Source organism: Micromonospora sp. NPDC005367 (assembly GCF_040606825.1).
Classification (GTDB): domain Bacteria; phylum Actinomycetota; class Actinomycetes; order Mycobacteriales; family Micromonosporaceae; genus Micromonospora.
The window spans coordinates 1-94,002 of the sequence record NZ_JBEXFP010000024.1 but is presented as its reverse complement, the minus strand read 5'-3'; the positions used below and the strand labels follow the sequence as shown (position 1 = coordinate 94,002).

Here is a 94,002-nt window from a genome sequence, read left to right as displayed (position 1 = left end):
CCCATGATCGCGTAGCCGCTGAGCGACTGCGCGCCGAAGTAGACCGCCATGGCCCAGCCGAGCCGGGTCCGCGCGGGCCGGATCCGGGCCTGGGCGCGGCGGAGCACCCAGGCGAACGCGTGACCGGCCCGCTCAGCGCGGGCGGGTGGAGCTTTCCCGCACCTGGAGGCCCGTGCTGAGGGTGACGGTCGACGGCGATCGGGTCGGGTTGGCGATCCGTTCCGTGAGTAGCACCGCGGCCGCCCGCCCGAGGTCGTACGTCGGCTGGGAGACGGTGCTCAGCGACGGCCTGACCAGGTGTGCCCAGGGAATGTCGTCGAACCCGATCACACCGAACGCCGACGGCACCTTCACCCCGCGGTCGACGAGGCACTCGACGGCGCCGACGGTCATCAGGTTGTTGGTCGCGAAGACGCTGTCGGGTGGGTTGTCGCTGTCGAGCAGCGAGGCCATCGCCCGGTAACCGCCCTCCTCGCGGAAGTCCGCGTACCGCACCAGGCCGTCGCTCGCGTCGTGGCCGGCCGCCCGGAGGGCGCGCTGGTAGCCGCGGAGCCGCTGGGAGGCGGTGGAGATGCGGCGCGGCCCGGTGATGCAGGCGACCCGCTGGTAGCCGTTGTCGAGCAGGTGGGTGGTGGCCATCTCCGCCCCCTGCAGGTTGTCGACGAGCACCGTGTCGATGGTGACGCCGCGCAGCTGGCGGTCGATCGCGACGACCGGGATGCGCGCCTCGACCAGCCGGTTGATGGCGGTCGACCGGCCCGACGTGGAGATGATGACGCCGGCCATCCGCTCGGCCAGGGCGGCGGCGATGTACCGGGACTCCTTCTCCGGGTCCTCGTCGCTGTTGCACAGGACGACCGAGTAGCCGGTGCCCTGCGCGACGTCCTCGACCCCACGCACCATCGAGGTGAAGAACGGGTTCCCGATGTCGGAAATGATGACCGCCCAGAGGCTGGTCTGGCTCAGGCGCAGGTTACGGGCGACGGCGTTGGGACGATAGTCGAGGTCCCGCATCGCCTGGTGCACCCGCGCAGCCATGGCTGGATCGACCGTGGTGCGTCCGTTCAGCACCCGCGACACTGTCGCGGGGGAGACCTGAGCCTGCCGCGCCACGTCATAGATCGTCGCCATTCGCCTCCATCCGGTCGACTCCTACGGTGATGTGAACTCTCACGAGGGCACCCAGCCCGCTCCGGTGACGGAACCCGGCATCCTACGGGTGGGTGGTGCCGGAATCGCTTTCCGGCCTGGCGCCGGCTGCCCGGTGTCGGGGCCCGCCACGGTCAACCATTGACTGTGACCTGGAGGGCGTCGCCCCGGCCCACCACGACCTCGGAGTTCAAGGTAACGAGAATACGCCCGTCCCGGTACGACCAGTCACCGATCGACAGCGCGCGGTTGCCGAGGCGGACGGTCACCTTGGCCGGATGATGCGTCGCCGCCAGCGCGACGCTGCTCACCCGGAGCTGGCCGTATCGGACCTCGATCGTGCCGGCGAGGTGCCGGCCATGCCGCTCCTGGCGGAAGAGTCCCCATCCTTCGGCGGCGGTGAACGCCGCGGCGAATCGCTCCGGGCTCATCCGTGGCGCGAAGCCGATGTGGCCCCGGGGCCCGTGGTACTCGAAGCCGCACGCCGCGAGGTAGACGCCGTGGCTGGCCATCGCACGCGCGTAGTGGTCGCCGCATTCGATCTCGTTGTACGGGTTGCGTTTCCCGGCCGCGTACCGCTCGTGCACCGCCCGGGTGAGCGTCAGCCCCTCCTCGACCAGACCCTCCTGGAGCATGTGCGTCGCGACCTGGTACTCCTGCCCGGTCCATACCTCGTTGAAATACATCGCGGCCCAGCTCGCCGGGTTCCCCGCCGCGGTGTCGTCGCCACCGTGCGGAAAGCTGGTCATCAACATCCCCCACTCGTGGTCCATGGCGAACCAACGACCGCCGGGGATCGCGCTGCCTTCTCGGTAGGCGACCTGGTCGGGAGTGAAGTTGTACCGGTACAGGCTGTTCAGGGCACTGACCGCCTGCTCCCTCGACACCACCCGCGGCAACCCGAGCTGACCGGCGAGGCTCTGCCCGAAGAGTTGGTCGATGTGGCAGCCGCGATTGCTGTTGATCACGTCGGCGTGCGCCGGGTCCGTCTTCTGGATGAAGTACTCGCCGTTGAACAGTTCGGTGGACAGGTGCTGGCTGCCCGACTCGGCCAGGGCCCGGCACCGGGTGGCGAACTCGTTCTGGCCGATCTCGTCGGCCATGGCCGCGCCGGCCAGCAGCGCCGCCACGTACATGCCGGTGATCCAGGCGATCTCGCCGTACCAGATGGTGTCGAGGGTGTTCGGCTGCGCGCCGTCGAGCGTGCCGTCGGGTCCGGCGTCATGCTCCATGACCCATTCCAGGGCGCGCCGCAGGCGTGGCCAGTTCGTCCGCAGGAACGTGTCGTCCGGCGCGGTCAGGTGTTCCCGGTAGCAGCGGAGGATCGTGCCGCACTGCCCGTCGGTCGCCCAGCCCATGTCGGCCTCCGCGCGGTTGCCGATCTGGCCGGTGTCGGGATGGAACCCGATGCCGAGGTCCACCCTGCTGCGGGTGTCCCGCTCCAACTGGGGGAAGAGCCGGGCGATCGACTGGGCGTAGTTCCACACGTGCTCGCAGGTGCCCGGGCAGCAGTACACCCCCTCCCAGCCGTAGAACCGTCCGTCGTCGAAGAGGTAACAGGTACTCGTGGCGAGCGTGGACGCGGGAGCGAGGGTGCGTTCCAGCAACCAGTGCGGCAGGGTGGCATCGGTGTACCAGGTCTTCACCCAGGTCCGAGTGTCGCCCTCCAGCCGGTCGAGGTCGCCGGCGACGTGCTCCACCACGGCCCGGGCGTCGGCGAAGCGAGTCGCGTACTGCCGCCGCAGGGTGTCCGATCCGTGCAGGAAACCGAGCGAGACCCGGTCGGGCACTCCGAAGTGCCAGCCGAGCACGAATCGGACGGTCCGCCGCTGACCCGGCGCCAGCCGGACGGGTACGGCCACCGACCCGGCCTGGCCGGCGAGGGAGCCGTCCACCTGCGTCGGACCGTCCTCCCCGTCGAACACCTGGTCCGGGTCGGCCCACCGGGCCAGCGACGGCCGTACCTGCGCCCGTGCGTCCAGCGCGGCGAGCACCAACGTGCCGTTGTCCGGCACCTGGTCCAGCGGTCGGCTGTCGCTCGACACGTCGGTGAACACGATGCGGTCGACGTTGACGTGGCCCCAGCCGCCGGTGTCCGTGTCCACGATCTCGATGACCGCGGTGCGGCCCTGGTAGGCGGACACGTTCAACGTCGTCGGGCTCATCGGTTCCGCGTCGCGTCCGGCGACGCTCGCCACCACCGTCCCGTCGATCAGCAGGTTCACGCACGTCTGACCACGGTGGCTGCCACCGCCCACGGCCACGTTGACGTACCGGCGCTCGACCGTGAACGGTCGGCTGGTGAGCTTGCCGGTCGCGGCGTCGGCCCGGGCGGTGTCACCGTCGGCGCCACGGAAGTCGTGGGACGTCACGAACCGCTGCCCGGTGGCACCGAGGTCGCCGAACCGCTTCATGTAGTCCGGCACCTCGGAGACCGGCACAGGGCCGGCGCCGAACGCGGTGCCCTCGACGGTCCAGCCCTCGTAGTCGTCCCGCTCCCAGTCCTCGAACACGACGTCCGGACGCGGCGAGGTGTCGGTGAACACGATCCGGTCGCAGTTGATGTGGCCCCATGCCCCGTCGTGTGCGTCGACGATCTCGATGACGCCGGTCTTTCCCTGGTGGGCGGTGACGTCCAGGAACACGGTGTGCATCGACTCGGCGTCGCGGCCGGCCGTCGTGGCCACCACGACACCGTCGACCAGCACGTTCACGCACGTCTGCCCCGTGTGGTCGCCGCCGCCGACGGACAACCGGATCGAGCGTCGATCGATGGTGAAGGGAGCACTGGTTAGCCGGCCGGTCGGGCCGTCGGCCCGACCTATGTCGCCGTCGGCTCCGCGAAAGTCGTGCGAGGTCACGAATCTCTGCCCGGTCACGTTGAGCGGCCCGCCCTGCTTCATGTAGCCGGGCACCTCGGAGACCAGCACGGGGCCGGCGCCGAACGCCGTGCCTTCGACGGTCCAGCCCTCGTAGTCGTCCCGCTCCCAGTCCTCGAAGAGGATGTCGGGCCGGCCGTCCGTCGCCTCCGGTTCACCGGCCGAGAACTGGACGCCGCGCAGGGATTCGCCGCCGATCGCCGCCGATCGCAGGGTGATTGCGCGCTGGGTCCGGGTATCCAGACACGCCGGATTCTCCATGTATCCCAGCAGAGTGGCGTCCACCTCGCTGTCCGATGTGTTCTGCAACGTGTACACCAGGACGGTCGCCGGCAGGGTCGAGTCGGTGACCGACAGCGGCACGAACGGGGAGAACGCCTCCAGGGTCACCTCGACCGGCGCGTCTTCGTCGCGGTAGCGCACCCGGCCGATCGGGTACTGCCCGGTGAAGCGCACCTGGCCGAAGCCGGTGGCGTCCAGCGGACGGGTCTGGACGCGCCCCCGTGACCGGGTGCGGAGCGCGAACCCGTGCCGGATGGGCGAGCTGGGCTGTCGCGGGTTCGCGTACCCCGAGTCGGTGGTGCCAGCCGCGGGGCGGTTGAGGATGTCCCAGTACCAGAGCCTTCCGTCGCCGCTCAGATACAACTGGCCCGCGGCGCCCCCGCCAACCGGCATACCGAGCCACCGGAGGTCTGAGCCCTCGTAGCTGGTGGGTTCGCCGCGGCGGTGCAGGTCGGCGGACCAACCCTCAGGCAGCGACTTGTCGAGCGGCACACCGATCAGCTGCTCTTCGGGAACGCCCAGGGCGACTGCGGCTTCCGCCCGGCCGCCGGCCAGTACGGTGCCGGCGGCGGCGCCGAGCGAGAGGGTGAGGAAGCGGCGGCGGTTCGGGCCGCAGGAGTTGCCGGGACAGCACTCGTCGTACGGCTGGTCAGCCATGGGTGGCTCCTGACGTCATCATGCGGAGGCGGCGGGAAGGCGGTGGACGGGTCGGGGATAGGAGGGGGCGAACGCGCGGGCCGGACCCGGCCGGGCGGCGGCTCCTACGGTCAGGTCGGCGTCGAGCGCGGCGGTGCGGAGCAGCGACTCGAGGTCCCGGGGTGGACAGGCGGCGCGGATGTTGAAGAGGACGGTGGCGTGCGGCACCGACGGATCCTCGGAACCGGTGGGTTCCTGGCGCGGGGGTTCACCCGCGGCGACGACGCTCATCCGGATCAGTCCGGCGGGCGACTGGACGGCAAGCTTGGCGTGGCCGATGACGTGGCCCCGTCGGGCGCAGGCCGTGGAGAGCGAGTCGAGCGCGACGTGCGCCCAACGCCGGGCGGGAAACCCGTCGGCGGCGGAGACCTGCCAGGTCTGGTTGAGCCAGCCCAGTTGGGCCTCCGCGGCGGCGTACCGGTCGTAGTCCACGTCCAGGTCGACGGCGGGGCTGCTCCGCCGGCCGCCGGTCCAGCGCGAGACGAGTTCCTCGACGTTCGCGCCGGTACTCGCGCTGTATCCCAGGACGCCGGCGGTCGGGTGCCGCCCGCGGATCCGGTCGAGCAGCGCGTCGAGTTCCGCGCGAGGCAGGGTGTCCGTCTTGTTGACCGCGATGACGTCGGCCTCCGCGAGCTGGCGGTCGAAGAGGTAGCCGAGGTCGCCGGCGAGGGCGTCGAGGCGTGCCGGGTCGACGACGGTCGTCAAGGGGGCGACCGTGAGGCGCTCGCGGTAGCGGGCCCGCAAAGGTCTGATAACGGTCGCTTGGAGGTCGGTGCAGCTGCCGACGGCCTCGGTGAGAATGGTGTCCGCCCGACCACCGTCGAGCAGCTCCGTCACGAGGTCGGCGAGGTCATCGAAACGGCAGCAGAAGCATCCTCCGGTCACCTCACCGACGTCGGGTACCACCGCCTCGGCCAGCCGGGTGTCGACCAGGTCGGTGCCCTGGTCGTTCGTGATGACAGCGACGCGGTGGCCGAGTCGGCCGAGCAGGCGCCCGGCAGTCAGCATCGTGGTGGTCTTGCCGGCACCGAGAAATCCAGTGAGGACGACGAGTCGGGGCACGGGACCTCCCAGCCTGCCGCCGCAGCTGCGACGTGTGCTCGCGAACGGAGAAATCGTTTGCTCAGTTCTGATCGAGGACCATAGAAGCGACCTCGCGTGGCTGTCAACGGCGGGAGTAGGCCGACCTGGCATTTGGCGTTTGAGGATTGACCGTCGCCCGGAGGCTGCTTAACCTGATCGCAACTGCGGTGAGAAATCGATTCCCTGCCTACCGCGCCCAGGACCGCCCTAGCCACCGATGTGGAAGGCGACGCATGACACCCACCACTCGCACACCACGAACCCCTGCCCGGCGGCTGCTCCGCGCCGCCGCCGCAGCGACCCTCATCGCCGGCTCCGCCGTCGTCGGACTCTCCGGACCGGCCGCGGCCTCGCCCGACCCGACCGTCAACGGACCCGTCGGCTGGGACGTCTACCGGCAGCTCGACCAGCTTCCGAGCCTCACCGACACCTCCCGCGCCTACCAGTTCTCCAGCTTCGACCGCAGCGGCGGCAACGACGACGGCTTCTCCGGCCAGTACTCCTGCCTGCGTACCACGGGTGAGGGTTGCGTCATCGCCGAGGCCGCCGGCGCCGGCGAGATCGACTCGATCTGGTTCACCCGGGACGAGGGCAACGTCTCCGCCACCGGCAAGATCAAGGTCGTCCTCGACGGCCGGACCGTGCTCGACGCGAACATCCAGGACGTCGTGGACGGCAAGCTCGGCGCACCCTTCGTCTACCCGGTCGTCGCGAACGCCGCGCAGAGCTCCGGAGGCGTCTACATCAAGGCGCCGATGACGTACCGCAGTTCGATGGTGGTCACCACCGAGAAGAACCCGATCTTCTACCACGTCGGCTACCGCAAGTTCACCAGCGCCGAGGGGGTACGCACCTTCGACCCGGCCGACCGGGCCCTCGACGTCATCGAGCAGCTCAAGGCGGCCGGCACCCGCGATCCGAAGCGTGCCGAGCCGGGCGCGAAGACGGTCGAGCGCAAGTTCTCGGTGCCGGCCGGCGGCCGCGCGACGCTCGCCAGCGGCAACGGCCCCGGGGCGGTCACCGGCCTCACGCTGCGGATCCCGCAGCTCGTCGGGGCGCCCCAGCCGATCGCCGACGACGGCCGCGCCTTCGGCGCCGGCGGCGGCAGCCAGTTCACCGTCGCCGTCGACCCGGCCAACACCGGCGTACGGCTCACCCGCCGGTTCGACCCGCGCATCGGCAACCAGCGGGCGCGGATCCTGGTCGACGGGGTGACGGTCGGCGAGTGGCCGGCCAACGAGCCGGTGCCCTCCGGCACCTGGCGGGACCAGACCGTCGAACTGCCCGCCAGCGCCACGGCCGGCAAGTCGAAGATCACCATCGGCAACGAGTTCGTCTCGTCCGACCTGGACATCAACGAGTTCACCTACTGGGTCGACAGCCTCGTGTCGGGCACGCCCCAGCGCACCGACACGGTAGACCTCGGCCCGGCCCACGCCGACGTCGAGACCGCACACGACTACAAGATCACCGCGCAGAGCTGGCAGGGCAGCAACACCATGTCCTACCCGGCCGACGCCGAGCGCAAGGCGGCCGTCGCCGCCTCCGACGCGGTGCTGCGCCAGACCCGGCTGCGGATCACGTTCGACGGGAAGACCACCGTCGACGCGCCGCTCGGCGAGTTCTTCGGCACCGGCCTCGGGCTGCACGAGGTCCGGTCCCTGATGTTCGGCGTCGACCCGGAGAACGCGACCCTCTCGGCCTGGTGGCCGATGCCCTACCGGTCGCGCTACACCGTCGAGCTGCGCAACGGCTCGACCGAGCCGATCGAATCGTCGACCGCCACGGTGACCACCGCCCGGTCGGCGAAGTGGGCGGCCGGCCTGCGCCCCACCGGCGACGCCGGCTACTTCCGGGCCACGGCGACGAGCGCCGACACCGTCCCCGGCGCCGACCACCTCTTCCTCGACGTCGCCGGGCGCGGGAAGTTCGTGGGCGTCACGCAGACGATGGAGGGGCACATCCCCGCCGGCAACCAGCGCAACTACCTGGAGGGCGACGAGCGGGTCTACGTGGACGGCGCGCAGAGCCCGAGCATCCACGGCACCGGGACCGAGGACTTCTACGAGAGCGGCTGGTACTTCAACCACGGCACGTTCTCCGCGCCCATGAACGGTAACCCCGCCCACGAGATCGCCGACTACGGCTGCCAGTACGACTGCACCGGCGCGTTCCGGCTCATGCTGGCCGAGTCGGTGTCGTTCTCGACCGGCCTGCGGTTCGGCATCGAGCACGGCCCGGGCGACCAGGACCCGGCCCGGTACGGTTCCACCGCCTACTGGTACGGCCAGGACACCGTCGGACAGCGGTGGACGGACACCGTCGACGTCGGCGACGCGGCGAGCGAGTCCGCCCACGGGTACGCCTCCGGCGGCACCCGGGAGGTGCTCACCGCGACCTTCGAGGGCGACGACGGCACGCCCCGCCCGGTCACCGACGACACCCGCGCCTCCAGCACGCCGATCCAGTTCCGGGCGGCCCTCGACCCCGAGAACACCGGTGCGATCCTGCGCCGGCTCGCCGACCAGTCCGCCGGGTACCAGTCGGTGGCCGTCCGCGTCGACGGGCGTGACGCGGGCGTCTGGTCCCAGCCACTGGCCAACAAGTCCCACCGCTGGCTCGACGACGAGTTCCGCCTGCCGGCCGCCCTCACCGCCGGCAAGTCGAAGGTGACGGTCACCCTGACCCCCAGCGCGAACTCGCCGGCCTGGTCCGCGGCCCGGTACGCGGCGCTCAGCCTGGTCGACCCGTTCACCGACCACGTTCGGCCGGGCGCGGTCACCGGCCTCACCGCCACCAGCGGCACCACCAACGCCGTGACGTTGACCTGGCAGCAGGCCGAGGACGACGTGTACGCCCCGGGCTACGAGGTCTTCGCCTCCCGCGAGGCGGGCTTCAAGCCCGGACCGGACAACCGGATCGGCACCACGACCCGGCCCAGCTTCGAACACAGCGGGCTGGGTCTGCACGAGACCTGGTACTACCGGGTGCGCGCGGTCGACGCGGCGGGCAACGCCGGGGCGTACTCGGCGATCGACTCGGCCAGCACCGGCAACACCCTCCGCATCGAGGGCGAGTCGACGCTGCCGGCGGTGACCGCCGAGGGGCCGGCCGAGGTGCAGGGCGACTGCTGCGGCGTGCACTGGTCGCAGAGCGCTCAGCTGTGGTTCCGGCCGGACGCGCCGAACCGGAGTGTCACCGTGGCGTTCACGGTCCCGACGACCGGCACCTACCAGCTGAGTCTGGTGCAGACGCTGGCCCAGGACTACGGCATCAACACGGTGGCGATCGACGGGACGCAGATCGGTGCGGAGTTCGACGCGTACCACTCGCCGGAGGTGGTGGTCAGCGACCCGATCGACTACGGCCAGCGGGACCTGACGGCAGGTCGGCACACGCTCACCCTCACGGTGACCGGCAAGGCCGCCGCGTCGACCGGATACCTCGCCGGGCTCGACTACGTCGAGGCGCAGCTCACCTCGTCGTGACCATCGGCGGAGTCGCCGGGTCCGCGCAGCGCGGACCCGGCGGCTCCGGCTGAACCCGCAGCAGATTCCGCAGACGACCCACGAGGTGGCGTATGACAGAACGACCGCTGGTCCGGATGACCGGCATCGGCAAGCGGTTCGGCGGTGTCCAGGCCTGCCGCGACATCGACCTCACCATCGCCGCCGGTGAGGTGCACGCGCTGCTCGGCGAGAACGGCGCCGGCAAGTCGACCCTGATCAACATCCTGTCCGGGGTCATCACCGACTACGACGGGACCATCGAGGTCGATGGCCGGCTGGTGAGCTTCGGCGGGCCGGTCGACGCCCAGCGGGCCGGCATCGCCACGATCCATCAGGAACTGGATCTCGTGGCCGGCCTCTCCATCGCGGAGAACATGTTCCTGGGGCGCGAGCCACGTACGCGGCTCGGCGCCGTCGACATCAGGCGGATGCGCCGGCAGGCGGCGGAACACCTGCGTACCCTCGGCGCCGACCTGGACCCCCGCCGCCTCGTGGGATCACTGCGCGTCGGCGAGCAGCAGCTGGTCGAGATCGGGCGGGCGCTCTCGCTCGACGCCCGGGTGCTGATCATGGACGAGCCGACCGCGGCGCTCGCGGACGCGGAGGTCGAACGGCTCTTCGAGACGATCGCGGGGCTGCGCCGCGCCGGCGTCGGCATCGTCTACATCTCCCACCGGATGGCGGAGCTCGAAGTCATCGCGGACCGGGCGACCGTGCTGCGCAACGGCAGGCTGGCCGGCACCGTCGACCCGAAGACCGCCTCCCGCGACGAGATCATCCAACTGATGGTCGGGCGGTCGGTCGACGCGTTGTTCGGCGAGGGCCGCAACGAGCCGGGGGAGGTGCTGCTCGACGTACGCGGTTTCGCCGTTACACCACGCCGGCCGACCCCGGGCCGTACCGAGCCGGCCGGGGTGGACCTCACCGTGCGCTCCGGGGAGATCGTCGGCCTCGCCGGGCTGATGGGCGCCGGCCGCACCGAGCTGCTCGAGACCCTGTTCGGCGCGGGCGGCTCCGGCCGACGCACCGGCGAGGTGGCGATGGACGGCCGCCCGTACCACCCGAACGGGCCCCGGGCCGCGCTCGCCCGCGGGGTCGCGTTCGTGCCCGAGGACCGGCGTGGCGCGGGACTGATGCTGGAGCACTCGGTCGCGGAGAATGTCGTGCTCTCCGCGCTGTCGTCACTGACGACACTCGGCGTGGTACGCCGTCAGGCCGTGCGGCGGACCGTCGCCGAGCAGCTCACCGCGCTCGCGGTCAAGGCGGCCTCGCCGGCCGTCGCCGCCGCCACGCTCTCCGGCGGCAACCAGCAGAAGGTCGTCTTCGCCAAGCAACTGCTCACCCAGCCGCGGCTGCTCCTGCTCGACGAGCCGACCAGAGGCGTCGACATCGGGGCCAAGGCGGAGATCTACCGGCTGCTGCACCGACTGGCCGACACCGGGATGGCGATCCTGCTCGCCTCGTCCGAGCTGCCGGAGCTGCTCAGCCTCTGTGACCGGGTGGTCGTCCTGCACCGCGGTCGCACCGTCGCCACCCTGCCCCGGGCGTCCGCCACCCAACAAGCGATCCTCGCCGCGGCCAACGGCGACGATGCCAAGGAGACCCGATGAATCCGCCCAACCCCACCGCCGTCGAGGAAGCGCCGGCCGAGACACCACCACCCCGCCGGCCGTCGCTGCGGCTGCCGAGGGACCGGCACGCGCTCGTCGGCAACTTCTTCCGGTTCCAGAGTCTGTTCGGCCTGGTCGCCGTCTTCCTGATCGCGATCGCGGTGTCGCCCGTCCGCAACGGCGAGAACATCTTCCTCAGCTCCGGCAACCTGGCCAACATCGTCCGGGCGGTCTCGGAGATCGGCATCATCGCGGTCGGCATGACGTTCGTCATCCTGATCGGGGGCATCGACCTCTCCGTCGGCGCGGTGCTCGGCCTCGCCGCGGTCGGCTCGGCCACCCTCATGGTCAACAGTGGACTGGGCATCCTCCCGACGGTGCTGATCGTGCTGTTGATCGGCACCGCGTTCGGCGCCACCCAGGGGGCGATCGTCGCCCGCATCGGCATCCAGTCGTTCATCGTCACGCTCGCCGGGCTCCAGGCGGCCCGGGGCATCGCCCGGATGTGGTCCGGCGGGCTCGGCATCCCCATCGCGTACGGGGACGGGCCACAGGAGGCCCCGGAGGCGTTCTCGCTGCTGAGCGGGTCGATCAACGGTGTGCTGCCGGTGCCGGCCGTGCTGTTCATCGCCATCGGCATCGGCGCGCTCCTGCTGCTGCGCACCACCGCCTTCGCCCGCCACGTGTACGCCATCGGCGGCAACGAGAAGGCCGCCCGCCTCTCCGGTGTCCCCGTACGCCGGGTGCGGATCGCCGTGTTCGCCATCTCCGGCCTGCTCGCCTCGCTGGCCGGGATCATCCACGCCGGGCAGCTCAACCAGGGCAGCCCGAACGACGGCTCCGGCTACGAACTCGACGCCATCGCAGCCGTGGTCATCGGCGGGACGAGCCTCGCCGGTGGCAGTGGATCCATGGGCGGCACCATCGCCGGTGCGCTGCTGCTCGGGATCCTCAACAACATCCTCGCCTTGAACAACATCGACGCGAACGTGCAGCTGGTCGTCAAGGGACTGGTCATCGTGGCCGCCGCCGCGCTGCAGAAGCTCCGCCCCCGCATCTCCTGACCCCCACCACCAACCGGAGGTAACAATGCGCTACGCCCGAAGAGCCGTCGCCGTCCTCGCGCTGACAGTCCTCGCCACCACCACGGCGTGCAGTGTCGAGAAGGCCGGTGACGGCAACGGCGGCACGGACGCCGCGGCCCAGTGCGGCAGCGGCAAGGAATTCCTGATCGGCATGTCGCAGGCGAACAACGCCGAGCCGTACCGGCAGGTCATGAACGACGACGTCACCAACGCCGCGAAGGACGTGCCCGGCTTCAAGGTGGTCGTCTCGGACGCGGCCCAGGACAACAGCAAGCAGGTCGCCGACGTGGAGAACTTCATCTCCCAGGGCATCAACCTGCTGATCATCTCGCCCAACGAGGCGAAGCCGCTCACCGCGGTGGTCAAGAAGGCGTACGACCAGGGGATCCCGGTGATCGTGCTGGACCGCAAGGTCGAGGGCGACGCGTACACCGCGTTCATCGGCGGTGACAACGTGGCCATCGGTAAGGCCGCGGGCGAGTACTACGCGAAGACGCTCCTGCCGCAGGGTGGCAAGGTCGCCGAGATCTCCGGCCTGCCCGGCTCCACCCCGGCGGCCGAGCGTGCCCAGGGCTTCCGGGAGGGCATCGCGAGCAACCCGAAGATCGAGATCGTGGCCACCCAGACGGCCGAGTGGCTGCGGGAGAAGGGGCAGAGCGTCATGGACGCGATGCTCAAGGCCCACCCCGACATCGACGCGGTCTACTCGCACAACGACCCGATGGCCGAGGGCGCGTACCTGGCGGCGAAGGCGGCCGGCAAGGAGACCGCCATCAAGTTCACCGGGATCGACGCCCTGCCCGTGCCGTCCGGCGGCATCAAGGCCGTCGAGCAGGGCCGGCTGCAGGCGACGTTCCAGTACCCGACCGGCGGGCGTGAGGCGATCGACATGGCCAAGAAGATCCTCGTCGACTGCCAGAAGGACGTGCCGAAGACGACCACGCTCGGCACGACGCAGATCACCAAGGAGAACGCCGCCCAGGTCTACACCGAACTCGGCGGCAAGCAGTAGCGCCCGGGGTGGGCCCGCCGCCGGTCGCGGCGGCGGACCCACCCGCTCCGACCGCACCCCCGCAACGCCCATCCATCCGTGTGGAGGAATGCGATGCCCCGCCCACCTTCCCGAGCCGGCCGGATCTCCGCGCTGCTCGCCCTCGCCGTGGGGCTGGTCGTGGCCCCGGCCCCGGCCCGCGCCGCCGGCCCCGCCGGAGTCGACAACCAGCCGTACGAGAACCGGTCCACCGAGGTCACCGCCGGTGAGTTCGTGAACGTCTACGACCCGAGCGTCGGCGAGAGCGAGCCCTGGTACTACAACGACCACACCATGGTGCGGGACCGCAGGACGGGCCTGTGGCACGTCTTCGCGATCACGCACGCCGAGCCGGCCGACCCGCTGGACGAGAAGTTCTTCGGGCACGCCACGGCGCCGTCGCCGCGCGGCCCGTGGACGAAGCAGCCGTTCGCCCTGGCAGCCGACCCGAGCGCCGGGGAGACCCACATCTGGGCCCCGTACGTGCTGTTCCACGGCGGCACCTACTACATGTTCTATGCCGGCGGCACTCCGGACCACGAGGCGTACCGGATGCACCTGGCCACCTCCAAGGACCTGGTGCACTGGACCCGGAGCTCGGAGAACCCGCTGTTCACCGACGGCTTCGACGGGCGGGATCCGATGGTCACCCGGGTCGGCGACGAGTGGGTGATGTACTACACCGCCAACAGCACCCCCGCCGGTGGTCACCACATCGTCGCCTACCGCACCAGCCAGGATCTCCTGCACTGGAGTGAGCGGCAGACGGCCTTCGAGCACCCCGCCACCGGCACCTTCGGCGGGCCCACCGAGTCGCCGTTCGTGGTGCGCCAGGGTGGTTCCTGGTACCTCTTCGTCTGCTGCGAGAGCGGCTACCAGGACACCCGGGTCTACCGCAGCTCGGACCCGTTGCACTTCACCGTCGACCAGTTGGTCGGCCGGATCAACGCGCACGCGGCCGAGGTGGTCAAGGACGACACCGGCGGCGGCCAGTGGTACGTCACCGGCGCCGGCTGGGGGCAGGGCGGCCTCTGGCTCGCGCCGCTCGACTGGAGTACTCCGGTGGTGACGAAGGGACAGGTCGTCAGCACGCCGTACTACCGGGCGGTCGTACAGACCGCACCGGAGGCCCGGTTGGTCTCGTACGAGGCCGACCCGGCCGGGCACGGCGAGTACCGGACGGTGACCGACTCGTCGTTCCGCTCCACGGCGCCGTACCTCGCGGTCGGAACCTTCGGGCCCACCGACACGGCGGGCGCTGCGGCGGGCGTGACCGTGTCGGCCGACGGCACCGACCTGAATCTCACCGGCATCCCGCTCGGCGACGAGCCGGTGACCGTCGACTGGCGGTTCCGGTTCGCGACGAGCACCGTGGACGTGGGTTTCCTCTGGCACGTGGCCGGCCCGACCACGGCCCCGGTGTGGGAGGCCGCGTGGAACCTGGACTCCAGCCTGCCCAGGCTCGGGGACCCCGCGGGCGCGGACCGCGACGGCGACGCCGCGGGCTTCTCCCCGTGGACGCTCGCCACCGACGAGTCGACCACCCTGGTGGCCGCTTACCGGGCCGGATCGGCCTGGAGCGAGGACAACCGCTGGTTCAACCGCGCGGGCGGTTCCATCGCGTGGCAGCCCCTGTGGCAGCCGGGCGGCCGGTCGTTGCCCGTCGGGGACCTCGCCGGCGGCACCTGGCGCATCGGTGTGAGCGGTGCCCCGGCGGACACCGCGTTCGCCGACGCCCTGGCCGCGTCGGTCAACGCCGCCTGATCCGATCACCGATGCCGGCCACCCACGGGTGGCCGGCATCGGCGTGTCCGGTGTCGTTCCGGCCGGAGCACCGGCGTCTGGTCCGCTGCCGGGTCGTGAACCCGACGGGACGGCAACGCCCAGTCGCTGCCGACGCGGACCCGCCCGCGGTGGAAAGATTGCGGGGATGCGGGTGGCTGACGGAGTCGGGAAGCGGCGAAGCGCGGTGCTGGGCGTTCTCCTGCTGCTGGCCGCGGTGGCGCTGCCGGCGCAGGCGGTGGCGGCGGCCCCGGGCGAGCCGACCTGTGCGGTGCGGGATTCCCGGCTGACCGAGCTCTCCGGGATGGTCGCCACGGACGACGGGTACGTGATGATCAACGACGGCGCCGAGAACGAGGCGCGCCGCCGGATCTTCTTCCTCGACCGGGACTGCGCGGTAGTGCGTGCGGTGCCGTACCCGACGCGCCCGCTCGACACCGAGGATCTGGCCGTCGGCGCCGACGGGACGGTCTGGGTGGCGGACGTCGGCGACAACGACCGCTCCCGGGAGACGATCGCGGTGTGGAAGCTGGCGCCGGGCGCCGATCGGCCCGTGCTGCACCGGATGAGGTACCCGGACGGCCCGCACGACGCCGAGGCCATGCTGGTCACCGGTGACGGCCGTCCGGTCGTCGTCACGAAGTTTTCCGCCAACCTGTACGCCCCGACCGGCGAACTGCGGCCCGGCGCGACGGTTCCGCTGGCCAAGGTGGGGCAGGTGAAGCTGCCCGCCTCGACGACCAGCAACCCGTACGGCCTGCTGGGCCGTTCGGTCATCACGGGCGCGGCCACCGCGCCGGACGGACGCAGGGTGGTGCTGCGCACGTACGCCGACGCCTTCGAGTTCGACGTCGCCGGCGGCGACGTGATCGCGGCGTTGACCGGTGGCACCCCGCGCGCCACGCCGCTGCCGGACGAGCCGCAGGGCGAGTCGATCAGTTACAGCCCCGACGGGCGCGCGCTGCTCACCGTCTCCGAGACCGCCGGCCAGCCCGCCGGGACGCGGCCGACGGTCCTGCGCTACCCGCTGGCGGCACCCGCGCCGTCCGGCTCGCCGGCCCGGACGCCGGAGCCGACCGGTGCGACGCCTGTCCAACGGTCCGCGGAGCGAGCGGACCGCGACATCAGTGTCGTGTCCGGCGCCGCGATGGCGGCCGGCGCGTTGGGTGTGCTGCTCATCGTCGTGGCTCTGGTCGCTCGCGCCCGCCGCCGTACGACGCCGGGGAAGTAGTCGCCGGGTTCGACGTGCGGCCCCCGGCAGGTCGCGTTCGCCCATCGGACCGGCGGGGTCGCCGGCGTGGCGCTAGGCCGGCGCGGCGGACGCGAGCGCGGCGCTGACGACGTCGAGCAGCGGTCGATCCGGGTGCTCGGTCGAGTCCTGAACGGCGACCCGCATGGTGGTCAGGAAGACCGCCGCGAGGACGCGGGCCCGCAGTTCCACGTCGTCGCCGCTGAGCCGGTCCGCCAGCTCTGCGGCCAGCTCCCGCTCGACCACGGTGTACGCCGCGACCTGGTGCGAGGCCAGGCTCGGGTGCCCGCGCAGCTGCCGGCGCCGGATCAGCCACTCCATGTTGCCGAGGTAGGTCTCCTCGGTGAGCCGCAGCGCCGCCCGGGTCAGCACCGTCCAGGGCTGCTCGTCGGTCGGCTGTTCCCGGATCAACTCCAGCATGCGGCGCAGCCGCATGGTGTCGCCGTGGAAGATCGCCTCCTCCTTGCCGGAGAAGTAGTTCGAGAAGGTCCGGCGGGAGACGTTCGCGGTGTCGGCGATGGCCTCGACGGTCACGCCGTCCACCCCCTGCTCGATGGCGAGCCGTAGAGCGGCCTCGTGCAGGGCGAGTCGGGTGGCTGCCTTCTTGCGTTCCCGCAGCCCAGGGGTCTCGTCCATGGCATCGACCGTACGTGACGCAGTTCTCAGGCGGCAAACTTGCCTGTTGGGCAAGGTTTGTAGATGCTTGCGTAGGGCAACCATCTGCCGGTTGGGAGGAATCATGAGTACTGACGCTCGTGAACTCGTACGCCGGCTCCAGGACCTCCTCCGAGGTGTCCGGCTGATCAAGCAGCGCCGGGCCGAGGAGCGGCCGGTCATCCCCCTGGGGCTGGTCGGCATCCTGGCGCAGCTCGACGGGCTCGCCGACGGCTGTCATGCCCGGGAGCTGGCACTGCGGGCCCGGCTCGATCCGTCGACCGTGAGCCGAGCCGTGGCCACCCTCGTCTCGCACAGTCTGGTCGAGCGACGCCCCGACCCGGTCGACCGGCGAGCACAGGTCCTGGCACTCACCCCCGACGGCCGGACCGCCCTGACCGACACCCACGACTGGTACGCCCGACTGCTCGACCGGGCCCTCGCCGGCTGGACCGCGGACGAGGTCGCCGCGCTCAGCGCCGGGCTGCGCCGATTCACCCGCGACCTAGAGGTCGCCCTCGAAAATCACGAAAACCTGGAGGCCGCGCGATGAGCGCACCCACCACAACGGCCGGCGCCGAGCCGATGACGCACCGGCGGACGCTCGAAGCACTCAGCGGTCTGCTGCTGGTGCTCTTCGTCGCGTTGCTGAGCAGTACGGTCGTCTCGACGGCGCTGCCCAAGATCATTGGCGCGCTGAACGGCTCGCAGACCCAGTACACCTGGGTGGTCACCGCCACCCTGCTGACGGCGACCGCGACGACCCCGATCTGGGGCAAGCTCGCCGACCTGTTCAGCAAGAAGCTCCTGATCCAGCTCGCCATCGTCGTCTTCCTGCTGGGCTCGATCGTCGCCGGCTTCTCGCAGAGCGCCAGCCAGCTCATCGCCGCCCGCGCCTTCCAGGGCATCGGCGTCGGCGGCCTGCAGGCCCTCGTCCAGGTGGCGATCGCCGCGATGATCCCGCCGCGCGAGCGGGGCCGCTACAACGGCTACCTCGGTGGCGTGATGGCCCTCGCCACGGTCGGCGGCCCGCTGCTCGGCGGTCTCATCGTCGACACCTCCTGGCTCGGCTGGCGGTGGTGCTTCTTCGTCGGCGTGCCCGTCGCGATCATCGCGCTCGTCCTGCTCCAGGCCACGCTGAAGCTGCCCGTCGTGCGCCGGGAGAACGTCAAGATCGACTACCTCGGGTCGGCGCTGATCGCCGCGGGCGTCAGCGTGCTGCTCATCTGGATCTCGTTCGTCGACAACTCGTTCGCCTGGGTCTCCTGGCAGAGCGCCGCGATGGTGGGTGGATCGGTCATCCTGCTCGCCCTCGCGGTCCTGGTCGAGAAGCGGGCCGCGGAGCCGGTCGTCCCGCTCAGCATCATCCGCGAGCGCACCACCGCGCTGGCCATCCTGGGCAGCCTCGCGGTCGGCATGGCCATGTTCGGCGGTTCCGTCTTCCTCGGTCAGTACTTCCAGATCGGGCGCGGCTATTCGCCGACCGAGGCCGGTCTGCTCACCATTCCGATGATGGGTGGTGTGCTGATCTCCTCGATCGTCGCCGGGCGGCTGATCACCAAGAGCGGACGGATCAAGCCGTACATCGTGTTCGGCTCGATCGTCCTCGTCGCCGGTTTCGCCCTGCTCGGCTTGGTCGACCACGAGACGTCGCTGTTCCTCATCGGCGGCGCCATGTTCCTCGTCGGCGTTGGCGTCGGTACGACCATGCAGAACCTCGTCCTCGCGGTGCAGAACACCGTCTCGCTCAAGGACATCGGCGCGGCCAGCTCCAGCGTGGCCTTCTTCCGGTCACTCGGCGGCACCATCGGTGTCTCGGTGCTGGGTGCCGTCCTGGCCCGCCGGGTCGCCGACCAGATGACCCATGATCTGGCCGCCGCCGGCGTCCCCACCTCGGGCGCGGGTGAGACCAGCAACCTGAACCTCGCCGCGCTGCCGGACGCGATCCAGGACATCGTCCGGGCCGCGTACGGCGACGCCACGGGGCACATCTTCCTCATCTCCGCGGTGATCGCCGTGGTCGGGGTGATCGCCGCGGTGGCGCTCAAGCCAGTCACGCTGCGCACGAGCATCGACCTGCCGGACTCCATCCGGTCGGCGGCGGTGGCCGCGGACGCGGTCGACGGGGCGCCCCCCTTCGACGAGGTCAACCTCGATGACGGGCGGGAGCGCGCGGCCAGCGGTCGCTGACCCTCCCCACAGTGGTGGCCGAGGGCCGCCTCGCCGTTCGTCGGCGGGGCGGCCCTCGGCTTGTCCGGCGTCGGGTGGACCGGCGTTTCCGCTGCTCCGCGCTCACGGCGCGCGACGGCGGCTGCCGCGTGTGCTCGCTCGTCGTGTGCGCCCAGGGTCGTGAACGGTCATGGTAGAACTGACCGCGATGAAGGTGCGAATCTACGTAAGTCGGGCACCGTGACCCGTATTCCGGCCCGTCCGGTCAAAGGTGGGGTCCCGCGCAGCGCGACCGTGCTGGAACTGCTCTTCGATGTCGTCTACGTGTTCGCGCTCGCCCGTCTCGCCGGACGGATCGCCGACGACCTGACCATCGTCCGGCACACGCTGCTCTCCGAGGCGGGCCAGACGTTACTTTTCTTCGTCGCCATGTGGGTGATCTGGTCGATCAACGCGGTGACCACGAGCATCTACGACCCGCGTTCCCCCACCATCCAGATCGGGTTGACGGCCACGATGTTCGGCACGTTGGTGCTGGCCGTCTCGTTGCCGCAGGCGTTCGGGGAGCGCGGGGTGATCTTCGCCGTCACGTACGTCCTCATCCAGGTCGTGCGTCCGCTCCACCTGGCCCTGGCGCTCCGGGGCGGTCCGGGGTGGAAGTCGCCGGCGCGGGTGCTCTGCTGGCACACGACCTCTGCCGTCTTCTGGCTCACCGGCGCGGCCGGAGAGGATGTCAGCCGCGGCGTCCTGTGGACCATCGCCGTCGGCATCGAGGTGCTCGGCATGGCCACGGCCTGGGCAGTCCCCCGGTTCGGCTCGAACCGGGGCAGTTACAACTCGCTGGTCTTCGACCATCTCGCCGAGCGGTACAACCAGTTCTTCATGATCGCCCTCGCCGAGGTGGTGCTCGAGACCGGCGCCGCCGTCAGCTTCCCCGGGCTCTCCGTCGGCCGGACGACGGTGCTCGTGGCCGCCTTCCTGACCGTCGTCGCCTACTGGCGGATCTACTTCTACCACCGTTCGTCGGGCCGGTCGGAGCATTCGGGCGGCTCCGGCCCCGCGCTGCGCCTCACCGACCGGTCGAACTTCAGCCTGCTGCTCATCGTCGGCGGAGTGATCTGCAGCGCGGTCGGCTTCGGCCAGGTCGTCCGGGAACCGCGCTATCCCATCGACTGGGCGCTGGTGGTCGTCATCTTCGGTGGCCCGGCGCTGTTCCTGATCGGCCGGGCGTTCCTCGAGGAGGGGGTCCGTCCGGTCCGACGCAGCGTGGCACTCTACCTCGGCCTGTTGGCCCTGGCCGCGGTCGCGCCGATTACGTTGCTGTTCGCGCCGGTGGCCGCCGCCGTCGCCGTGGCGGTGGTCCTGGTGGGCGTCGCCCTCTTCGACGAGCTGCACCGGCAGTCCGGCCGGGCGGGCAACCCGCCGCTGTAGCCGCCCGCCCGCGGACGGTGCCCGGGCCGGAACGAATCCGGCAGCGAACGGCGCCGGGGGCAGTCGCGTCGCGGACGACGACAACTGCCCCCGGAGCGGGTCGGGCAGGCTGCTGGCTACCGGCCGGGGCACTGCCCCGACGTGCCGCCGCGCACCGTGTTCGGCGCGCCGAGGTCGACCGGGGCCGGGCTGTTGCCCGAGCAGTGCAGCGAGGTCACGTCGTTGCCGGCGAGGACGGCCGCCGTCGTACCGGTGGCGTTTCCGCTGAGCTGTACCGCGCCGTCCACGCGGGTGCCCACCGCCGTGACGTGACCGGTGGTGCCGGTCACCGCGACCGCGCCCCGCACGGCGCTGTTCAACAGCTCCACGGCCGTCGCGCCGGTCGCCGAGACCGCACCGGTGATCGAGGACCGTTCGACGACGAGGGCCGCCCCGGGTCGGACGGTCACGCTGCCGGTGATGGTCGCCGCGCGCAGGCAGGTGACCCCGGAGCTGACCACCAGCGCTCCGGTGCGCCGGCCGGAGATCACGTCCGTGCAGGTCGGCGGCGACGGGATCAGCGTGGCCACGAACCTCCCGGCCGAGCCGATGTTGCCCACCGCGTCGATGCCCCGGTACTCCACAGTGTGGCGGCCGTAGCCGGGCGAGCGCTGCGCGAACGACGACAGCGACAGGCCACCCGAGCCGAGATTGCCGTAGACGAGGTCGTCCACGACGGTGCCGGTGGCGCTGAACTGGAACGGCGCCTTAGCGTCGCTCGGCGAGCCGTAGTAGTTGTGCCAGCCGTCGCCGTCGAGCCGGAACTCCGCGGTGACCTGTCCCGGGCTGTCGTCCGTGCCGGTCAGTCCCATGGTGAACGGGCCGTTGTACACGTACTCGGTGGGCTTGCCGGGCTTCGCGGTGGTGAGCAACGGCTCCGAGAGGTCGTAGTCGACGTCGGGACGGTTCGCGTCGACCGTCCAGGAACGGGTCACCGAGTCGCCCGTTCGTGGGTCGGTGACCGTCGCGGTCAGCTGGTGGGCGCCCCGAGCCAGGTTGAGCGGGGCGAGTTCCAGGTCACCGTCGTGGCCGGGGTTGGCCACCGGGCGGCCGTCGAGGGCCCAGCTCACCGTCGGGATCCGGTCGGTGGTGTGGGTGGTCTCCACGTACACGACGTCCTGCGCGCCGACCGGCCGGCCGGTCGCGGTCGACGCGGTGACGGCGAGCGGCTCGTTCGTCGTGGGGGTGACCACGGCGGTGTCGACGGTCCAGGTCCGGCGCTGGGTCAGGGACGGTGAGTCCCGCAGCGCCGGGTCGCGTACGAACGGCGTCGGGTCGGTGACGGTGGCGGTGACGGTGTGCGTGCCCGGCGCCAGCCGCAGCGTACGCAGGTCCAGGTCGCGGGCGTTTCCGGTGCCGGGAACGGCCGTGCCGTCGACGGTCCAGCTGACCGTCAGCTCGTGGCTCACCGGGTGCAGGGTCTCGACCCGGACCACCCGGTCGGCGCCGATGGGCCGGTCCGTCTCCGTGCCGCCGGCGAGGATGTCGACCCGGCTCGCGATCCGCTCGGTCATCTGCTCGCGGGCGACCTGGTCGAAGTAGAAGCCCAGCGACTTCATCATCGAGTGCTGGCTCGGGCGCCACACGCCCTTCTGCAGGTAGAGCCCACCCTCGTAGCGGCCGATCGTGCCACCGGACTCGCTCGGCTCGCCCAACCAGCGCCACCACTTGGTCTGGGTGTCGCGCATCTGCTGCTCGGTGAGCAGGGTGTGGTGCGCCGACGAGGGTTCCGGTCCCTCGTACGTGTCACCGGCCACGCCGCGGGCGTAGTAGTCGTACTCGTCGTCGAGACCACCGAGCGAGTGCCCGATCTCGTGCGGGCCGATCAGCGCGGAGAGCGCGTTGCCGCCGGACGCGGTGGCGTTGGCACCACCCGCGCCGCCGTACGTGTCGCTGTTGGCCAGGGCGATGAGCTGCCGATTACCCCGGTTGGTGCCGATCGCCAGGTCGGCGTACCTGTTCGCCGCCGCTCCGTTGACCCCGAGCAGCCGCTGCACGCTGTTGGGGTTGCAGCCGCCCCAGAAACCCATCCCGAGCGCGGTGTCCCGCTGCGGATCGCCCAGCCCCGGGTCGCAGTCCACGCCCGACTCGGCGGAGACGATCTCTACCGCGTAGACGTTGAAGTAGCTGCGATAGGACTTGAAGGGCTCGATCGTCCACAGGGTGTTCAGGTGCTTCTCGACGTTCGCGCGGAAGGTGGGCATGTCCGCCTCGGTGTAACCGTCACCGAGCATCACCAGGTTGAAGCGCTCCGCCGGATCCCCGGTCACCTGGACGGGCACCACTGTGGCGCTGCCCACGTCCGCGGCCGCGGCCGGTGCCGCGCCCACCCCCACCAGCCCGGCCGCGACCAGCGCCGCCACGCACAGCCCCGCTCTGATCCTCACCTCTGCGCCCTCCGTCCATCGGCGGGCGGCCCTCGCGGCCGGCGGACGCGCGGCCCGGGGGGCGTACGCCCGCCATCGATCGTGATCTTCCGGACCGTACCCGGCCGGCGGCGCGCGGGATAGCCCTCGGGAGTGGGCGGCCGGGGCGCGACGGGGTCCGGCCACGGGTGACGCAAGGGCCCGACCCCGCGGCGGGCACCGCCGCGACGAGGTGGCCCGCGACTACGCGATACGACCTCGACCCCGGCTCCGGGCGGGCTCGGTGTCGTCCAGGATCTGCTGAACACGATCTCGGCCGGCGTGCCACGGCAACCGGATCTTCTCGACGATCCGATGAGCGCCACGGCATGGGCGCACGGCGTGTCCGCCCGCTGGTCGGCGGTCACCGGTCGGCCGGCGCCCGAGGTCGTGCTCGATCCTGCCGGGCTGCGCGCGCTGCGCCGGTTCTGCGACGGACTTCAGGAAGAGATCGGTGCCCCGAGCCGTGCCACAACGGATTCCGGACAACCTGCTCCCGGGGGCAGCGACTCCGATCGGGCCGGCCCCGCGCCGCGGGAGCCACGCTCAGGCTCGACGAGAACGGAGTGGTCCACCTCGAGCCGACCGGGACCGGAGCCCAGGCGCTGATCGCACTCGTCCTCGCGGCGCTGTTCGAGGCGCAACTCACCGACGAGCGGCGGCGGATCAAGACCTGCCGCAACCCGCGCTGCCAGGTGGCGTTCTACGACCGCTCACGCAACAACAGTGGGGTCCGGCATTCCGGACGCGTCTGTGGTCGCCCGACCAATCTGCGCGCCCACCGGGCACGCCCGCGGCAGCTGGATTGACGCCCCGGCGTATCGCTGCGCGGCGGTCGGTCGGAGCTATGCCGCGAAGCTCGCCACGTAGCCGATCGCCGCCTCGGTGGCGGCCCGTAGCGGCTGGGACGAGCGGCGGACCTGGCTGAGCAGCAGGCCGCCCTGGACCGCCGCCAGCAAGGCGCTGGCCAGCTGGTCGACGTCGGCCGCCGCGACGAGTACGCCGTCCTGCCGCATGCGGCGCAGCCCGGCCCGGATCGGCGTCTCCCAGCGGTCGAATGCCTCCGCCAGGTCGCCTCGCAAGGGTTCGTAGGTCCCGACCAGCTCGCTCGCCAGCGCGCCGATCGCGCAGCCGCCCGAGCAGTTCTTCCGCTCCTGCGCCGCGATCACCGCGTCGCGCCACGCGCGGAGCGCCGGGAGGCTGTCCAGCTGCTCGAGCAGCGGCTGCTGGCCTTCGATGGTCCGCTCGACCTGGTATGCGATGACGGCGCGCACCAGTTCGGTCTTGTCGCTGAAGTAGTGGTAGATCTGTGAGGCGCTGACCCGGGCCGCCTGCTGCACGTCCGGGATGCTGGTGCCGGCGACGCCCTTGCGGTACATCAGCTCCGCCGCCGTCTGCACGATCCGCTCCCGGGTGCGGCGACCCGCGGCGGTGTGCCGCGGTCTGACCGGCACCGCGCCTGTGGTGGAGGCGGTATCGGATGGTGTCATCGCCCCAGCTTAACGTTGGTTAAGTCGCGTCGCCCGGGGTGTGGGCGATCGGTGGGTGCTCCCGCCCGGCTGCCCGCCCGCCGTCGGTCCGGTACGGCCGGCGGGCGGTGCGGGTGCCCACCGTCCGCCAGCCCGCTTCGGTCCTCAGCGGGTGGTCGGGGCGTGCCAGCGAGCGGTCAGCTTCTGCGCCTCGGCCGGGCCCCAGCTGCCCTGCGGGTACGACAGCACCGGCTCCGGCAGGTCCAGGACCGGCTCGACGATCCGCCACTCCTGCTCGATCGTCTCCTCACGCGCGAACCGCAGGTGCCGGCCGTCCAGTGCGTCGTCGAGCAGCCGCTCGTACGCCTCCCGCCGGTGTCCGAGCGTGGCGTCGAAGTCGACCGGAAGCTCGACCGGAACGCCAACGACCTCCGCGCCGGGCTGCTTGACCTGGACCGAGAGGCTGATGCCGTCGTTGCGGCCCAGCCGGAAGCGGAGCAGGTTCGGCTCCGGTGCGACCGCGTCGGCGCCCGGCACGAGGTTGCGCTCCGGCGTCTTGAACTCCACCACGACCTCGGTGGCCGTGCTCGGCATCAGCTTGCCCGTACGCAGGTAGAACGGCACCCCGGCCCAGCGCGGCGAGTTGATCCGCAGCTCGGTGGCGATGAAGGTCTCGGTGTTGGAGTCGGCGGCGACGCCCGGCTCGTCGCGGTAGCCCGCGTACTGGCCGCGGACCGTGGTCGCCGGCGAAAGTGGCTCCACCTGACCCAGGGCGCGGATCTCCTCGGCGCGGTACGCCTCGTCGCCGGCGTCGGCCGGGGACTCCATCGCGAGCAGGGCTACGACCTGGAGCATGTGGTTCTGCAGCACGTCGCGGGTGGCGCCGACCCGGTCGTAGAAGCCCGCGCGCCCCTGGGCGCCGAAGCCCTCGGCGAGGGTCACCTGGATGTTGGCGATGTGCTCGGCGTTCCAGAGCGGCTCGAAGAGCTGGTTGGCGAAGCGGAAGACCCGCAGCCCTTCGACGGCCTCCTTGCCGAGGTAGTGGTCGATCCGGAAGATCCGCTCCGGGTCGAAGGCCGCCCGCAGCGCCTTGTTCAGCTCGTGCGAGGTGGCCAGGTCGCGGCCGAAGGGCTTCTCGACGACCACGCGGCCCCGTGCGGCCAGGCCGGCCCCGGCCAGACCGTCGACCACCGGCGTGAAGACCGCCGGCGGGATGGCCAGGTAGAACAGCGGGCGCTCGGCCGCCGAGAGCGCCTCGGCGAGCCGCCGGTAGGTGTCGGGGTCGGCGTAGTCGCCGGAGATCATCGTGAGGTTCCGGGCGAGGGCGTCGAAGACCTCGTCGTCGACCCGGCCCTGCGCCTCCAGCACCGACTTGCGCGCCGCCGTGAGCAGCTGCTGGTGGTCCCAGCGGGAGCGGGCGACACCGATGACCGGCATGTCGAGTCGGCCGCGACGGGTCAGCTCGTAGAGCGCCGGAAAGAGCTTCTTGGCGACCAGGTCCCCGGTCACACCGAAGAGCACGACAGCGTCTGAGCGCAGGTCCATGACAACGTTCACCTCATCTTGGAATCAGCTTTCCAAGACTCTCGCGCCCCCCGTCCGGCGTCCACGTCGGGGCACGTGACTTGCGCGACAAACCGGGACAGTTGCCTTGCAGGCTAGCGGGCCGGCCGGAGCACGGCGTGAGTGGGCGCCGCCGGCGCAGCTGGTCCGGACGGCCGCGACCGTCCGGACCAGCTGCCACCGTCAGGCGACCAGCGAACGCAGCGGCACCCCGGCCGTGTGCAGAGCGCGGGTCAGGTCACCCAGGAACGGGTGCTCGTCGGCCTGCCACCCCTGCCGGTTCGGGATCACCAGGTACGCCGAGCCACCCGACACGGAGATCCGGGCGTCCGCGGTGAACCGCTCCACGATCGACCGGGTCCGCGCGAGGTCCGTGTCCGCCACCTCGATGCTGATCGGCCGCCAGCCGCCGCCCAGGTCCTCGGTCACGGGCGCCCGGGCCGCGGCGGCCCGGGCCGGATCGACCGCCGCCGTCAACCGCGCGGTGGGCGCGGCGCCTGCCGCCGGGTAGAGCAACGCGTTGGCCACCAGGTGCAGTCCGCTCTCGTTGTACGCCCGGAACAGCGGGTTGAACGCGAAGAGCACCGAGCGGCCGGCGCCGGTCGGCTCGTCGACCAGGGCCGCCGTGCCGCGCAGCGCGTCGACACCCACCGTGTAGCCGTTCGCCCAGAACGTGTCCCCGCTCGGGTAACGCAGCACGTTGGCGCCGGTGGTGCTGGCGTTGAGGATGGGGTCACCGTTGTTGAACTCGAAGTCCTCCGCCGGGCGACCCGCGGCGACCGGGCTGTCCGAGTCGACGTCGACCCGCAGGTGTGAGCCGATCACCTGGTAGCCGGCCGGCTTCGCCTTCTCCGTCGTCGAGGTGAGCCCGGCGGCCCGGGCCAGCCGGGTGCCCTCGTTGCGCAGCCCGACGTAGGTGTGCCCCTGCGCGATCCAGTTGCGCAGGTTGGCCTGCCCGGCGGCGGTGAGGCCACCGGTCGAGCTGCTGCCGTCCGGAACGAGCAGCACCGTACGGCCGGTGAACGCCTCGGTGTTGTCGTTGATGTCGGCGGTGGTCACCGGCTTCGGGTCCAGCCCCCACCGCTCGCCGAGCACGTACCGGGCCTCACCGTGCGAGCCGGAGGTGGTGGAGATGCCGGTGCCGGCGAAGAGGCCGACGTCGGGCAGTTCGACCCGGGTGCCGGTGGCCGGCCCGCCCGCGGTGAGAGTCACTCCGAGCGACTTGGCCAGATCGTCGATCTCCCGGCTCAGGTGCTTCTCCGCCACCTGGACGACGCTGCTCGCCCCGTCGCGCATCAGCGGCACACCGCGACCGAGCAGGCGGAACGTGAACTCCGCGGCGGCGGCCGAGTCGAGTCGGTAGCCGTACGAGCCCCGGGGCGAGGCGTGGCCGGTCTTCCCGCCCGAGATGTTCCGGACCAGCTTGGCCTTGGGCCGTACGTCGTCGCCGGTGTAGAGGGTCGGCACGCCCATCAGCAGCGGGTTGCTCCAGGACGAGACGTCGTAGAAGTAGGGGAACGGCGTGTACGGGTCCTCGCCCATGATCGCCTGGATCCAGTGCTTCTGCGGCTGGTCCATCGGGATCCAGTACGCGCCCTTCGGCACCGTGACGTTCCGGGCGCTGCGGCCGCCGAAGATCCGTGCGTCGGGCACCCGGGTCGGCTGCTGCACCTCATACACCTCGACGTCCATGCGGCGCAGCCGCTCGACCAACTGCCGTACGTCGGCGAGCTGCCGGTCGGGCAGCAGGAAGTAGGACCGGATCCGCTGGTCCGGGACCGGGAACTGGACCTCGTTGGTCGGCTGGACCACCTCGTTCGGCTCCAGCGTGCCCGCCCGGCCCTGGGCCAGCGCGTCCGTCCAGATCCGGAAGTAGCCGGTCAGCACCTCGCGCTTGTTCGCGGCGGCCCAGCCCAGGGTCGACCACTGGGTGTGGAACTGCTGCTGGACCCGGTCGGCGACCGCCGAGGCGCTGCCCTTCTCGAACGTCATGCCGGCGGCTCCGAAGCCGGTCGACGGCACGGTGTCGCCGTAGCCCATGAAGAACAGGTCATAGCGGGCGTAGTTGAAGTAGCACTCGGTGGTGACGGTCTCGGTGCAGGCGCCGTTGTAGCCGAAGCCGGCCTTGTTGGCCTCGCCGATCCGGTTGATCCAGTCGACCGACTCGCTGGAGATCTCGTGGTGGATGGGATCGGCGTTGGGCGGGAAGAAGTACTGCGAGCCGCCCATCTCGTGGGCGTCGACGAAGACCTGCGGCGGGTACCGGCGCATCAGCTCCAGCTTGCCGTCGGTCTCCTGCTGGGAGCGGGCGAACCAGTCGCGGTTCAGGTCGAAGCCGAACTCGTTCTGCCGTCGGCTCGCGTCCCGGCCGTCCGGGTTCTGCGTGGGCACGATGATCGTGACGAGGTTGTCGTTGCGCTCGGCGACGTCGCAGGACAGGCCGGCGGCCAACTCGTACAGGGTCTTGAGCGCCGCGTCGGCGCCGCTCTTCTCACCGCCGTGCACGTTGCCGGTCACCCAGACGATGGCCGGGGAGTCGGCGGCTGTCCTGTCGGCCTGCTTCCGCGTTGTCCGGCGCGGGTCCCGCAGGTCCCGGATGTTCTCCGCGATCTTGCGCAGGGCGGCCGGCCGGACGTTGCGCTCGTTCGACACCACGGCGTACGGCAGCGGCTGACCGAGCCCGCTCGTACCGAGTACGCCGGTGACGACCCGGTCGGAGGCGACGTCCACGCCGTGCAGGTAGGTGCGGATCTCGTCGGTGGTGACCGGCCGCTCCTGGCCGAGGCCGAGTGGGAAGCCGAGCTCCTGCTCGGGGCTGGGCACGCCCGCCAGTCGGGCGGTGGGGTCGGTGCTGCAGTGGGTGGGGGAGGGCGGGCGGGCTCCGGCCGAGGTGCCGCCGAGCAGCGGCACCGTGCCGACCAGGAGAGCGATCGCGGCGGCGCCCGCCAGCCGCCGTACGGGGACGATCCGGAATGGACGCGTGGTCCGGGCCATGCAGTTCCCCTCTCGGGTCTGTCACATTGGCCGGAGCCTATGTCTCGCGCGTCCGGCTGGGCAAGGCGCGATCAACTCGGGTTCCTTGAAGTCGGGGCATCCACCCGCCTCGGACCCCCCCGATTGCGCGGGAAGCCGGAGGTATCCGGCGATCGCGCGAAGACCACTGCTCCGGAAGCCGAGATCTCTTCGCGTTGCTCGGGCTAGATTCTGGAGGTGGACGCCCGAGCCGGCGCTGTCGAGGCACTGAAGACGGATCCCGAGGCCGTCTCGATACGCCGTTCACTCGAGGTCTACTACGGCGACCCGGCGCGCGAGGCGGCCATGGACGCCTTCTACGCGAGATTCGCCCGCCCCGGCGACCTCGTCTTCGACATCGGCGCACACGTGGGCGACCGCGTGGGCAGCTTCCGCCGGCTCGGCGCCCGCGTGATCGCCGTCGAGCCGCAGCCACCCTGCACCCGGGCGCTGCGCGCCATCTACTCCGGCGACCGCGAGGTGACCGTCGTCGAGGCCGTCTGCGGCGCCGAGGCGGGGCGGGTCTCCTTCAACGTCAACTCCGCCAACCCCACCATCTCCACCGTCTCGCCGCACTTCATCCGGGCCGCCGACGGCGCGGCCGGCTGGGAGGAGGAGCGGTGGGACGCGCGGATCGACGTCGCGTCGACCACGCTCGACGAGCTGATCGCCGAGTACGGGGTGCCCGCCTTCGTGAAGATCGACGTCGAGGGGTACGAGGACGAGGTGCTCGCCGGGCTGGGTCGCCCGCTCCCCGCGCTCTCCTTCGAGTTCACCACGATCGAGCGTGCGGTCGCGCAGCGGTGCCTGCGCCGACTCACCGCGCTCGGTTTCCAGGCCTTCAACCTCGCCGTCGGCGACACCATGGCGCTGGCCTCCCCGCAGTGGATGGCCGCGCCGCGGATGGCGGCGTACCTGCGTTCGCTGCCGTACGAGGTCAACTCCGGCGACGTGTACTGCCTGTCCCGGACGCGGAACCCCCGCTGACGCCCCCTCCTGCAAGACGGTCCTATCGCCGAAGAGGGCGCCCGATCGCGTGACCGACCCGTGCCGGGCCCGGAGCCAGGGGTCAGCGGCTCAGCCGCTGGTAGCGCCGGACGGCGAGCGGCGCGAGCACCACGATCAGCAGCACCGGCCAGCCGACGGCCAGCAGGAGCGCATGCTGTGCGGCCCAGGACTCCCCACCGATGCCCGGATTGCCGAACAACTCGCGGGCCGCCGCGACGGTGGCCGACAGCGGGTTCCAGGCCGCGATCGCGCCCAACCAGTCCGGCAGCAGCTCCGGGGCCACGAACACGTTGGACAGGGCGGTGAGCGGGAAGGCGAACGGGAACACGATCACCGACACCGTGTCCGGGTTCGGCACGAGCAGGCCCAGCAGGATGCCCAGCCAGGTGAACGCCAGCCGCAGCAGCAGGATCAGACCCACGGCGGCCAAGGCGTCACCCATCCCGTTGCGCCACCGCCAGCCGACGAGCAGCCCGCACACCACCAGGACGGTCAACTCCAGCAACGCCCGCAGCAGGTCCGCCCCGGCCCGCCCGGTCAGCAGCGCCGACCGGGCCATCGGCAACGAACGGAACCGGTCGACCACACCACGGCCCGCGTCCACGGCGATCTGCGACGCGGTGGCGCCCAGGCCGTACAGCATGGTCATCACGAACACCCCGGGCAGCAGGAACTCCCGATAGCTGCCGTTGCCGGGCACCGCCATGCCGCTGCCGAAGACGTACCCGAAGACGAGCACGAACATGATCGGCAGGCTGAAGTAGAGGACGATCTCCTCGGGCGAGCGGATCACGTGCCGCATGTTCCGGCCGGTCATCACCCAGCTGTCGATGATCGCCCAGCGCAGCCGGCCCAACGCGCCCGAGGGAGAAGCCTGCTCCGCGCCGCTCGGCGGGACCCGAACCATCTCGACCGTCGTGCTCACGCCGCCACCTCCGTACGCTCCGAGGCGCCGTGTCCGGTGATGTTCAGGAACGCCTCATCCAGCGTCGGCCGGCGCAGCACGACGTCCTCCACCGCGATCGAGGCGTCCTGCAACGCGCGCAGCAGGTCCGCGAGCGCGGTGATCCGGTCCGCGACGGGCGCGCTGAGCCGGCGAATCTCCCGATCGACTCGGACCTGCCCGCCGGTGATCCGCTCGACGAGACCCGCCGCCGCGGGCAGCTGCCCGGCGTGCCGGACGACCAGCTCGATGCGGTCCGCGCCGAAGCGGGTCTTCAGCTCGGCCGGGGTGCCCTCGGCGACCACCCGGCCGGCGTCCACCACCGAGATCCGGTCGGCGAGTTGATCCGCCTCCTCCAGGTACTGCGTGGTCAGCAGCACCGTGGTGCCGCCGGTGACCAGCGTCCGGACCGCGTCCCAGAGGCCGTTGCGGCTGCGCGGATCCAGCCCGGTGGTCGGTTCGTCGAGAAAGAGCACCTCCGGCGTGGTGATCAGGCTGGCAGCGAGGTCGAGCCGGCGGCGCATGCCGCCGGAGTACGTCCCGGCCGAGCGTCCCGCCACGTCGGTGAGCCCGAACTGGTCGAGCAGCTCGTCCGACCGTTGCCGGACCATCCGCGCGGGCAGGTGCCGGAGCCGGCCGAACAGCACCAGGTTCTGCCGGCCGCTGAGGGTCTCGTCGACCGCCGCGTACTGCCCGGTCAGGCCGATCGCCGCGCGCACCCGCTCGGGGTGCCGGATCACGTCGTGTCCGGCCACCCGGGCGTGACCGGCGTCGAAGCGGAGCAGGGTCGCCAGCACCCGCAGGGCGGTGGTCTTGCCCGCGCCGTTGGGGCCGAGCAGTCCGCAGACCGTGCCCCGCGGCACCATCAGGTCGAATCCGTCGAGGGCCGCCGTGCGGCCGTACGTCTTGCGCAGGCCCCGGGCCACGACGGTCGTTGTCTCGTCAGTCATGGCGGCAGCCTCGCCGAACGCGCTGACCGCTCGCGCACCGCGCGCTGACGGCCGGCGCTCTGCTCCGTCAGGCGCTGCCCAGCAGCGCGAGCGCCCGCTCCCGGCCGAGCTCGGCGCCCCGGGTGAACGCCCGCTCGAACCGGTCGGCGCCGATCTCGGCGCGGGCCGACCCGGTCACCGCCGCGGCGTGCGCCACGGCCTCGGCGCCCGTGCCGGTCAGCACCGCCGACACGGCGCCGAGCAGCAGCGCCGCCCGGTCGCCGTCGCCCCGCCGCAGCACCGGCCCGATCAGGCCGTCCACCGCGGCGCTCACGGTCGGCGCGTCCCACATGCCCACGGTCGCGCCCAGCGCCTCCTGGTAGCGGCCGCGCGCCGCCCGCGCGTCTCCCGACGCGTCCGCGATCTGGCCGAGCGCGACCAGCGCCGCGAGCCGGACGACCTCCGCGCCGAACCAGCCGGTCGGGCAGTCCGCCACCGCCTGCTCACAGAAGCGCCGGGCCTCGTCGAGGGCACCCCGCCGGCGGGCGGTCTCGCCGAGCCCGTAGTGGGCCGCGGCGACCACCTCCGGCGCTCCGGCCGGCTGCGCGATGGCCACCACCTGCCGGTAGTCGGCTTCCGCACCGTCCAGGTCGCCGACCCCGAGCCGCCCGTCCGCCCGGGTCCGCAGCAGCTCCGCCGTGTCGAGCGTGGAGCCGAGTTCGTCGGCCAGCCGCAGGGCCCGCGCCATCGGACCGGTGGCCGCTGCCGGGTCACCGGCCCGGTAGGCAGCCTCGCCGAGGGTGGTGAGCGCCAGGATCATGCCCCACCGTTCGCCGATGGCCCGGAACCCGTCGAACGCGGTCGTCAGCTCCGCCCGGGCCTCGTCGTACCGGCCGTCGAGCAGCCACACCAGTGCGACGCCGAGTGAGCCGAGCGCCTCGCTCCACGCGTCGGTGCCGAGCATGGCGCGCCGCTTCTCCACGGAGAGCAGCACCGACATCCGTTGCCGCGACGGGGGACCGGCCGTCATCCCGGACAGGTAGAGCAGGAACGGGTGCCGCGGGGGGCGTCCCAGGCTCCAGAGGATGTCACCGGCCGTGCCGACGTCCGTCCGGTTCTCCCCGCCGGAGACCCCCAACGCGGCGACCAGCAGACCGAGCGCGTACTCCTCGGCGAGCCCGGCGGGTGGACCGTCGAGCCGGTCGACCAGCCGGACGGCGAGCGCGGCACCCTCGCCGCGCAGCCCGCGTAGCCACCAGTAGAACGCCAACGCGGCGACGAGCCGCAGCCCGCTCGTGACGTCGCCGCCGGCGATCGACCGGTGCAGCGCGGCGTGCAGGTCGTCGCGGTCTGCGTCCAGCCGGCGCAGCCAGTCGAGCTGTGCGGGGCCGCGCAGGCCCGCGTCAGCGGCCCGGGCGAGGTCGAGGAAGTACGCCACGTGGGCGCGACGGAGCTGATCCGCCTCGCCCGCCTCGGCCAGCCGTTCGGCGGCGAACGCGCGTACGGTCTCCAGCATCCGGAAGCGGCCGTCGCCCGCCTCGACGAGGGACTTCTCCACCAGGCCGGTCAGCACGTCGAGCACCTCGGCGCCGAGCGGCGCGCAGATCCGCTCGATTGCCGCCAGGTCGGAGTCGCCGGCGAAGACGCTGAGCCGCTGGGCCAGCCGCCGCTCCGGCTCGTCCAGCAGGTCCCAGCTCCAGCGCACCACCGCACGCAGGGTCTGGTGCCGGGGCGCGGCACCCCGGCTGCCCCGGTTCAACAGCCGGAACCGGTCGTCCAGCCGGGCCGCGACCTCCGCGACGGGCAGCGCCCGCAGCCGCGCCGCGGCCAGCTCGATGGCGAGCGGAAGGCCGTCGAGGGTACGGCAGATCCGCAGCACCTCCGTCACGGTGCCGGGTTCGACGGTGAACCCGGGTGCCACGTCGGCGGCGCGGTCGGCGAACAGCCGTACCGCGGCGTACCGGTGTGCCTGCTCGGGTTCGGTGCCGTCCGGCGGTACGGGCAGGCCGAGCACCGGGCAGAGCGCCTCACCGGTCAGCCCGAGCGGCTCGCGGCTGGTGGCCAGCACCCGTACCGACGAGGCGATGCCCAGCAGCCGGGCGGTGAATCGGGCGGCGTCGTCGATCACGTGCTCGCAGTTGTCGAGCACCAGCAGCAACCGCCGGTCGGCGAGCGCCGCGACGAGCCGTTCGGTGGCGTCGCGCGGCCCACCCGGTACGCGTAGCGCGGTGTCGCGCAGGTTCAGGGCGGCCAGCACCGCCGGGGCCACCTCCGCGCCTGGCGGCAGCGCGGCGAGCTCGACCAGGCACACGTCCCCGTCGTACCGCCCGGCGGTCTCCACGGCCAGCCGGGTCTTCCCGACGCCACCCGGGCCGTGCAGCGTGACTAGCCGGGCCTCGGCGAGCAGCTTCGCCAGGCGGCGCAGCTCCTCCTCCCGCCCCACGAAGCTGGTCAGCTGGCCGGGCAGGGGCGGTAGCCGCGGCGGGACCGGCGCGGCATCGGCCGCGTCGCGCAGCAGCGCCGTGTGCAGGGCCACCAGCTCGGCGGAGGGGTCGGTGCCCAGTTCGTCGGCGAGCAGTCGACGCAGGTCGGCGAAGACGGCGAGCCCTTCGGCCCGGCGGCCGTCGGCGTGCAGCGCGCGCATCAGCTGGCCGTGCAGCCGTTCCCGCAGCGGGTGGGCGGCGATCAGTTCCCGCAGCTCGGTCACCAGCGGCCGGACGGCCTCCGGGGCGCCGGCCAGGGCGAGTTCCGCCTCGATGCGGTCCTCGGTCGCGGTCAGTCGGCGGTCCCGCAACCGGGCCGCGTGGGCGGACGCGAACGGGGCGTCGGTCACGTCCGCGAGCGGTTCGCCGCGCCACAGCGCGAGCGCCTCGCGCAGTTCCCCGACGGCCCGGACGTGATCGCCCGCGGCGAGCGCGAGCCGACCGGCGTCCACCAGGCGGGTGAACCGGTGCGCGTCGACGTCGTCCGGATCGACCGCGAGCCGGTAGCCGGCCGGGTGGAACTCCACCGGATCGACCGGCCCGGACGACAGCAGGTGACGCAACCGGGACACCTGGGACTGGAGTGCGTTCGCGGCCCGAGCGGGCGGGTCGGCGCCGTAGAGACCGTCGATCAGGCGTTCCCGGGGCACCACGCGGCCGGCGTCGAGCAGCAGCAGCGCGAGCAGCGCCCGCAGCCGCGCCCCGCCGATGGTGAGTCGGCGACCGTCGGCCGGGTAGACCTCGGTCGCACCCAGGATGCCGAACCGCACAGGGGCATTGTCGCTTAGGCCCGGCGGGAACCGGCGGGGCCGACCCGCGCCGGTCTCGCCGGCCGGGCGGCCGAGGTCCGGGATCGGCATCGACCGGCTCGCGGCCACGTCCGGAATCCGCCGCCGTGGCGGCCGCGCCCGGACCGACGGGACGACGAGCGGCGGACTGCCCGAAGCGGTGACGGTTGGGCGGGGCGGCACAGGGTAGATGCGGCCGTGGCCGACACCAGCGCCCGCAGAGACGACGGCGAGCCGCGCGCCGCCGCGGCGTACGGCCGGGCCCTGGCCACGCTGCGCAGCAGGGCACGGGTGGGCGAACGGCTGCGACGGGTACGCGCCAGCGGCGGGCTGGCGGTGCAGGCCGGTCTGGCCGCGGGCATCTCGTGGTGGGTGGCCGACGGTCTGCTGCACATCCCGCAGCCCCTCTTCGCGCCGATCTCCGCGGTGATCGCCCTGGCCGCGTCGGTCGGCCAGCGGTTGCGCCGTACGGTCGAACTGATCGTCGGGGTGGCGGTCGGCGTGCTCATCGGCGACGCGCTGATCTACCTGGTCGGGACGGGGGCGTGGCAGCTCGGTCTGATCGTGGTGCTGTCCATCGTCGCGGCGGTGCTGCTCGGCGGCAGCCCGGCGGTCATGGTGCAGTCCGCCGCCACGGCCGTCCTCATCGGCACGCTGAGCCCGATGGTGGAGAACCTGGAGTTCCCGCGGTTCGTGGCCGCTCTCGTCGGCGGCGCGGTGTCGCTGGCGGTCACCGCGGTCCTGCTGCCGCTGCATCCGCTGCGGCTGATCAATCGGGCGGCCGCGCCGGCGCTCTGCCTGCTCGCCGAGCAACTCGATGTCACGGCAGACGCGCTGCGGCGGCGCGACGGGCCGGCCGCACAGGCGGCCCTCGACCGACTTCGGGACAACAAGCAGGAGATCGCGGCGCTCACCGAGGCGGCGCAGGCCGCGCGGGAGACGAGCACGCTCTCCCCGGTGCGCTGGGACAGCCGGCAGGGTCCGGTGAGCCGGTACGCACGGGCGGCGGAGCCGATCGACCGGGCCATGCGCAACAGCGGAACGCTGATTCGCCGCACGGTGACCCTGATCGGGGACGCCGAGCCGATCCCGGACACCCTCCCGGAGGCGGTGTCCGCGCTGGCGGAGGCGACGCGGCTGCTCCGCCGGGAGTTCGCCACCGGCCACGAACCCGACGCGGCGCGCAGAACGGCACTGCGTGCCGTGACCGGGGCGGGCGCCGCCTACCGCGCCGGGGTGGGCTTCTCGGGTTCGGTGGTGGTCGCCCAGGTCCGGACCACCACCAGCGACCTTTTCGTGGCCACCGGAGTGGCACAGGAGGAGGCGAACCGTCTGGTACGGGACGCCTTCGGACCGCTGGCGGCCGACCGGAGCGGCTCCGGCGACTGACCGGCACCGCCCTGGCGCGGTACCCGGCTGCCACGATTCCCGCCGGTCGAGGCGGGGCCTCCTCGACGGTCAGCTGAACCGTTCGGTGGTCACCGGAATGAGCCCGGCCAGGCGCACGGTGGAGGTCAGCTCGTGCAGCACCGGCCCGACGGTGGCGTCGACGGCTTGGGCGAGTTCCACGGTCAGGTCGACCGCCCAGGCGACGCCCCCGCCGATCCGGCGCATCGTCCAGCTGAATCGGTCGTCGCCGGAGCTGCCGTGGCCGGCGGGCATGCCGCCGCCGGGGGCACCGGCCGGCCGCCAGCGGGCGGCGAGCCCGGCCATCCGGTCCGCGGGCAGCTCGCCGACGAACAGGACGCGGTACACCCGCCGCTCGTGGCAGCCGTCCGGTGGCTGTGTGTCGCCCAGCCGCAGCGGTGCCGCGGCCGGGAAGACCTGACGGTCGTGCAGGTGGGTGCGCAGCTCCCGCTCGTCGGGCAGCGGCCCACCGCCGAGCCGCCGGTGGGTGCGGTCGGCGGCGTCCCGCGCGACCGGTCGGACCCGGGCGCGCACCTCCGGCGCAGCGCGCATGGCCCGGCCGACCGACGCGGAACTCCGCCAGCCGGCCGCCGGCGTCCAGAGCGCGCTGCCCAGCCCGACCGTCCACCAGTCGGGCGCGCGGACGAACTCCTCGACGACGACCGCCTCGGCGCGCTCAGCGGGCCCGTCCGGTCGGTCGAGCAGCAGGTAGTAGTCCAGTGGCAGCGCTCCGGCGGCCGGTGACACCCGCGTTTCGACGGTCATCCCGGCACCTCCCGTGGCCACGGCCCGCCCGACCGGGGCACGGTACCGCGAGCCCGGCCGGACCGTTGGTCAGCGCGCCGTCGAGGGCGGTACGGGAAGGACCGCACCCTCCGCGGAGGAACGGTGCGCCAGTTCGATCAGCGAGACGGTGTCGACCGAGTCCCGCGCGTCCACCGGCATCGGCCCACCGCCGCGCAGCGCGGTCACCACCTGCTCGTAGAAGCTCTGGTAGCGGCCCGGCTCGGTCGGCACCGGCCGCAGGTCACCGTCGACGCCGAACTGGCCGTACCGCTCGGGAGCGACCTCGCCCCAGCCGGTGTCGCCCGGCCGGCCGCCCTCGCGCAGCGCGTCCTCCTGCGGGTCCAGCCCGTACGTGGTGTAGCCCGCGCGATCACCGAGGACGCGGAACCGCGGGCCGAGCTGCGGGGCGGCGGCGCTCATCCACAGGTGGGAGCGGACCCCGCCGGCGTGGGTCAGCGCCACGAACGCGTCGTCGTCGACCTGCGCGCCCGCACGCCGGCGATCCACCTCGGCGTAGACGTGGGAGGCCGGCCCGAAGAGCTGCACCGCCTGGTCGATGAGGTGAGCGCCCAGGTCGTAGAGCGCGCCGCCGGCCTCGTCCGGGGCGGCGTTCTCCCGCCAGCCCGGCTTGATCGTCGGCCGCCAGCGTTCGAACCGCGACTCGAAGCGGGTGACCCGTCCCAGCTCGCCCTGCTCGACGAGGCGGCGGACGGTCAGGAAGTCCCCGTCCCAGCGGCGGTTCTGGAAGACGGTCAGCGGTACGCCCCGCCGAGCCGCCTCGTCGACCAGTTCCCGTCCCTCGCTGGCGGTGGCGGCGAGCGGCTTGTCGACCACCACGGCCAGGCCGGCGGCCAACGCCGCCCGGGCCATCGCGACGTGCTGCCGGTTCGGGGTGGCCACCACGACCAGGTCCAGCGCCTCGGGCGAGCGCCACAGCAGCTCCGCGTCGTCGACCAGGCGGGCGTCGGGGTGATCCTGCCGGACCTGCCGCCGCCGCTCCGGATCTCGGGTCACGACGGCGTGCAGCCGCAGCCCCGCGGTCGCGGCTATCAGCGGGGCGTGGAACACCCGGCCCGCCAGCCCGTAACCCAGCAACGCCACCCGCAACGGTGCTTGCGCCAAACCCGTCATGCCATCCTCCGGAGCCCAGGCGACGTCCTGGTGACGCCGGCCCGGCGGCACAGAATCTACGCGGGCAGCGGGACGGCAGTCGCATGACGACGATCACCCGCCCGGACCGTCCGAACTGTCACAGCCGTTCGTACTGGTGGCGCAGCAGGGCTGCGGCGGTGGCGGCCTCGTCCAATCCGCCGCCGGCCGCGGTGACGCAGATGAACGGCCTCGAGCGGCAGCTCGGCGTGCAGCTGCTCGTCCGCAGCAGCACCGGGGTCCAGGCCACCGAAGCGGGCGCGACGCTGCTCACCGAGGCCCGCGCGGTGCTCGCCCGGTACGACCAGGCGCCGGCGGCCGTCACCCGGCACACCGGGCCAGGTGAGGCCCGGCTCCGGCTCGGTATCCCGCTGGAGCGCCCCGCCGACCTGCTGTCCGGCCCGCTCGCCGACCTGGCCGACCCGTATCCGGCCACCGCGCGATCGTCAACGTGCCGACCATGGTCGCCGAGTTCGGCGGCCCGGGCTTCGGCCTGTACGGGTCGAGCAAGGCGGCGCTCGTGCTGCTCACCAGGTCGTGGGTCGCCGAGTACGGCTCGCACGGTGTCCGGGTCGACGCGGTCAGCCCGGCCGGACGCCCCGACGGGACGGGTACTTGCATCTCCCCCGAGGGGAGGCGCGAAGGTGGAGGGCATGAACGGCGACACGCGGTACTCGATCGGTGAGCTGGCCCGCCGTACCGGGTTGACGGTGAAGACCATCCGGTTCTACGCCGACCGCGGCATCGTGCCGCCGACCGGACGTAGCCCGGCCGGTCATCGACGGTACGGGGTGCAGGCGCTCGCCCGGCTGGAGATGGTGCGGACGCTGCGCGGGCTCGGACTCGACCTTCCGACGATCGGCCGGATCGTCGATCGCGAGATCCCGCTCGCCGAGGTCGCCGCGGCGCACGCCGACGCCCTCGCCGTCCAGATCCGGTTGCTGCGGCTGCGCCGAGCGGTGCTCGTGATGGTCGCCAGACACGAATTCACGACCGAGGGGATGGAACTGATGCACAAGCTGGCCACGCTCACCGAGGAGGAGCGCGAGCGCCTGGTGGGCGACTTCCTCGACGCCGTGTTCGGCGGGGTGGACACCGACCCCGCCTTCGCCGGTCTGCGCCGTTCGTTGACCCCGCAGCTGCCCGACGACCCGGAGGACGAGCAGGTCGAGGCGTGGATCGAGCTGGCCGAACTCGCCCAGGACCGGGACTTCTGTGCCGGGATGCGACGCCTGGCGGAACAGTACGCGGCAGACCGCGCCGACGGCGCGGCCACCGTGGCGCGCCCGGACGCGGTGGCGATCGTTCGTGCCGAGGTCGGACCGGCTCTGGCAGCCGCGGTCGAACCGGACTCGCCCGGCGCGGACACCGTGGTCGCCGCGATGACCGGGCGGTACGCGCGGCTGTGCGCTCGTCCCGACGACCTGTCGTCACGGCGTCGGCTGCTGGCCCGGCTCGATGCGGCGAGCGACCCGAGCCGCGAGCGGTACCTGCGACTGCTCTCGGTGGTCAACGACTGGCCGGCGACCGACAGTCTGGCGCCGGTGCTCGACTGGTCGATCCGGGCGCTGCGGTCCCGCGGCGTGTGAGGGTCGCTCGGCTCGCCCGCCGGCGGGTGAGCGTGCCTCCGGTCGGCTCGGCCGCCGGGCGGCGTTAGGGCGCGGCGGAGCGGACCGGCGGCGTTAACGCGCGGCGGAGCGGACCGGCGGTGGGCGGTGCGGCGGAGCGGACCGGCGCGGTGCCGGCTCAGCGGCGCGGCGCCCGGCGACGGCCGTCCGGGCGGTCGTCACACGCCGAGGCCGCCCACGACGGTCATCTCCTGGCTCGCGAACTCGCCGGTGAGCAGGGGCATGGCCCGGGCGATGGCGGCCTTCGCCTCGGGCAGTTGGAGAGACCGGTCGTGGTGCTCCTTCGAGTCCCAGATCTCGCTGACCCGGATCAGGTCCGGGTCGTCCTCCGCCACCCCCACGGCGTAGAGCCGGCAACCGGCTGCACGCAGGCCGTCGGCGCCCTCCAGCAGGATCGCCACCACCTCGTCGCGGTGCCCCGGGCTGGTTCTCATCGAGTTGAAGTAGCCGTATGCCATCGCACGTCCCCACGTCGAGCCGATGCCTCCGCGGGCAATCCTGCCCGGCCGGTACGACATGGCCACGCGACCCGCCGCGCATACCGTCCTGGCGGATGTAGGAAAGCTTCTCCGCAGCGATTGACTTCGATGCTTTGTGACACAACAATCTTCGGTTATATCCATAAGCATCGATTTGAGGTCACGATGATGCACAGTCGACGACGAGCCAGTGACGCGGTGCTGGCCCTGCTGACGGTCACCGGGCTGCTGCTCGCGGCCGCGCCGGCAGCCGCGGCGGCCACCACCGTCACCCCGCCGGTCGCCGCGGCACCGGACACCGACTCCCTCACCATCGCGGTCACCGGCAAGCTGCTCACCACCGTCGGGTCGGCGGCGACGACGGCGGCGCAGACGCGGATCACGGTCGACCGCAGCGGTGCCGGGTGGGCCTTCGGGACAGCGGTGGCCCTGGCGCCATCGAAGGTGGACGCGCATCCCACCGGCGCGATCTTCGTCGCCCGCGCCGAGCGCGGCGCATGGCGGGTCGCGTTCGACGGCGAGGCGGAGTTCGCCGCCCTCGCCACCGCGTCGCCCCTGGTGACGAGCCAGGAGAAGGCGGCCTTCGGCAACCCGCCGGCCCCTCTCTACGCGGGCGGCGACTACCGCACCGGCATGGCCCTGCCGTTCGCGGTCGGGCAGACGTGGACGCTGACCAGCGGCCCGCACGGCTGGGGCGGCAGCGAATCGCCCTACAGTTCCGTCGACCTCGCCGGCGGCGACCAGGTGGTTCGCGCCGCCCGTGCCGGTGCCGCGTACACCATGTGCCAGGGCTGGATCCGAGTGATCCACGACCGCGGTTACTCCACCGACTACTACCACCTGTGGAGCAACATCTCGGTCAACGGGGCGAGCGTCGCCCAGGGTGCCTTCCTCGGCTACACCGGCACCGACGTCACCTGTGGCGGGGCGGCCTACGGCCGGCACGTCCACTTCGGGCTACGGCAGAACAGCGCGTACGTCCCGATGGCCGACCACGACATCGGCAAGTGGGTGTTCGCCAACGGGGCCTCCGCGTACCAGGGCGGGGCCCGGCACGGCTCGGCGTGGATCGGCGCAGGCGGCGCCATCTACAACCACGGGGCGCTCGGGCTCAACCAGGCAGTGGTGGACGCCAACGGGGGCGGCACCCTGACCCGGCGTGCCGGTCCCGGCACCGGGTACGCCGCGGTCGGCTCGCTGGGCGACGGCGCCACCGTGACGATCTCCTGCTCGGCGAACGGCACCACCCACACCGGGCGATACGGCGCCACCGCGCTCTGGAACCGGCTCAGCGACGGCAGTTGGGTCTCCGACGCGTACCTGTGGACCGGCGTCAACGGTCCGCTCAACGGCTGGTGCTGACCGGCGTGTCCGTCGGCTGCCGCCGGGTGGCCGACCGTGGAAAGGAGTGGCAATGACCGCAGTCGGCACCTCCCGCCGCGCCCGCCTGGCGCTCGGCGGCGCACTCGCCCTGCTCACCGCACTCGGCGGTACGACCACTGCCGGGTCGCCGGCGGTCGCCGACCCGGTCGGCGTGCCGTCGACCCCGCTGGGCGCCGCCTTCGACACGGCGGCGAGGCGGTACGACGTGCCCCGCGACCTGCTCGTGACGATCGGGTACACGGAGACGCGGCTGGACATGAACGCGGGCTCGGTGAGCGCCTCCGGTGGGTACGGACTGATGCACCTGGTGAGCAACCCGGAGCGGCACACGCTCGACGAGGCCGCCGCCCGCACCGGGCTGGATCCGGTCGCGCTGCGCACCGACCCGACGGCGAACGTGCTCGGCGCGGCCGCCGTGCTCCGCGCGTACGCCGACCAGGCGGGCCTGACCGCGACGGCGCGCGACGACCTCGCCCGGTGGTACGGGCCGGTCGCCCGGTACGGCGGCGCGGGCACGGCGGTCAGCGCCCGCCGCTACGCGGACGCCGTGTTCGACGTGCTGCGCGGCGGATTCACCGCCGAGCGCGGCGAGACGGTGGCGGCCCGAGCCGTGACGCCGCAGCGCGGGAAGCTGGAGCGGGCCGGTGACCTGGGCACGCTCAGCACCGACTACCCGCCGGCCGCCTGGGCGCCGGCCAGCACCAGCAACTACACGGTGGCCGGTCGGCCTGCCAGTCACCAGATCGACCGGGTCGTCATCCACGTGACCCAGGGTTCATACGCCGGCTCGATCAGCTGGTTCCAGGACCCCGCCGCGCAGGTCAGCGCGCACTACACGTTCCGCTCCTCGGACGGTGCCGTCACCCAGTCGGTGCGGGAGAAGGACATCGCCTGGCACGCCGGCAACTGGACCTACAACACGCAGTCGATCGGCATCGAGCACGAGGGGTACGTGGACAACCCGGCCTGGTTCACCGACGCGATGTACCGGGCCTCCGCCGCGCTCACCCGCAGCCTCACGGCGAAGTACGGCATCCCGCGGGACCGGGCGCACATCGTCGGGCACGTCGAGGTGCCCGACGCCACGCACACCGACCCGGGTCCGAACTGGAACTGGACCTACTACATGCAGTTGGTCAACGGCATCACCGGCATCGGCTCCGGCACCGTCACCACCGGGTCGGGCAATCTCAACGTGCGCTCCGGCCCCGGCACCGGGTACCCGGTCGTCGGCTCCGTCGCCCCCGGCGCCACGGTGAGCGTCTACTGCCAGACCGCGGGCACCACCGTCACCGGCCCGTACGGCACCACCGACGTCTGGAACCGGATCGGCACCAACCGCTGGGTCTCCGACGCGTACGTCCTGACCGGGCACGACGGGTACATCCCGGGTGTGCCCCGCTGCTGAACCGATCCGCCGCCGGGGTGGCCTCACCACCCCGGCGGCGGGCACGCCGTCCGCGGACCGATCGTGGCGTCCGGCGCCGCGTGACCCGCACGACGGATCAGCGGTTCTGCTTCTGCTGGCAGGGCACGCAGAAGCGGGCGTGCGGCAGGATCTCCAGGCGCTCGGCCGGGATCTCGCCCCGGCACCGCTCGCAGACCCCGTAGGTGCCCTCGGCGACGCGCCGCAGCGCCCCCGCGATCTGCTCGATGCTCTGCCGGGTGGTGGCGATGAGCGCCTGCCGGGTGTGGGCCTCGCCCGGGTCGCCGGTGTCGGCGGTGAGTTCGGTCAGTCTCGTGGTCTGGGCCTCGAACTCCTTGCTGAGGGATGCGTGCAGGTTGTCCAGCCGGTCCTGGTCGGCTCGCCGGTGGGTTCCGGTGCTCATGGCGACGTCTCCTTGTCCGGGTAAAAGAAAAAGGGCCGAAGCTGTGTAGCTTCGCCCTTGGCGTCCGTTTCTGGGGGTGAACGGTTCCGCCGGTGGGCCACGGCCCGGAACGGGGCTTGGCAGGCCGTGGATGGCCAGGGTGAGCGCGATGCGTGCGCCGAGGAAACGACCTCCCGGCAGCGCGGTGCGGACCGGCCGGTGGGCAGCGCGAAGCACCGTCAACGTCGTGACGGTGGCGGCATCCTTACCGACCGGTGGCATCCGACCACCATAGGTGGCCGTCGGCGTAAAGCCAACCGCCTTCGGAGTATCAGTCGGCCAGGATCGGGATCGGCTCCGGCGGGCGCAGCCGCGCCGTCGCTGCGGGTCGCCGCCCCACGCGTGCGGCGGGAGCGGGAAAGCCGAGCCCGCCGAGGACGTCACCGGAGTCCAGCAGCAGAGCGGCGTCGAGCCGCCGCTCGCCCCGGACGTCGAGGGTGGGAGCCGGTCCCCGGTCAGCTTCCGCGTGGGCCGTCGTACCGGCCGGCGGAGTCGGTGAGCTGCCAGAATTCGGCGGGCAACTGGGTGACGACGTCGTCGTACGCCCCGGGTGGGATCGCTTCGCGCAGCGTGTCGAAGACCGCGCGTACACCGTCCCGAGCCGTCGAGCCGTCCACCTCGGCCCGCCCGCTGACCTGGTTGATGAACGAGTCGAAGCTGAATCGTCCGGTCTCGCCGGCAGGCCCGTGGGCGTACCCCTGCAACTCCTCGGGCAGTTGGGCGGCGAGGTCCTTGGCCTCTCCGCTCTCGATCCGCTCGGCCAGCGTGGTGAGCGTGGCCCGCGTGATGGCGGTCGCCTGCTCGGGCGAGGTCCGCAGCCGTTTCGCCACGGAGTCGATGAACTCGTTGTTCTGCACGTTCGCCGCCCTTCTCTGGAACGGACAGCGGCGTCTACCCGCGTGCCGGGGGCGGCAAACCGCTGGGCGGGCGGCCGGCGCCGCCGCACGCCCAAGGTCCGCCGGTGGCGGTCAGGCCGCGCCGTCGGTACGCCGTACGGCCATGACGGCGACGTCGTCGGTGGCTTCCTCCTCGGCCAGCAGGGTGGCCATCGCGGTGCTGCACATCGCGTCGGCCGGCTGGCAGGTCAGCGACCGGAGCAGCAGGTCGATCCCCACGTCCAGCGGGCGGGTGCGTCGTTCGATGAGCCCGTCGGTGTAGAGGAAGAGGCAGCCACCGGGCGCCAGTTCGGTGCGGGTGCTGTGCCGGGGAGCGCCGGGGTACGCGCCGAGCGGAAGGTCCGGTTCGACCGGGATGAGCCGGGTGCCCTCGCCCGGCTCGGCGACAAGCGGGGGCAGGTGCCCGGCGCTGGCGATGGTGAGGCTGCGCAGTGTGGGGTCCAGGACGGCGTAGATCGCGGTGGCCATGGCGCCGGGCTCGAAGAGCTGCACCTTACGGTCGAGGCGGGTGAGCACGTCGGCGGGTTCGTCGCTCTCCAGCGCGTACGCCCGCAGCGCGCTGCGGATGCGCCCCATGACGACGGCCGCGCGCAGGCCGTTGCCGGCGACGTCGCCGATGGCGACCCCGACGTGCCCGGACGGCAGTGGGAACAGGTCGTACCAGTCGCCGCCGACCCCGACCGCGGTGCCGGGGACGTAGCGTGCGGCCACGTCGAGTCCGGGCACCGTCCGCGGGCGGGCGGGCAGCAGGCTGCGTTGCAGCGCCACCGCGGCGGCCCGGTCGAGCCGCGACAGTCGGGCCTGGGTGGCCAGGCTGGCCCGGTCGGCGACCAGCCGGAGCAGGTCGACGTCGTCGGTGGTGAACCGTCGCGGGGTCAGCGTGCCGACGTGCAGGACGCCGATGACCTGGGAACCGTTGAGCATCGGCACGCCCAGGACGGAGGCCACCCCGCGGGTGAGCAGGATCGCATTGACGACGTTGGTCCGGTCGATGTGCTCGATCATGAGCGGCTCGCCGCGGGCGGCGACCGAGCCGGCGAATCCGCGGCCGATGGGCAGTCGTACGCCCTGGCGGACCTCCTGCTCCAGGCCGCTCGCGGCGGTGGCGACCAGCTCCTCGCCGTTGGGGTCGACCAACAGGATCGCGGCCGTGTCGGCGTGGAGCAGGTCGCGGGTGCGTTCCAGCAGCTCGTCGAGCAGGTCCTCCAGGCCGAGCTGGGACAGCGCGGCGTCGGTCACCGCCTGCAGTCGCCGGAGCTTCTCCTCACTGCTGGCGTGCGAGGTGTCGCTGCTCATCACCGTCGCTTCCTCACCGGGGCACCGGCCCGCATGCCGGCGTCCGATCGTACCGGGTGTGTCGCCCGCCGCCGCCGCAACGCGACTACCCGCCCGCCGGCGTGGAGAGGTGGTCCCACACTCCCGTCAACCGCAGGAGTTGCCGGACCATGCCCTGCGCGTTCGTGACGTGGTACGGCTTGCGCTGGTCGTCGGCGAGTCGCCGCCCTTTGAGCAGGGCGTTGATCCCGGCCGAGTCGAGGAAGGTGACTTCGGCGAGATCGACGGTGACCGCCGAGGCGCTGCTGGCGATGGCCGCCTCGATCTCGTGTTGCAGGTCGTCGGCGGTGGAGAGGTCGATCTCACCCCGCGCGGTCACCGTGACACCCTCGGCGTCAGGATGGTCGGGGTTCGACAGCGGCACGCCCTTCTCCTCTCGGGTCCCGGACTGGGGGAACGTGCCGACTTTATAGTGAGTCACCGGCATCGTGACGCCTCGGGCGAAGAACGCCGGTGGTGGTTAGGCTCCGGCGGTGAGGACCTTGTGGATGTGACATCAGCCGACCAGCCGGATTCGCGTCCGGCGGTGGCGACCGTACGCGGTGTCACGGCACCCGGCGTCGCGGCCGTCCGGCACCGGGTGACCGACGCGGCAGTGAACGCCGGCCTGGACTCCGACAGCGCGGACCAGTTCACCATCGCCGTCAACGAGGTGGTGATCAACGCGATCCAGCACGGTGGAGGCACCGCCGACGTCACCATCGAAGTGGGCCTGGGTGCGGTGGTGGTCACCGTACGCGATCATGGCGGCGGCATGTCCGCCGATGTCTCCCCTCGCCTGCCCTCGCCGCAGACGCTCGGCGGTCGGGGACTCTGGCTGGTGCAACGGCTCTGTGCGGACGTCACCATCGATACCTCTGCCGAGGGCACGGTCGTCACACTGAGTGCCTTCGCGACCCCGAGGTGACCGACGATTCGTGGCCCTGAAGGGTCCCGCGGCGCGGTGCCGGCGCCGCGGGACCCCGTCCCGGTGGGGGTTGTCAGTGAGACATGGCGGCCGCCTGGGCGGCCTCCTCCTGGGCCCGCCGCTCGTCACCACTAAGGGTGTGCAGCGGCTTTTCCTTGATGAAGAGAACCACGACCATCGCGAGCAGTGCCAGCGGCGCGCCGATCAGGAACAGGTCGGCGGTGGCGATGCCGTAGACGTCCTGCACGATCCGCAGCACCGGCTCGGGCAGCTTGGTGAGGTCGGGGACCTCGTTGGTCGAGCCGCCGCCGGACGCGGCCGGCCCCAGCTTCTCGGACATCAGGGTGGTGATCCGGTTGGCGAGCACGGCGCCGAGTGCGCTGACGCCGATGGCGCCGCCCATGCTGCGGAAGAACGTCAGCACGGAGGTGGCCGCGCCGAGTTCCTGGGCCGGGACGTCGTTCTGGGCCGCCAGCACCAGGTTCTGCATGAGCATGCCGACGCCGATGCCGAGCACGGCCATGTAGATCGACAGCACGACGACGCTGGTCCGCGCGTCGATGGTGCCGAGCAGGACCATGCCGGCGGTCATGATCGCACCACCGGCGACGAGGAACATCTTCCAGCGCCCGTACTTGGTGATGAGCTGACCGGCGACCGTCGACGAGACGAGCAGACCGAAGATCATCGGAAGGCTCATCAGGCCGGCCACGGTCGGCGTCTTGCCGAGCGAGATCTGGAAGTACTGCGACAGGAAGACCGTGCCGCCGAACATCGCCACGCCGACGAGGACACTGGCCACCGTGGCCAGCGAGACCGTCCGGCTCCGGAAGATCCTCAACGGGATGATCGGCTCGGCGGCCCGGGACTCCACGAACACCGCGACGGCCAGCAGGACGACGCCGCCGACGACCATCAGCGCGCTCCAGCCGGACGCCCAGGCGAACTTGTTGCCGGCCAGGGACGACCAGATCAGCAGCAGCGAGACGCCGGTCGTGATCAGGAGCGCGCCGAGCCAGTCGATGCGTACCTTGCGCCGGGTGACCGGCAGGTGCAGCGTCCGCTGGAGCAGGAAGATCGACAGCAGGGTGAACGGGACGCCGATCAGGAAGCACCAGCGCCAGCCGAGCCAGGACGTGTCGACCAGGACACCGCCGATCAGCGGTCCGGCGATGGTGCCGACGCCGAAGACGGCGCCGAAGATGCCGGCGTACCGGCCGAGCTCCCGCGGCGGGATCATGGCCGCCATGACGATCGTGGCCAGGGCGGTCATGCCGCCCGCGCCGACGCCCTGGACGATCCGGCTGATCAGCAGCACTTCGACGTTCGGGGTGAAGCCGGCGATCAGCGAGCCGATCACGAAGAGCGCCAGGGACGACTGGATGAGCAGCTTCTTGCTGTAGAGGTCGGCCAGCTTGCCCCAGAGGGGCACGGTCGCCGTCATGGCCAACAGTTCGGTGGTGACGATCCAGGTGTAGACCGTCTGGCTGCCATGCAGGTCGGCGATGATGCGCGGCAGTGCGTTCGCGACGACCGTGGATGCGAGGATCGACACGAACATGCCGACCATCAGTCCGGAGAGGGCCTGCAGGACCTCCCGCGGGGACATGCGTGCCGGGGCGGCCTCGACCGCGTCGATCGGCGCGGTGGGTGCGGACATCGGGTTCCTTAACTCGTCGGTACGGAAGGGATGGAGGTCAGGGTGCCGGGTGCGGATCCGGCAGGCCGGCGGCGAGCGTCTCGAACGCGTCGTCCACCAGGTCGGACAGGGAGCGGGCCCCGTCGCCGGCGGCCCAGCGGAGCATGACCGACCGGAAGGCGGCGCCGGCCACGGCGGCGAGCAGGGCCGGAAAATGATGATCAGGAGGTACGCCGACGCGGTCGGCGAGCAGTTCCGTCATCGTCCGTTCCGTTTCGACGCCGGCGGCGACCAGGCGGGGCAGCAGGGCGGGGTTCCGTTCGATGACCACCATCCGTAGCAGCCAGCGCTCGCGGTCGGCCTGCATCCGGTCGATCATCTCGCCGAGGGCCGAGCGTACGGCCGCGAGTGCGGGCACCTCCGGCGGCACCTGGGCCAGCCGGGTCAGGAAACGGGCGCTGTCGACGGAGTGGTCGGCGACGAGGGCGTCGTCCTTGCAGGGGAAGTAGTTGAAGAACGTCCGCGAGGAGACGTCCGCCGCCGCGCTGATCTCCTCGACCGTCACCTGTTCGAGCCCGCGTTCGGCGACCAGGCGCAGCGCGGCGGTGGCCAGCGCGTCGCGGGTCTGCTGCTTCTTGCGGTCCCGTAGTCCGACGGTCTGCACAGCGGGATGGGCGGTCACCCGGACAACCTAGGTAGAACTTTCAGCTCCGGCAAACTTTCGCGGTGTGAAGTGAGATGGCTAACGCCCCCGTCACCCATGGCGCGGCGTGCCGAGCCGGTGCGTCTCCACGGCGATGGTCAAGAACTGCCGCACCAGGCGGCTGCGGCTGTCCGCGGCCCACGCGAGGCAGACCCGGTTGGGGTCGATGTCGTGTACGACGCTGTGCGTGACGTCGGGTCGGCTGTAGAAGAGGGCCGTGGACAGCGGCAGCACGATGATGCCGCGCCCGGCCGCCACGTACTCCAGCTTCTCCTCCACGGTCAGCGCCGGCGTCTCGGTCGCGGGCCGGGTGCCCCGCCGGTGGGGGTCGCCCCGCCACTCCGGGACCGCCGCCGGGTTCTGCAGGAGCTGCTCGCCCCCGAGTTCCTCGATGCCGACCCGTGGCCGGCCGGCCAGCGGATGGTCGGCGGGCACCACGACCACCCGGGCCTCCTCGAACAGTGGCTCCAGGGCCAGATCACGCTCGTCGATCGGAAGCCGGACGTATCCGACGTCGACACGGCCGTCCCGGATGACCTCGGTCTGGGTGTCCCAGCTGGTGCGGACCACCTCGACGTCCAGCCCGGGGTTGGCCTCGCGCAGGGCGCGCACCTCCCCGGTGACGGTGAGGCCGGGCATGAACCCCACGGTGAAGGTGCCGGCGCCACCGCGGGCGGTCGCGGCGACCCGCCGTTGCACGGCGGGTCGCCCGGGCCAGCAGCGGACCGGCCTCCTCGCGCAGCTGTTCGCCGGCCGGGGTCAGCTCGGTGCGCCGCCGGTCGCGGACCAGCAGGGTCGCGCCCAGCTCCCGCTCAAGCGCCCGGATCTGGCGGGAGAGCACCGGCTGGGCGATCCGCAGCTGGGCGGCGGCCCGGCCGAAGTGCCGGTGCTCGGCGACGGCGAGGAAGTACCGCAGCTTCCGGAGGTCCAGGTCGGCGGGCATGTCAATACCTTACGGGTATCACAGGAGGCCACAGAGGTCTTGGACGCCGGGTCGCTCCGGCGCGCAGGGTGGTGCCAGGACATTCGCGAGAAGGGCACACAGTGGCATCACAAGACCTCGGCTCCCAGCACGTCGTCGTTCTTGGCGGCACCTCCGGCATCGGCCTCGCCACGGCGCGCGCGGCGGGCGCCGCCGGGGCCACCGTCACCGTCGTCTCCAGCAACCCGGCCAGCGTCGATCGGGCACTCGCCGAACTGCCGGAAAGCGCCCGCGGCCACGCGGTCGATCTGACCGACGCGGCCGCGGTGGGTCGGCTCTTCGCCCGGCTCGCCGACAGCGGCACCGTGCTCGACCACCTCGCCTACACCGCCGGCGAGCCGCTGGCGCTCATGCCGCTGGCCGAGCTCGACCTGGGGCGGGCCCGCGAGTTCTTCGCGCTGCGCTACTTCGGCGCGCTCGGCGCGGTGCAGGCCGCGGCGCCGTACCTTCGCGACGGCGGCTCCATCACCCTGACCACCGGCACCGCGGGTAGCCGCCCCGGACCGGGCTGGTCGGTGGCGTCCAGCATCTGCGGGGCGACCGAAGCGCTCACCCGGGCACTCGCCGTGGAGCTGGCCCCCCGCCGCATCCGGGTGAACGCCGTCCGTCCCGGCGTCGTCCGCAGCCCTCTCTGGGGCGGGATGGACGAGGAGGTCCGGGAACAGCTGTACCGCCAGACCGCCGACGCGGTTCCGCTGGGCCGGGTGGGCGAGGTCGACGACGTGGCCCCGGCCTATCTGTTCTGCATGGCCGACTCGTTCGTCACCGGCACGATCATCACCGTCGACGGCGGCTCGCTGCTCGCCTGAGCGGCCGGGCGGGCGGTTTCGGTGGCCGGAAGGTGGGGATGTAGAGCGACCCGGCCGGCGTGGTGAGCGGGGCGCCGCCCGTGCCGTCCGCCGGGCAGCAGTGGGGGAGGTGTTCATGGTCGGCGACGGTCACCTCCCGGAGGAGGAGGGCGGCTTCGGCCGCCGCCTCGACGAACACGAGCACGAGCCGGGCGGGTGGTGGCCGCAGGAGCCGCAGAGCGGCCCCGGAGGGCTGGTCGACAGCGCCGTCTACGCCCACGGACACCGGCACGCCTCGCCGCCCACCCTCGCCGACACGTACCGCTGCCTCCAGGAACTGGACGACGGGATGGCCTGGATCGGGCTCTACCGGCCGGGCCGCGAGCAGATCCTCTCCCTCGCGCAGGAGTTCCGGCTGCACGACCTCGCGGTCGAGGACGCGATCAACGCCCACCAGCGCCCCAAGCTCGAACGGTACGGGGACACTCTCTTCATCGTGCTGCGCGCCGCCCGCTACGTCGACGTACGCGAGGAGGTCGAGTTCAGCGAGGTGCACCTGTTCATCGGCCCGGGCTTCGTCATCACCGTCCGGCACGGCGAGGCGCCCGACCTCGCCACCGTCCGGGGCCGGATGGAGGGTGAACCGGGGATGCTGGCCCGTGGTCCGCAGGCCGTGCTCTACGCGATCCTCGACCAGGTGGTCGACGGGTACGCCCCGGTCGTGGCGGGACTGGAACACGACATCGACGAGATCGAGACGGAGGTCTTCGGCGGCGACCCCAACGCGAGCCGGCGCATCTACGAGCTGAGCCGCGAGGTGATCCAGTTCCAGCGGGCCGCCCGACCGCTGCTCGGCGTGCTGAACGCGCTCGCGGCGGGCTCCGGCAAGTACGGCACCGACGAGGAGCTGCAGCGCTACCTGCGGGACGTCAACGACCACCTGACCCAGGTGGTGGAACGGGTGGACAGCTTCCGCCACCTGTTGCAGAACATCCTCACGGTCAACGCCACCCTGGTCTCACAGCAGCAGAACGAGGAGATGCGCAGCCTCACCGCGGCCAGTTACGCCCAGAACGAGGAGCTGAAGAAGGTCTCCTCGTGGGCGGCGATCCTGTTCGCACCCACCCTGATCGGCACGGTCTACGGCATGAACTTCGTGCACATGCCGGAGTTGCGCTGGCGGTTCGGGTACCTCTTCGCGATCGCGCTGATGGCGCTCGTCTGCGGCACCCTCTACCTGATCTTCAAGCGGCGCGGCTGGCTGTGATCCAGGCGCAAGCCATCGCCGATCCGGGCGCGGGCCGGCGTCGATCCGCGCACGGGCCATCGTCGATCCGGGTAACGGATCATCGTCGATCTGCACGCGGACCATGGTCGGATCTCGTGGACGCCGCGTCGCGTTCCGAGAGCCGTGCCCGCTACTCGAAACCGCGCAGGATGTGGCGCTCGTCCTCGATGTCGTCCTCGTCGGCGCCCATCCTGCCGAGCAGGGCCGCGGCGGCCCAGATCGAGAGGGGGGTGGAAGGTCCGGTGGTGCCGGCGACCTGCGCGTCTTCGCTGGTCTGGCTCGATTCGACCGGTGGCGCGCTGCGTTGAGCCTGCATGGCGATGCCTCTCTCTTGCAGCCGTGACCCCTCGGAGCCCACCGACAGCGGCGGTGGGCGGCAGGTGGGCGGATCCCGCCCCCTCGCGGCCCGCACGCCGGCCTGTGACACGGCTCACTCGAACGATCCCACGCCAGGGAGCGTCTGCACACGCGGTTTCCCATTACCCGACTCGTGTCGTCCCGAACCAGGCTCCCCGGCGACCTGCCCGCCCCCTCGTCGAGCGGGTGGGCAGATCGCCGCAGGTCCCGGTCGGTCGAGGGCGGCGGGGTGCTCAGGGCAGGGGGCAGGAGATGCCGCGAGCGTGGTCGGTGAGCGCCGCGCCGACGACCGTCGCCTCCAGCGGCAGCATCTCCAGGCAACGTCGTACGGCGGCGGCCATCAGCGCGTTCGGCACCCGCATCGACAGCGTGCAATGTGGCACCCAGCGCCCCGGCTGGTAGTGCTCGACCAGGGTGACGCCGGCCGCCGCGAGCCGGGCGTGCACCTGCCGGTGGTGCGTGAGCAGCTCGGCGGTCGGCGTCGGACCGAGCCAGAGCACCCGGCCGACGAACTGCCCGACGTGCTCGAACGACAGCCGCAGCGGCGCCGCGACCACCATGCCACGCAGCGCTTCGCCGACCCGTTCGGGATCGAACCGGGGCGCCACCGCGAGTGACACGTGCGGGCGGTGCCGCTGCTCCAGCAGGGACCGCATGCTCTGCACACCCTCGGACTCCAGCGCGTCCCAGAGCACCCGGATCCGACGGGTGGCGTCGGTGTCGAGGTAAAGCTCCAACGCCGCGACCACGTGATCACGGTAACGGGCAGGTTTGGTCGGGATGGCTGGCGGTACCAGGGAGCGAAGGCGATCCTCGGGAGGCGTACGACATGGACGTGAGCGACCTGCTGATCGAGACGTACGACCGGCTGCCCGACCTGGTCCGCGGCGCGGTCCACGGTCTCGGCCCGGAGCAGCTGCGCCAGACTCCCCATCGCGGCGCCAACCCGGTGGGCTGGCTGGTCTGGCACCTGACCCGGGTCCAGGACGGCCACCTGGCCGAACTGCTCGACGCCGAGCAGATCTGGGTGACCGGTGACTGGGCGGGCCGCTTCGGCCTGGCCCGCGCCGACCCGGGCGACACCGGATACGGGCACACGCCCGAGCAAGTCGCCGCAGTCCGGCCGGAGAGCGGGCAGGTGCTGCTCGACTACTACGACGAGGTGCACACCCGTAGCCGGCGGTTCCTCGCCGGGTTGCGGGCCGAGGACCTGGACCGGGTGGTCGACACCTCGTGGGACCCGCCGGTGACGCTCGGGGTCCGACTGGTCAGCGTCATCGAGGACGACCTCCAGCACGTCGGCCAGGCCGCCTACGTCCGTGGGCTGATCGAGACGGGCTGACCGCGCCCACGATCAGCCGCCCGCGTCGGGTTCACCCGACCCGAGGCCGTGGACTCACCCGTCGCGGGTGAGCCGGACTCACCCCCACCACTGGGAAGGTGACCGGGCGAGGGGAGGAGACCGATGGGCACGACGGCCGTGGAGCACCTGCTGGCGCTGACGCCCGAGCGGCGTCCCGGGATACCGGAGACGTTGAACGGGACGCTTCGCCTCGACATGTACCAGGACGGCTGGACCCAACACTGGTACCTCACCGTCACCGACCAGCACGTCGAGGTCGGCCGCTCGGCCGACGACGCCGACCTGGTCCTGCGGGCGCACCGGACGGTGTTCGACCGGTTGGCCGCCGGGCAGCTGCGCGCCCCCGCGGCGATGCTGCGAAACGACATGACCGTCGAGGGCGACATGCGGCTCTTCGTGGTGTTCCGCCGCATATTTCCCGGCCAGGCGGGCGCCCAGCACCCTCGCGAGGTCGCCCGGCAGCTCGCCGCCGACCCCGCCAGCGGACGGGATGGTGACCGATGAGGCCGGAGCGGGTGTACGTGATGGCGGGGAACGCCTTCGCCATCAGCGACGGACAGGGCGACATCATCGTCGACCCGCACGACCCCATCGGCTACTTCGCGTTCGACACCCGGTTCCTGTCCCACTGGGTGCTCAAGGTCGACGGTGAGCGGCTGAACGCCCTCTCCCGCGACGACATGACGTACTTCGAGACCCGGTTCTTCCTGGTGCCCGGGGCGGCCAGCCACTACGTCGACACGGACGTCTCGCTGATCCGGCATCGGTCCATCGACGAATCCTTCCAGGAACGCATCATCGTGCTCAACCACTCCGCCGAGCCGGCCGAGTTCACCGTCCGGCTGGACGTCGGATCCGACTTCGCCGACACCTCGGAGATCCAGCAGCCGCGTACCCGCGACGTCTCGGTGGTCGCTGACTCGGAGCGGCGCCAACTGCGGTTCCGATACACCCGCGACCGGTTCGTCCGCCAGACGGTCGTCACCAGCACCGCCCCGGTGGACGTGGACGAGCACGGACTGACGTACCACATCCGCATCGAGCCAGAAGGCGAGTGGGTCACGGACCTGCACGTCGCGACCCACATCGAGGGCGCGGGCGGTCGTGACCTGCGGGCCGGCCTGGAGGAGCACCGGGAGCACGTCCGCCGGACCATGCGGGAGGATCTCCGGGAGTGGCTCGACCGGGCGCCGCTGCTGGTCTCCGAGCGGCCGGAGCTGACGGCGACGTACCGGCAGTGCCTCGTCGACCTCGCCGCGCTGCGCTACGTCCCGCTCGTCAAGTCGGGGATGGTGCCGGTGGGCGGCCTGCCCTGGGGAATGGCCCTGTACGGGCGGGACGCGATCATCACCTGCCTGCAGACCCTGGCGTTCCTTCCCGAGCTGGCCAGGTCGACGCTGTACAGCCTCTCCACACTGCAAGGGGACCGGCTCGACGACGAGCACGACGAGGAGCCGGGAAAGATCGTGGCCGAGCTGCGCTACGGCGAGGCGGCGGCGTTCGGCGAGGAGCCGACGGCCCTCTACTACGGCGCGGCGGACACCACACCGTTGTTCGTGGTCCTGCTCGACGAGTACGAGCGCTGGTCGGGCGACGCCGACCTGGTCCGCGAGCTGCGGCATCCGGCCCGGATGGCGCTGGACTGGATCGACGAGTACGGCGACCTCACCGGTGACGGCTACCTGCGATACCTGAGGCGCAGCAACCGCAAGGGGTGGGTCAACCAGGGTTGGCGTAACTCGCCGGACGCCATCGCCTACGCCGACGGCCGGCTGCCGGGTCAGCCCCGGGCGACCTGCGAGCTCCAGGGCTACGCGTACGACGCCAAGCGACGCGGCGCGCGGTTGGCCCGGGAGTTCTGGGGCGAGCCGGAGTACGCCGACCGGCTGGAACGGGAGGCGGCGGAGCTGAAACGGCGGTTCAACAACGACTTCTGGCTGCCGCAGACGGAGTACTACGCGCTGGCGCTGGAGCCGGACGGCACGCCGGTCGACGCGTTGTCGTCGAACATCGGGCATCTGCTGTGGAGCGGCATCGTCGAGGAGGAGCGGGCCCGCGCGCTCGCCGCCCACCTGGTCGGCCCGGATCTCTTCTCCGGCTGGGGCGTGCGAACGTTCGCAGCCGGGCAGCACCGGTACAACCCGGTCGGCTCGCACCTGGGTGCGGTCTGGCCGTCGGACAACGCGCTGATCGTGGCGGGGCTGCGCAATTACCGCTGTGACGCGGAGGCCGCCCGGATCGCGTCGGGCATCTTCGACATGGCGTGCACGCTCGGCGGCTCGGTGCCCGAGGTGATCGCCGGATACGAGCGTGAGGTGACCAGGTATCCGATCCAGCTGCCGGCGGCCGGCCGACCCCAGGCATGGTCCTCTGGCGGGTTGCTGATGCTGCTCGCCACTCTGCTCGGGCTGCGGCCCAGCGGCGAAAACCTACTGGTGAGCCCCGTGCTGCCGTCGGGGTTCGGGCGGATCGAGCTGTTGGACATCCCCGGCCGCTGGGGGCATTCGGACGCGTACGGGCGGGACCGCGGCAACCTGCGGGCGCGACGCCCGCGGATGCGCTGAGCGTACGCCTCTCGGCCGGCTGCTCCGGGGACCACGTCAACGGTGGGGGCCGGCCAGGTTTGGCGGGTCGTCGGCCGGCGGGGTCCGATGTTCACGTTCGTCCGGACGGCCAGGAGGCTCGGTGGGTGGTGTCACGGACCGCGCGTGCGGACGGGCAGAGGTACTGACCTGGCCGGGAGGTGTGGCCTGCCGAGCGTCGTCGGCGAGCATCCGGTCGCAGAAGGCGGGCACCCGGGACCGGCCACCCGCGGCCGCGACGAGACCGGCGAGGGCCGGGCTGCCGAGCGCGTCGGGGTCGTCGTCGGCACGGTAGGCGCGGCAGAGGCCCGGAAGGGCGACCTCGGGAGCGGGCCGCGCCGTCCTACCGGGCTCCGCCGGTGCCGCCGGTGCGGTGGTACTGCCCGGCGGCACCGCGCTCGCGGTCGGCGCCGGTACCGACGAGGCCGGGACGCCCGTCGGCGGCGCCGGTACCGACGACGCCGGGACGCTGGTCGGCGGCGCCGGCCGAGTCCCGGGCCAGGTGCCGGGGGTGGCGAGTGCGATCCCACCGGTTGCGGCCAGGGCGAGTGCGGCGACGCCCGCTCGCGCCCCGAAACGGATGAGGCCGCGGCCGGCCGCGGCACCCACCAGAGGTGCGTCCGGCCGCGGCCGCGGGCCCGGTGCGTCGGCCAGAGCCCGGCGGTACGCCATCAGCGCGGCAATCTCGCCGCCGAACTCGTGCGGTTGCGGCTCGGCACGCACGGCCAGCAGGAGCGGCACGATCGGATGTGCCTCGGCGCGCGTGGCATCGACGGGACCGTCGAGCAGCCGTTCGACGGTCTCCTGGTCCATCCGCTCTGCGTTCATCTCGTGTCGGTCAGCGCCGTACGCCCACGAGACGTCACATCACGTCGCCCGCCGGCTGGTCAGCCCATGGTCTTGGCCCCGTCGATCGCCTCGCGCAGGATGTCGGCGTGCCCGGCGTGCTGCGACGTCTCGGCGATGACGTGCAGCAGCACCCGCCGGAACGACCAGCTCGCCCCCGGCTCGAACCAGGGTGCGACCGGCAGGGGGTGCGTGGAGTCGAGGTCGAGCGTGGCCACCAGCTCGTCCGTGCCTGCCGCCACCCGGGCGTACTCGTCGAGCAGCTCGGTGATTGTCTCACCCTCGTGCATCCGGAACTGGTCTTCCCAGTCGATCGGGGTGCTCTGCATGCCATCCGCGCCGTCGACCGCGAATCGCATCCAACGCTCCTCGGTGCCCGCGACGTGCTTGATCAGACCGCCGAGGCAGAGCTCGCTGACGGTGGTGCGGGTGGCCGCCTGTTCGTCGGTGATGCCCTCGACCGTTTGCCGCAGGAAGCCACGGTGCCGGCGGAGCGTCTGCAGGAGGTCCGCCCGTTCGCTGGTGATGATCTGTTCCACGGTGCTCATGGATGTCGCCCTTCGTTCGTCTGTCGGCCAGGGAGACCGTACGTGCGGGTACCGACACTTTCCGCCGTTCCGCCGCTCCGCCGGGGTTGCGGAGGCCGCGGCCCGGGTACCGGAATGACATGGGTGTGATTCGGGTGGGCACGTCGTCCTGGGCGGACCGGGAGGTGCTGGCCTCCGGCTGGTACCCGCGGTCGGCCAACACGCCGGCCGACCGGCTCGGCTGGTACGCCCGGCACTTCCCGGTCGTCGAGGTCGACACCTCGTACTACGCGGTGCCCGCGCCGGAGACCACGCAGGGCTGGGCCGACGCGACGCCGGACGGGTTCAGCTTCGACATCAAGGCGTTCGGTCTCTTCACCGGTCATCCCACACCGGTCACCGCGCTGCCACGCGATTTGCGCCCGGTGGGCGGCCCGGACCGGGTACGCCGCCGGGACCTGTCCGCCGGGGCGTACGACGAGATGTGGGCCCGGTTCCGCGCGGCGCTGGACCCGATCGCGGCGGCCGGCAAGCTCGGCGCGGTGCTGCTCCAGCTGCCACCGTGGCTGGCCCGGGGCGCTGCCGCCCGACGACGCGTTGTCGACCTGGCCGAGCGGTGCCGGCCGTGGCGCGTCGGCGTGGAGTTCCGGCACCGATCCTGGTTCGACGGACAGGCTGCGCCGGACACGGTGGACTTCCTGCGTACGCACGAACTCGGTCTCGTCTGCGTCGACATGCCGCAGGGCCACCCGTCGTCGGTCCCACCGATCCTCATCGCCACCACGCAGCTGGCGATGGTGCGGTTCCACGGGCACAGCGACGACTGGGCGACGGGGGACAAACGGGAAAAGTTCCGCTACGCGTACGGCGACCGGGAGCTACGCCACTGGTCGGAGCCGCTCACCGAGCTGGCCGGGCAGTCCAGAGAGCTGCACGTGCTGTTCAACAACTGTTGTGCCGGGCAGGCGCAGCGCGACGCCGAGCGGATGGCCGGGCTGCTGGCCGGCGCCGGGCACGAGCGTCCCGTCCCAGCCGACGCCACCGCCTGAACCCGTACGGCCGGCAGGCCCGGCACGATGCGACGGCTCGCGTCGGTCAGGCGGAACGGCGGCCCCGGCTGCGGAAGGCGTCCTGCGCCCGCTCGTCGATGTCCGCGTCGTCGGGAAAGGACCGGCCGCTGGGCGCCGGATCGGGTGGCGCACCCGGGCCGGCCATCGGCGCCCGGGTCGGTTCGACCGAGCCGAAGCCGTGCCGACCCGCGGGCCCGGACGGGCCGGACGGCAGGCCGGCCCGGCGCTCGCCGCGCCGCCCCGGTCCAACGGCGGTCTCCTCGCTGCCCTCGTCCATCGGATCGTCCTCGTCAACGCCCCAGGGCGGTTCCGTGTCGTAGACGTCCCGGGTTCCCCACGGGACCGTGGCCTCCGGGTCGCGCGGGGCCTGACCGTCGTCGCGTCCCTTGTCCGCCGTCATGTCCACCTCGCTGCTCGTCCGCCGGTACCGGCGGTGATTGCCCGTCATGGCGCAGGTCATGCGCGTCGCGTGCGAGCGCTGAGCCGCCGATCCGGCGGCGTCCGCGACGGACGCCGCCGGATCGGCGGATGGGTGGTTCCTCGGTCGGTGCTCAGCGGCTGGACACGGCCGCCGACCGCTTGGCCGCTCCCATGCCCGCCAACTTGCCGATCGCGGCGGGCAGGTGCACCCCGGCCATCTTGCCGCCCCCGGCGGGCCGGCTCATCCCCGTCAGCTTGCTCACGGCTGCGAACTTGGCCATGCCCTTCGGGGCGCTCCTCATTCCGCCGACCCGGTTCAGCATCCCGCGCCACACCTGGCCCGGCTTCTGCTGTTCGCTCATGTAGGCGGTCACCACCACCAACGCGCCGGTCAGGGCCGGCACCGCCCATTGGAGCAGTTTCATCTGGCGCTGGCTGGCCGCTACCTGCACCGGGGTCATGTGGTTCGGCTCGGTGACGCCGTCGACCGGCGGGTTGCCGGCCCGTTGCAACCGCATGCCGAGCAGCCGGCTGTAGCCGGTGACCGCGAGCGCGCCCACGGTCAGTGCGGTCTTGACGACCGTGGCTCGCGCCACGCCCGCCTGCGCGGCCACCCGTGGGCTCTCCGTGACCAGTTCGCCGACCGCGCCGGCGAGGTGCGCGCCGATCGCGGCGGCGTTCACCGGCGTCCACCGGGACCAGCCCGCCGAGGCCACCGGAAGCCGTTGCGTCGCATCCTTGATCTTCGCCGCCGCGCCGTTGACGCCGAACGCCCCCATCAGGGAACCTCCGAACCAGGCCGCCAAGCCCAGATCGTGCATCGAGCGCAGTGCGCTATGCCGTTCCGACATCTGATCCCCTTCCGCCGTGTCGGGCGCTGCGGCTTACCCACCGCCCTTGCGGCTAACCCCCGGTGCGTCACGGGTCGAGACCTCTGGCGATGGAACGGACCGGACGACGGTGCGTCGGCAGACGCGACCGGACCGAGCCGGGTCGACCACGTCGGCCACCGGGAGTTCGGGGACGGGCTACGGGCCTGGTGGGAGGAGTCGTCGGGGCCTGCGGGGGTAGAGGAGGGGGACCGACGAAGGGGGCAGTGCCATGACGCAGCCGGATGAGAGCCGGGAGAAGACTCCCGACACCGACGCGGTGCTGATGCACCCGGGCAACGACCTCAACCGGAACATCGCGGAGGTGCCGCCGCGACGCGACCACGGCGAGATCCGGGTCGAACGCGACGGTGAGATGGTGCCGATCGAACCGGAGGAGTGACTGAGGCGGCCGTCCGGCCGCGGTCGTCGGCCAATCGACGACCGGCGGCGTCGGCGCTTCGTCCGGATACCACCCCGGTATCCGGACGAATCCCCGCATGCCGGACCGCCGCCCGGACTCCGCCTCGGCTCGACCGAAACTTTGACACACGCCCTAGCCTGCTAGGCATCGGTTTTCCTCGGTGTGGACCGTCGCTCGACGCGGGGATCCGACGGCACGGGACCGCTGTTTCGTCCCGCCGGCCCGCCGGAAGCACCGCTCGCCGCCGGCCGTGCCGTGCCCTTCGGACGGAGGAGCCATGCCCGGCAGGAGAGTTTCGCATCCGCTGTTCGCCCGCGTGTTCGAGCGGGCCAGTGTGGCGATGGACCGCGCGGGTGGCGCGAGGCACCGGCACCGGCTGGTGGCCGGCCTGCACGGAGTGGTCGTCGAGGTCGGCGCGGGCAACGGACGCAACTTCGCGCACTACCCGGCGACCGTGACCCGGGTGCTCGCCGTCGAACCGGAGCCCCGGCTGCGGGCCGCGGCCCGGGTCGCCGCGGCCGAGGCGCCGGTGCCGGTAACGGTCACCGACGGGTTGGCCGAGGCGTTGCCGGTGGCGGACGGGGTGGCCGACGCCCTGGTGGTGTCGCTGGTGCTCTGTTCGGTCGCCGACCAGGCCACCGTGCTGCGTGAGGCGCACCGGGTGACCCGCTCCGGCGGGCAGTTGCGCTTCTTCGAGCACGTCCGGTCGCGGTCGCCCGGCCTGCGCCGGGTCCAGCGGGTGGTCGACGCCACCTGCTGGCCGCTGCTCTGCGGCGGCTGTCACACCGGCCGCGACACGCTGGCGGCGATCGGCACGGCCGGCTTCACCGTCACGGAACTGGACCGGTTCCGCTTCCCGGACGCCGCCGTCCCGGGGCCTGCCGCCCCGCACGTGCTCGGCGCGGCGCGGCGCCCGTAGCGCCCCCGGGATCCGCCGTACGACCGGAAGTTGCGCGGCGGATCCCGAGCGCGCGGCCCTGCGGGATCGGGGTCGGGACGTCCGCCCCGGCGTCCCCGGCACCGTCCTCGTGTCGGGGTTCGGGGGCCGGCGTGGTGGGCCGGCCGTACGAGCTGGGTCAGGAGACGGTGACCGACCCGTCGCCGGCGCGGACGCAGGCGACGGCGCGGGCGGCCGTGGCCGCGGCGCCGGTGAGGCACTGCCCGAGCACCTGGTGCCCGGCGGCGTTCGGGTGCCACGATTCCTGACAGGTCTGGAAGTACGTGGCGCAGGTGTTCGCGATGCGCTGGATGGCGATCTTGTCCTTGCCGGAGAGGCTGGTGACGAAGGTGCCGTCGGGCGGGTTGTCCTGGAGCCGGATCGGCGTGGCCAGCGCGCCGGTGGGGCTGGCCGCGGACTCGCAGAGCCGGGCGCCGTTGAAGGCCTGCTGAACGTTGAGGTAGACCAGGTCGGCGGCGGGGAAGTCGGCGGCCAGCGTGTCCCGGGTCGACTTCACCAGGCTGCCCAGTCCCTGCGAGAAGTGGTGGCCGGGCAGCAGGCTGGCGCGGTGGATCGGGCAGCCGGCGGCGTACCGTTCGGCGCCCAGCGCGCGGAACTTGTCCCGGGTGTCGTCCCGGCCGTCCTCGCTGTGGAAGTTGGACTGCAACTCGAACGGCAGCGGGTTGGTGTAGTCCTGGAAGACGACCCGGTGCTGCCCGTCCGCGTCGATCTGGTCGAGAGTGGTCAGCAGTTGGCGTGCGGCCGCGACGGTCTCCGCGGTCGCGGCGTCGAACTGTGCCGTGGTGGCCAGGTCGGCGTCGCTGCACGGCTGCTGCGGAACCGGGCCGTTGAGGTAGGCCCAGAACTCCCACCAGCCGGTCCAGGCGTCGGCGATGAACCGGTTGGCGCACTTCTCGGCCACGGTCCCGAAGGTGAACGAGCTGTTGTTCGAGCCGAGGCCGACCAGCACCAGGTCGATGTCGTGGGTCTGGGCCACCGCCCGGAGCTGGTCGAGTTGGGCGGCGACCTGGCGCCCCTTCGTCCGTGCCGCCGACGCGGTCGCGATGTCGTGGGGCTGCCCGCCGGAGCAGGCCAGGTTGAACCGGGTCTGGATGCCCGGCAGGTTCGCCTGGTGCAGGGAGGCGTTGGCCGAGCGGTGGCAGAAGTACGCGTTGCTGTTCGGCGCCGTCCAGCTCGGGAAGCCCTGGGCGACGCCGTTGATGTCGACCACCGGGGTGTACGCCCCGGCGCCCTCACCGCTGATGAAGCTGTCTCCGATGGCGACCGCGGCGGTGGGCAGCGCGGCCGAGGCCGGAGCCGGCAGCGCGACGGCGGTCGACAGTGCGGCCGTGGTGACGGCGAGCGCCGCCACCAGGGCGGTGCGACGGAAGCTGGACATACGAACCCTCCATCTACCCATCGAAATATGAAAGATTCTTCGAGGTCGCGATCAGATCACTTGATGTGACGAACGTCAATGCCAGGCGGTGGCGGTGCGCGTGACACGGTGTCCCGTCGTGCGCGAGGATCGGGAGTCCCCGGCCGGATCCGGGCCGTTCAGGCGAACAGCCGGCGTGGTCAACTCGACCTCCATGAACTCGGGGCATCCACACGCCGCGAACACCCCGACATCACGGAACCCGAGTCGATCAAGCGTTTCGGCGGGCACTGCGGTGAATGCCGCCGCCTGGTCGGCGGTCGACGACAGCTGCTCGTCTGGGCCGCGGCGGCGGCCTGGTGGAATCCGCCGGGGACGAGGTGTGTTGAATCGCCGGTGCGAGACGCGGGTCCGATCGACTGCGCGGCGGGTCGCGCGGGGCGCCGAGGCGTTGTCGGGGCATCCGGCTAGGCTCGCTGCGGCGCGCGGCGCCGGCGGGAGATGCCGGTGAGCTGCACCACATCGCCGAGACCGGGGAGTACGACGAGTTGACCGCAGAGCCTGAGACCCTGTACGGGGCCGACGACCTCACCCATCTGGAGGGGCTGGACGCCGTCCGGAAGCGACCCGGCATGTACATCGGCTCCACCGACAGCCGTGGCGTGGGTCACCTTGTCAACGAGATCCTCGACAACTCGACAGATGAAGGTGTCGCGGGTCACGCCGGCCGCGTCGAGGTGACGCTGCACGCCGACGGGTCGGTGCAGGTCGACGACGACGGCCGCGGCATCCCCACCGACGTGCACGCCCGCTCCGGCCTCTCCGGCGTCGAATTGGTGCTCACCCGCCTGCACGCGGGCGGCAAGTTCGGTGGTTCGGGCTACAAGACCTCCGGGGGGCTGCACGGCGTGGGCGCCTCGGCGGTCAACGCGCTCTCCCGGCGCTTCGACGTCACCGTCCGCCGCGGCGGCAAGATCCACTCGATGTCGTTCCGGCACGGCGTACCCGGCATCTTCGACGGCGACGGGCCGGACGCCTCGTTCACGGCCGGTCCGGGCCTCCAGGTCGCCGGCGCGATGAAGCGCAACCAGCGCACCGGCACCTCGATCCGCTGGTGGCACGACGCCCGCTACTTCGAGACCGGGGCGGCCCTCGACGTCGAGGCCGTCCGGATGAAGCTGCGCAACACCGCCTTCCTGGTGCCCGGCGTCAGCTACCTGCTGCGTGACCTCACCGGCGAGGAGCCGGTCGAGGAGACGTTCCACTTCCCCAGCGGGCTGACCGACATGGTGGACTTCCTCGCCCCGGCCGGCGACCGCCCGGTCTCCGGCACCCTGCTGGTCAACGGCGAGGGGACGTACCGGGAGAACGCCGCCGACGCGAACGGCGTGATGCAGTCGAACGTGCAGCGCCGGGCCGAGGTCGAGATCGCCCTCCGCTGGGGCACCGGCTACGAGCGCACCGTCGAGTGCTTCAGCAACACGATCCGCAACGCGCACGGTGGCACCCACCGCAAGGGTTTCGAGCGGGCCCTGGTGCGCACCCTGGCCGATGCCGCCCGCAACACCCGTGGCCTGCTGAAGGCCAAGGAGGACGCGCCCACCCTCGACGACGTGCTGGAGGGGATGACCGCCGTCGTGCACGTGCGGATCCCCGAGCCGCAGTTCACCTCGCAGACCAAGGACGAACTCTCCACCGCCGGCATCACCAAGGTGGTCCAGCAACTGGTGGAGCAGCACCTGAAGTCCTGGCTGGAGGACCGCAGGACGCGGGCCGAGGCGCGCACGGTGCTCCAGAAGATCGTCGACGCGGCCCGCGTCCGGTTGACCCAGAAGCAGCAGAAGGACGCCGCGCGCCGCAAGACCGCGCTCGAAGGCGCCTCCATGCCGGCCAAGCTGGTGGACTGCCGTGCCACCGGCATCGACCGCAGCGAGCTGTTCATCGTGGAGGGTGACAGCGCGCTCGGGACCAGCCGGATGGCCCGCTCGTCGGAATACCAGGCGCTGCTGCCGATCCGCGGCAAGATCCTCAACGTGCAGAAGGCGAATCTCCAGCAGGTGCTGGACAATGCCGAGTGCGCCGCAATCGTCCAGGTGCTCGGCGCCGGCTCGGGCCGTACGTTCGACCTCTCGGCCCTGCGCTACGGCCGCGTACTGATCATGGCGGACGCCGACGTCGACGGCGCGCACATCCGGACGCTGCTCATCACGCTCTTCGCCCGTTACATGCGTCCGCTGATCGAGGCGGGGCGGCTCTACGCCGCCATGCCACCCCTGCACAAGATCACTACCAAGGGGCGCAGTCCGCAGACCGTCTACACCTACACCCAGGCCGAGATGGAGACGACGGTCCGCCGGCTGGAGAAGGCCGGAAAGCAGATCGTCACGCCCATTCCGCGCTTCAAGGGTCTCGGTGAGATGGACGCCGACGAGCTCTGGGAGACCACGATGAACCCGGCGACCCGCGCCGTTCGCCGGATCACCCTGGACGACGTCGACGCCGCCGAGCGGATCCTCGAGCTGCTGATGGGGGAGAAGGTCGAGCCCCGCCGCAACTGGCTGATCGACTCCGCCGACCGGGTCGACCGCGAGGCGATCGACGCATGAGCACCGGGTCCACCCGAGGGGAAAACTGAGCATGGCACGCCGCAAGGAAACCAAGGTCGACCTCTCCGCGTTCGACCAGGCCGGCGCACGGGTCTTCGACAACCCGCTGGTCACCGAGGTGTCGGACTCCTACCTGGAGTACGCCTTCTCGGTCATCCACTCCCGGGCACTGCCGGATGCGCGCGACGGCCTGAAGCCGGTGCACCGCCGCATCCTCTGGTCGATGTACGAGCAGGGGCACCGCCCGGACCGCGGGCACGTGAAGTCGGCACGCATCGTCGGCGACGTGATGGGTAAGTACCACCCGCACGGCGACGCGGCCATCTACGACGCCATGGTGCGGCTGGCACAGGACTTCTCGCTCAACGTCCCGCTCATCGACGGGCACGGCAACTTCGGCAGCCCCGACGACGGCCCGGCCGCCGCCCGTTACACCGAGGCGCGGATGTCCCGCGAGGCTATGCTCCTCGTCGGCGAGCTCGGCGAGGACACGGTCGACGTCGAGCCGAACTACGACGGCTCCCTGACCCAGCCGACGGTGCTGCCGGCCGCCTTCCCCAACCTGCTGGTCAACGGCGCGTCCGGGATCGCGGTGGGCATGGCCACCAACATGATCCCGCACAACCTCGCCGAGGTCGTCCAGGCCGCCCGCTGGCTGATCAACCACCCGGACGCCTCGCTGGACAAGCTGATGGAGTTCGTCCCGGGCCCCGACCTGCCCACCGGTGGCATGCTGCTCGGCCTCGACGAGGTGCGCCGGGCGTACGAGACCGGGCGCGGCGTGGTCCGCATGCGTGCCAAGGTCGAGATCGGCCCGCTGGAGGGCAGCCGCGGACGGCAGGCGATCACCGTGGTGGAGCTGCCGTACGGCGTCGGCGCGGAGAAGGTCATCGCGGCGATCACCAACGAGGTCACCAAGACCAAGCGGCTGAGCGGCATCGCCGACGTGAAGGACCTCACCGATCGGGAGAGCGGCACCCGCCTGGTCGTCGAGTGCAAGGTCGGGGTCAACCCGCAGGCGCTCCTGGCCGACCTCTACCGCCTCACCCCGCTGGAGCAGTCCTTCGGCGTGAACAACCTGGTGCTGGTCGACGGGCAGCCGCAGACCCTCGGGCTGAAGGCGCTGCTGGAGGTCTTCCTGGCCCACCGCTACGAGGTGGTGACCCGACGCAGCTCGTACCGCCGGCGTAAGCGCGAGGAGCGGCTGCACCTGGTCGACGGTCTGCTGATCGCCCTGCTCGACATCGACAAGGTGGTCAAGCTGATCCGGGGCAGCGAGGACGCGCAGGCGGCCAAGGACGCCCTGATGCAGAAGTTCAAGCTCTCCGAGATCCAGGCCACCTACATCCTGGACACTCCGCTGCGCCGGCTCACGAAGTACGACCGGCTGGAGCTGGAGGCCGAGCAGGAGAAGCTTCGCGGGGAGATCGCCGAGCTGTCGAAGATCCTCGACGATCCGAAGGTGCTGCGCAAGCTCGTCTCGGACGAGTTGGCCGCGGTGGTGAAGCAGTTCGCCGCGCCGCGCCGCACCACCCTGATCGACGGCGACCTCAAGGAGGTGCTGGCCGCCTCCGCGCCGGCCGGTCCGCTCGAGGTGGCCGACGACCCGTGCCAGGTCATCCTCTCCGCGACCGGGCTGGTGGCCCGGACGGCGGCCGAGTCGGAGGAGACCGCCGAGGTGCGTCGCCGGCACGGCCGGGTCAAGCACGACGTGGTGCGAGCGAGTGTGCCCTCCACCGCCCGGGGCCGGGTGTTGCTGATCACCAGCGCCGGTCGCGCCTTCAAGATCGACGTACTGCCGTTGCCGGTGCTGCCGGAGCAGGCCGGCACGCTGTCGCTGCGCGGTGGGATGTCCGCCGCCGAGTTGGTGCCCCTGGAGCCGGGGGAGACCGTGGTGGGGCTGGCGCCGCTCGGCTCCGCCGCGGAGGGTTCCCCGGGGCTGGCGCTCGGTACCCGGCAGGGTGTGGTCAAGGTCTGCGCGCCGGAGTGGCCGGTACGCGCCGACGAGTTCGAGGTGATCGGCCTCCGTGAGGGCGACGCGGTGGTCGGGGCGACCTGGCTCACCGACGGCGCCGAGGCGTTGACCTTCCTCACCTCGGAGGCGTCACTGCTGCGCTTCCCGGCGACGCTGGTCCGCCCGCAGGGCATCCGGGGTGGCGGCATGGCCGGTATCAGCCTTCCGGGCACGGCCCAGGTGGTCTTCTTCGGCGCGGTCCGTACCGACGATCCGACGCACGGAGAGCCGATGGTGGTCACCTCGACGGGTGCCACGGTCAAGATGACGCCCTTCGCGGCGTACCCGGCCAAGGGCCGGGCGACGGCCGGCGTCCGCGCGCACCGCTTCCTCAAGGGGGAGACCGACGTGGTGGTCGCCTGGGTCGGGCCGCGCCCGGTCGGCTCGACCGCGAACGGCGAGCCGGTCGAACTGCCCGCGGCCGACCCGCGCCGCGACGGCTCCGGCTTCGCCGTGATGCTCGGCCCGACGGTCATCGGCCACCAGATCGAACGCGACTGACCCACACCCGACCCCCTCCCCTCCCTCCCCCTCCCCGGGACCGCTCACCCGGCTGGTCATGAAGTTATTGCGCTCCGGCCCGGCGTGTCCCGGCAATAACTTCATGATCAACGCGGTGGGAGAGGGGGGAAGGGGAGAGGGGGACGGGGGGTCAGAGTTCGGGTTCGGGGGACGGGCGGGGCTGGTCGGCGGTGGTGCCGCGGAGACGGGCGATCAGGCGCATGCCGTGGTAGATCACCAGGGCGGCGCCGGTGCCGAGGGCGATGCCGTTGAAGGAGAGGTCCCCGGCGGTGAGGGTGAAGTTCGCCGCACCAATGATCACCGCGACGGCCGCGGTCATCAGGTTCACCGGATCGTGGAAGTTCACCCGGTTCTCGATCCAGATCCGGGCGCCGAGGATGGCGATCAGCCCGTACAACGCGGTGGTGGCGCCGCCGAGCACCCCGGCCGGCACGGTGAGGATCAGCGCGCCGAACTTCGGGCTCAGGCCGAGCAGCACAGCCGTCAGCCCGGCCACCCAGTACGCGGCGGTGGAGTAGACCCGCGTCGCCGCCATCACACCGATGTTCTCCGCGTACGTGGTGGTGCCGGAGCCGCCGCCGGAGCCGGCCAGGACGGTGGCGAGGCCGTCACCCAGGAAAGCCCGGCCCATGTCCCGGTCGAGGTTGCGGCCGGTCATCGCGGCGACCGCCTTGACGTGCCCGGCGTTCTCCGCGATCAGCACCAGGATCACCGGGATGACCAGCACCACGGCCCGCAGGCTGAAGCTGGGCGCGTGGAAGTCGGGCAGGCCGACCCAGGCGGCCTCCCGCAGCCCGGTTACCGCGACCGGGTCGAGTTCGCCGAGTGCGGCGGCGAGCAGCCAGCCGACCAGCACACCGAGCAGGATGGAGAGCCGGGCGAGGAAGCCGCGGAAGAGCACGGTGGCGAGCAGGATGGCGGCGAGGGTCACCACCGCGATGAGCGGTTGGGCCTTCACCCCGGTGCCGGCGCCGCCGCCGTCCCAGGCGACCGGGGCCAGGTTGAGCCCGATCAGCGCGACGATCGCGCCGGTGACCACCGGCGGCATCAGGGCGTCGATCCACCAGGACCCCGCGAGCTGCACGACGAGGCCGACCAGCGCGAGCGCCACCCCGGCGACGATGATGCCGCCGAGAGCGGGGCCGAGGTCCCCGCCGGCCTTCGCCGCCAGCACCGGCGCGATGAAGGCGAACGACGAGCCGAGGTACGACGGCAGCCGGTTACCGGTGATCAACAGGAACAGCAGGGTGCCCAGCCCCGAAAAGAACAGCGTGGTGGCCGGCGGGAAGCCGGTGATCAGCGGGACCGTGAAGGTCGCGCCGAACATCGCCACCACGTGCTGGACACCGATGCCCAGCGTCCGGGGCCAGGAGAGCCGCTCATCGGGGTGGACCACGTCGCCGGGGCGTACGGAGCGTCCGTCGCCGTGCAGGGACCACGCGGACCAGCGCGAACGCGGCTCGGTGAGGGGTCGGGTCATCAGCACACCCTTCGTTCGTCATCGCGACGGGGGCGTGAACGACCCTGGACGTTTCTAGCAGAGGCCGGGCGCGCCGGCGGTGGTGGGCGTACTGCCACCGGCTCGGCTCCGACGAACGGTCCGGTGGCCGGACGGGCACCTGCCCGTCCGGCCACCGGTGAAGCCTCGCCCGGCCGTGGGGAGCGAGGCGGGACGGTCAGCCGGCGCTGAGCATCTCCTCCTGCTCCGACCGGTTCTTCTGCCGCACGATGGTGGGCACCGGCTGCGTCGGCCGGAGGGTGAGCAGGCTGCCGACGAGCCCGGAGAAGAACACCACCACGCCGAGCGCGATCGCGGTGGCGGACGGAAGCACCACCCGCAGCGTGGCGTGCGGATCGAGATCGCCGAAGCCGTCCAGGCCCCAGTAGGAGATCGCGCCGATCGTGCCCGCGACACCGACCGCGAACAGCAGCAGACCGGCGGTGACGCTGGTCTCCAGACGTAGCAGGCGGATCCACCTGTCGGTCGCCCGCTGCGGGACCAGCCGCTCCTGACGCCCGTAGATCGCGGCGAGGCCGCCGAAGAGCACCAGCTGCACTCCGACGAGGACCATGATGCACGCGTACACCAGGGTGCTGACGTCGAGCCGGACCGGTCCGAGGCTCAGCGGACCGAAGCTGAGACCCCCCACGCCCAGCAGCCCGAGCAGGGTAAGCACCGTGCCCGGCCAGACCAGCGTCCGGCTCGGCGCGAACACCAGCAGGAAGCGCAGGTGCCGCCAGCCGTCCCGCCAGGTGCGCAGGTGCGGCGGGCGGGACCGGCCGTCGGGCGACAGGGTGGTGGGCACCTCGACGATGTCGTAGCCGGCGAGCGCGGCGCGGACCACCAGTTCGGACGCGAACTCCATGCCCGGCATGCAGAGCCCGAGCGCGCGGATCCGCTCCGCGTTGAAGCCGCGCATGCCGCAGTGGAAGTCACCGACGTTGGTGAGCCCGAACAGCCGCCGACCGAGCCAGCTGAGCACGGGGTTGCCGAGGTACCTGTGCAGGGGCGGCATGGCGCCGGGTGCGATACCGCCGCGGAAGCGGTTGCCCATCACCACGTCGTGCCCGGCGCGCAGCGCCTCGATGAAGGGACCGAGATCCGACAGCGCGTACGAGTCGTCGGCGTCCGCCATGATGATGTACCGGCCGCGCGCCTGCTCGATCCCGTTCAGCAGGGCACCGCCGTAGCCGCGGATCGGCGCGTGGACGACCCTGGCGCCCGCGGCCTCGGCGATCGACTGCGATCCGTCCGTGGAACCGTTGTCGGATACCAGCACCTCCCCGGCGACTCCGCATTCAGCGAGGGAGCGGAGTGCCTTACGAACGCAGACCTCCAGCGTCTCCGCCTCGTTCAGGCACGGCAACAAGACCGTGACCTCGATCTCCTGAACCGTCGTCATCTTCCCCGCTGCTTTCCGCCACGGTCGGGGCGAGCCCCTTCGGCTCGCCTGCGGCCGCCGTGGCCTTGTCGTGCGTGACTGGTGCCGAGCGCAGCCGCAGCCAGCCCACCGCCGCGGCGGCCGGGAGGAAAGCCAGCGCGGGCAGGCCGTATCGCAGGTCGAACATCGAGGTGGCGACGGAGAAGAGCATGATGCCGACACCGATGCCGACGTAGACCAGGGCGATCATGCTCAGTCGCAGCCGGCCACGACGCGGCCACACCGCGCCGATCAGCGCCAGCAGCACCGCCGCGGCCAGGGCCAGCGGCGGGGTGACCGCGTACCGGCCATACGCGTGCAGGAACCGGCTGGCGACGTTCGGATCCGCGTTCTTCGACGGCAGCGGCTGCCACTGGTAGTCGGGGCCGGCGGTGCGGGGAACGCAGTCGAAGTTCGCCGCCCAGTTGGTCGGGGCAAGCTGCGGGCGCCACCAGTTGGCCAGGCAGACCTCCGTCGGGCCCAGGTCGGGCGACCAGAAGTAGCGGCCGACGTCCCGGGCCACCGCGGCGAGGTAGCGGTCGGGCTGCTGCTTGAGCACCTCGCGGGCGAACTCGTCGAGGTCCTCCGGGCGTTCCGCCTGATGGATCGGGCTGGCCTTGTTCCAGATGAACCAGTCGGGCCGGTCGGGTCGCTGGTCGAGCGGCTGCGGTGCGCAGAGCTTGCGCAGCCCGGGGCGCAGTTCCATCCCGTCGCAGTCGGCCACGTGGGCGGTGCGCCCGTACAGGAACTTTCCACTACCGGTCCCGAGGGTTCCCTCGATGCTGCCCGTGCCGGCGAAGGCGAAGCCGAACACGGCCACGATCCCGAGCAGGTAGGCGGCCACCGGCCGCCAACCCCGCCAGGGCAGCAGCAGGAACAGGAAGAGCGCGCCGAGGGCGACGACGCCGGTGGGCCGGGTCGCCATGCCGAGTGCGACGCAGATCCCGGCGGCGAGGCAGGCGAGTGGGCCGGGCCGCTCGCGCCGAACCAGGAGCAACGCCGCGACGGCCAGTGCGCTGGTGAAGAGGGTCTCGGTGAGCAGGTAGTGCTCCAGCGTGAGCTGGGTGGCGTCCAGCAGGAGCGGCGCGGCGGCCAGCGTGGCGACCCACGGGCCGACGCCGATCCGGCGTAGCACGAGGTAGACGGCGACGCCCAGGGCGAGGCCGGCGAGGTGCTGAAGCACTGTCAACGAGTAGAACGTGCCGGTCCACTCGAACGCCTTGAGCAGCCACGGGTACGGCCATCGGGCCGGCATTGCCGGCCACTGCTGGGAGAGCTTGACGTACGTTCCGGAGTCGCCCTGGAACCAGAGTGCCGGCGGGTAGGCCACCAGCATGGCGACTCGCAACGCGATGCCGGCCGCGACCACGGCGGTCATGCCGACATGTCGGCGGAACGTGCCACCCAGGCGGGCGAGCGGGCGTCCAACAGGCACCGAGGCTCCAATGTGCTACGCGTGAGTGACGAGAGGGGTGGTCAGCCCCACGCCCTCGTCAATGTGCGAGACGACGGGGGCGGCGTCGTTGTCGATGTGTTGCCGGCCGGTTGATTATAGGTGTCTGCTGTCGGATTTTGATCACCGGTGTTGTCGCAGCGGGAATGGCCGAGGCCAACGGGCCGGCGAAGCGTGGCGTCGGGCCGGGGAACGCGACAGCCGGCCGTCAGGACGCCGGCGCTCAGGCGACCCCGGCGGGCCGGAACTGCACGCTGATCCGAGGGCCGACCGGTCGGCTGGTCTTCGGCACGGCATGTTCCCAGGTGCGCTGGCAGGAGCCGCCCATCACCACCAGGTCACCGTGCCCGAGCGGGAAGCGCAGGCCGGCGCCGCCACCGCGCGGGCGCAGCAGCAGCGAGCGCGGTGAGCCGAAGGAGACGATGGCCACCATGGTGTCCGAGTGCGCCGACCGGCCGTGCGTGTCGCCGTGCCAGGCGACGCTGTCCCGCCCACTGCGGTAGAGGCACATGCCGGCGGTGACGAACGGCTCGCCCAGCTCCGCCGCGTAGTGGCGGGTGAGCGCGGTGCGTGCCCCGGTCAGCAGCGCGTGCGGCAGCGCCCGGTCGGGGCCGTACCAGCAGAGCAGGCGCGGCACGTCGACCTCGTTGTCGTACATCCTGCGGCGTTCGGCCCGCCACGGCACCTCGCTCAGCAAGGTGTCGAAGACCGCGTCCGAGCCGCTCACCCAGCCGGGAAGGTGCTCGACCCAGGCGCCCCGGGAGAGCTCGTGGCGGCGCAGCCGACCGGCGAGCGGGCCGAGGGACGGCTCCGCGGCGGTGAGGTCCAGCATCGACGGCTGGTAGGCGACCTCGGACATGGAGCCCACCCTACCTGCCCGATTGGCACAGATGTACGAGGGTGGTATCTCGTCGCCCGCCGGTCACCTGACGCACACGTGGATGTCGCCGGGCGTCGGCGGGACCTCCCTACGGTGAGGCGGCTCCGCCCCGACCCGGCGGGCGACGCCAGGAGGAGGCGACCCGTGCCGAGCAGCTCCACCACCAGCGCGGCGGCGAGCGCGCCACCGGCACCACCCGCCGGTCGACGGCCTACGGTCCTCCCGGTGGCCGGACTGGTCGCCGCCTGGGTCGTGCCGCTGCTCGCGTACGCGCTGGGCCTGGCCGGGCTGCTTCCACCGCTGGTGCTGGTGCTGACCGCCGCCCTGTTGCGGGTCGGCCGCACCCTGCTGGACCGGTTGGTGCTCGCGGCGGCGCTGCTGCTGGGCGCGGTCTGTGCCGCCGGGCTGCTCTTCTCGTACTGGCCGTGGGGGTTGCACCCGGTGCCGGTGGCGGGCAGCGCGTTCACCGTGCTGCTCGGCTTCGCCCTGGTCACCGGAGTTCGACCCCGCCTTCCGCGCCCGACGGCGGCCGACCTGGCGCCGGTCCTCGCGGCGGTGGTTGCGATGCTCGCCCTCGCCTGGCCGTACCTGCGTGCCGACGGGCTGGCCGGTCGGCTGGCGTACGCGATGACCGGTGAGGACAACAGCCGGCACCTGGCGGCCATGGAGGGCATCCGTGCCGTCGGCGGCTACCTCTTCGCGCACCCGGACGCGGCGGCCCGGATCGCGCCGGACGGGATGGTCTACTACCCGCAGGGGTTCCATCTCACGGCCGCGCTGCTGGACACCTTCCTGCGCTCCTCGACCGCCGCGGGTGGACCGGCGAGCACCCTCGACCACTACCTCGGCTGGGCGCTGGCCGCGTACGCCCTGCTGGTGCTCGCGGTGGTCTGGGCGGCGGGCCGGGTCGCCGGGCGGCTGCTCGACCCGGTCCGGGCCTTCGCCCTGGCCGGGGTGCTGACCGCGCTCGCGCTCGGCTCCGAGCTGACCCGGTTCGTGGTCTACGGCTACCCCGGTGAGAGCCTGGGTCTGGCGTTGACCGCGATCCTGGTCGCGCTGGTCTGCCGGCCGGTGGCCCGCACCGGCACCCAGCTCTGCCTGCTCGGGGCGCTCTGCGTCGGGGTGGGCTTCGCGTACCTGATGTTCCTGCCGGTGGTCGGTGTGCTGGTGCTCGCCTGGCTGGTCCGGCACCGGCGGGCGGTACGCCGCCGGCCGTGGCTGCTCGCCACGGTCGCGCTGGTCACCGCCGTGCTCACGCCGCTGCCGAGCGTGGCCGGCCTGCTCTTCACCGATCAGGTCGACAACGTGACCACCGGCGGCGGGGTGTTCCCGCGCTACGACGCGTTCTTGGCGCTGGCCGGGCTGGTCGCCGCCGGGCTGTTCGCCGGTGGGCTGCGGCTGCCGGTGTGGCGTCGGTACGCCGGCGCGCTCGCCGCGACCGTGGCGTTCGCGGCCGGCTTCCGCAGCTACTTCCAGGTGCTCGGCACCGACCCGCGCTACTACTACGGCAAGACCCTGCACCTGCTGCTGGTCGTTCTGCTCATCGGCGTGGGCTCGGTGCTGCTGCTCCGGCCGGCCCCGGGGCGCGCCCGGGCCCGGGCGGCGCTGCTCGCCCGGGCCGCCGTCGCGGTGTCTCTGGTGGCGGCCACGACGGGGGTGGCCGGCCTGGTACGCGGCGGTGGGATCTTCGCGCAGCCCTTCGGCAACCGGAGCACGACCTGGGCCGACGCCTGGTGGTCGGGGACGCTGGACCGGCCCCGGCAGGCCGACGTGACGGTGCGGGCGCTGGCGCAGGCGCCGGTACGCGTTGGCGAGGTGACCGTGGTGGTGAGCGACCACCGCCGGGAGGGCTACCTGGAGACCCTCTTCCTGGCCACCCTGCAGGGCAGCCACGGTGCGTCGGCGCCGGCGTTCTACCACATCCCGCTCTCCGAGCCGGCCCGTACCGCGGCGGTCGTGGTGGCGGAGAAGCGTCCCATCCGGTTCCTGGCCACCAGCCCGGAGGCCGCCGCGGTGGTCGAGCAGCTGCTCACCGAGCGGCCGGGGCTGCGGGCACGGGTGACCGTCGAGCCGCTGCGCTGATCGGTGCGGCGGTCTCCCCGCCCGCGACCGCCCGGCGATGTTAAGCGGCGCGACTGATCAGCGGTGCGGGGCGGCGTGACTGCTCGACCGTGCGGGGCGGCGGGACGGTCGGTCGTGCGCGAGCGTTCAGGCGTGCGTGGGGTCGAGGAGCGCCAGGACGGCGTCGGCCACGCGCCGACGCCCGAGACCGTCCACAGCTGACCAGGCCCGCGCGGAGAGGGTGGCCCGCCGATCCGGTGAGGTGAGCAGGTCGGAGAGAATCCGGTCGGCGCTCGCCCGGGCGGCCCAGCCCGCCGGGCCCTCCGCCGTCAACTCCGGCAGCTCGCCGACTCCGGCGGCGAGCCCGTGTGCCACCACCCGGTGGTACGACTCACGCTGGTTGTCCACCACGCAGACCAGCGCCGCGGGCGCGCCGACGCAGCACAACTCCCAGGTGGAGGTGCCCGCGGCGCTGACCACCAGGTCCGCCTCCCGGATCAGCGCCGGCAACGCGTCGGTGGGTGGGATCGGACGCAGCGACTGATCGGGGCCGCGCGTCACCTCGGCCAGCTCCGCGCCGATCTCGGCGCGGCCGACCACGACGGTCAGCTCCATCGGGAGGCCGGTGCCGAAGAGCAGCCGGGTCAGCGCCGGGGCCGCCCCGACCGCGTCGGTGCCACCGAAGAAGGCGAGCACCCGGGGGCGCGCCACCGCCGCGGCGGGTGGGGTGACCGGTGGCCGGGCCGCCACCACCGAGTCACGCAGCAGGGCGTACTCGGCGCCGGCCAGCAGCCGGGACGGCGGAGCATCGATCCGGGTGCCGAAGTTCTGGTCGAGGTAGAGATCGGCCTCCTGGCCGCGGGTGTCGCCGTCGACGATGGCGAGCGTGACCACACCGGCGGCGCGTAGCGCTCCCGCCCCGGCCGGGTCCAGCTCGTACGAGTCGAGGACCATGACGTCCAACCGGTGCCGGTGGGCCGTCTCGACCAGTTCGGCGGGGGTCTGCGGACCCGGGTGCAGCGGCACGTGGCGCGCCGCGAGCTGCGCCGCGGCCCAGCCCACCGACTCGACCGAACCGAACAGCTCGACCCGGGCGCCGCGGGCGAGGAACTCCTCGCCGAGCGCGAGGGACCGGACCAGGTGGCCCACGCCGCGCCGGGGACCGGCGTCGCAGCGCAACCCGACACGTACGGTTCTCAGGACTCCTCCAGCCGCTTCTGGCGTACGTCGGCGTTGACCGCCCGCAGCGCCGGCTGCCCGTCGAGCCAGTCGGCGAGTTTACTCAGCGGCACGCTGACGTCACCGAAATGGTCGACGATCGCCCGCAGCAGGGTCCAGTCCTGCTCGGTGTCGAGCGTGAGCCGCAGCCCGGACCGGTCCGGGGTGAGTGTCACCCCGAGCACCCGGAACAACTCCGGATGGGTGTACGCGTACGAGGTGACGTGCACCCGGTGGTGGTCGGTGGCGAGCCGGTCCAGGGTCCGTAGCGCGTCGGCGCGGATGATCTCCACGTCCAGTCCGCGCGGCAGGGTGCGAGCGATCGACGTGCTGGCGTAGTCGAGTCCGGGCACCGCGCGGTAGACCGACGCCACCGTCGCGATGATCTCCGGGTCGAGCAGCGGGCAGTCGGCGGTGAACCGCATGACCGCGTCCCCCGGATGGGCGTCGAGCGCGCCGACGAACCGGGTCAGCACGTCGTCGACCGGACCCCGGTGGCACCGCACGGCGAGTCGTTCGCACTCGGCGGCCACCGCGTCGTCCACCGCGTCGGTGCTGGTCGCGACCACGAGGTCGGCGAGCGCTCCGCTGTCCCGCGCGGCCCGGACCACCCGGCCCAGCACACTGCGGCCGGCGAGCGGGCGCAGCACCTTGCCCGGCAGCCGCGACGAGCCCATCCGGGCCTGGACGATTCCCACGATCCGCGTCACCGGCGCCTCCGTGGCGTTCACTGCCGCTCCTGCGGTTTGGCGGCCAGTACGTCGCGGACGCGGCGCTTGGCCGCGCGGGCCCCGCGCCGGGCGAGTCGGGCCGGGGTGATGGCCAGCTTCCCCACCCGGTAGCTCACCGAGCCGCTGAGCAGGTTGATGGTCACCTCGGCTCGGCGCAGCGCCCGCTCGCGCGAGGTCAGCAGCTCCTCGGTCCACTTCAGCAGCGCCGTGAGCCGGCTCAGCTCCTCGCGTTGGCGCAGCCACGCCTCGCGGAGCTGCTGGAAGCTGCGCGTTCCGGCCGGCGGGTCGGTCGGTTCGACCGCGCGCAGCTCGCTCAGGAGCACGCCCCGGCCCTCGTTGTCCAGCCCGCGCACCGCCGCGATGACGGCCGCCTCGGTGTTCACGGCCGCCGCGACGGTCGCCCGGTCCAGGTCGTGGCCGGCGACGCCGGCGAGCACCACGGTGAGTCCGGCGACATCCAACGTGGACGGCCAGGGGTGAGCGTATCCGCCGCTGACCAGCGTGGTGGCGAGGCGCCGGAGCCCGCGCGCGAGCACCACCTCCGGGCTGAGCGGACTCGTGGCCCGCCAGCTCGGGTCGAGCAGCGCGTACTCGCCGTCGGCGACCAGCACGTTGTCGACGGTCGCCAGCGCCACCGCGCCGCCGACTTCCCCGTCCGGCCCGGCCTGCCCGGTCAGCCACGCCGCGTACCCGCGCAGCAGCCGGCGCAGCCGGTCCAGGTCGCGGCGCAGGGCGGCGTCGAGCAGCAACGTGCGCAGCAGCCGCCCCTGCGGTACCGGCCGGCCGTCGAGCGCGGCCAGATCGCGGTAGGCCGCCTCCCGGGTCGCGAACGGCGCAGCAGGGGTCGCGCTGCGGTCGGTGGCCGTGACGCGCCACCGCCACCCTCGCGGGTCGGCCACCACCTTCAGCACGTCGCCGCCGGGGCCGGTCTCCAGCAGCGCCACCGGCAGCGCGGAAGGCGACGCGTCGTCGGCGGGTCCGGCCGCCGGCTCCTCGGCGGCGACCACGACCCAGCCGGGGGCCAGCGCCGAGCCGAGCCCGGCGTGCAGCGCGTCCACGGCGAGCCGGGCTGGATCCTGCAGCACGGTGGTGGCGAACCCGTTGGCGCAGGCGTCGTGCAGCACCGCGTCGAACAGCCCGGAGGCTGTGCCGCGGGTCAGCTCGTCGGCGTCGATCAGCGCCCGCGCGCCGACGTCGGCGTACGCCGCGAAGCAGCCGCGCGCTCGCAGGCCGGCCTCGGCCAGCCGGACGTGCAGCTGCTCCCGGTTGGCCGGATGGTCGGTGTCCAGCACGCCGGCGATGCTCCAGGCGGCGTCGTCCCGGCGGGCGTACCAGGCGGCGGCGTCGACGAACCGGCGCAGCCCCATTGGGTTCTCCACCCACAGCAGCAGGGTCCCGCCGGGACGCAACGCGCGGCTGAGCCGGGCGAGGACAGCGCCCCAGCCCAGCCGGGGGCCCTCGACGGATTCGATGGTGTCGAGCCCGGCGCCGGCGATCACCACGTCGAACCGTTCGTCGTCGGCGAGGCCGGTGGGCCCACCCACCACCACCCGGGCGGCGTGCGCCGCCAGGGTCGCCCCGTCCGGGTAGCCGCGCAGCAGGCAGGTCACCTCGGCGTGCGTGAGCCGGTCGAGCAGCGCCGGGTCGTGTGGTCCGGCGACCAGTACGGAGGCTCCGGCCGGCACGACGGTGGCGGCCAGCGCAGCCAGCGTCCCGGTCGTGACCGCTCGGCCCTCCGGCAGGTCGGACCAGGTCAGCATCTCCCCGCCGGGGAGCACGATCCGGTCGGCCGGTGCCGTTTCAGTCGTCAACTGGTTCCTCCTGGAGATTCGCCCAGCCGAGCAGCTCGCGCAGTTCGGCCGGCGTGCAGCGGTGGTCGAGGCCCAGCTCGTCGCGGGCGATCGCGGTGGCGGTCGGGAGGTCGACCGCCGGGCCGTGCAGCTCCGGCCACTGCCGGCGGATCCGGGCGGTGCCGCCGAAGGTGGGGTCCTCGTCGGCGAGCACCATCGGGTCGCCGTACACGGCGGGTTCGCAGCCCGCCGCGATGCCGTAGAAGATCGCGCTGGTCAGCCGGTTCGAGGCCACCCGGCGATGCCGGCGCAGCTCGGTGAGCTGCTTGTCGAGGAAGTACGGGTCGGTGTTCTTCCACCAGTGCCCCCGGTAGCCGTGGCAGATCACGCGGAAGCCGGCGTTCTCGTAGAGGCGCCGGACCGTACGCATGCCGTACTCGTGCCAGTAGAGGCAGACGGTCACCGGACCGGGTTCGGTCTCCTGGATGAGGGCGATCAGCTTCTTGTGGTCGCCGTGTACGTGCTGCCCCTCCCAGCCGTGGAACGGGTACCAGATGGTCCCCTCCCGCTGCTCGGGCGGCGGGTCGTCCGGGCGCATGGCCAGCAGGTACGCGAAGGGCGCGCCGATGACGGCGACGTTGCGCCGCCCCACGGACCAGGCGCGTCGCCGGGTCTGCTCCGACCAGAGCAGGCTCGGGGTGCGATCGGCGTACGGGTGCCCGGGGGCCAGCCCGTCGCCGATGTTCCACCCGTGCTGGACGTAGCCGTTGATGCGGGGCGGGTGGCCGTCGCCCAGTCCGGTGTAGCGGGCCAGCACGTGCCCGTGCCCGTAGAAGTGGTTGGCGTGGTGCATCAGCGTCCCATCAGGCGGCGGCGGACCGCACCGTCCGCCCACGCAGCGCCGCGCCGAGCGCGTCGACGACCCGCTCCTGGTCCGCGTCGCTCAGGGTCGGGTAGAGCGGCAGCGAGAGTTCCTGGGCGTAGAACGACTCGGCCACCGGGCAGGACCCCCGCTGGTAGCCGAGGTCCGCGAAGGCCGGGTGCCAGTGCACCGGGATGTAGTTCACCTGCACGCCGATGCCGGCCGCGCGCATCCGGTCGTAGACCTCCCGGCGACGCCCGTCGAGGATCCGGACGGGGTAGAGGTGCCAGGCCGGCCGTGCCCAGGACCGGCGCCCCGGGGTGAGCACGCCGGGCAGGTCGGCCAGGGCCTCGTCGTAGCGGGCGACCAGCTCGGCCCGCCGGGCGAGGAAGCCGTCGAGCCGGCGCAGCTGGCTGCGGCCCAGCGCGCAGAGCACGTCGGGCAGCCGGTAGTTCAGCCCGAACTCGTGCACCTCCTGGTGCCAGCCACCCTCGTCCGGCCAGCGCAGCTCGTCGCGGTCGCGGACCAGTCCGATGTTGCGGAACCGGCGGGCCCGTTCGAGCAGGCGCGGGTCGGTGCTGGCGACCGCGCCACCCTCGGCGGTCGTGAGGTTCTTGGTGGGGAAGAAGGAGAACGTGGTCAGGTCGGCGAGCGAGCCGACCGGCCGCTCCCGGTAGGTCGCGCCGATCGAGTGCGCCGCGTCGGCCAGCAGGAGCGTGTCCGAGCCGCCCAGGGCCGCCCGCAGGGCGTCGTAGTCCGCGGGATGGCCGGCGTAGTCGACCGCCGAGACCACCCGGGTACGCGACGTGGTCGCGGCCGCGACGGCGGCCGGGTCGAGGGTGAAGGTCTCCTCCTCGACGTCGGCGAACACGATCTTCGCGCCCAGCGCGACAGCGCTGCTGGCCGTCGCCACGAACGTCATGGGCGGGACGATCACCTCGTCGCCCGGGCCGACGCCGGCCGCCGCGTACGCGACGTGCAGCGCGGCGGTGCCGTTGGAGACGGCGGCGCACCCCGCTCCGCCGGTCCACCTGGCCAGGTCGGCCTCGAAGCCGTCGACCTGCGGACCGGTGGTCAGCCAGTCGCTGCGCAGGGCGGCGACCACGGCCTCGACGTCGTCCTCGGTGACCGACTGCCGCCCGTACGGGAGCATCGCCATCACTGCGCGCTGAGGACGTCGCGGAGCTGGTCGACGCTGAGCCACTCGTCGTTGCTGTCCGACCGGTACGCGAAGCTGTCCGGCACCGGCTCGCAGTCGACCGGCGGTTCGTAACCCCAGGTGGCGATGGTCGGCTGGACGATGAACCGGTCCGGCGCGCGCAGCGTCCGGCGGCTGTCGTCCAGGGAGATCATCTCTTCGTGGAGCTTCTCGCCGGGGCGGATGCCGACCTCGTGGGTGGTGGCGTCCGGGGCGACGGCCTCGACCAGGTCGAGGATGCGCATGCTCGGGATCCGCGGGACGAACAGCTCGCCGCCCTGCATCTGGTCGAACGAGTCGACGACGAACTGGACGGCCTGCGGGAGCGTGATCCAGAAGCGGGTCATCCGCTTGTCCGTGATCGGCAGGCTCTTGCCCTCGGCGGCCAGCCTGCGAAACAGCGGGACCACCGAGCCGCGGCTGCCGACCACGTTGCCGTAGCGCACCACGGCGAACCGGGTCGGGTGCTGGGCCGCGTAGTGGTTCGCGGAGATGAACAGCTTGTCGCCGACCAGCTTGGTGGCGCCGTACAGGTTGATCGGGCTGGACGCCTTGTCGGTGGAGAGCGCGATGACCTTCTTCACGCCCGCCTCGATGGCGGCGTCGACCACGTGCTGGCAGCCGGTGATGTTGGTGGCGATGAACTCCGACGGGTTGTACTCGGCGGTGTCCACCTGCTTGAGCGCCGCGGCGTGCACCACGTGGTCCACCCCGTGCATGGCCCGGGTGAGCCGGTGCCGGTCGCGGATGTCGCCGATGAACCAGCGCAACCGCGGATCGTCGCCGAGCTGCTGGCGCAGCTCGTACTGCTTCAGCTCGTCACGGGAGAAGACCACGACCCGGGCCGGGTCGGCCTCGGCGAGGACGTGCCGCAGGAAGGCCTTCCCGAAGGAACCCGTTCCACCGGTGACAAGAATGGAAGATCCATTCAACTCTTTCAATTGCTTCTCCCGCGGTCGTGGTGGCTTTCGGTCGGCGCCCGGCCGATGGAACGGATCGAGACGTTAGACCCGGTTGGTTAACACGCCAACGCACTTCCGTGAACTGCCGTTCCGGCCAAGGTGAATGTGGAATGCCGTCCAGGCGAACATCTCCTGCGCGTTGCAGCGCGGGTGGTGAGCGCGAAAACCTCGGCTACACTCGGCCGGCACGCGTGGTCGTGCGTACCTGTTTACGGAGGAATAGCAGTGGAACTGCAGCGACTGAGGACCGTCTTCCGCACCGCCCTGGAACTGCCGGAAGAGGCCGAGGTGGACGGTCTGGAATATCGCGGAATCGAGAAATGGGACTCGCTCGCGCACATGTCGCTCGTCGCCACGATCGAGGACGAGTTCGGTGTCATGTTGGACACCGACGAGGTTATCGATCTGAGTTCCTTCGACCGTGCCCGGCAGATCTTGGAGAAGCACGGTGTCGTCCTCGCCGACTGATCCGGCGGCCGTGTCCCGTCGGGTCCTCGTCACCGGCTCGACCCGCGGCATCGGTCGGGCCGTGCCGTGGCGTGGCGGCAACGACGACGGGCCTGGTCCGGGAAGGACCGGGCCCGTCGTTCGCGTGCGTCAGATCAGATCCCAGGACAGCGGCGTCCCACGCGGCACGTCCTGGGTGAAGGTCCGGCCGAGCACCCGATCGATGTCGGCCGGGGGCAGCCCACCGGCAGGCCGGATCGAGCGGACGTTCGCTGCGGTCACCGGGTCGCCGGCCCGCACGTCGGCGACCACGAAGAGGGAGCGGCGGAACCGCAGCCCCTCACGCTCGGTCGGGGTGGGGCCGATGGTGGTGGTGCCCAGCGCGGCCCAGGCCCGCTCCGACTCGACGGTCAGGGCGGCCAGCTCCTCCGGCTCCAGGGAGAAGTCCGAGTCCACGCCCCCGTCGGCCCGGCGCAGCGTCACGTGTTTCTCGATGAGGCAGGCGCCCAGCGCCACCGAGGCGACCGGCACGCCGATGCCGGGGGTGTGGTCGGAGAGCCCCACGGGCACGCCGAACGTGTCGGCCAGCACCGGCAGGCGACGCAGGTTGCTGTCCTGCGGCGGCGCCGGGTAGGAGGCGGTGCAGGCGAGCAGCACGATGCCTGCGGCGCCACCGTCCCGGGCGGCCTGCACCGCGGCGTCGATCTCGCCGACGGTGGCCATGCCCGTGGAGATCACCATCGGCTTGCCGGTGCTCGCCACGAGCCGGATCAGCGGCAGGTCCACCAGCTCCGAGGAGGCGATCTTGTATGCCGGCACGTCCAGCTTCTCCAGCAGCTCGACCGCCGTGTGGTCGAACGGGGAGGAGAAGACCGTCAGCCCGTGTCGGCGAGCCCGCTCGAAGATCGGCTCATGCCACTCGTACGGCGTGTGGGCCCGCTCGAAGAGCTGGTAGAGGTTCTCACCGCCCCACAGGCCGTGCCCGTCGGAGATCCGGAACGCCTGCGCGTCCACGTCGATGGTGATGGTGTCCGGCCGGTACGTCTGGAGCTTGAGCGCGTGTGCTCCGCTCGCCGCCACCGCGTCCACGATGGCCAACGCCCGGTCCAGGCTGCCGTTGTGGTTACCGGACATCTCGGCGACCACGAGGGGCCGCTCGCCAGGGCCGACCCGGTGCGGCCCGATGCTGACTGTCATGTTCCTCTGCTCATTTCCGTCCAGACCACCTCTTGCGGCCTGCCGTCGATCTCCCGCTCGTACTGCCGCACGACGCGGAAGCCGAACCGCCGGTGCAGGGCGAGCACCGGCTGGTTGCTGGTGAACGTCTCACCGCCGAGCGTGCGTGCCCCGAGCGTCTCGAAGGCGTACGCGATCGCTGCCCGCTCCAGCGCCAGCCACGCCGGCAGCAGCGCGGAACGCGCCTCCAGACCGGCGATGTCGAGATAGAAACCCCAGGTGAGAGCCCGCTCCGGCGAGGTGATGGCGGAGAAGGTCACGACGCCCGACGGGGCTCCCTCGTGCAGGTGCACCAGCACCCGGCGGTCCGGGTCGACCCGGACCCTCGCCCACCACGCGGTGTGCTCGTCCCAGCCGATCTCATGGCTGGTCAGGCTCACGGCCCGCACCTGCGGATGGTTCCGCCAGCGCAGCATCCGGTGCAGGTCGCCGTCGTCGGCGGGCCGAAACGCGTCGCCAGCCACACTCCGCTGGCTCATGCCTGCCCCGTCAGCACGCCGGCAGGCTCCGCGGCCCGGGGCGGCCCGACCGGTGAGCCGGCCGGGTCGGTGTCGGCGTCGGCGGCCGGGGCGCCGTCGCGGGGGGCGCGCAGCCGGCCGGTCACCCGGTGCGCCTGCCGCAGCGCCGCGTACGCCAGGTAGTCGCCCCGCCCGACCAGCCGGTGCTTGAGTCCCGGAACCCCGCCGGGTGCCGCGTACCCCCCGGACGGGAGGTAACGGCGGTAGTGCTCCGTCACCCGCCGGAAGAAGGCCCGCCGCAGGTGGGGGTGGAGCCGGTCGTCGTTGCCCACCACCACGAGGTAGTGGTTCACCATCAACTCGAACAGGTCGGCGTGCAGCTGCTCGTCGAGGTTGCGCCGCCGCACCCAGTCCATCAGCCGCTCGTACTGGTCGAAGGCGTCGAAGTGCCGCCCGCTGCGGGTCGAGGTGATGGCGCCCAGCCGGCCCCGGCGGTAGAGGTAGCAGACCCGGTCGAGCACGGAGATCTTCTCGGCGCCGATCAGCAGCGGGTGGCTGAACGGGATGTCCTCGTACCAGCCGGCGTGGAACCGCAGCCTGAGCTCGTCCAGGAAGCTGCGGCGGACCACCTTGTTCCAGGCGGTGTGCTGCACCCGTAGCAGCTGCGGCCGGTCGGCCAGCCGGACCACGCCCGGCACGTCGCGCAGCAGGTGACTGCTCGCGTCGACCTCCCGCCGGCCGTCCTCGTGCACCCGGAGGTGATCGAGCAGCAGCACGTCCGGTTCGTGCTGGCGCAGCCGGTCCAGCACCGCCGGGACCGTGCCCGGCGGCAGCCAGTCGTCGCTGTCGACGAACCAGACGTACCGGCCGGTCGCCACGTCGAGGCCCGCGTTGCGAGCCAACCCCAGGCCGACGTTGCGGGTCAGGTGCACGATCCGGATCCCCGACCGGTCGGCCGCGTACGAGCGCAGCATCTCGCCGCAGCGGTCCGGGGAGGCGTCGTCGACCGCGATCAGCTCGACGGCGTCCGTCTCACCGGCCGGGATGTCGGCCCGGATCGACTCCAGGCACTGGTACAGGTATGCCTCGACGCCGTGGACGGGCACGACGAGACTCAGCAGCGGGGCGTGCGCCGGCTCATTGACCACGCCGCCACCCTCGACCCTGCGGGTGGCCGGGTCCGGAACCTCACGTGGCCGGCGGAGGTGAGGTTACTGAACAGCCGCCGAGCGGAGGATTAACGGTTGAGGATCCGCCGCACCCGGCCGCCGACGGCCTGCCGCATCCGGACGCGCAGCCGCACCTGCTGAAGGCTCGTCATTTCCGCGTGCAGTTCGCTGGCCTGGTCGCGCAGCCACTGGATCCGGGCCACGAGAGCGTCCGGGTCGGTGGCGGCGGCCGGTCGTACGGCCGGCGGGTAGCTGGTCGCGCGGACCTTCTCGTCGAAGCGGGTGGGGCTGTCCCCGTCGGCGAAGGCGTTCGGGAGGTCGTGCTTGGCGAGGAACGCCAGCATCGTCTCGAACCGGGCCTTGTGCCCGTTGTTCAGGGCCGTGTAGTCCGCCTCCTGGTACAGGTCGGCGGCGTCGACGTCGGCGGGCACGTCCTTCATCACCCGGTGCGGGATGTCGAAGTACTGGGCCAGTTCCAGCGTGCGGGAGTCGTGCGCGAACAGGTAGCCCGGCGTGCCCGCGATCAGGGCGGTGATGGTGCCGTGGATCCGGGTACCGAAGTTGAAGTCGAACTCGGACAGGTAGTCCATCCAGGTCGACGGATCCATGAACATCCGTACCTTGTCCTCGGTGAACAGCGGGTGCGAGGTGTGGATCGGGATCGTGCTTTCCTTGCCGCGGTCCTCCGGCGCGTCACCGTAGAGCAGGGTGCCCAGGGTCTTCAGGTCCTGCGGGATGTAGCGCAGGTTCGGGTACTTGCGGTGGTGGGCGCTGACCACCTTCGCCATGGACTTGACGTACGGGGAGACGGTCATGGCGATCCGGTCGTGCGGCTCCAGGAACGCCTTGCGCTTCTCCACGCGCAGGCTGTCGCCGTGCAGGAACATCGACGGGCAGCCGATCACGTCGACCGCGGAGAAGCCCAGGGAGCGGACGTAGTCGGCGGTGATCTCCCCGCGGACACCGATGCTGGCCGACCGGTCGAGCACCGCCTTGACGAACGCCTTCACCGCGTCGTCGATGGGCCGCAGGTACTCCCGGTCGCCCTTGACGTTGGTCTGGGCGCCCACGCCGAGCACCACCACCGGGATCCGCAACCGTTGGATGAGCCTCGTCAGGTTCGCCAGCCGATCGACGTAGCTGCGCCGGAAGGCGTTGGCCAACGGTACGACGAACACGTCGTACCGCTCGTTGATCATGTCTGCGTCGCGGAGGTTCGCCCGGAACGCCGTCGGGTCGATCTGCGTGTTCGCGGCGCTCAACAGCTTGTACGCCGCGTGGCTGAAGACGAGGTTGCCAGCGTTGTCGCCGATCCAGTTCCGCTCGAAGGTCTCCTCCGGCGAGTGGACGTCGAAGGGGCCCTTCTTGGCCCGCATCAGGATCCGCTGGTGCATCGGTCGCTCCACCTCTCGTCCGTCCGCGACGACCCCGAGCCGGGTGCCGTCGATACGGGGCTTGCGGGAGGCGGTGGTTCCATCACCTCCGGGCCCCGCGATATTAGGCCACCGGACATCTACGGCACACCGCGGCGTCAGGGTCGCGGGTCGCTCGACCGGCCAGCGGTCGTCGTCCGTACGGGCGGGATAGGGTGCCCCGAACGGGCGGCATCGAGCGGATGCGCCACCCCGCGGTGCCCCGTGTCGGCGCTTGGGGGGACCGGGAGGCGCCGGGCGTGTCGCCCGGCCCGCCGTCCGCGGGCCGGTTGGGGAGGAGAGGTACATGCTGGTGACGCCGGGGGACGCGGCCAGGACGGCGACGGCGGCGTCGCCGGCCGGGGGCGGGGCTCCAGCAGGCCGGCTGCCCTCGCTCACGGGGCTGCGCTGGATCGCGGCGCTGCTGGTCTTCGGCTTCCACGTCGGCACCATGCGGATCATCGCCGAGCCCGAGTACCAGAGCGTGGTCAGCAAGGTGTTCAGCCTCGGCCTCTCCGGGGTGGAGTTCTTCTTCATCCTCAGCGGGTTCGTGCTGGTCTGGTCGGCGCGGCCGGGGGAGCGGCGGTGGACCTTCTGGCGTCGCCGGTTCGCCAAGATCTGGCCGAACCACGCGGTGCTCTGGGCGCTGGCGCTGCTGGCGGCGCTCTGGTTCGCCGACCCGGTGCGGCTCGGCGTCGCGGTGGAGAACCTGCTCCTGCTCCAGGCCTGGGACTTCCGGGAGGGGCACTTCTACAGCGTCAACAACGTGAGCTGGTCGCTCTCCTGCGAGTTCTTCTTCTACCTGTGTCTGCCGCTGGCGCTGCCGCTGGTCCGTCGGGCACGGCCCTGGCTGCTCTGGGCGGTCGTCGTCGCGGTGCCGCTGTTGATCCTGGCGCTCTGGCCGGCCCAGCTGCTGGTGCCCGAGGAGAGCCGCTGGTGGTTCACCCAGGTCTTCCCGCTGACCCGGTCCCTGGAGTTCTGGATGGGGGTGGCCGCCGCGGAGCTGATGCGCCGTGGCTCGTGGCGTGGGCCCCGGCTGCCGCTGGCCAGCCTCCTCTTCGTCGCCGTCTGGGTGGCCGCCGCCGGGTGGATCCGCGCCGAGTTCTGGGCCGCGCTGCTGGCGGCGGCGTACGTCCTGGTCATCACCGCGGCGGCGGACGCCGACGTGCGCAACCTCCGCTCGCCGTGGCGGTCCCGCCCGATGGTCTGGCTCGGTGAGGTCTCGTTCGCCTTCTACCTGGTCCACGTCTTCGTCATGACGACCGTGCTGCGGCTGACCGGCGACTGGGGTGTCGGCCTGCCCGGGTGGTGGGGACCGGCCGTGGTGCTCGGGTTCCTCGTGCTGAACCTGGCCCTGGCCGGGCTGCTACACCGCTGGGTCGAGACGCCGATGATGCGCCGGCTCGGCCCACGCCGCACCCGCTCGCCCGCTGCCGTCGGCGCGCGGACCCGCCCCGGTGCCACCGGTCCGGACCGGGATGCTGCGGTCGAACCGGCACGGGCCGGCGGCTCGCCGGCCGTCCCGCGACCGCGTCGGGCTCCGGAGGACGAGTCCATTCAGGCGGGTGACCAGCCCGGCGGTGACCCCGACGACCGGCAGATGCACGCGGACCCGCGCTCGGCTCGGGCCGGCTGAAGCGTCCACCGTGGGTGGTGTGATCGGCGTGGCGGTCCGACACGCCCGGCTTTGGTGCGACGGGGTGACGACGGGGGTAGCGTTGCCGCATGCCCTCGTTCGCGCCCGCTGATCCTCTGTGGTGGGTGGCGCGATGGGCTACCCGGCTGCTGGCCAGCCTCGCGGTCGTCGGCGCGTTGACCCTCGGGTCGCTCTCGGCGCTGGGAGTCCCGCCGCACACCGGGGCCGCGGTCGAGCCGAGGGCGTCCACCGACTCGCGGGCCTGCGACTGCGCCACCGGGTCGGCTGGCACATCCAGCTCGCCGGCCGTCGTCGTCGCGGACGACGCTCCCGCAGAGTTCGCCGTTGCGTTCCGGACGCCCGCCGAATCCGCAGCCTCAAGGGTCGCCCCGTCGGCCGCGCACGGTGCCACTTCCGAGGTGTTTGCCTCGGCCGCACCGGTGGCCGACCCGGTCACGGTCCCGGCCGGCGAGGCGTGGCTGCCCCGCAGCGCGGTCGCAGCTGTCCGCGCTCCCCGAGCTCCGCCCGGCGCCTGACCCCGCCGGCGACGCGAGAGCGTTCCGCCGCCGCGCTCGCCGCACCCGTCTTCCGCGCCCGCTCCCGGCGCCCGGCGTGACCGACAAGGCCCCGCGCCGGGTGCCCCGTGCGGCTTCCCCGCATCGCGTCTGCTCGCCGTGAGGTACCGACATGGAGAAGACCGTCCTTTACCAGTTTCTCGTCGAGGTGCCGCAGGCCGCCGCCATCTGGTCGGCTCTGCTGGTGCTGGCCCTGATCGTGCTCACCGTGCTGGTCACCCGTCCGGAGCGCGACCGGCCGGAGGACGACCGGTCCGCCCCGACCGGGCCGACCGACCGGGAGCTGGCCGCAGCCGAGGCTGCCGACCTGCGCCGGTACGCCGACGAGGTGGCCGTGGCCGCGGCCGGCGCGGCGCAGACCGCCCGCCGGCGACGGGCCGAGTGGCTGACCGCCCAGGACGACCTGGACCGGGCCTGGGCGGCGTACGACGAGGCCGAGAGCGCCGCCCGCCGGTACTGCGGTGCCGGTGCCCTGCCGCCGCCCCGCACTCCTCGCACTCCGGCCGAGTACGCCGCCCGGGAGCGGCACCTGCACCGGGTGGCCACGGCGGCGTACTGGCGAGGCGAGCTCACCTTGCGCCAACTCGGCGATGTCTTCGGGCACCGGGACGGCTGGGATCCCCGCATGCACCCCGTCGAGCAGGAGGTGCACCTGGCCCGGGTGGTCCGGGACGGCCGGCTGGCCGGCTACCGGGCGGCCCGGGAACGGGAGCGCGGTGCCTGGTGGGACGCCGAACTCGCCGCCGAGGCGGCCCGTGCCCTGGCCACCGAGGCGTACGCGGCGGCGGCCCGCCTCCGGCCGGGGCAACTGCCGGCGGCTCGGCCCGCGTCCGCCGCACCCGCCCAGGTGGTGACCCGCTGGCAGCCGGCCAGGGTGGGCTGAGCGGGCCGGTCCGGGCCTTGATCGACTCGGCTTCCGTGAAGTCGGGCGGTCCCGGTCGTGCGAGCAGCGCGGCCTCAGGGAACTCCAGGACCTCAAGGAACTCGAGTCGACCCAGTTATCTTGGTGGGCCCGGTCACATCAATTCGAAAACGGTCAGTGGGATCAGCGGGTGCGAATCGTCCCCGCCATTTGGCAAGGTTGCCGTTCGACTGTCCCGTTGCGCCCCTCCGGTGCCGCCGTAACCATCCGTCCCATTGAGTCACGTCAGCGGCTGAACGCCCGGAAAAATTGTTCACCGGAACAGGTTTGAGCAGGTGGCGAAGGGTTGGCAGGCTCTCCGTCGACCAGTAGTGTCGGCGCGTCCGGTGCGGTAACCGTTCGCAACAGGCGACGCCGCGCCGACCCGCCTAATCGTGATTCCACGAGCCGGGGACCCACATGCACGTCCGGGGTGAATCCGCGAGCCACGGCCCGCGGTAGGGCGATCTTCCCGCCCGAATCCGTCAGCTAACCCGGTAGGCGGTGCCGGAAGGAGTTCCATCCCTGTGGTGCACGAACCTATCCCTCGGTCCTCCCCGACCCTCCACGGCGCCGCGGCGCCCGTGCTCGCCCGTCCCGTAGCGGCGAGCTGACTCCGGCACCCGCGTCTTTCCGCCCGACCCACCGGGCGTTCCCTGAGCGATCCACCAACCGCACGCGGACCAGGTCCGCGCGGTGACGCCTGCCCGGATTCCGGTACGGCTGCCGGTCGCTCACCCCCCGAACCGTGGAGGAACCGTGAAGCACACCCTGAAGCGTCAGCTCCGTCGGCTGGCCACCCAGCGCCCGTACCAGATCGCCGCCGCGTCCGCCGCGGCCGTGGTGCTGGCGTCCACCACCGGCGCCCTGCTCAGCGGCGCCGACGATGCGCCCGCCGCACAGCGCGGCGCCACCGCGGTGGCGGCCGAACTGCGCAGCGACGCCCACATCGCCTCGCTCGACGACCAGCAGCCCACCACCCCGGCGGCCGGCTCGCCCACGACCAGCGCCCCGGCGGCGAAGAAGTCCGCGAACCCGGACCTGACCCGCAAGCCGGCAGCGCCCAAGCCGCCGGCGAGCAAGGTCCTCGACTACGACTACCAGGCGCAGACGACCTACTTCTACTGCGGCCCGGCCGCCGCCCGGAACGCGCTCAGCGCCACCGGCATCGAACGCAGCCAGGACGACCTGGCCGCGCAGCTCGGCACCACCGAGATGGGCACCAACTCCGCCGAGGACACCACGCGGGTGTTGAACGCCGTGGTCAAGGGCAACCCGTACAAGACCACCATGTTCCCCAGCGCGCCGCGTCCCGCCCAGATGGACCAGCTCCAGGCCGACATCGTCCGGGCCATCACCGACGGGCGCGGTGTGGTCGCGAACATCGTCGGCGACGCCGTCGACACGAACGGTGGCTGGCACTCCTTCGGCGGCGGGCACTACATCGCCGTCGTCGGCTACCGGGACCAGGGTCGCACCGTGAAGATCGCCGACTCGGCGAACCCGGCGGTGCCGTCGTACTGGATCACCACGATCAACCTGGCGAACTGGATCACCACTCGCGGTTACTCCGCCTGACGATCGCGCTCACAACGGGCGCCGGCCCCCTTACGCGAGGGGCCGGCGCCCGTTGTCGTCCGGTCCGACTGTCGGATGTTCACCCTCGCCGGGCCGGCCCCGCCGATGGCACACTGCGTCCATGAACGACGGTGGCGCCCGTACGGCCGGCCGGCCCACCCTCCTGCTGCTGCACGGCATGGGTGCGACCGGTGAGGTGTGGCTGCCCTGGACGCCACTGCTGCGGCGCCGCTGGGACGGGCGCTGGCTGGCACCGGACCTGGCCGGCCACGGCACGTCGCCGCCGCTGCCCGCATACTCCTTCGCCGCGCTGGCCGAGCGGGTGGCCGCCGCCCTCGCCCCCGGTGACCGCCTGATCGTGCTGGGGCACTCGCTCGGCGGCGTGGTCGGCCTGACGCTCGCCGCGCGCGGCGCCGGGCTGCCTGTCGCCGCTGTCGTCGGGCTCGGCATCAAGGCGGTGTGGTCCGACGCCGAGCTGGCGAGGACGCGCCAGCTGGCCGCCCGCCCGGTCGCCTGGTACCCGACCCGGGACGAGGCCGCTCAGCGCTACCTGCGGGTGTCCGGGCTGGCCGGGCTGGTCGCCCCCGACGATCCGAGGGTGACGGCCGGGCTGCGTGAGGTGCACGGGCGCTGGCGACTGGCCATGGACCGGGGCGCGTTCGCGGTCGCTGAGCCGGACCTGGCGGCGCTGGTGGCGGCCACCGAGGTGCCGGTCCTGCTGGCGCGCGGCGAACACGACCCGCTGGTCACCGACGGGCAGCTCCAGCGCTACGGGGTCCCCGTCGCCACGCTCTCCGGGCTCGGCCACAACGCCCACGTCGAGGACCCGGAGGCGGTGCTGGCGCTGGTCGAGGCGTACCGCTGAGCGGGAGGCGGACTCAGGCGGTGGTGGAGACGGTGTCGGCCTCGGCCGGACGCGGCGCCGGGGGCTTCCCGGCGGGCTCCAGCTCCCGCCGCGCGGCCTCCAGGAACGCCTCGGCGTACGACTCGGCGGGGAAGCCGCCGAGGTAGCGCCGACGGGTCTCCCAACGCCGCGCGGACAGCGGGTCGGTGTCGAGCAGCTGGTCCAGCACCTCGTCCAGGTCGGCCATGTCGCGGCGCAGCACGTAACCGGCGCCGGCCTGCGGGAACCGCTCGGTGAACGCGCCGCCGTCGGTGCCCATGTCCGTCACCGCGAACGGCTTGCCCGAGTAGAGGTAGTCCGAGATCACCCCGGAGACGTCGGAGATCAGCGCGTCGGACCGGTTCACGCACTCCACCAGGCTGAGATCCCGGCCGGCCGCCGTGCCCCAGAGATGCTGCCGCCCGGTCCGGGTCCGGTCGGCGGCCAGCAGCTCGGTCAGCCGGCCGAGCTGCCGGGCGGACGCCGGGTTCTGCGTGGTGTACGGGTGGGCGCGCAGGATGACCGTCACGCCCCGGTCCAGCAGCCGGCGTAGCAGCGGCTCGGCCACCGGCAGAGAGCAGTAGTCGGCGTCCGCGTGGTGGCCGGTCCAGGTCGGCGTGTAGAGCACGGTGCGGGCGGTGCCCGCGGGCGGCCGCTCGGTGCGTACCTCGATCGACTCGACCTGTGGGCGGCCGACGACCACGAACTTCTCGGCCGGGATGTCCACCCCGACTCGCGCGTACCGCTCGATTGCGGCCGGTCCGGCCACGAAGATCCGGTCGAAGATCGCGGCGACCGGGTTGGCGCTCGGCGCCTTGTCGCTGTCGCCGTGGTGCAACTGGACGTGGGTCAGCTGGGTGAACCGGATGAAGTGGCTGTTCTTGGCGCCGTGGTTGACGTAGAACGCCACCTTCAGGCTCGGCACCAGCACCTCGTCCAGGGTCCGCGGGGTGGGGCAGTAGACCACCGGGGCGGTGGTGGCCGCGGCGATCGGGGCCAGGAACTCCGGCTCGCGCAGCACCACCAGGAACGGCCGGCCGATCCGCTCAAGGTAGGGCAGCCACATGGTGACCTGGTACTCCGAGCCGGGCGGGGCGGAGAAGTAGAGGACGAACTCCGGCTTGTGCGCCTGCAGGGCCCGGCGTACCGCCCCGCTCGCCCCGGCGGGCCGGAACCGCCGCCGGGCGAGGTCCGCTCCGACCGCGCCGGCGGCGGCCGCGACCAGCACGGC

The 94,002-nt window shown here is 72.3% G+C and carries 76 protein-coding genes, 2 pseudogenes and 1 riboswitch; of the genes and pseudogenes, 35 read left to right on the top strand and 43 right to left on the bottom strand.

Annotation, left to right across the window (positions count from 1 at the left end):
• Positions 1 to 132: 132 nt before the first annotated feature.
• The 3 genes from ABZS42_RS18550 to ABZS42_RS18540 form a co-directional block, all read right to left on the bottom strand.
• On the bottom strand, positions 133 to 1,131 hold the full coding sequence (locus tag ABZS42_RS18550) for a LacI family DNA-binding transcriptional regulator (RefSeq protein WP_355146758.1): 999 nt from the start codon (positions 1,129 to 1,131) through the stop codon (positions 133 to 135).
• A gap of 152 nt (positions 1,132 to 1,283) precedes the next feature.
• Positions 1,284 to 4,967 carry a GH116 family glycosyl hydrolase gene (locus ABZS42_RS18545; RefSeq protein ID WP_355146756.1) on the bottom strand — a complete coding sequence of 1,228 codons (3,684 nt, stop codon included), beginning with the start codon at positions 4,965 to 4,967 and terminating at the stop codon, positions 1,284 to 1,286.
• Between the two features lie 18 nt (positions 4,968 to 4,985).
• On the bottom strand, positions 4,986 to 6,068 hold the full coding sequence (locus tag ABZS42_RS18540; RefSeq protein ID WP_355146754.1) for a GTP-binding protein: 1,083 nt from the start codon (positions 6,066 to 6,068) through the stop codon (positions 4,986 to 4,988).
• Between the two features lie 254 nt (positions 6,069 to 6,322).
• Here ABZS42_RS18540 and ABZS42_RS18535 point away from each other — a divergent pair, with 254 nt between their 5' ends.
• From ABZS42_RS18535 to ABZS42_RS18510, 6 genes are all read left to right on the top strand, one after another.
• Complete coding sequence (locus ABZS42_RS18535) at positions 6,323 to 9,577, top strand: DUF2961 domain-containing protein (RefSeq protein WP_355146752.1); 3,255 nt, start codon at positions 6,323 to 6,325, stop codon at positions 9,575 to 9,577.
• A gap of 92 nt (positions 9,578 to 9,669) precedes the next feature.
• On the top strand, positions 9,670 to 11,208 hold the full coding sequence (locus ABZS42_RS18530) for a sugar ABC transporter ATP-binding protein (protein ID WP_355146750.1): 1,539 nt from the start codon (positions 9,670 to 9,672) through the stop codon (positions 11,206 to 11,208).
• On the top strand, positions 11,205 to 12,272 hold the full coding sequence (locus ABZS42_RS18525; protein WP_355146748.1) for an ABC transporter permease: 1,068 nt from the start codon (positions 11,205 to 11,207) through the stop codon (positions 12,270 to 12,272). The genes ABZS42_RS18530 and ABZS42_RS18525 overlap by 4 nt, the downstream gene beginning before the upstream one ends.
• A 25-nt stretch (positions 12,273 to 12,297) precedes the next feature.
• Positions 12,298 to 13,305, top strand: a complete 1,008-nt coding sequence (locus tag ABZS42_RS18520) for a substrate-binding domain-containing protein (protein WP_355146747.1) — start codon at positions 12,298 to 12,300, stop codon at positions 13,303 to 13,305.
• Positions 13,306 to 13,398: 93 nt separating this feature from the next.
• Positions 13,399 to 15,087 (top strand): family 43 glycosylhydrolase, encoded by a 1,689-nt coding sequence (locus ABZS42_RS18515; RefSeq protein ID WP_355146745.1) that lies wholly within the window; start codon positions 13,399 to 13,401, stop codon positions 15,085 to 15,087.
• Positions 15,088 to 15,259: 172 nt separating this feature from the next.
• The gene (locus ABZS42_RS18510; protein WP_355146743.1) at positions 15,260 to 16,336 is read left to right on the top strand and encodes a hypothetical protein; all 1,077 of its coding nucleotides are present in this window, start codon (positions 15,260 to 15,262) and stop codon (positions 16,334 to 16,336) included.
• 72 nt (positions 16,337 to 16,408) lie between these two features.
• Here the strand turns inward: ABZS42_RS18510 and ABZS42_RS18505 are convergent, their stop codons facing one another.
• Positions 16,409 to 16,990 carry a helix-turn-helix domain-containing protein gene (locus tag ABZS42_RS18505; protein ID WP_355146741.1) on the bottom strand — a complete coding sequence of 194 codons (582 nt, stop codon included), beginning with the start codon at positions 16,988 to 16,990 and terminating at the stop codon, positions 16,409 to 16,411.
• 103 nt (positions 16,991 to 17,093) lie between these two features.
• On the opposite strand from ABZS42_RS18505, the gene ABZS42_RS18500 reads away from it, so the two are divergent.
• The 3 genes from ABZS42_RS18500 (at position 17,094) to ABZS42_RS18490 (ending at position 20,608) form a co-directional block, all read left to right on the top strand.
• Positions 17,094 to 17,561, top strand: coding sequence for a MarR family transcriptional regulator (locus tag ABZS42_RS18500; protein WP_355146739.1), 468 nt, complete (start codon positions 17,094 to 17,096; stop codon positions 17,559 to 17,561).
• The gene (locus ABZS42_RS18495) at positions 17,558 to 19,198 is read left to right on the top strand and encodes an MDR family MFS transporter (protein ID WP_355146737.1); all 1,641 of its coding nucleotides are present in this window, start codon (positions 17,558 to 17,560) and stop codon (positions 19,196 to 19,198) included. The genes ABZS42_RS18500 and ABZS42_RS18495 overlap by 4 nt, the downstream gene beginning before the upstream one ends.
• 219 nt (positions 19,199 to 19,417) lie before the next feature.
• Entirely contained in the window at positions 19,418 to 20,608 is a 1,191-nt protein-coding gene (locus tag ABZS42_RS18490; protein WP_355146735.1) for a low temperature requirement protein A, read from the top strand.
• Between the two features lie 116 nt (positions 20,609 to 20,724).
• On the opposite strand, the gene ABZS42_RS18485 is transcribed toward ABZS42_RS18490, so the two are convergent.
• Entirely contained in the window at positions 20,725 to 23,034 is a 2,310-nt protein-coding gene (locus tag ABZS42_RS18485; RefSeq protein ID WP_355146733.1) for a M64 family metallopeptidase, read from the bottom strand.
• A 584-nt stretch (positions 23,035 to 23,618) separates the two neighbouring features.
• Here ABZS42_RS18485 and ABZS42_RS18480 point away from each other — a divergent pair.
• Complete coding sequence (locus ABZS42_RS18480; RefSeq protein WP_355146731.1) at positions 23,619 to 23,861, top strand: CGNR zinc finger domain-containing protein; 243 nt, start codon at positions 23,619 to 23,621, stop codon at positions 23,859 to 23,861.
• Positions 23,862 to 23,897: 36 nt separating this feature from the next.
• Here ABZS42_RS18480 and ABZS42_RS18475 read toward each other — a convergent pair whose 3' ends face one another.
• From ABZS42_RS18475 to ABZS42_RS18465, 3 genes are all read right to left on the bottom strand, one after another.
• Positions 23,898 to 24,542: a TetR family transcriptional regulator C-terminal domain-containing protein gene (locus ABZS42_RS18475; RefSeq protein WP_355146729.1), complete on the bottom strand. Its 645-nt coding sequence runs from the start codon at positions 24,540 to 24,542 to the stop codon at positions 23,898 to 23,900.
• A 144-nt stretch (positions 24,543 to 24,686) separates the two neighbouring features.
• On the bottom strand, positions 24,687 to 26,066 hold the full coding sequence (gene zwf / locus ABZS42_RS18470; protein WP_355146727.1) for a glucose-6-phosphate dehydrogenase: 1,380 nt from the start codon (positions 26,064 to 26,066) through the stop codon (positions 24,687 to 24,689).
• 201 nt (positions 26,067 to 26,267) lie between these two features.
• Positions 26,268 to 29,078, bottom strand: coding sequence for a M14 family zinc carboxypeptidase (locus tag ABZS42_RS18465; RefSeq protein ID WP_355146725.1), 2,811 nt, complete (start codon positions 29,076 to 29,078; stop codon positions 26,268 to 26,270).
• A 216-nt stretch (positions 29,079 to 29,294) separates the two neighbouring features.
• On the opposite strand from ABZS42_RS18465, the gene ABZS42_RS18460 reads away from it, so the two are divergent.
• Positions 29,295 to 30,083, top strand: a complete 789-nt coding sequence (locus ABZS42_RS18460) for an FkbM family methyltransferase (protein WP_355146723.1) — start codon at positions 29,295 to 29,297, stop codon at positions 30,081 to 30,083.
• Positions 30,084 to 30,165: 82 nt separating this feature from the next.
• Here ABZS42_RS18460 and ABZS42_RS18455 read toward each other — a convergent pair whose 3' ends face one another.
• The 3 genes from ABZS42_RS18455 to ABZS42_RS18445 form a co-directional block, all read right to left on the bottom strand.
• Positions 30,166 to 30,921, bottom strand: a complete 756-nt coding sequence (locus tag ABZS42_RS18455) for an ABC transporter permease (protein ID WP_355146774.1) — start codon at positions 30,919 to 30,921, stop codon at positions 30,166 to 30,168.
• A gap of 104 nt (positions 30,922 to 31,025) precedes the next feature.
• Positions 31,026 to 31,997 carry an ATP-binding cassette domain-containing protein gene (locus ABZS42_RS18450; RefSeq protein WP_355146721.1) on the bottom strand — a complete coding sequence of 324 codons (972 nt, stop codon included), beginning with the start codon at positions 31,995 to 31,997 and terminating at the stop codon, positions 31,026 to 31,028.
• 67 nt (positions 31,998 to 32,064) lie between these two features.
• A complete protein-coding gene (locus tag ABZS42_RS18445; protein ID WP_355146719.1) occupies positions 32,065 to 35,229 on the bottom strand; it encodes a BTAD domain-containing putative transcriptional regulator in 3,165 nt (1,054 codons plus the stop codon).
• A gap of 282 nt (positions 35,230 to 35,511) precedes the next feature.
• Here ABZS42_RS18445 and ABZS42_RS18440 point away from each other — a divergent pair, with 282 nt between their 5' ends.
• Positions 35,512 to 36,636 carry an FUSC family protein gene (locus ABZS42_RS18440; RefSeq protein WP_355146772.1) on the top strand — a complete coding sequence of 375 codons (1,125 nt, stop codon included), beginning with the start codon at positions 35,512 to 35,514 and terminating at the stop codon, positions 36,634 to 36,636.
• 69 nt (positions 36,637 to 36,705) lie between these two features.
• Here ABZS42_RS18440 and ABZS42_RS18435 read toward each other — a convergent pair whose 3' ends face one another.
• Both ABZS42_RS18435 and ABZS42_RS18430 read right to left on the bottom strand, forming a co-directional pair.
• A complete protein-coding gene (locus tag ABZS42_RS18435; protein ID WP_355146717.1) occupies positions 36,706 to 37,419 on the bottom strand; it encodes a hypothetical protein in 714 nt (237 codons plus the stop codon).
• A 69-nt stretch (positions 37,420 to 37,488) separates the two neighbouring features.
• Positions 37,489 to 38,571 (bottom strand): Gfo/Idh/MocA family oxidoreductase, encoded by a 1,083-nt coding sequence (locus ABZS42_RS18430; RefSeq protein WP_355146716.1) that lies wholly within the window; start codon positions 38,569 to 38,571, stop codon positions 37,489 to 37,491.
• An 83-nt stretch (positions 38,572 to 38,654) separates the two neighbouring features.
• On the opposite strand from ABZS42_RS18430, the pseudogene ABZS42_RS18425 reads away from it, so the two are divergent.
• The 3 genes and pseudogenes from ABZS42_RS18425 to ABZS42_RS18415 form a co-directional block, all read left to right on the top strand.
• Positions 38,655 to 38,801, top strand: a pseudogene (locus tag ABZS42_RS18425) (hypothetical protein); the annotation flags it as partial.
• 230 nt (positions 38,802 to 39,031) lie between these two features.
• A complete protein-coding gene (locus ABZS42_RS18420; RefSeq protein ID WP_355146770.1) occupies positions 39,032 to 39,274 on the top strand; it encodes an SDR family oxidoreductase in 243 nt (80 codons plus the stop codon).
• A complete protein-coding gene (locus ABZS42_RS18415) occupies positions 39,243 to 40,178 on the top strand; it encodes a MerR family transcriptional regulator (protein ID WP_355146768.1) in 936 nt (311 codons plus the stop codon). Before ABZS42_RS18420 ends, ABZS42_RS18415 begins: the two co-directional genes overlap by 32 nt.
• 197 nt (positions 40,179 to 40,375) lie before the next feature.
• Here the strand turns inward: ABZS42_RS18415 and ABZS42_RS18410 are convergent, their stop codons facing one another.
• Positions 40,376 to 40,675 (bottom strand): putative quinol monooxygenase, encoded by a 300-nt coding sequence (locus tag ABZS42_RS18410; RefSeq protein ID WP_355146714.1) that lies wholly within the window; start codon positions 40,673 to 40,675, stop codon positions 40,376 to 40,378.
• Positions 40,676 to 40,864: 189 nt separating this feature from the next.
• Between ABZS42_RS18410 and ABZS42_RS18405 the strand changes: the two genes are divergently transcribed.
• Positions 40,865 to 42,058, top strand: a complete 1,194-nt coding sequence (locus ABZS42_RS18405) for a peptidoglycan DD-metalloendopeptidase family protein (RefSeq protein WP_355146712.1) — start codon at positions 40,865 to 40,867, stop codon at positions 42,056 to 42,058.
• Positions 42,059 to 42,110: 52 nt separating this feature from the next.
• Positions 42,111 to 43,487, top strand: a complete 1,377-nt coding sequence (locus ABZS42_RS18400; protein WP_355146710.1) for an N-acetylmuramoyl-L-alanine amidase — start codon at positions 42,111 to 42,113, stop codon at positions 43,485 to 43,487.
• Between the two features lie 97 nt (positions 43,488 to 43,584).
• Here ABZS42_RS18400 and ABZS42_RS18395 read toward each other — a convergent pair whose 3' ends face one another.
• The 4 genes from ABZS42_RS18395 to ABZS42_RS18380 all read right to left on the bottom strand — a co-directional run bounded on the left by ABZS42_RS18395 (position 43,585) and on the right by ABZS42_RS18380 (position 46,605).
• Entirely contained in the window at positions 43,585 to 43,908 is a 324-nt protein-coding gene (locus ABZS42_RS18395) for a TraR/DksA C4-type zinc finger protein (protein ID WP_355146708.1), read from the bottom strand.
• A 494-nt stretch (positions 43,909 to 44,402) separates the two neighbouring features.
• Positions 44,403 to 44,804 carry a DUF2267 domain-containing protein gene (locus ABZS42_RS18390; RefSeq protein WP_355146706.1) on the bottom strand — a complete coding sequence of 134 codons (402 nt, stop codon included), beginning with the start codon at positions 44,802 to 44,804 and terminating at the stop codon, positions 44,403 to 44,405.
• Between the two features lie 111 nt (positions 44,805 to 44,915).
• Positions 44,916 to 46,139, bottom strand: a complete 1,224-nt coding sequence (locus ABZS42_RS18385) for a GAF domain-containing SpoIIE family protein phosphatase (RefSeq protein ID WP_355146704.1) — start codon at positions 46,137 to 46,139, stop codon at positions 44,916 to 44,918.
• A gap of 85 nt (positions 46,140 to 46,224) precedes the next feature.
• Positions 46,225 to 46,605, bottom strand: coding sequence for an STAS domain-containing protein (locus ABZS42_RS18380; protein WP_355146702.1), 381 nt, complete (start codon positions 46,603 to 46,605; stop codon positions 46,225 to 46,227).
• Positions 46,606 to 46,704: 99 nt separating this feature from the next.
• On the opposite strand from ABZS42_RS18380, the gene ABZS42_RS18375 reads away from it, so the two are divergent.
• A complete protein-coding gene (locus ABZS42_RS18375; RefSeq protein ID WP_355146700.1) occupies positions 46,705 to 47,085 on the top strand; it encodes an ATP-binding protein in 381 nt (126 codons plus the stop codon).
• Positions 47,086 to 47,158: 73 nt separating this feature from the next.
• On the opposite strand, the gene ABZS42_RS18370 is transcribed toward ABZS42_RS18375, so the two are convergent.
• From ABZS42_RS18370 to ABZS42_RS18360, 3 genes and pseudogenes are all read right to left on the bottom strand, one after another.
• Positions 47,159 to 48,745 carry an MDR family MFS transporter gene (locus ABZS42_RS18370; protein ID WP_355146698.1) on the bottom strand — a complete coding sequence of 529 codons (1,587 nt, stop codon included), beginning with the start codon at positions 48,743 to 48,745 and terminating at the stop codon, positions 47,159 to 47,161.
• A 37-nt stretch (positions 48,746 to 48,782) separates the two neighbouring features.
• The gene (locus ABZS42_RS18365; protein WP_355146696.1) at positions 48,783 to 49,406 is read right to left on the bottom strand and encodes a TetR family transcriptional regulator; all 624 of its coding nucleotides are present in this window, start codon (positions 49,404 to 49,406) and stop codon (positions 48,783 to 48,785) included.
• 72 nt (positions 49,407 to 49,478) lie between these two features.
• A pseudogene (locus tag ABZS42_RS18360) lies at positions 49,479 to 50,358 on the bottom strand (LysR substrate-binding domain-containing protein).
• A 113-nt stretch (positions 50,359 to 50,471) separates the two neighbouring features.
• Between ABZS42_RS18360 and ABZS42_RS18355 the strand changes: the two are divergent.
• Together ABZS42_RS18355 and corA are read left to right on the top strand one after the other, a co-directional pair.
• Positions 50,472 to 51,218 carry an SDR family oxidoreductase gene (locus ABZS42_RS18355; RefSeq protein WP_355146694.1) on the top strand — a complete coding sequence of 249 codons (747 nt, stop codon included), beginning with the start codon at positions 50,472 to 50,474 and terminating at the stop codon, positions 51,216 to 51,218.
• 115 nt (positions 51,219 to 51,333) lie between these two features.
• The gene (corA, locus tag ABZS42_RS18350; protein WP_355146692.1) at positions 51,334 to 52,464 is read left to right on the top strand and encodes a magnesium/cobalt transporter CorA; all 1,131 of its coding nucleotides are present in this window, start codon (positions 51,334 to 51,336) and stop codon (positions 52,462 to 52,464) included.
• Between the two features lie 151 nt (positions 52,465 to 52,615).
• Here the strand turns inward: corA and ABZS42_RS18345 are convergent, their stop codons facing one another.
• The gene (locus ABZS42_RS18345; protein ID WP_355146690.1) at positions 52,616 to 52,801 is read right to left on the bottom strand and encodes a hypothetical protein; all 186 of its coding nucleotides are present in this window, start codon (positions 52,799 to 52,801) and stop codon (positions 52,616 to 52,618) included.
• Between the two features lie 274 nt (positions 52,802 to 53,075).
• Entirely contained in the window at positions 53,076 to 53,591 is a 516-nt protein-coding gene (locus ABZS42_RS18340; RefSeq protein WP_355146688.1) for a 2'-5' RNA ligase family protein, read from the bottom strand.
• 80 nt (positions 53,592 to 53,671) lie between these two features.
• Between ABZS42_RS18340 and ABZS42_RS18335 the strand changes: the two genes are divergently transcribed.
• From ABZS42_RS18335 to ABZS42_RS18325, 3 genes are all read left to right on the top strand, one after another.
• Positions 53,672 to 54,184, top strand: a complete 513-nt coding sequence (locus ABZS42_RS18335; RefSeq protein WP_355146686.1) for a DUF664 domain-containing protein — start codon at positions 53,672 to 53,674, stop codon at positions 54,182 to 54,184.
• A gap of 123 nt (positions 54,185 to 54,307) precedes the next feature.
• Positions 54,308 to 54,709, top strand: a complete 402-nt coding sequence (locus tag ABZS42_RS18330) for an SCP2 sterol-binding domain-containing protein (RefSeq protein ID WP_355146684.1) — start codon at positions 54,308 to 54,310, stop codon at positions 54,707 to 54,709.
• Positions 54,706 to 56,769, top strand: coding sequence for a glycogen debranching N-terminal domain-containing protein (locus ABZS42_RS18325; protein WP_355146682.1), 2,064 nt, complete (start codon positions 54,706 to 54,708; stop codon positions 56,767 to 56,769). Before ABZS42_RS18330 ends, ABZS42_RS18325 begins: the two co-directional genes overlap by 4 nt.
• 36 nt (positions 56,770 to 56,805) lie before the next feature.
• On the opposite strand, the gene ABZS42_RS18320 is transcribed toward ABZS42_RS18325, so the two are convergent.
• Complete coding sequence (locus ABZS42_RS18320; protein ID WP_355146680.1) at positions 56,806 to 57,615, bottom strand: hypothetical protein; 810 nt, start codon at positions 57,613 to 57,615, stop codon at positions 56,806 to 56,808.
• Positions 57,616 to 57,674: 59 nt separating this feature from the next.
• Positions 57,675 to 58,181, bottom strand: a complete 507-nt coding sequence (locus ABZS42_RS18315) for a DinB family protein (protein ID WP_355146678.1) — start codon at positions 58,179 to 58,181, stop codon at positions 57,675 to 57,677.
• A gap of 119 nt (positions 58,182 to 58,300) precedes the next feature.
• On the opposite strand from ABZS42_RS18315, the gene ABZS42_RS18310 reads away from it, so the two are divergent.
• Positions 58,301 to 59,209: a DUF72 domain-containing protein gene (locus ABZS42_RS18310; protein WP_355146676.1), complete on the top strand. Its 909-nt coding sequence runs from the start codon at positions 58,301 to 58,303 to the stop codon at positions 59,207 to 59,209.
• A gap of 46 nt (positions 59,210 to 59,255) precedes the next feature.
• Here the strand turns inward: ABZS42_RS18310 and ABZS42_RS18305 are convergent, their stop codons facing one another.
• Together ABZS42_RS18305 and ABZS42_RS18300 are read right to left on the bottom strand one after the other, a co-directional pair.
• Positions 59,256 to 59,678: a hypothetical protein gene (locus ABZS42_RS18305; RefSeq protein WP_355146674.1), complete on the bottom strand. Its 423-nt coding sequence runs from the start codon at positions 59,676 to 59,678 to the stop codon at positions 59,256 to 59,258.
• 103 nt (positions 59,679 to 59,781) lie between these two features.
• Positions 59,782 to 60,501: a hypothetical protein gene (locus ABZS42_RS18300; RefSeq protein ID WP_355146672.1), complete on the bottom strand. Its 720-nt coding sequence runs from the start codon at positions 60,499 to 60,501 to the stop codon at positions 59,782 to 59,784.
• Positions 60,502 to 60,751: 250 nt separating this feature from the next.
• On the opposite strand from ABZS42_RS18300, the gene ABZS42_RS18295 reads away from it, so the two are divergent.
• Both ABZS42_RS18295 and ABZS42_RS18290 read left to right on the top strand, forming a co-directional pair.
• Positions 60,752 to 60,922 (top strand): hypothetical protein, encoded by a 171-nt coding sequence (locus tag ABZS42_RS18295; protein ID WP_355146670.1) that lies wholly within the window; start codon positions 60,752 to 60,754, stop codon positions 60,920 to 60,922.
• 298 nt (positions 60,923 to 61,220) lie between these two features.
• Positions 61,221 to 61,862 (top strand): class I SAM-dependent methyltransferase, encoded by a 642-nt coding sequence (locus ABZS42_RS18290; RefSeq protein ID WP_355146668.1) that lies wholly within the window; start codon positions 61,221 to 61,223, stop codon positions 61,860 to 61,862.
• A 157-nt stretch (positions 61,863 to 62,019) separates the two neighbouring features.
• Here the strand turns inward: ABZS42_RS18290 and ABZS42_RS18285 are convergent, their stop codons facing one another.
• A complete protein-coding gene (locus tag ABZS42_RS18285; protein WP_355146666.1) occupies positions 62,020 to 63,279 on the bottom strand; it encodes a hypothetical protein in 1,260 nt (419 codons plus the stop codon).
• 491 nt (positions 63,280 to 63,770) lie between these two features.
• On the opposite strand from ABZS42_RS18285, the gene ABZS42_RS18280 reads away from it, so the two are divergent.
• Positions 63,771 to 65,864, top strand: coding sequence for a DNA topoisomerase IV subunit B (locus ABZS42_RS18280; RefSeq protein ID WP_355146766.1), 2,094 nt, complete (start codon positions 63,771 to 63,773; stop codon positions 65,862 to 65,864).
• A gap of 31 nt (positions 65,865 to 65,895) precedes the next feature.
• A complete protein-coding gene (locus ABZS42_RS18275; protein WP_355146664.1) occupies positions 65,896 to 68,379 on the top strand; it encodes a DNA topoisomerase IV subunit A in 2,484 nt (827 codons plus the stop codon).
• Between the two features lie 151 nt (positions 68,380 to 68,530).
• On the opposite strand, the gene ABZS42_RS18270 is transcribed toward ABZS42_RS18275, so the two are convergent.
• The 4 genes from ABZS42_RS18270 to ABZS42_RS18255 form a co-directional block, all read right to left on the bottom strand.
• Positions 68,531 to 69,880: a solute carrier family 23 protein gene (locus tag ABZS42_RS18270; protein ID WP_355146662.1), complete on the bottom strand. Its 1,350-nt coding sequence runs from the start codon at positions 69,878 to 69,880 to the stop codon at positions 68,531 to 68,533.
• Between the two features lie 196 nt (positions 69,881 to 70,076).
• The gene (locus tag ABZS42_RS18265; RefSeq protein WP_355146660.1) at positions 70,077 to 71,303 is read right to left on the bottom strand and encodes a glycosyltransferase family 2 protein; all 1,227 of its coding nucleotides are present in this window, start codon (positions 71,301 to 71,303) and stop codon (positions 70,077 to 70,079) included.
• Positions 71,221 to 72,756 carry a phospholipid carrier-dependent glycosyltransferase gene (locus ABZS42_RS18260; RefSeq protein ID WP_355146658.1) on the bottom strand — a complete coding sequence of 512 codons (1,536 nt, stop codon included), beginning with the start codon at positions 72,754 to 72,756 and terminating at the stop codon, positions 71,221 to 71,223. The genes ABZS42_RS18265 and ABZS42_RS18260 overlap by 83 nt, the downstream gene beginning before the upstream one ends.
• Before the next feature lie 241 nt (positions 72,757 to 72,997).
• Positions 72,998 to 73,633 carry an alpha-ketoglutarate-dependent dioxygenase AlkB gene (locus tag ABZS42_RS18255; protein ID WP_355146656.1) on the bottom strand — a complete coding sequence of 212 codons (636 nt, stop codon included), beginning with the start codon at positions 73,631 to 73,633 and terminating at the stop codon, positions 72,998 to 73,000.
• Between the two features lie 246 nt (positions 73,634 to 73,879).
• On the opposite strand from ABZS42_RS18255, the gene ABZS42_RS18250 reads away from it, so the two are divergent.
• The gene (locus ABZS42_RS18250; protein ID WP_355146654.1) at positions 73,880 to 75,736 is read left to right on the top strand and encodes a hypothetical protein; all 1,857 of its coding nucleotides are present in this window, start codon (positions 73,880 to 73,882) and stop codon (positions 75,734 to 75,736) included.
• Between the two features lie 126 nt (positions 75,737 to 75,862).
• Here ABZS42_RS18250 and ABZS42_RS18245 read toward each other — a convergent pair whose 3' ends face one another.
• From ABZS42_RS18245 to pseB, 6 genes are read right to left on the bottom strand one after another with little or no spacing between them, the layout of a single operon-like run.
• Positions 75,863 to 76,915, bottom strand: coding sequence for a spore coat protein (locus ABZS42_RS18245; protein ID WP_355146764.1), 1,053 nt, complete (start codon positions 76,913 to 76,915; stop codon positions 75,863 to 75,865).
• Positions 76,912 to 77,643: a glycosyltransferase family protein gene (locus ABZS42_RS18240; protein WP_355146762.1), complete on the bottom strand. Its 732-nt coding sequence runs from the start codon at positions 77,641 to 77,643 to the stop codon at positions 76,912 to 76,914. The genes ABZS42_RS18245 and ABZS42_RS18240 overlap by 4 nt, the downstream gene beginning before the upstream one ends.
• A gap of 17 nt (positions 77,644 to 77,660) precedes the next feature.
• Complete coding sequence (locus ABZS42_RS18235) at positions 77,661 to 79,475, bottom strand: class I SAM-dependent methyltransferase (RefSeq protein ID WP_355146652.1); 1,815 nt, start codon at positions 79,473 to 79,475, stop codon at positions 77,661 to 77,663.
• Positions 79,465 to 80,307: a hypothetical protein gene (locus tag ABZS42_RS18230; RefSeq protein ID WP_355146650.1), complete on the bottom strand. Its 843-nt coding sequence runs from the start codon at positions 80,305 to 80,307 to the stop codon at positions 79,465 to 79,467. Before ABZS42_RS18230 ends, ABZS42_RS18235 begins: the two co-directional genes overlap by 11 nt.
• Positions 80,308 to 80,317: 10 nt before the next feature.
• Positions 80,318 to 81,469 (bottom strand): aminotransferase class I/II-fold pyridoxal phosphate-dependent enzyme, encoded by a 1,152-nt coding sequence (locus ABZS42_RS18225; protein WP_355146760.1) that lies wholly within the window; start codon positions 81,467 to 81,469, stop codon positions 80,318 to 80,320.
• A 5-nt stretch (positions 81,470 to 81,474) separates the two neighbouring features.
• Positions 81,475 to 82,455 (bottom strand): UDP-N-acetylglucosamine 4,6-dehydratase (inverting), encoded by a 981-nt coding sequence (gene pseB / locus ABZS42_RS18220; RefSeq protein ID WP_355146648.1) that lies wholly within the window; start codon positions 82,453 to 82,455, stop codon positions 81,475 to 81,477.
• Between the two features lie 246 nt (positions 82,456 to 82,701).
• Here pseB and ABZS42_RS18215 point away from each other — a divergent pair, with 246 nt between their 5' ends.
• A complete protein-coding gene (locus ABZS42_RS18215; RefSeq protein ID WP_076470092.1) occupies positions 82,702 to 82,944 on the top strand; it encodes a phosphopantetheine-binding protein in 243 nt (80 codons plus the stop codon).
• 129 nt (positions 82,945 to 83,073) lie between these two features.
• Here ABZS42_RS18215 and pseI read toward each other — a convergent pair whose 3' ends face one another.
• The 4 genes from pseI to ABZS42_RS18195 all read right to left on the bottom strand — a co-directional run bounded on the left by pseI (position 83,074) and on the right by ABZS42_RS18195 (position 87,180).
• The gene (pseI, locus tag ABZS42_RS18210; RefSeq protein ID WP_355146646.1) at positions 83,074 to 84,120 is read right to left on the bottom strand and encodes a pseudaminic acid synthase; all 1,047 of its coding nucleotides are present in this window, start codon (positions 84,118 to 84,120) and stop codon (positions 83,074 to 83,076) included.
• The gene (locus ABZS42_RS18205) at positions 84,117 to 84,638 is read right to left on the bottom strand and encodes a GNAT family N-acetyltransferase (protein WP_355146644.1); all 522 of its coding nucleotides are present in this window, start codon (positions 84,636 to 84,638) and stop codon (positions 84,117 to 84,119) included. Before ABZS42_RS18205 ends, pseI begins: the two co-directional genes overlap by 4 nt.
• Positions 84,635 to 85,765 (bottom strand): glycosyltransferase family 2 protein, encoded by a 1,131-nt coding sequence (locus tag ABZS42_RS18200; protein ID WP_355146642.1) that lies wholly within the window; start codon positions 85,763 to 85,765, stop codon positions 84,635 to 84,637. Before ABZS42_RS18200 ends, ABZS42_RS18205 begins: the two co-directional genes overlap by 4 nt.
• A gap of 89 nt (positions 85,766 to 85,854) precedes the next feature.
• A complete protein-coding gene (locus ABZS42_RS18195) occupies positions 85,855 to 87,180 on the bottom strand; it encodes a polysaccharide pyruvyl transferase family protein (RefSeq protein ID WP_355146640.1) in 1,326 nt (441 codons plus the stop codon).
• 325 nt (positions 87,181 to 87,505) lie between these two features.
• Here ABZS42_RS18195 and ABZS42_RS18190 point away from each other — a divergent pair, with 325 nt between their 5' ends.
• The 5 genes from ABZS42_RS18190 to ABZS42_RS18170 all read left to right on the top strand — a co-directional run bounded on the left by ABZS42_RS18190 (position 87,506) and on the right by ABZS42_RS18170 (position 92,753).
• A complete protein-coding gene (locus tag ABZS42_RS18190) occupies positions 87,506 to 88,834 on the top strand; it encodes an acyltransferase (protein WP_355146638.1) in 1,329 nt (442 codons plus the stop codon).
• 89 nt (positions 88,835 to 88,923) lie between these two features.
• Positions 88,924 to 89,370: a hypothetical protein gene (locus ABZS42_RS18185; RefSeq protein WP_355146636.1), complete on the top strand. Its 447-nt coding sequence runs from the start codon at positions 88,924 to 88,926 to the stop codon at positions 89,368 to 89,370.
• A gap of 151 nt (positions 89,371 to 89,521) precedes the next feature.
• Entirely contained in the window at positions 89,522 to 90,292 is a 771-nt protein-coding gene (locus ABZS42_RS18180) for a hypothetical protein (RefSeq protein ID WP_355146634.1), read from the top strand.
• A gap of 394 nt (positions 90,293 to 90,686) precedes the next feature.
• A riboswitch (cyclic di-AMP (ydaO/yuaA leader) is annotated at positions 90,687 to 90,829 on the top strand.
• A 240-nt stretch (positions 90,830 to 91,069) separates the two neighbouring features.
• Positions 91,070 to 91,888, top strand: coding sequence for a C39 family peptidase (locus ABZS42_RS18175; protein ID WP_355146632.1), 819 nt, complete (start codon positions 91,070 to 91,072; stop codon positions 91,886 to 91,888).
• Positions 91,889 to 92,009: 121 nt separating this feature from the next.
• Positions 92,010 to 92,753: an alpha/beta hydrolase gene (locus tag ABZS42_RS18170; RefSeq protein ID WP_355146630.1), complete on the top strand. Its 744-nt coding sequence runs from the start codon at positions 92,010 to 92,012 to the stop codon at positions 92,751 to 92,753.
• Between the two features lie 13 nt (positions 92,754 to 92,766).
• Here the strand turns inward: ABZS42_RS18170 and ABZS42_RS18165 are convergent.
• The coding region (locus tag ABZS42_RS18165; RefSeq protein WP_355146628.1) for a CDP-glycerol glycerophosphotransferase family protein at positions 92,767 to 94,002 on the bottom strand (1,236 nt) is incomplete at its 5' end.

Coding starts and splice junctions, on each gene's coding strand:
- ABZS42_RS18550 (WP_355146758.1), bottom strand. CDS start 1,131: ATGGCGACGATCTATGACGTGGCGCGGCAGGCTCAGGTCTCCCCCGCG.
- ABZS42_RS18545 (WP_355146756.1), bottom strand. CDS start 4,967: ATGGCTGACCAGCCGTACGACGAGTGCTGTCCCGGCAACTCCTGCGGC.
- ABZS42_RS18535 (WP_355146752.1), top strand. CDS start 6,323: ATGACACCCACCACTCGCACACCACGAACCCCTGCCCGGCGGCTGCTC.
- ABZS42_RS18530 (WP_355146750.1), top strand. CDS start 9,670: ATGACAGAACGACCGCTGGTCCGGATGACCGGCATCGGCAAGCGGTTC.
- ABZS42_RS18525 (WP_355146748.1), top strand. CDS start 11,205: ATGAATCCGCCCAACCCCACCGCCGTCGAGGAAGCGCCGGCCGAGACA.
- ABZS42_RS18520 (WP_355146747.1), top strand. CDS start 12,298: ATGCGCTACGCCCGAAGAGCCGTCGCCGTCCTCGCGCTGACAGTCCTC.
- ABZS42_RS18515 (WP_355146745.1), top strand. CDS start 13,399: ATGCCCCGCCCACCTTCCCGAGCCGGCCGGATCTCCGCGCTGCTCGCC.
- ABZS42_RS18505 (WP_355146741.1), bottom strand. CDS start 16,990: ATGGACGAGACCCCTGGGCTGCGGGAACGCAAGAAGGCAGCCACCCGA.
- ABZS42_RS18500 (WP_355146739.1), top strand. CDS start 17,094: ATGAGTACTGACGCTCGTGAACTCGTACGCCGGCTCCAGGACCTCCTC.
- ABZS42_RS18495 (WP_355146737.1), top strand. CDS start 17,558: ATGAGCGCACCCACCACAACGGCCGGCGCCGAGCCGATGACGCACCGG.
- ABZS42_RS18475 (WP_355146729.1), bottom strand. CDS start 24,542: ATGACACCATCCGATACCGCCTCCACCACAGGCGCGGTGCCGGTCAGA.
- zwf (WP_355146727.1), bottom strand. CDS start 26,066: ATGGACCTGCGCTCAGACGCTGTCGTGCTCTTCGGTGTGACCGGGGAC.
- ABZS42_RS18465 (WP_355146725.1), bottom strand. CDS start 29,078: ATGGCCCGGACCACGCGTCCATTCCGGATCGTCCCCGTACGGCGGCTG.
- ABZS42_RS18455 (WP_355146774.1), bottom strand. CDS start 30,921: ATGACCGGCCGGAACATGCGGCACGTGATCCGCTCGCCCGAGGAGATC.
- ABZS42_RS18450 (WP_355146721.1), bottom strand. CDS start 31,997: ATGACTGACGAGACAACGACCGTCGTGGCCCGGGGCCTGCGCAAGACG.
- ABZS42_RS18435 (WP_355146717.1), bottom strand. CDS start 37,419: ATGACCGTCGAAACGCGGGTGTCACCGGCCGCCGGAGCGCTGCCACTG.
- ABZS42_RS18430 (WP_355146716.1), bottom strand. CDS start 38,571: ATGACGGGTTTGGCGCAAGCACCGTTGCGGGTGGCGTTGCTGGGTTAC.
- ABZS42_RS18415 (WP_355146768.1), top strand. CDS start 39,243: ATGAACGGCGACACGCGGTACTCGATCGGTGAGCTGGCCCGCCGTACC.
- ABZS42_RS18410 (WP_355146714.1), bottom strand. CDS start 40,675: ATGGCATACGGCTACTTCAACTCGATGAGAACCAGCCCGGGGCACCGC.
- ABZS42_RS18405 (WP_355146712.1), top strand. CDS start 40,865: ATGCACAGTCGACGACGAGCCAGTGACGCGGTGCTGGCCCTGCTGACG.
- ABZS42_RS18400 (WP_355146710.1), top strand. CDS start 42,111: ATGACCGCAGTCGGCACCTCCCGCCGCGCCCGCCTGGCGCTCGGCGGC.
- ABZS42_RS18395 (WP_355146708.1), bottom strand. CDS start 43,908: ATGAGCACCGGAACCCACCGGCGAGCCGACCAGGACCGGCTGGACAAC.
- ABZS42_RS18385 (WP_355146704.1), bottom strand. CDS start 46,139: ATGAGCAGCGACACCTCGCACGCCAGCAGTGAGGAGAAGCTCCGGCGA.
- ABZS42_RS18380 (WP_355146702.1), bottom strand. CDS start 46,605: ATGCCGGTGACTCACTATAAAGTCGGCACGTTCCCCCAGTCCGGGACC.
- ABZS42_RS18370 (WP_355146698.1), bottom strand. CDS start 48,745: ATGTCCGCACCCACCGCGCCGATCGACGCGGTCGAGGCCGCCCCGGCA.
- corA (WP_355146692.1), top strand. CDS start 51,334: ATGGTCGGCGACGGTCACCTCCCGGAGGAGGAGGGCGGCTTCGGCCGC.
- ABZS42_RS18345 (WP_355146690.1), bottom strand. CDS start 52,801: ATGCAGGCTCAACGCAGCGCGCCACCGGTCGAATCGAGCCAGACCAGC.
- ABZS42_RS18335 (WP_355146686.1), top strand. CDS start 53,672: ATGGACGTGAGCGACCTGCTGATCGAGACGTACGACCGGCTGCCCGAC.
- ABZS42_RS18330 (WP_355146684.1), top strand. CDS start 54,308: ATGGGCACGACGGCCGTGGAGCACCTGCTGGCGCTGACGCCCGAGCGG.
- ABZS42_RS18325 (WP_355146682.1), top strand. CDS start 54,706: ATGAGGCCGGAGCGGGTGTACGTGATGGCGGGGAACGCCTTCGCCATC.
- ABZS42_RS18320 (WP_355146680.1), bottom strand. CDS start 57,615: ATGAACGCAGAGCGGATGGACCAGGAGACCGTCGAACGGCTGCTCGAC.
- ABZS42_RS18315 (WP_355146678.1), bottom strand. CDS start 58,181: ATGAGCACCGTGGAACAGATCATCACCAGCGAACGGGCGGACCTCCTG.
- ABZS42_RS18310 (WP_355146676.1), top strand. CDS start 58,301: ATGGGTGTGATTCGGGTGGGCACGTCGTCCTGGGCGGACCGGGAGGTG.
- ABZS42_RS18305 (WP_355146674.1), bottom strand. CDS start 59,678: ATGACGGGCAATCACCGCCGGTACCGGCGGACGAGCAGCGAGGTGGAC.
- ABZS42_RS18300 (WP_355146672.1), bottom strand. CDS start 60,501: ATGTCGGAACGGCATAGCGCACTGCGCTCGATGCACGATCTGGGCTTG.
- ABZS42_RS18295 (WP_355146670.1), top strand. CDS start 60,752: ATGACGCAGCCGGATGAGAGCCGGGAGAAGACTCCCGACACCGACGCG.
- ABZS42_RS18290 (WP_355146668.1), top strand. CDS start 61,221: ATGCCCGGCAGGAGAGTTTCGCATCCGCTGTTCGCCCGCGTGTTCGAG.
- ABZS42_RS18285 (WP_355146666.1), bottom strand. CDS start 63,279: ATGTCCAGCTTCCGTCGCACCGCCCTGGTGGCGGCGCTCGCCGTCACC.
- ABZS42_RS18275 (WP_355146664.1), top strand. CDS start 65,896: ATGGCACGCCGCAAGGAAACCAAGGTCGACCTCTCCGCGTTCGACCAG.
- ABZS42_RS18270 (WP_355146662.1), bottom strand. CDS start 69,880: ATGACCCGACCCCTCACCGAGCCGCGTTCGCGCTGGTCCGCGTGGTCC.
- ABZS42_RS18265 (WP_355146660.1), bottom strand. CDS start 71,303: ATGACGACGGTTCAGGAGATCGAGGTCACGGTCTTGTTGCCGTGCCTG.
- ABZS42_RS18255 (WP_355146656.1), bottom strand. CDS start 73,633: ATGTCCGAGGTCGCCTACCAGCCGTCGATGCTGGACCTCACCGCCGCG.
- ABZS42_RS18230 (WP_355146650.1), bottom strand. CDS start 80,307: ATGCACCACGCCAACCACTTCTACGGGCACGGGCACGTGCTGGCCCGC.
- ABZS42_RS18225 (WP_355146760.1), bottom strand. CDS start 81,469: ATGCTCCCGTACGGGCGGCAGTCGGTCACCGAGGACGACGTCGAGGCC.
- pseI (WP_355146646.1), bottom strand. CDS start 84,120: ATGACAGTCAGCATCGGGCCGCACCGGGTCGGCCCTGGCGAGCGGCCC.
- ABZS42_RS18205 (WP_355146644.1), bottom strand. CDS start 84,638: ATGAGCCAGCGGAGTGTGGCTGGCGACGCGTTTCGGCCCGCCGACGAC.
- ABZS42_RS18195 (WP_355146640.1), bottom strand. CDS start 87,180: ATGCACCAGCGGATCCTGATGCGGGCCAAGAAGGGCCCCTTCGACGTC.
- ABZS42_RS18190 (WP_355146638.1), top strand. CDS start 87,506: ATGCTGGTGACGCCGGGGGACGCGGCCAGGACGGCGACGGCGGCGTCG.
- ABZS42_RS18185 (WP_355146636.1), top strand. CDS start 88,924: ATGCCCTCGTTCGCGCCCGCTGATCCTCTGTGGTGGGTGGCGCGATGG.
- ABZS42_RS18180 (WP_355146634.1), top strand. CDS start 89,522: ATGGAGAAGACCGTCCTTTACCAGTTTCTCGTCGAGGTGCCGCAGGCC.
- ABZS42_RS18170 (WP_355146630.1), top strand. CDS start 92,010: ATGAACGACGGTGGCGCCCGTACGGCCGGCCGGCCCACCCTCCTGCTG.